84 protein-coding genes and 2 pseudogenes (1 of these 86 running past the window's edge) are annotated in these 83,527 nt (G+C 34.8%); 69 read left to right on the top strand and 17 right to left on the bottom strand.

From position 1 onward, the window contains the following. On the top strand, positions 1-960 hold the 3' portion of the coding sequence (locus LACWKB10_RS05125; RefSeq protein ID WP_034979623.1) for a methionine ABC transporter ATP-binding protein. It extends 105 nt beyond the left edge of the window; the window shows 960 of its 1,065 coding nt (coding positions 106-1,065); the start codon falls outside the window, past its left edge; it ends in the stop codon at positions 958-960. Further along, on the top strand, positions 953-1,654 hold the full coding sequence (locus LACWKB10_RS05130) for a methionine ABC transporter permease (protein WP_034979626.1): 702 nt from the start codon (positions 953-955) through the stop codon (positions 1,652-1,654). The genes LACWKB10_RS05125 and LACWKB10_RS05130 overlap by 8 nt, the downstream gene beginning before the upstream one ends. 65 nt (positions 1,655-1,719) lie before the next feature. Here LACWKB10_RS05130 and LACWKB10_RS05135 read toward each other — a convergent pair whose 3' ends face one another. Both LACWKB10_RS05135 and LACWKB10_RS05140 read right to left on the bottom strand, forming a co-directional pair. Beyond that, positions 1,720-2,001 carry an HU family DNA-binding protein gene (locus tag LACWKB10_RS05135; protein WP_034979630.1) on the bottom strand — a complete coding sequence of 94 codons (282 nt, stop codon included), beginning with the start codon at positions 1,999-2,001 and terminating at the stop codon, positions 1,720-1,722. Positions 2,002-2,162: 161 nt separating this feature from the next. After that, positions 2,163-3,023: a glycosyltransferase family 8 protein gene (locus LACWKB10_RS05140; protein WP_034979633.1), complete on the bottom strand. Its 861-nt coding sequence runs from the start codon at positions 3,021-3,023 to the stop codon at positions 2,163-2,165. 206 nt (positions 3,024-3,229) lie between these two features. Here LACWKB10_RS05140 and LACWKB10_RS05145 point away from each other — a divergent pair, with 206 nt between their 5' ends. The 6 genes from LACWKB10_RS05145 to LACWKB10_RS05170 all read left to right on the top strand — a co-directional run bounded on the left by LACWKB10_RS05145 (position 3,230) and on the right by LACWKB10_RS05170 (position 7,578). Then, complete coding sequence (locus tag LACWKB10_RS05145; protein ID WP_034979636.1) at positions 3,230-3,943, top strand: SLAP domain-containing protein; 714 nt, start codon at positions 3,230-3,232, stop codon at positions 3,941-3,943. Between the two features lie 32 nt (positions 3,944-3,975). After that, on the top strand, positions 3,976-4,458 hold the full coding sequence (locus LACWKB10_RS05150; protein ID WP_034979639.1) for a nitroreductase family protein: 483 nt from the start codon (positions 3,976-3,978) through the stop codon (positions 4,456-4,458). Positions 4,459-4,633: 175 nt separating this feature from the next. Next, entirely contained in the window at positions 4,634-5,629 is a 996-nt protein-coding gene (dhaK, locus tag LACWKB10_RS05155; protein ID WP_034979641.1) for a dihydroxyacetone kinase subunit DhaK, read from the top strand. Positions 5,630-5,645: 16 nt separating this feature from the next. After that, positions 5,646-6,230 (top strand): dihydroxyacetone kinase subunit DhaL, encoded by a 585-nt coding sequence (dhaL, locus tag LACWKB10_RS05160; RefSeq protein WP_034979644.1) that lies wholly within the window; start codon positions 5,646-5,648, stop codon positions 6,228-6,230. Beyond that, on the top strand, positions 6,227-6,598 hold the full coding sequence (dhaM, locus tag LACWKB10_RS05165; protein WP_034979647.1) for a dihydroxyacetone kinase phosphoryl donor subunit DhaM: 372 nt from the start codon (positions 6,227-6,229) through the stop codon (positions 6,596-6,598). The genes dhaL and dhaM overlap by 4 nt, the downstream gene beginning before the upstream one ends. 260 nt (positions 6,599-6,858) lie before the next feature. Beyond that, positions 6,859-7,578: an MIP/aquaporin family protein gene (locus LACWKB10_RS05170; protein ID WP_034979650.1), complete on the top strand. Its 720-nt coding sequence runs from the start codon at positions 6,859-6,861 to the stop codon at positions 7,576-7,578. Positions 7,579-7,714: 136 nt separating this feature from the next. Here the strand turns inward: LACWKB10_RS05170 and LACWKB10_RS09990 are convergent, their stop codons facing one another. Both LACWKB10_RS09990 and LACWKB10_RS05180 read right to left on the bottom strand, forming a co-directional pair. Further along, positions 7,715-8,080, bottom strand: coding sequence for a hypothetical protein (locus tag LACWKB10_RS09990; protein ID WP_081945345.1), 366 nt, complete (start codon positions 8,078-8,080; stop codon positions 7,715-7,717). 504 nt (positions 8,081-8,584) lie between these two features. Beyond that, complete coding sequence (locus tag LACWKB10_RS05180; RefSeq protein WP_034979653.1) at positions 8,585-9,478, bottom strand: LysR family transcriptional regulator; 894 nt, start codon at positions 9,476-9,478, stop codon at positions 8,585-8,587. A gap of 206 nt (positions 9,479-9,684) precedes the next feature. On the opposite strand from LACWKB10_RS05180, the gene LACWKB10_RS05185 reads away from it, so the two are divergent. The 18 genes from LACWKB10_RS05185 to citX all read left to right on the top strand — a co-directional run bounded on the left by LACWKB10_RS05185 (position 9,685) and on the right by citX (position 32,201). Next, positions 9,685-11,469 (top strand): FAD-binding protein, encoded by a 1,785-nt coding sequence (locus LACWKB10_RS05185; protein WP_034979848.1) that lies wholly within the window; start codon positions 9,685-9,687, stop codon positions 11,467-11,469. Positions 11,470-11,481: 12 nt separating this feature from the next. Continuing rightward, entirely contained in the window at positions 11,482-13,317 is a 1,836-nt protein-coding gene (locus LACWKB10_RS05190; protein WP_034979656.1) for an FAD-binding protein, read from the top strand. Positions 13,318-13,321: 4 nt separating this feature from the next. Next, on the top strand, positions 13,322-14,737 hold the full coding sequence (locus LACWKB10_RS05195) for a DASS family sodium-coupled anion symporter (protein WP_034979850.1): 1,416 nt from the start codon (positions 13,322-13,324) through the stop codon (positions 14,735-14,737). A gap of 131 nt (positions 14,738-14,868) precedes the next feature. After that, positions 14,869-15,825: a N(4)-(beta-N-acetylglucosaminyl)-L-asparaginase gene (locus tag LACWKB10_RS05200; RefSeq protein ID WP_034979659.1), complete on the top strand. Its 957-nt coding sequence runs from the start codon at positions 14,869-14,871 to the stop codon at positions 15,823-15,825. 26 nt (positions 15,826-15,851) lie between these two features. After that, positions 15,852-16,487: a copper homeostasis protein CutC gene (locus tag LACWKB10_RS05205; RefSeq protein WP_034979662.1), complete on the top strand. Its 636-nt coding sequence runs from the start codon at positions 15,852-15,854 to the stop codon at positions 16,485-16,487. Between the two features lie 623 nt (positions 16,488-17,110). After that, a complete protein-coding gene (gene brnQ / locus LACWKB10_RS05210; protein ID WP_034979665.1) occupies positions 17,111-18,484 on the top strand; it encodes a branched-chain amino acid transport system II carrier protein in 1,374 nt (457 codons plus the stop codon). 97 nt (positions 18,485-18,581) lie between these two features. Continuing rightward, positions 18,582-20,639 carry a copper-translocating P-type ATPase gene (locus LACWKB10_RS05215; RefSeq protein WP_235191500.1) on the top strand — a complete coding sequence of 686 codons (2,058 nt, stop codon included), beginning with the start codon at positions 18,582-18,584 and terminating at the stop codon, positions 20,637-20,639. Positions 20,640-20,820: 181 nt separating this feature from the next. Then, entirely contained in the window at positions 20,821-22,224 is a 1,404-nt protein-coding gene (locus LACWKB10_RS05220) for a class II fumarate hydratase (protein WP_034979668.1), read from the top strand. Between the two features lie 31 nt (positions 22,225-22,255). Further along, a complete protein-coding gene (locus LACWKB10_RS05225) occupies positions 22,256-23,653 on the top strand; it encodes a flavocytochrome c (RefSeq protein ID WP_034979670.1) in 1,398 nt (465 codons plus the stop codon). A 181-nt stretch (positions 23,654-23,834) separates the two neighbouring features. Then, positions 23,835-24,764, top strand: a complete 930-nt coding sequence (locus tag LACWKB10_RS05230) for an L-lactate dehydrogenase (protein ID WP_034979673.1) — start codon at positions 23,835-23,837, stop codon at positions 24,762-24,764. A 19-nt stretch (positions 24,765-24,783) separates the two neighbouring features. Beyond that, positions 24,784-25,494 (top strand): dimethylmenaquinone methyltransferase, encoded by a 711-nt coding sequence (locus LACWKB10_RS05235; RefSeq protein ID WP_034979675.1) that lies wholly within the window; start codon positions 24,784-24,786, stop codon positions 25,492-25,494. 5 nt (positions 25,495-25,499) lie between these two features. Next, positions 25,500-26,966: a DASS family sodium-coupled anion symporter gene (locus LACWKB10_RS05240; protein WP_034979678.1), complete on the top strand. Its 1,467-nt coding sequence runs from the start codon at positions 25,500-25,502 to the stop codon at positions 26,964-26,966. Further along, positions 26,967-27,761, top strand: a complete 795-nt coding sequence (locus tag LACWKB10_RS05245) for an alpha/beta fold hydrolase (protein ID WP_034979681.1) — start codon at positions 26,967-26,969, stop codon at positions 27,759-27,761. A 21-nt stretch (positions 27,762-27,782) separates the two neighbouring features. Further along, positions 27,783-28,838: a [citrate (pro-3S)-lyase] ligase gene (gene citC, locus LACWKB10_RS05250; protein WP_034979684.1), complete on the top strand. Its 1,056-nt coding sequence runs from the start codon at positions 27,783-27,785 to the stop codon at positions 28,836-28,838. Next, positions 28,828-29,124 carry a citrate lyase acyl carrier protein gene (citD, locus tag LACWKB10_RS05255; RefSeq protein WP_034979687.1) on the top strand — a complete coding sequence of 99 codons (297 nt, stop codon included), beginning with the start codon at positions 28,828-28,830 and terminating at the stop codon, positions 29,122-29,124. Before citC ends, citD begins: the two co-directional genes overlap by 11 nt. Further along, positions 29,125-30,039, top strand: coding sequence for an aldolase/citrate lyase family protein (locus LACWKB10_RS05260; RefSeq protein WP_034979690.1), 915 nt, complete (start codon positions 29,125-29,127; stop codon positions 30,037-30,039). Next, positions 30,029-31,567, top strand: coding sequence for a citrate lyase subunit alpha (gene citF / locus LACWKB10_RS05265; RefSeq protein WP_152560562.1), 1,539 nt, complete (start codon positions 30,029-30,031; stop codon positions 31,565-31,567). Before LACWKB10_RS05260 ends, citF begins: the two co-directional genes overlap by 11 nt. An 85-nt stretch (positions 31,568-31,652) precedes the next feature. Next, the gene (gene citX / locus LACWKB10_RS05270) at positions 31,653-32,201 is read left to right on the top strand and encodes a citrate lyase holo-[acyl-carrier protein] synthase (protein WP_034979696.1); all 549 of its coding nucleotides are present in this window, start codon (positions 31,653-31,655) and stop codon (positions 32,199-32,201) included. Positions 32,202-32,203: 2 nt separating this feature from the next. Here the strand turns inward: citX and LACWKB10_RS05275 are convergent, their stop codons facing one another. Both LACWKB10_RS05275 and ybaK read right to left on the bottom strand, forming a co-directional pair. Next, positions 32,204-33,148 (bottom strand): sugar-binding transcriptional regulator, encoded by a 945-nt coding sequence (locus LACWKB10_RS05275; RefSeq protein ID WP_034979699.1) that lies wholly within the window; start codon positions 33,146-33,148, stop codon positions 32,204-32,206. Between the two features lie 132 nt (positions 33,149-33,280). Further along, entirely contained in the window at positions 33,281-33,781 is a 501-nt protein-coding gene (gene ybaK, locus LACWKB10_RS05280; protein ID WP_034979702.1) for a Cys-tRNA(Pro) deacylase, read from the bottom strand. A gap of 63 nt (positions 33,782-33,844) precedes the next feature. Between ybaK and prmA the strand changes: the two genes are divergently transcribed. The 15 genes from prmA to LACWKB10_RS05360 all read left to right on the top strand — a co-directional run bounded on the left by prmA (position 33,845) and on the right by LACWKB10_RS05360 (position 50,067). Further along, positions 33,845-34,789 carry a 50S ribosomal protein L11 methyltransferase gene (gene prmA, locus LACWKB10_RS05285; protein WP_034979705.1) on the top strand — a complete coding sequence of 315 codons (945 nt, stop codon included), beginning with the start codon at positions 33,845-33,847 and terminating at the stop codon, positions 34,787-34,789. A 418-nt stretch (positions 34,790-35,207) separates the two neighbouring features. Beyond that, positions 35,208-37,448 (top strand): bifunctional (p)ppGpp synthetase/guanosine-3',5'-bis(diphosphate) 3'-pyrophosphohydrolase, encoded by a 2,241-nt coding sequence (locus tag LACWKB10_RS05295; RefSeq protein WP_034979712.1) that lies wholly within the window; start codon positions 35,208-35,210, stop codon positions 37,446-37,448. After that, positions 37,448-37,885, top strand: a complete 438-nt coding sequence (dtd, locus tag LACWKB10_RS05300; protein ID WP_034979714.1) for a D-aminoacyl-tRNA deacylase — start codon at positions 37,448-37,450, stop codon at positions 37,883-37,885. Before LACWKB10_RS05295 ends, dtd begins: the two co-directional genes overlap by 1 nt. A gap of 270 nt (positions 37,886-38,155) precedes the next feature. Further along, positions 38,156-39,442: a histidine--tRNA ligase gene (gene hisS, locus LACWKB10_RS05305; RefSeq protein WP_034979717.1), complete on the top strand. Its 1,287-nt coding sequence runs from the start codon at positions 38,156-38,158 to the stop codon at positions 39,440-39,442. A gap of 3 nt (positions 39,443-39,445) precedes the next feature. Then, positions 39,446-41,287, top strand: coding sequence for an aspartate--tRNA ligase (gene aspS / locus LACWKB10_RS05310; protein ID WP_034979720.1), 1,842 nt, complete (start codon positions 39,446-39,448; stop codon positions 41,285-41,287). 163 nt (positions 41,288-41,450) lie between these two features. Continuing rightward, positions 41,451-42,935, top strand: a complete 1,485-nt coding sequence (locus tag LACWKB10_RS05315) for a PRD domain-containing protein (protein ID WP_034979722.1) — start codon at positions 41,451-41,453, stop codon at positions 42,933-42,935. Next, positions 42,895-43,359, top strand: coding sequence for a PTS sugar transporter subunit IIA (locus LACWKB10_RS05320; protein WP_034979724.1), 465 nt, complete (start codon positions 42,895-42,897; stop codon positions 43,357-43,359). Before LACWKB10_RS05315 ends, LACWKB10_RS05320 begins: the two co-directional genes overlap by 41 nt. A 78-nt stretch (positions 43,360-43,437) precedes the next feature. Next, entirely contained in the window at positions 43,438-44,382 is a 945-nt protein-coding gene (locus tag LACWKB10_RS05325) for a ketose-bisphosphate aldolase (RefSeq protein ID WP_034979728.1), read from the top strand. A gap of 18 nt (positions 44,383-44,400) precedes the next feature. Further along, positions 44,401-44,856 carry a PTS sugar transporter subunit IIA gene (locus tag LACWKB10_RS05330; protein ID WP_034979855.1) on the top strand — a complete coding sequence of 152 codons (456 nt, stop codon included), beginning with the start codon at positions 44,401-44,403 and terminating at the stop codon, positions 44,854-44,856. A 15-nt stretch (positions 44,857-44,871) separates the two neighbouring features. Beyond that, complete coding sequence (locus LACWKB10_RS05335; protein WP_034979731.1) at positions 44,872-45,186, top strand: PTS fructose transporter subunit IIB; 315 nt, start codon at positions 44,872-44,874, stop codon at positions 45,184-45,186. Positions 45,187-45,196: 10 nt separating this feature from the next. Continuing rightward, a complete protein-coding gene (locus LACWKB10_RS05340; RefSeq protein WP_034979734.1) occupies positions 45,197-46,285 on the top strand; it encodes a PTS fructose transporter subunit IIC in 1,089 nt (362 codons plus the stop codon). Next, a complete protein-coding gene (locus LACWKB10_RS05345) occupies positions 46,286-47,275 on the top strand; it encodes an aldose 1-epimerase family protein (protein ID WP_034979737.1) in 990 nt (329 codons plus the stop codon). After that, positions 47,253-47,978, top strand: a complete 726-nt coding sequence (locus tag LACWKB10_RS05350; protein WP_034979740.1) for a D-lyxose/D-mannose family sugar isomerase — start codon at positions 47,253-47,255, stop codon at positions 47,976-47,978. The genes LACWKB10_RS05345 and LACWKB10_RS05350 overlap by 23 nt, the downstream gene beginning before the upstream one ends. After that, on the top strand, positions 47,978-49,468 hold the full coding sequence (gene xylB, locus LACWKB10_RS05355; protein ID WP_034979743.1) for a xylulokinase: 1,491 nt from the start codon (positions 47,978-47,980) through the stop codon (positions 49,466-49,468). Before LACWKB10_RS05350 ends, xylB begins: the two co-directional genes overlap by 1 nt. 98 nt (positions 49,469-49,566) lie before the next feature. Continuing rightward, on the top strand, positions 49,567-50,067 hold the full coding sequence (locus LACWKB10_RS05360; protein WP_034979748.1) for an NUDIX hydrolase: 501 nt from the start codon (positions 49,567-49,569) through the stop codon (positions 50,065-50,067). A 50-nt stretch (positions 50,068-50,117) separates the two neighbouring features. Here the strand turns inward: LACWKB10_RS05360 and tpx are convergent, their stop codons facing one another. Then, a complete protein-coding gene (gene tpx, locus LACWKB10_RS05365; protein ID WP_034979750.1) occupies positions 50,118-50,612 on the bottom strand; it encodes a thiol peroxidase in 495 nt (164 codons plus the stop codon). Positions 50,613-50,702: 90 nt separating this feature from the next. Then, a complete protein-coding gene (locus tag LACWKB10_RS05370) occupies positions 50,703-51,887 on the bottom strand; it encodes a pyridoxal phosphate-dependent aminotransferase (protein ID WP_034979753.1) in 1,185 nt (394 codons plus the stop codon). 160 nt (positions 51,888-52,047) lie between these two features. Here LACWKB10_RS05370 and msrB point away from each other — a divergent pair, with 160 nt between their 5' ends. Further along, complete coding sequence (msrB, locus tag LACWKB10_RS05375; protein WP_034979756.1) at positions 52,048-52,479, top strand: peptide-methionine (R)-S-oxide reductase MsrB; 432 nt, start codon at positions 52,048-52,050, stop codon at positions 52,477-52,479. A 57-nt stretch (positions 52,480-52,536) separates the two neighbouring features. Here the strand turns inward: msrB and LACWKB10_RS05380 are convergent, their stop codons facing one another. From LACWKB10_RS05380 to LACWKB10_RS05395, 4 genes are all read right to left on the bottom strand, one after another. Beyond that, positions 52,537-53,415, bottom strand: coding sequence for a YitT family protein (locus tag LACWKB10_RS05380; protein WP_034979758.1), 879 nt, complete (start codon positions 53,413-53,415; stop codon positions 52,537-52,539). Positions 53,416-53,554: 139 nt separating this feature from the next. Next, positions 53,555-54,091 carry a peptide-methionine (S)-S-oxide reductase MsrA gene (gene msrA / locus LACWKB10_RS05385; RefSeq protein ID WP_034979761.1) on the bottom strand — a complete coding sequence of 179 codons (537 nt, stop codon included), beginning with the start codon at positions 54,089-54,091 and terminating at the stop codon, positions 53,555-53,557. A gap of 133 nt (positions 54,092-54,224) precedes the next feature. Then, on the bottom strand, positions 54,225-55,820 hold the full coding sequence (locus LACWKB10_RS05390) for an ABC transporter ATP-binding protein (RefSeq protein ID WP_052060294.1): 1,596 nt from the start codon (positions 55,818-55,820) through the stop codon (positions 54,225-54,227). Between the two features lie 95 nt (positions 55,821-55,915). Then, the gene (locus LACWKB10_RS05395; protein ID WP_034979765.1) at positions 55,916-56,743 is read right to left on the bottom strand and encodes a pyruvate, water dikinase regulatory protein; all 828 of its coding nucleotides are present in this window, start codon (positions 56,741-56,743) and stop codon (positions 55,916-55,918) included. A 175-nt stretch (positions 56,744-56,918) separates the two neighbouring features. Between LACWKB10_RS05395 and rpsU the strand changes: the two genes are divergently transcribed. The 10 genes from rpsU (at position 56,919) to rpoD (ending at position 67,021) form a co-directional block, all read left to right on the top strand. After that, a complete protein-coding gene (rpsU, locus tag LACWKB10_RS05400; protein ID WP_009560161.1) occupies positions 56,919-57,095 on the top strand; it encodes a 30S ribosomal protein S21 in 177 nt (58 codons plus the stop codon). 140 nt (positions 57,096-57,235) lie between these two features. After that, positions 57,236-57,679: a GatB/YqeY domain-containing protein gene (locus tag LACWKB10_RS05405; protein ID WP_034979771.1), complete on the top strand. Its 444-nt coding sequence runs from the start codon at positions 57,236-57,238 to the stop codon at positions 57,677-57,679. A gap of 24 nt (positions 57,680-57,703) precedes the next feature. Beyond that, the gene (locus LACWKB10_RS05410) at positions 57,704-58,654 is read left to right on the top strand and encodes a PhoH family protein (protein ID WP_034979774.1); all 951 of its coding nucleotides are present in this window, start codon (positions 57,704-57,706) and stop codon (positions 58,652-58,654) included. Between the two features lie 5 nt (positions 58,655-58,659). Continuing rightward, positions 58,660-59,181: an rRNA maturation RNase YbeY gene (gene ybeY / locus LACWKB10_RS05415; protein ID WP_034979777.1), complete on the top strand. Its 522-nt coding sequence runs from the start codon at positions 58,660-58,662 to the stop codon at positions 59,179-59,181. Continuing rightward, positions 59,181-60,089, top strand: coding sequence for a GTPase Era (gene era, locus LACWKB10_RS05420; RefSeq protein WP_034979780.1), 909 nt, complete (start codon positions 59,181-59,183; stop codon positions 60,087-60,089). Before ybeY ends, era begins: the two co-directional genes overlap by 1 nt. Before the next feature lies 1 nt (position 60,090). Continuing rightward, positions 60,091-60,846, top strand: a complete 756-nt coding sequence (gene recO, locus LACWKB10_RS05425; protein ID WP_034979783.1) for a DNA repair protein RecO — start codon at positions 60,091-60,093, stop codon at positions 60,844-60,846. Between the two features lie 243 nt (positions 60,847-61,089). Then, positions 61,090-62,007, top strand: coding sequence for a glycine--tRNA ligase subunit alpha (gene glyQ / locus LACWKB10_RS05430; protein WP_034979786.1), 918 nt, complete (start codon positions 61,090-61,092; stop codon positions 62,005-62,007). Next, complete coding sequence (gene glyS / locus LACWKB10_RS05435) at positions 62,000-64,066, top strand: glycine--tRNA ligase subunit beta (protein ID WP_034979859.1); 2,067 nt, start codon at positions 62,000-62,002, stop codon at positions 64,064-64,066. The genes glyQ and glyS overlap by 8 nt, the downstream gene beginning before the upstream one ends. Positions 64,067-64,080: 14 nt before the next feature. After that, entirely contained in the window at positions 64,081-65,886 is a 1,806-nt protein-coding gene (gene dnaG, locus LACWKB10_RS05440) for a DNA primase (RefSeq protein WP_034979789.1), read from the top strand. 13 nt (positions 65,887-65,899) lie between these two features. Further along, positions 65,900-67,021 carry an RNA polymerase sigma factor RpoD gene (rpoD, locus tag LACWKB10_RS05445; RefSeq protein ID WP_034979792.1) on the top strand — a complete coding sequence of 374 codons (1,122 nt, stop codon included), beginning with the start codon at positions 65,900-65,902 and terminating at the stop codon, positions 67,019-67,021. A 109-nt stretch (positions 67,022-67,130) separates the two neighbouring features. Here the strand turns inward: rpoD and LACWKB10_RS09995 are convergent. Continuing rightward, positions 67,131-67,655 (bottom strand): annotated as a pseudogene (locus LACWKB10_RS09995) (transposase); the annotation flags it as partial. On the opposite strand from LACWKB10_RS09995, the pseudogene LACWKB10_RS05455 reads away from it, so the two are divergent. Next, positions 67,639-68,048, top strand: a pseudogene (locus tag LACWKB10_RS05455) (IS30 family transposase); the annotation flags it as partial. The pseudogenes LACWKB10_RS09995 and LACWKB10_RS05455 sit on opposite strands and share 17 nt — an antisense overlap. A 97-nt stretch (positions 68,049-68,145) precedes the next feature. On the opposite strand, the gene LACWKB10_RS05460 reads toward LACWKB10_RS05455, so the two are convergent. The 4 genes from LACWKB10_RS05460 to LACWKB10_RS05470 all read right to left on the bottom strand — a co-directional run bounded on the left by LACWKB10_RS05460 (position 68,146) and on the right by LACWKB10_RS05470 (position 70,241). Continuing rightward, positions 68,146-68,787 (bottom strand): hypothetical protein, encoded by a 642-nt coding sequence (locus LACWKB10_RS05460; RefSeq protein ID WP_034979795.1) that lies wholly within the window; start codon positions 68,785-68,787, stop codon positions 68,146-68,148. Between the two features lie 128 nt (positions 68,788-68,915). Continuing rightward, positions 68,916-69,212, bottom strand: coding sequence for a matrixin family metalloprotease (locus tag LACWKB10_RS10000; RefSeq protein ID WP_081945348.1), 297 nt, complete (start codon positions 69,210-69,212; stop codon positions 68,916-68,918). 215 nt (positions 69,213-69,427) lie between these two features. Further along, positions 69,428-69,559: a hypothetical protein gene (locus tag LACWKB10_RS10345; RefSeq protein WP_255358043.1), complete on the bottom strand. Its 132-nt coding sequence runs from the start codon at positions 69,557-69,559 to the stop codon at positions 69,428-69,430. Positions 69,560-69,800: 241 nt separating this feature from the next. Beyond that, a complete protein-coding gene (locus LACWKB10_RS05470; RefSeq protein WP_034979797.1) occupies positions 69,801-70,241 on the bottom strand; it encodes an 8-oxo-dGTP diphosphatase in 441 nt (146 codons plus the stop codon). Positions 70,242-70,421: 180 nt separating this feature from the next. On the opposite strand from LACWKB10_RS05470, the gene LACWKB10_RS05475 reads away from it, so the two are divergent. The 16 genes from LACWKB10_RS05475 to LACWKB10_RS05545 all read left to right on the top strand — a co-directional run bounded on the left by LACWKB10_RS05475 (position 70,422) and on the right by LACWKB10_RS05545 (position 83,362). Further along, positions 70,422-71,834 carry an ABC transporter ATP-binding protein gene (locus LACWKB10_RS05475; RefSeq protein WP_052060296.1) on the top strand — a complete coding sequence of 471 codons (1,413 nt, stop codon included), beginning with the start codon at positions 70,422-70,424 and terminating at the stop codon, positions 71,832-71,834. Further along, positions 71,828-72,004: a hypothetical protein gene (locus LACWKB10_RS10305; RefSeq protein WP_235191502.1), complete on the top strand. Its 177-nt coding sequence runs from the start codon at positions 71,828-71,830 to the stop codon at positions 72,002-72,004. Before LACWKB10_RS05475 ends, LACWKB10_RS10305 begins: the two co-directional genes overlap by 7 nt. 72 nt (positions 72,005-72,076) lie before the next feature. Further along, positions 72,077-72,760: a class I SAM-dependent methyltransferase gene (locus LACWKB10_RS05480; protein ID WP_034979800.1), complete on the top strand. Its 684-nt coding sequence runs from the start codon at positions 72,077-72,079 to the stop codon at positions 72,758-72,760. After that, complete coding sequence (locus LACWKB10_RS05485; protein WP_034979803.1) at positions 72,753-73,550, top strand: Nif3-like dinuclear metal center hexameric protein; 798 nt, start codon at positions 72,753-72,755, stop codon at positions 73,548-73,550. Before LACWKB10_RS05480 ends, LACWKB10_RS05485 begins: the two co-directional genes overlap by 8 nt. Before the next feature lie 13 nt (positions 73,551-73,563). After that, positions 73,564-74,805, top strand: a complete 1,242-nt coding sequence (gene pepT, locus LACWKB10_RS05490) for a peptidase T (protein WP_034979806.1) — start codon at positions 73,564-73,566, stop codon at positions 74,803-74,805. Positions 74,806-75,128: 323 nt separating this feature from the next. Further along, positions 75,129-76,016, top strand: a complete 888-nt coding sequence (locus LACWKB10_RS05495) for an ABC transporter ATP-binding protein (protein ID WP_034979809.1) — start codon at positions 75,129-75,131, stop codon at positions 76,014-76,016. Between the two features lie 5 nt (positions 76,017-76,021). Continuing rightward, positions 76,022-76,777, top strand: coding sequence for an ABC transporter permease (locus LACWKB10_RS05500; protein WP_034979811.1), 756 nt, complete (start codon positions 76,022-76,024; stop codon positions 76,775-76,777). Between the two features lie 18 nt (positions 76,778-76,795). After that, on the top strand, positions 76,796-77,560 hold the full coding sequence (locus LACWKB10_RS05505; RefSeq protein ID WP_034979813.1) for an ABC transporter permease: 765 nt from the start codon (positions 76,796-76,798) through the stop codon (positions 77,558-77,560). 76 nt (positions 77,561-77,636) lie between these two features. Further along, on the top strand, positions 77,637-77,990 hold the full coding sequence (locus LACWKB10_RS05510) for a GntR family transcriptional regulator (protein ID WP_034979815.1): 354 nt from the start codon (positions 77,637-77,639) through the stop codon (positions 77,988-77,990). A 10-nt stretch (positions 77,991-78,000) separates the two neighbouring features. Then, positions 78,001-78,705, top strand: a complete 705-nt coding sequence (locus LACWKB10_RS05515) for an ATP-binding cassette domain-containing protein (protein ID WP_034979816.1) — start codon at positions 78,001-78,003, stop codon at positions 78,703-78,705. Then, positions 78,705-79,514, top strand: coding sequence for a hypothetical protein (locus LACWKB10_RS05520; RefSeq protein WP_034979817.1), 810 nt, complete (start codon positions 78,705-78,707; stop codon positions 79,512-79,514). Before LACWKB10_RS05515 ends, LACWKB10_RS05520 begins: the two co-directional genes overlap by 1 nt. A 44-nt stretch (positions 79,515-79,558) precedes the next feature. After that, entirely contained in the window at positions 79,559-80,386 is an 828-nt protein-coding gene (locus LACWKB10_RS05525; protein WP_034979818.1) for a hypothetical protein, read from the top strand. Positions 80,387-80,461: 75 nt separating this feature from the next. After that, on the top strand, positions 80,462-81,301 hold the full coding sequence (locus LACWKB10_RS05530; RefSeq protein WP_034979820.1) for a hypothetical protein: 840 nt from the start codon (positions 80,462-80,464) through the stop codon (positions 81,299-81,301). A gap of 149 nt (positions 81,302-81,450) precedes the next feature. Continuing rightward, positions 81,451-81,816, top strand: a complete 366-nt coding sequence (locus LACWKB10_RS05535) for a GntR family transcriptional regulator (RefSeq protein WP_034979822.1) — start codon at positions 81,451-81,453, stop codon at positions 81,814-81,816. Then, the gene (locus tag LACWKB10_RS05540) at positions 81,816-82,523 is read left to right on the top strand and encodes an ATP-binding cassette domain-containing protein (RefSeq protein WP_034979823.1); all 708 of its coding nucleotides are present in this window, start codon (positions 81,816-81,818) and stop codon (positions 82,521-82,523) included. Before LACWKB10_RS05535 ends, LACWKB10_RS05540 begins: the two co-directional genes overlap by 1 nt. After that, positions 82,523-83,362, top strand: a complete 840-nt coding sequence (locus LACWKB10_RS05545) for a hypothetical protein (protein WP_034979824.1) — start codon at positions 82,523-82,525, stop codon at positions 83,360-83,362. The genes LACWKB10_RS05540 and LACWKB10_RS05545 overlap by 1 nt, the downstream gene beginning before the upstream one ends. Positions 83,363-83,527 lie beyond the last annotated feature (165 nt).

Below are 83,527 nucleotides of genomic sequence, written 5' to 3' on the forward strand. Positions count from 1 at the left end.
ATTTTCGGAGTTGTAGGCTTTTCCGGAGCTGGTAAGTCTACTTTAGTCAGAACAGTCAACCTTTTACAAAAACCAACAGCTGGTAATATTAAAGTTAACGGAACCGATTTTGTCAAAGATGGCAAACAGGTGATATCTAACAAAGATTTACAACTGGCTCGCAGAAAAATTGGCATGATTTTTCAAAATTTTAATTTATTAAATGAAATAAGCGTGGTTGACAACGTGTCCTTTGCCCTAAAACATTCTGGATTAAAAGAAAAAGAAATTAAGGAAAAATCATTAAAATTATTAGATTTAGTGGATTTAAGAGATAAAGCAAACTTTTATCCGGTGCAACTTTCTGGGGGTCAGCAACAAAGAGTTGCGATTGCCCGTGCACTTGCAAATGAACCGGACATTCTAATCTCTGATGAGGCTACCAGTGCGCTTGATCCCCAAAATACTCTTCAGATTCTGACACTGCTAAAAAAGCTCCAAAAAGATCTTAATTTAACTATTGTCTTGATAACCCATGAAATGGCGGCTATTAAGAAAGTTTGTAATAAAGTTGCTTTAATGCAGTCTGGACAAATTGTTGAAAAAGGTAGTTTAAGAAATGTTGTACTTCATCCTAAAAATGACCTGACTAAAAGTTTTGTTGGTGGGTCATTGGAAGTGATCAACACTATGAAATCTCTTAATATTGATAAGCTTGATAATGATAATGAAGCTATTTATCAACTAGTATATAGCATGGCTAATGTTACTAAAACTATCATTGTCGATTTATACCGTGAAGTAGGAGTTGAAGCCAGTATGTTGTATGGCAACGTTGAACTGCTTGATGATGAGCCAATTGGTACATTACTAGTTCAAGTTAAAGGTGACAAGGCAAAACAGCAGGAGACAGTTGATTATTTAAGAAAAGAAGAAGTTGCCGTCACTCGTTTAAACGAAAAGGGGGATCTATATGAGTAGTTGGTTTAGCAAAGTCTTTCCCAATGTTGTGCAATTAGGCTGGCTAGGAGACACTGGCTGGGGTACCAGCATTATTCAAACTCTGTATATGACTTTTTGGGCCGGAATTTTTGGTGGCATTTTAGGAATGATTTTTGGTATCGTTTTAGTCCTAACAAAAAGTGACGGCATAAGGCCTAATAAGTTTTGGTTTAACATTTGTGATAAAATTGTTTCAATTTTTAGAGCTATTCCATTTATAATTTTGCTAGCATTTATAGCTCCGGTAACGCAAAAAATCGTAGGTACACAAATCGGTATTCAAGCCGCATTAGTTCCTCTTACACTAGGCTGTTTCCCATTTTATGCACGCCAGGTTCAAGTTGCATTAGAAAGCGTTGACCACGGAAAAATTGAAGCAGCACAAAGCCTAGGAGCTACGATTTGGGACATTATATTTAGTGTTTACTTAAACGAAGCTAGATCCGAACTTGCTCGCGTCTCTACCGTGACAATTATCAGTTTAATTGGCTTAACTGCAATGGCAGGAGCTATAGGTGCTGGTGGACTAGGTAATACTGCAATTTCATACGGATATAATCGTTTTAATAATGACGTAACACTTATTGCGACAGTTTTAGTTATTATTTTAATATTTATTGTTCAAGTCATTGGTGACTTTTTTGCCAACAGATTGAATCATCAAAATCGCTAAAAATTTTAAAACAAAATAAAAACAACGAGTTAAAACTCGTTGTTTTTTCGTATTTAATTGTAGAGTTACTTAACTGCGTCCTTCAATGCTTTACCAGGCTTGAATGCAGGTACTTTTGTTGCAGGAATGGTTAAAGTTTTACCAGTTTGTGGGTTTCTGCCTTTTCTAGCTGCACGATTACGTACTTCAAAAGAACCAAAACCTATGATTTGAACTTTTTCGCCTTTAGCCAAGTTATCCTTAATTGATTCGATTAAAGCATCGATAACTTTTTCTGCATCCTTTTGTTTAAGATCTGTCTTTGCTGAAACTTCTTTAGTAAGTTCAGACTTGTTAATTGAAGCCATAATTCTTCTCTTTTCTATAAAAAATATTACACATTCAATGCTATTAAATAGTTTGCATTTTTTCTATACTAATCCACCTAAAGCATTGTGTCGCTTGATATTCGGCAACTTTTATTATTTTAGCACACATATAGCAAGCTTCAACAGTAAAAAGCTAAATGTTACGTTAATTTTTGCTGTTTTAACAAGCGATTGACCATTTGCAGGTAATTAAGGTAAAGGGGTTTAAACCGGGAATGTTTCTCCTTTTGCCATGGCTTAGGTTTACCACAAAAGTGTAAAATTGACGTGTTTTTCATAACCCACTCAGTGTTGATTTCTCCCGTGCTTCTTGTTAAGTAAACTGAGAAAGCTCTGGCATCGTAGTTCCAGCGTGTTTCTGGAATTTTTAAAATATCTTCGCCATATAGATAATTGAGAATATCTTGATCTGGCAAAATTAAAGTATCATGATGCTCTTCAATTGCCTGAGTAATTTCTTCAATTTTAATTTTTGTACGCATTTGATCTAAATCCATCAGCATTATTCCAGAGTTAAAGTATCCAGTTGATGTACCCAGTCTGATATTATTGATTGAACTCATAATGTCCGTTAATCCCTCATGAACTGAAGCTGCAAACATTTTACCTTCAAGGTCTAACTCCCATAAAGGCACTATTGAGTTAATAACTAAAATGTCAGGATCAAGATAAATAATTCGATGTAAATCTGCTGGCAAAATTTTACTTGAAAGTAATCTGAAATACATTTCTTTAGGATAATCATGCAAGTTGAGCAATGAATCAGGGAATTTAATATTCTTATTCATAGTCAAAGTGGATACCTTAATTCCTATTTTTAGCCCAAATTTTTTTAATTTATTCAGAGCATGCTGGTTAATATTGTCGTAAATTAGCCAGACATGAAACTCTTCAGTCATATTGTTCAGCCTAAGGGAATACATCATAACTTCGAGTGGTTTGATATAGTTTTGGTCTATTGTGACCAGTATTTCGATTGATTCTTTTTGCGACTTTTTCATGAATTTCTTCCTTTAATAACATTATTATGTTTTCACTATTTCTTAGTATAAAGCAAAAGTATGTAACGTACCTCATAATATAAGTTATGAAAATGATATATCACAAATCAAAGACGTAAATTAATTGTTTCGATTTTGTAAAAGAAATTATTTATTCAAAGTAGTAGAATGTATATAAATAAGTTTTTCAATAATGAGGTGTCAAAATGAAGAAAAAACTTTTGTTAAGTCTAGCTGGAATTGCATCTTTGACTTTGGGATTAAGTACCACTAAACCAGTTTTGGCTGCCGAAACTGATGCAAATTCAACTAATCAAAGTCAGACTAATAATACTACAAAGGGAGATTCGAATACGTCAAATACTACAGATCAAAGTAAAACCAATAATGGACAATCCAATACAACTAACAGTACAAATAAGCCTTCTACAACAGATACGACAAAGAAGCCCAAGAAAAATAAAACTAATTCAAATAATGCAATAAAATATTTAGGCAAAACTGTCAAATTAAAGAGAAATGCCTATATATATGACAGTAAGGGTAAAAGAATTAAAAACAAAAAACTGAAAAAAGGAACAATTCTTTCGGTTATCGGTTTTACTACAGTTAAAAATAAGAGTTATCTGCAAATATCATTAAATGGCAAGAAAACTAAGAAGAAAGAATACGTAAAGCCAGGTAATGTAAAACTTTTTAAAGTTGCCAGCTATAAGGTAAAACGCAATGCTAAAGTTTACGATGGCAAAGGCAAGCTTCTGGTAAAAGGAAATAAATATTCATACGTTAAAAAAGGTGCAACAGTTTTTGTATATAGTACTAAGAAGATTAAAGGTAAAAAGTTAGTAGGAATATCTGAAACACAGTTTTTAAAATGGTCTGATTTAGTTCATAAGACTGGTAAAGCTGTCATTAAATAATTTGGATTTTGTTTTTCATAGAGGGCACATAAATGACTGATCCTGTTTTAAAAAGAGTAGCTGTCAGAAAATATACGACTGAAAAAGTTGCTCAAGATGATATTGCTAAGTTGATCAACGCTTTTCAAGCATCTCCTTGTGGCATGCACCAAACTGACGTGATGCAGATGATCGTGGTTGAGAGTGAAGAATTATTAGCACAAATAGAACAAGTTACAAGTAACGCTTGTTATAATGCTCCTTTATTATTTGTCATTAATGTTAAAAAGAATAATGAATTTGGTGAAAGAGACGCATCTGTTGCCGCAGAAAACATAATGGTAGAGGCTGCAGAACTCAACTTAGGTTCGGTTTATTTAATGAATGCAGCTAGTGTACTTAATTCTGCCAAAAATTTGGAAGAAGAGCTAGGTGTTCCGGAGAATTTTGAAACCTGTGTCATTGTTGCCTGTGGACATGCTGCAGAACATCCTAATGATGATAGATCTAGCAGGTATAAGGTTACAAGAAAATAATATTATTTTATAGTTTTGTATTAAACTTTAGCCATACTTTTATTGATGAAGCGTGCTAAAGTTTTTTATTTTGCGCAAAATATTTAATTTATTGCAACACAAATGGTTTATATAAATGTTACTTGGTATAATAGTTATGTAAGCGTTACATTTATTTACTTAAGGAGCTAATTACATGAAAAAGATTATTAATGATCCAGCAAATGTTGTACCTGAAATGGTCAAAGGTATGGTCAGATCATATCCACAATTTATTTCCCAAGTTAAAGATACCGAAGCTGTTGTGAGAGCAGATAAGGATTCAATGACCGGGAAAGTAGGTATTGTCAGTGGGGGAGGTTCAGGACATGAACCTACTCATGCAGGTTTTGTAGGTAAAGGGATGTTAAGTGCAGCAGTTTGCGGTCAGGTTTTCACATCTCCAACTCCAGATCAAATTTACGAAGCAATCAAAGCAGTAGATCAGGGGCAAGGTGTTTTTCTAGTTATAAAAAATTATTCAGGGGATGTCATGAACTTTGATATGGCAAAAGATATGGCTGACATGGACAACATTAAAGTTAAATCAATTGTTGTCGATGACGATATTGCTGTAGAAAACAGTACATTCACACAAGGAAGACGTGGAGTTGCCGGAACCTTGTTTATGCATAAGATTCTGGGAGCTATGGCTCAAAATGGTGCAAGTCTGGACGAAATTGATGCAGCAGCTAAAAAAGTTTTGCCTAATATTAAAACAATTGCTGTAGCTCTATCGGCTGCTACTAACCCCGAAACCGGTAAACCTGGTTTTGTATTAAAAGATGACGAGATCGAATTTGGAGTTGGCATTCATTCAGAGCCTGGCTATCGTCGTGAAAAAATCAAACCTGCTAAAGACTTAGTATCTGAATTAGTGGGTAAGTTAAATAATGAAATGCATTTAGAGCAAAATAAAAAGTATGCTGTTTTAGTTAATGGCATGGGTGCGACTCCTTTGATGGAACAATATATATTTAGTAATGATTTGCTCGATAAATTGGCGGAATTTAATGTTAAACCAGCTTTTATCAAAATTGGTAATTACATGACATCGCTTGATATGGCTGGTATTTCACTCACAATTTTTGAGTTAGCTGACGAAAAGTGGCTTGATTATCTTAATCAACCAGTTGAAACGATAGCTTGGTAAAAGAGAGGGAAATAATATGGGATTAACGGTTAAAAACGTAGTTGAATGGATCAATAAATTTGCTGCAAAAATTGAGCAGAATAAGCAATTTTTAAGCGATTTAGACACTGCAATTGGTGATGGGGATCACGGGTTTAATATGAGCCGCGGCATGATTGCTGTCAGTCAGAAACTGAATTCAGAGCCAAAAACTATTACTGATGCCTTTAAACAAATTGCAATGACTCTTATTTCTACTGTTGGTGGAGCATCAGGTCCGTTATATGGTACAGCTTTTTTAGAAATGGCCAAGAAAAGCGCTACTAGCGATGATATTGGTGAATTACTGGATGCTGCTTTAGCTGGTATTAAAAAACGTGGCGGTGCTGAACCAGGAGACAAAACGATGGTTGATGTTTGGTCAGTGCTTGTACCTGAAGTAAAAGCGCATAATTTAACTCAAGAAAAAATTGATTCTGCTGTAGCTGCAACTAAAGATTTAGTTGCAAAAAAGGGGCGTGCTTCATATTTGGGAGAGAGATCAAAGGGTCATGTTGATCCCGGCTCGCAATCTAGTGGCTATCTCTTTGAAGCTTTATTGGAAACAGAAGGTATACTATGAGTTTAGGCATTACGTTAGTATCACATGTTCCTGAAATATCTATCGGATTGACTAAACTTTTAGATCAGGTTGCAAAAGACGTATCAATCACAACTGCTGGCGGAACAAATGAAGAAGATATAGGTACCAGCATGGACAAGGTTTTGCAGGCTTTTTCTGACAATAAAGCCGATGAGATTTTAGCTTTTTATGATCTTGGAAGTGCCAAAATGAATCTTGAACTGGCGATGGAGATGACTTCTAAAAAGATTCATGTGTATGATGTAGCTTTTATTGAAGGTGCATATACTGCTGCTACTTTGATTGAAGCGGGCGTTGATTTAACTGAAATAGAAAAGCAACTTGAACCCTTAAAAATTAAGAAATAGGTTTAAAGCTTTAATTTAAAAGACTTTGCTAAAAATAACAGTTATAAAAATATAACGGACATTTTTAAGAAATTAAATATAAATGCTATATAATCAAAGAAATTAAATAACAGTTTCTTAAACTTTTTTTGAAAATTATTTTATTTAAAGAAAGTGTTTACACAAGCAAAATTTTATAATATATTTTGTTAGGGAGTAATTTACTACTAAACATTATTTGAGGCTTATGCAGCCTAATAATCAAAGTAGGAGATTAAAAAATGAATAATAGTTTAACAATGCAATTAGTGGGAGAGTTCATTGGAACTATCATCTTAGTATTGCTCGGAGATGGCGTTTGTGCCGGTGTCAATTTGAACAAGTCGAAAGCAAAAGGCAGTGGCTGGATCGTTATTTCTTTTGGTTGGGGTTTTGCCGTAACTTTCGGAGTATTTTGTGTTAGTTGGCTTTGCCCAGGACATTTTAATCCGGCAGTGTCATTAGGAATGGCTATTGCAAACAAATTGCCGTGGTCTTCAGTTTTACCATATATGCTAGCTCAAATTGCTGGGGGTTTTATCGGTGGCATTTTAGTTTGGCTAACCTATTTTCCTCATTGGGAAGAAACTACTGATCAAGAAGGCATTTTAGGTTCGTTTGCCACAACGCCTGCCATTAGAAACTATGCTTGGAATTTCTTTACTGAAGCGATTGCTACATTTGTTTTGGTGTTTGGCTTGTTAGGATTAACCAATACCAAATTGGCTCCAGGATTAAACCCATTACTGGCAGGATTTTTAATTACTGCAATCTGTTTGTCCTTAGGAGGACCAACTGGAATTGCGATTAACCCGGCTCGTGACCTTGGACCAAGACTTGCACATCAGTTTATGCCGATTGCCAACAAAGGTGGTTCTGACTGGGCTTATAGTTGGGTTCCAATTTTTGGACCACTTTTAGGTGGTGGAATTGCCGCATTTTTGTTCAATGTTATTGCTTAAACTAAAAAAGTTCATGACTTAAAAAGTCATGAATTTTTTTGCTTTTTTTCAAAGGCGCATTCTTGAAGTACGTTTAGTATACCCATTTTTAATTTTTTTGATACTTGACATTCTAAAAGAAGTCCTGTTAATAGAATCAAGCAGCTAATAAAATGCTTGTTTCTTTTTCTTTTACTTTGTTTTCAGCCAATCGAATTTTGGTTAGCAGATTGTAGAAGTTGGCATAGCCAAAAACTATGCTCTCAATGTAAAGCCGTTGGCTAAAACTTTTTGAAGTATGCAATAATTGCTTTTTGTAGCGTGTTCTGAGAATCTGAACCACTTCATATTTGTCGGTCTCAAGACAAATAAAATGCAAAGTGCGTTCAACGCCATTAAACTCGTCGAAGGCCAGATGTTCTGGCAAATAATCATTGTTCCTATTAAACTGATACGAACAGGAGCTTGGCATTCTTTGCACCATATAGACAAAAATATTGTTTTCCCAGTCTGTGCTGCTCATTGAGCGATCTTCTGTTAAAGCTCTGAGTATTTTAAACATAGCAGGCTGGAAAATACAGCAGTATTCCTACCAGGTCATATTTGGCCGTTTGAGCGTTTCTTGAAGGTGCGACAACAGATTCTCTGCTTAAAAAGTATAATAATAACTGGCACTGACAGCAGGATAGCGGATTTTAGTTTTCAATCGGTCATTGTGCCGCTGTTCCTGTGAGCGAAAGAAGGAAACTGGACTGCAGTAAGACAGCTTGGTAAACTTTTTGCTTATGGTCGTTTAGCCAATTGGAAAAAATAATCTTCAAAAACAATGTTTTGATCTTTAATATTAAGAGTAAATTTAATCTAACTATTGAAAGAGGACATGATTCAAAACTTCTAAAAATATTGAGTGATGTTAATATTTTATTACAAGAAGCAGGGGAAAGATGTCCCTTTTTATATAATAAAAAACCTATTAATAGCTTATCACAAGGATAGAGCATTAACAGGATAAATTATAGAGCCAAAATTATTTATATTCCTCTGGTTTAAAATGTCGCAGTATTTCAATCCCTTTGCGCTGATACTTATTAGGTATAAAGCTTTTTCTCATTGCAATCTGCATGTATGCCCACAGTTTTTGACCCGGTTTTAACCGAATGACATGAATATCAGAAACCTCTTTTAAGCTGCTTTCCATAGCAAGAGCAATACCTACATTGCGTTTAACTAATTCAATCATCATTCTCATCGTAGTAGCAGTGTATGAAATCTGTGGCGTAAAATCGCCCAATTTCGCTTCCTGCTCCAAACATTCTCTAGTTAAATAGCCTCTTTTGCGAGCAACAAACTTGCGGTTGCGCAAGTCGGAAGCACTAATTTGATGGACATCCCGCCATTTGTCGCTGGTACTGGTAATAATAACTAGTTCAGTTCTTTGCAAATTATGAATAAAATATTCAGGATCATTAATAGGAACCATCCACGAATATATTGCTACATCCACAGTGCCATCGGTTAAGTCAGAAAATGCGTTAGCAGACCTTTCAATTCTAGATTCAATTAAATCGGTAATATTTGCTTGATAAAATTTTTGAATAATATCAGCAATGTAAAGGCTACCAGCTTCTCCAGAAAAGGCAAGCCGAATTTTCTTGTCACTGGCATGCATCACATCATAATTGATGCTTGCGATGTCCTGCAAAAGTATTTTCGCTCTTTTATAAAGCAAGTCGCCGGCATCGGTCAAAGTTATTTTACTTTTGCGATTTTTTTGCAATATTAGTGGATCATCGAACTTATCTGCCAACCGCTTTACTGCCATGGAAATTGTGGGTTGAGTAACGTCAAAGAATGCGGCTGTGGTCGTATAGTTACCAGTTTCGACTAATTTACAAAAATATAATAAGTCTTTTTCATTCATGAGTACTTCCTAAATAAATAAAATTTATAAATATATCTGATTAAATTATATTAAATTTAACTTTAATGTACAATAACAAGTTGCTGCAATAGACCTTTGTATTATGAAACTGAACTATTTCCTTTAAAAAATTTAATTAGACTTAAAAAGTTGGTCAAGATATATTTACGTTAAGAAAAGTTTATAAGAAAGTGATGGTGAAAAATTTGATCTACGATTCAACTCTCAAATGGGACACCGTTTACGACGTAATTGTAGTCGGATTCGGTGGAGCTGGCGCTGGTGCAGCAAGATTTGCGGCAGATAACAATGCGCACGTTCTCCTAATTGACTCAGCTCCCGAAGGTCATGAAGGTGGCAATACCAGGTATGCTGGTGGTGCTTTTGCTTGGAGCGATAATTTTGATGATCTCCGTGAATATTACAAGCAAACTTATTATCCCTTTAAGTATGATCCAAAAGATTTAGACGCTTTTGTCAATAATGTTTTGAAGATGAGGGAGTACTCTCAAAAATATTTTGGCATTGAAGCACAATACACCGGCAGAAGGCCTCAAGGAGAATATCCGGAATACAAGCATGCAGAAACTATGCGCTCACAAAGCATGACTGCTGGTATGTATAATGGCGGATTCTGGAAATTATTACGTAAAAAAGTTTACGAGCGTTTAGATAAAATCGATGTTTGGTTTGAAAGTCCTGCACAACATTTAATTCAGGACTCCAATACTAAAACCATTTTAGGTGTGCAAATTAAACATCAAGGTATAAATAGAAATGTGGCTGCCAGAAATGGTGTAGTTCTTTCATGTGGTGGCTTTGAAAATAATCAAGATATGGTACAAACGTTTTTAGGTCAAGGTTCTTTAGCTCCAATCGGTACTTTGTATAATCAAGGTAAAGGAATTGATTTGGCAGTTGAAGCTGGTGCTAGACTGTGGCATATGTCCAACTATGACTCACATGGTTTTTCTTTAAGAGAAGGCGAGCCCAGAGAAAAATTTGCCTATATGATCAACTGGAAGAATTTATTTAATGGCAGTATTTTCGTTGCTGGCGATGACGGCACACGGTATTACCGTGAAGACGAAGAGGATCGTCATGGATATAAATACAACCATGGCAACTGGATTATGCAGCCTAACCAAAATCATCCACATATTATCATGGATCAAAGACAATTTGAGCAACTAGCTAATGATGATTCAGATAAGGCTGAACAAATTAAGAGCCTGATTACCTATGCAATAAAAGCAGAAAGTATTGCCAAATTAGCTGGCAAGATTGCCGCACCAAAATTAGCTGAAGCTGTCAGTGATTTTAACTTTTTAGTCAATGAAAAAAAGCGCGATATGTTTTTAAATCGTAAAATTGAAACAATGCGTGCTTTTGGGGCAGGCCCATATTACGCTATCCCAATTCGTCACAACATTCTGCATACACATGGTGGCGCTCGTCGTAATGAAAATTGCGAAGTTTTAGACATGGAGAATAATGTTATTCCTCATTTATATGAAGCTGGAGAATTAGGAGATATTTTTGCTACTAAATATATTGGTGCAAACAGTATTGCTGATTTGCTAATTTCTGGCAAAATTGCAGGAGAAAATGCTGCGTGGCCAAAAAGAAAAATGGCTGAAGTTGATGTAGTTACAGGTGCTTCAGAAAACCCTGATCTAAAATCTGACGCTCATGCTTCTTCAACTGATTTTGAAGCTGGACCTAATCAGGGAATTGGAATTAGTGAAAATGGCATTAATGATGTCCCAATTGTGGTGCGCGTTACGATGTCAGGTGATAAGATTTCTCAAATTGAAACACTGCAAGAAAAAGAAACTCCTTATTTGGGAGGTAAAGCAATTCCCGTTCTGACTAATGAAATGATCGAAAAGCAAACTACAGAGGTTGATGCGGTCAGTGGCGCAAGTACAACTAGTGCTGCTTTTAAAGAAGCTGTCAACCAAGCAATTGAGAACGCTGAAAAGCAGTAAAGAAGAGCAAAAATGAAAATTAACGAAAAAACTAAGTGGAATGGTGTGTATGATGTAGTCGTTTTAGGTTTCGGTGGAGCCGGAGGCACAGCAGCTCGTTTTGCGGCAGAAAATGGTGCTCAAGTCTTATTAGTTGACGCTGCTCCTTATGGTCATGAGGGTGGTAACACCCGTTATTCAGCACAGCATGTTGCTATGGCACATGATAGAGAGAAGATTTCTGAATATTATGAGCAGCTGGCAGCGCCATATAATTTTGATCAGAAAACAATGGCTGCTTATCTTGATGGCTTTATTAATATGCCACAATATTTTAAAAAGTATTTTGGTATTGAACCTTTTATCTGGTCACGTGATAATCAACCGGGTGACCATTTAGCAAAGAAAAAGAATTTATGTGAGTATCCTGAATATCGCGGTTCTGAAACCTTTGATTTTGCACTAGTTCATAATCAAGACTTTGATGCTGAGCTATGGAAAGTAATTCGAGCTCAAGTAGTCAAAAATGCTGCCAACATTGATGTCTGGCTTAATTCCAGAGCAGAGCATTTATTGCAGGACAAAGCAACTGGTGAAATAGCTGGAGTAATTATTAATCGTAACAAGAAACAATATTATATTCATGCTCGCAAAGGAGTAATTGTTGCTACAGGTGGCTTTGAAAATAATAAGCAGATGCAGCAGGATTACCTGCACGTCACAAAATTAACCCCGCTGGGCACTCTCTATAATAAGGGTGACGGGATTAAAATGACTGCAGAAGTTGGAGCAAAAATGTGGCACATGAGCAATTATGAGTCATTAGGCATCGTCCCCAGCTACGTAATTGCTGAAGGTGAAAATGAGCGTGGTCGGCAAGTTAGCGGTTGGCAAAATGTCAAATCAGGTGCGATTTTTGCGGTGGCAGACGACGGCACCCGGTTTATGCGTGAAGATGCCAAATTCAGACATGGTCACATAGCTGAACATGGAGACTATCTATTGCCTCACGCTTACGACAATGCTTGGTTGGTCTTTGATAATCAGCAATATCAAAAGTTTGTCTTAGAACAGAAACAAGGAAAGCTCAAGTACGGTAAGTTCTTTGACAAGGTTGTTAGTGCCGGTTCACTGACTGAATTAGCTCAAAAAATGAATGTACCGAACGCAAATCTGGAAAATACTGTTTCGCAATTTAACGAGTTTGCCACTAAAGGCAAGGATCTGGAATTTGGTCGTGCACCTGAGTCAATGACCAGTTTCGATTTAAAAGATGACGTCCATGCAGTTAAATTGGCCCCCGCAGTGCTTAATACCCAAGGTGGACCAGAACATGATGAGTTAGCCCGTGTGCTTGATGTCAACAATCAACCAATCAAACGTCTCTACACAGCTGGTGAGCTTGGCGGAATGTGCGTCAATCGTTATCAGGGCGGTGGCAACTTAGCTGAATGCTTGATTTTTGGCAAAATTGCTGGAGAAAATGCTGCCAGGTTAGATCCAATTGAGGATTCGATTAATTTAACGGAGAAGTTGCCGCGAATTAATGATCTTTTGGATGGTGAAAAGGACGATCAAATTGAGCTGGGACAAAATCAGTTCCTAGGATCTTCTGAAGCAGGTATTGGCGGCAGGATTTTGGTTCGCGTGACCTATTTTGATAATGAAATCAAAAAAATTGAAGTACTAGAAAATCATGAAACGGAAGGAATTGGAGCTGTAGCCATTGACCGTATACCCCAAGAAATGGTAAGCAATAATTCTACCGACGTTGATGCAGTTTCAGGAGCTTCTACCACAACTAATGCTTTAAAGGAAGCCGTAAATGCGGCAATTAAGAAAGCACAAAATAGTTCTAAAGGAGAATAAAGAAATGTTAGATAAAATTCAATGGAAAAAGTGGGTTTTGCCACTAGCTATCGGCATTGTCTTATGGCTGTTAACTCCATTAAAACCAGCGGCAATTAACGTTCAAGCCTGGCACCTTTTCGCCATATTTATTGCAACTATAATTGCTTGTGTGACTAAACCATTACCAATGATGGCAACTACAATAATAGCGGTGGTGATTGCCACATTAACCGGTATTTTTAAGATGGAAGAAGTTACTGCCGGTTTTGGTAATTCCACCGCATGGATGGTCGCTATGTGTATGTTTATGGCGGCCGGCTTTATTAAATCAGGGCTTGGTAAAAGAATTGCCTACTTCTTTGTCAAAACTTTTGGCAAGAGAACTTTAGGTTTGGCTTATGCCTTATCCCTAGTGGAAACTGTTCTGGCAGTTGGTATCCCAAGTAACAACGCTCGTGTTAACGGTATTATGTACCCAATTATTGATAACTTATCAAGAGAAATGGGTTCAGATCCTAAAAAGGGAACTGAGCGTGACATGGGTTCATTCCTTGTCTTTACAGAATACGAAGTTAACATCGTTACTTCCACAATGTTTTTAACTGGTTTAGCCGGAAACATGGTGGCATTAGGGATAGCAAAGACGCAAAACGTTACCATTTCGTGGATGCAATGGTTTGTAGCTGCAATTGTACCGGGCATAATTTCCTTAATATTAGTACCTTTTATTCTATATAAAATTTATCCGCCTAAGATCAAAGAAACACCTAATGCTCATGCTTGGGCAAACAAAAAGTTACAAGAGTTAGGCAAAATGACGGCTGCAGAAAAAATCATGGGTGTGGTTTTTGTCCTGTCGGTTGCATTATGGTTAGTAGGTTCTAAGTTTGGCATTGACGCAACTTTGGTCAGCTTTATTGCAGTTGCATTACTATTGGTATTTGGCGTCATTAATGTTAAGGATATTTTAGGTCAAAGTTTTGCTTGGAACATCTTGACTTGGCTTTCAATTATCATGTTGATGTCACAAAAATTGATGACTTTGGGCTTTTTCCCTTGGTTCTCAAAGACTTTAGGTAGTGCACTTCATGGTATGAACTGGGTTTTAGTACTGGTAATCTTATTCTTGGTTTACTTCTACCTTCACTATTTATTTCCAAGTGTTTCTACACAAATTTCTGCTCTTTATGCAGGATTTCTCTCAATTGCGATTGGTGCCGGAGTGCCACCTATGATGGCAGCGTTAATGTTAGCTTTAGACGGTTCTTTATACTTGTCAACTTCAAGCTATTCGGCAGGTCCTGCTGCTTTGCTTTCTTCAACAGGCTATGTTTCTAACAAAGATTGGTGGAAACTAAGCGCCATAATTGGTGTTGTACTTAACATCATCTGGTTAGGCGGCGGTCTGATTTGGACTAAAGTTATCGGCATGTGGTAATAAAAAGGCTTTGAATTTTTGGTTCAAAGCCTTTTATTTTTGTCACAAATTGAGCTTTTAGATTTGTAGCTTGTTAGTTTAAGGAGTCTAGTTTACTATTATTACTATACTGAATAAAAAGGAAGATCATAATGAAAAATTGGGCTGTAATATCAACTTGGAGCATGTCATACGATGGGTTGTTAAAAGCAAGCAGTATGTTGCAAAACGGTGAGAGTGCAGGGGATGCAGTTGAAAACTTAATAAAGAAAGTTGAATCTTATCCTCTTTATAAATCAGTAGGTTATGGCGGACTTCCTAATGAAGATGGAGTTGTTCAGATGGATGCCGCCTTTATGAATGGTGATACTTTAGCACAAGGTTCAGTAGCCGCTATTGAAAATGTGAAGCATGCTGTTTCTGTAGCCAGAAAATTGAGTTTAAATAAAACTAACAGCTTTTTAGTCGGAGAAGGCGCCACTAAATTTGCTATGCAAAATGGCTTTGAAATGACTAACATGCTGACAGAAAGAGCAAAAAAAATATGGCAAAATAAGGTAAAAGAGCAGTTTAAAACTGGACTGCATCCCTATGATGGACATGATACTGTTGGAGCAGTCACACTTGATAAAGCTGAATCGATGGCTGCAGCGACATCAACTTCAGGCTTATTTATGAAAAAAGATGGTAGAATTGGTGATTCACCGTTATCGGGTTCTGGATTTTATGCTGACAGTCATATTGGAGCAGCCACGGCAACAGGCTTAGGAGAAGATATTTTGAAAGGTTGTCTTTCATATGAAATAGTTCGCAGAATGGCAAAAGGTCAGTCTCCTCAAGAAGCTTGTGACACAGCACTTTACCCATTTTGTGAAGATTTAAAACAGCGCTATGGTCAAGTAGGGGAAATTTCTTTAATTGCTTTGAATCGAAAAGGTGAGTGGGGAGTAGCTACTAATGTGGAATTTCCTTTTTGTGTTGCTAATGAAAAACAAAAAGCTCAAATTTTAATGGCCAACCCTGGAAAAAATCAAAAGACTCAAATTGAGCCTATTTCACAGTCTTGGTTAGATGATTATCAAAAACAAATCAATGCTCCGGTCGAGTAACGTTTAACTAAAAGAAAGAAAATAAAATGCTAAAAGAAGCGTGTGTTGAAAATTTTTATAATATTCCTCATGTAATTAAGGCTGGCGCTGACAGATTAGAGCTGAATAATGATTTGGCGTTGGGTGGCACTACGCCCTCCTATGGCGTAATAAAGAAATCTGTCACTTACGCTGAGAATTTTAAAATACCGGTTGTCATAATGATTAGACCTAGAGGTGGAGATTTTGTTTATAGTGAAAATGAAATCGACATAATGGCTGATGACATTGAAGCGTCTGCCAAACTGGGTGCTCAAGGAGTGGCTTTTGGATGTTTGACCACCAATAATCAAATAAATAGAATTCAAATGAAACATCTAATTACACTAGCTCGTTCCTTAAACGTTGAAGTCGTCATGCACATGGCTTTTGATGACATATCAAATGATAAACAGAAAACAGAATTAAACTGGTTAGCAGATCAAGGAGTCAAAAGAATTTTGACACATGGTGGAAAATTAGACAAACCTATCTTGGCAACAATACTCCATTTAAAAGAAATAATTAAATGGGCGAATGATCGTATAGAAATTTTGCCAGGTGGAGGCATCACAACCGAAAATAGAGATGATATTGCCAAAAAATTGCAGTTAAATGAACTTCATGGTTCGAAAATTGTTTAGACATAAAAGGACTAAAAGTTATTTTATCTTGAAATATCTTATCAGGTTTAATATGAAAAATAATCGTTAATATCCATTCAGTGCTACCTTCTCTGACTTTATTCTTAGTTTGCTTTTTGATTGCGGTTTTAGATTACTGAAATAAATGTATGATGCAACCTAGCTTATTATGATTTCAAAAACATCCTTTGGTATATTATTTTTTCAGGCAATTTCACTGATTTTTCAAAATTTTAGTTGACAGAAAATAAGACATTGATTAAAATACTATTAATATTGATAAAGCGAAGAAAAGATAAGTAAGCTTACAAGTAGCGTTTAAGAGAGTCCTGTTGCTGAGAACGGACCGTGATGGCAAGCTGAAAGTAACTTTGAGCTATATGGTGAATTTTAGTAGCTATTATTGGGTACACCCATTAACGTGTTAGCGTATCGCATTCTTGCCGTACGTGAAGTGACTATGCTATTTGTCATTTTTTGATTTATAGTGCAGTAATATAGGTGGTACCGTGCTAAAGCACCCTTGATTTTAAATCAAGGGTGCTTTTTTATTCCCCAAAATAATCTAGCCAACCCTTTATCATTATTAAATTTATCTGTAATTCTGTTTAGGAGGAATTGTAATGGAAGAAATTGAGCAAGATGTTAATACAAAGCCTTTAACATGGAAACAATATTTGGTAGTAGCATCATTGTTGTTTGGGCTGTTTTTTGGTGCAGGCAACTTGATTTTTCCGATTCATTTAGGTCAGCTTTCAGGAGCAAATTGGGGAATAGCTACTTTTGGGTTTTTGGTAACGGCAGTGCTTTTACCTTTACTAGCCGTTTTAGCTATTAGCGCAAGTCATGCAAAAGGAGTTTATGATATTGGCAGGCCACTGGGTAACATTTTTGCTCTAGTTTTCATGGTTCTAATCCATTTAACTCTGGGACCCTTGTTTGCCACGCCTCGTACAGCAAGCATTTCATTTTCAGTCGGTTTGCAACCAGTTTTGCCGAAATCTGCCACAAAGCCAGCACTCCTAATATTTTCTGCAATATTTTTTATTTTAGCTTTTATTATTTCGTATAAGCAGTCTACGATTTTGACAAGTATTGGGAAAATTTTAAATCCATTGTTTTTGCTATTGCTATTTTCGGTTTTTTTATTGGCAGCTATTTCACCCATGGGTGCTGCTAAAAATCAAAGCATAACAGCAGCTTATCAAAGCGCTCCTTTCTTCAATGGCTTTTTAGAAGGCTATAACACAATGGATGCTCTGGCTGGATTGGCATTTGGCTATACAATTGTTTCGGCGGTAAGGCAGCTGGGGAAAACTTCTGCTAAAAGCAATGCGAAAGTTACAGCTAGAGCTGGTGTGATCGCTACAAGTGCAATTGGTATTATTTATATTGGACTAATTTGGGTAGGTGCAACTACTTTAAATCATTTTAAAATTTCCGCTGAAGGTGGCACTGTTTTTAACCAAATAGTTACTTATTATTTGGGCAATTTTGGTCATGCTTTACTTGCTACACTGGTTACACTAACTTGTTTAACAACTGCTGTAGGCTTAATAGCCGCTTTTGCACAGGACTTTCACCGTAGTTTCAACAAAATCAGCTATCATGGTTGGTTGACAATTATGACTCTTGTTTCTTTCATCACAGCTAATTTTGGCTTGGATACAATCATTTCCTGGTCAACTCCAATGCTAATGTTTTTATATCCTATTGCAATGGTTTTAATCATTCTGTCAATTGCGAGTTCGTTATTTGATCGTGATCCAATTGTTTATTTTTGGGGAATAGTTTTTACATTCATTCCTGCAATCTTAGACATGATTGCTTCTTTTCCTGCTGTAATTAGTCAACAGTCATGGGCATTACAGTTAAGGTCACTGCAATTACGCTTCTTGCCATTCGCAGATATTGGTATGGACTGGGTAATTCCGGCTGTTATTGGATTAGCTGTTGGGTTTATTATTCATTTTTATAAAAAAGCAAAAACTATTTAGTTGTGCAAATATAATTCAAATAATTAAGCTGATATTTTGACATCACCTGTTTATAAAAGTAGATTAAAGAAAAGAGCAATTTTGGTGATTGTATAGAATGGGGCTGAATATTTTGAACAATATGAACATGAACCATAATGAAAATATGAATCATTCGATGAATAATAATTCATCAATGAAAATGGGTAATCATGATATGATGATGCATGGTGGTCACATGATGCACATGGGAAACTTAAAGAAAAAGTTTTGGGTTTCCGTTTTATTATCGTTGCCAATTATTTTTTTATCACCTGCAATGGGCGTTCATTTGCCTTTCCAGTTTTCTTTCACCGGGTCTGACTGGGTAGTGGTTATTTTTGCGACTATACTTTACTTTTACGGAGGGGAACCATTCTTATCAGGCGCTTTTTACGAGATAAAAGACAAGAAGCCTGAAATGATGACTCTTATTTCTCTGGGAATAACTACTGCATATATTTACAGTATTTATGCTTTTGTGAAAAATAATTTATTAAACAGTAAAGCTCAAGTAATGGATTTTTTCTGGGAATTGGCTACTTTAATTTTGATTATGCTTTTAGGTCACTGGATTGAGATGAATTCAGTGATGAACGCAAATAGTTCTGTGCATGATTTAGCTAAGCTTTTGCCTGATAAAGTGCATGTCCAAAATAACGGTCAATTTAAAGATATGGCTATTAATGATGTGCAAAAGAATGCTGTTATTTTAGTAAAAGCAGGAGAGAGCATTCCTCTAGATGGAGTCATTCTAAGTGGTTCAAGTCAGGTAAATGAATCGCTAGTTACCGGTGAATCGCGAGAAATTACCCGCAAAGAAAACGATAAGGTGATCGGCGGTTCAATTAATGGTTCTGGTACATTAACGGTTAAAGTAACTAGTTCTGCTAATTCCGGCTTTTTAGCTAATGTGAATAAGCTGGTTCAGTCTTCACAAATGAATAAATCAAAATTGCAAAATCTGGCCGATAAAGTTTCCAGTTGGTTATTTTATGCGGCACTTGTTTTTGGGATTATAGCATTAATCGTTTGGACTAGTCTGCGTGGTATATCTGGTGGTCTAGAACGAATGGTCACCGTCTTAGTTATTGCCTGTCCTCATGCTTTGGGGTTGGCCATTCCCTTAGTTAATGCGAGAAGTACTTCAATTGGCGCCAAAAATGGCTTATTAATTAGAAATCGCAATGTCATCAGCATCAGTTCAAAAATCAATTATTTGCTTTTAGATAAAACTGGAACTTTAACTGAAGGAAAATTTCAAGTTCGAAAATTTGATAGTTTGGATAAAAATTATAGTGCTGATGAAGTAATTAAGCTTATTGCCTCACTTGAGCAGGATTCAAATCACCCGATTGCTCAAAGCATTTTACAATTTGCTAAAGAAAAGAATATTAATCTATATTCATTAACAAATAGTAAAACTTTAGATGGTAAAGGGGTCTCTGGTACTCTAAATGGAAAGGAATTTCAACTAGTAAACGAAACATCTGCTAGAAAGTTAGTGAACAATTTTCCCCAAATGGATGCTTTAAACTACACTTCAAGCTATTTAGTAGAGGGGAATGATCTTTTAGGATATGTTGCTGTTGGAGACGAAATTAAGAAGAACGCTGCTTCTTTAATTAAGCAAATTAAAGATCTTAATATCACACCAGTAATGCTAACAGGAGACAATGAAAAAGTTGCACAAAATATTGCTCATAAACTTAACATTTCTGAAGTTCATTCGGGTTTGATGCCTGCTGACAAACAAAAAATTGTTGCAGAACTTCAAGAAAAAGGCAATAAGGTAATGATGGTCGGGGATGGCATAAATGATGCTCCAAGTTTAGCAAAAGCTGATATCGGCGTTGCTATCGGAGCAGGAACAGATGTTGCTGTGGATTCAGCGGATGTCATTTTGGTAAATAGTGACCCACTTGACATTATTAGCTTTTTAAATCTTGCCCAACATACTCAAGGAAAAACTGTCCAAAATTTATGGTGGGGAGCCGGCTATAACATTGTGGCATTGCCCTTAGCAGCTGGAGTATTAGCTCCTTGGGGAATTTTATTATCTCCGGCCGTTGGAGCAATTTTGATGTCCTTATCAACAGTAATAGTAGCTATCAACGCAGAAACATTGAAAATATAACACTTAGCATTAAGCACTTGTCAGGAGTGCTTTTTTATTTTAAAGCAAATTTTAATTTTTTAAATGATAGCCCTTTTATTTAAAAATATTGAAAAAAGTCCAAAAAACCTGTATCATGAGTGAAAGAGTAATATAAAATGTATTATTAGAAGAATGTTAGCATTAAATAAGGAGACTGAACATGAGCGAAAAAGAATATCGTGTTGAAAGTGATACTATCGGCCCTGTCAAAATACCAAAAGAAGCTCTATGGGGACCGCAAACAGAACGCAGTCGCAATAACTTCCCCAGCGGTGAATTAATGCCTCTTGCGATTATCCGTGCATTTTTACATTTAAAAAAAGCTGCCGCTGAATCAAATGTAGAAGTAGGAGACGAACCCGAAGAAAAAGGAAAAGCAATTGAGGATGCCGTTGACCATTTGCTTAAATTAGATGACCATGAACTACGCAAGGACTTTCCACTACATGTATTGCAAACGGGGTCTGGAACTCAAAGTAATATGAATGTGAATGAAGTTGTTGCAAATTTAGCTAATAAGTTGCATCCAAATTTGCATATCTTACCTAATGATGATGTTAATAGAGGACAATCGTCTAATGATACTTACCCTACAGCAATGAATATTGTGGCTGTTGAGGCACTGGATAAACTTGAACCAGCTGTGCAACACCTAATTAATGAACTTATACTAAAACAAAATAAGTATTGGAAAACCGTTAAAGTAGGTCGTACTCATCTGCAAGATGCCACTCCAATTACTTTTGGGCAAGAAGTTTCGGGTTATATTTCTGCATTAAAACATGACTTGAATTATATTCAAGAACTTAAACCAACATTGTACGAACTGGCAATTGGAGGGACAGCTGTTGGCACTGGACTTAATGCTGCACCTGGGATGACTGAAAAAATTGCCGGTAAATTGTCCCAAGTTTACGGACATGAATTTAAAGTTAATACCAATAAGTTTTGGGGCTTAGCTCATCATTCTGGAATTGATGTTGTTCATGGTGCATTGAAAACTTTAGCTGCTGATATGTTCAAGATAGCACAGGACATTAGATTCTTAGCTTCTGGTCCAAGGGCAGGCTATCACGAGCTCAACATTCCAGCCAATGAACCTGGATCATCAATCATGCCAGGCAAAGTTAACCCTACACAAGCTGAAGCTGTAACCATGGCGGCCGCAAAAGTTTTTGGCAATGACGCTACTATTACTTTTGCCTGTTCACAAGGAAATTTTGAAATGAACGTCTATAAAACTATAATGATTACAGCTTTTCTTGATTCATGTGATATTTTAGCTGGTACTATCAGGGGGTTTGCTGATAAAATGATAGCGGGCCTAACAGTTAATGCGGAAAAGATGGATGACTTGCTTGAAAGCTCTTTGATGACTGTTACAGCTCTGTCACCACACATTGGTTATCATGCAGCTGCCAAAATTGCCCAAACTGCAGATAAGGAAGGTACAACACTTAAGGAAGCAGCTTTAGATAGTGGCAAATTAACAGAGGAAGAATATGATAAGTGGATGGATTACATGGAGATGACCAATGTATCTCAAACTAATCCTGAGAAATAACTATTTTAATGTTTTTAGAGGAGAAAAATAAATGGGTAAATTTGTTTTTACGCCTAACGGCAGTGCAGAAATTAAAGACCGTTATGATGCTGTAATCGTTGGAGCCGGTGGAGCTGGTTTAACAGCAGCAATTCAGGCAAAAGAACTCGGACTCAATGTTGCTGTTTTTGAAAAAAATGCTGACCTTGGTGGAAATACCAATAGGGCATCATCTGGAATGAATGCATCTGAAAGTTTGGTTCAACTTAATGAAGGGATTATTGACAATAAAGAAGATTTTTATCAGGAAACCTTAAAGGGTGGAGGCAAATTAAATGACCGTGACCTTTTAAGATACTTTGTTGACCACTCTGCTGTAGCAATTGACTGGCTGATGAACCATGGGATTGAGCTTACAAATCTAACAATAACAGGTGGTATGAGTAAAAAGAGGGCTCACCGGCCTGCCTCAATGGCACCCGTTGGAAATTATTTGGTTACAGGGGCTTTGAAGCAAATTCAAGAAAAAAATATTCCTATTTTTAATAATTCTCGTGTAATTAGTTTATTACAAGATAAGCAGAAAAAAGTTGTAGGAATTGAAGTTGAAACTGATTCAGGAGTCAAAAAGGTTCAGGCTACAGCAATTTTACTGGCCTCTGGTGGCTTTGGCTCTTCAAAAGATTTAATACAAAAATATCGTCCAGATCTCGCAAATTATAAAACAACTAATCAACCTGGAGCTACAGGTGATGGACTCAAATTAGCAGCCAAAATTGATGCTCAATTAGAGCAAATGGAATTTATTCAGGTACATCCTACAGCCCAAACAGATACTGATCACGTCTATTTAATAGGTGAGGGTTTACGTGGAGAAGGTGCAATTTTAGTTAACAAATCTGGTCAGAGATTTGTTAATGAACTCAACACACGGAAAATAGTTTCTGATGCAATTACTAAGTTAAATGAGGATGGAGCGTATCTTCTGTTTGATCAAACGATCCGAAATAATTTCACCGCTGTCGAATTTTATGATCATGTAGGATTAGTCAATCAAGGATCTTCCATTGAGGAATTAGCAGAAAACATTGGAGTTAACAGTGATAATCTAAAGAAAACAATTTCAAAATGGAATGAAGCTGTGAAGAATAAAGATGATAGTGAATATCAGCGGACTACTGGAATGGATCGCACTATCGAACAAGGTCCTTTCTTTGCTATTCATATTAATCCGGCTATTCATTATACTATGGGTGGAATTCATATAACTCCAAAAACTGAAGTTTTGGATTCAGACGGAAACATTATTTCAGGACTCTATGCCGCAGGTGAAGTTTCAGGAGGATTGCATGGCAATAATAGAATCGGAGGAAACTCAATAGCTGAAACTGTAATATTTGGCCGACAGGCCGGGATACAAATGGCAGAGTTTACCAGACAACATAAATAACTACTAAAAATGCTTAGAAATTCTAAGCATTTTTTATATTATTTAAAAGATGAAAATCATTTTATATTTTTAAAAAATTAAAATTTAAATTATTTATTTTAAATATTGAAAAAATTAAAAAGTAATTTTATAATTATAAATGTAAAGGATTACATTTTTAAAAATTGAAAGGAATGACGTTATGAATAAAAAGGTTTTATTAGTTGGTGATGGAGCAGTAGGCTCAACTTTTGCCAACGATTTATTGCAACATACTAGAGTTGACGAGCTGGTTATTTGTGATGTGGTAAAAAAACGTCCACTGGGTGATTCAATGGATTTAGAAGATATATTGCCTTTTACAGGAGAATGTAATATTCATTCTGGAGAATACTCTGATGCAAAAGACGCTGATGTTGTTGTGATCACCGCTGGTGTTCCGCGCAAGCCGGGAGAAAGTCGTTTGGATCTAGTTAATAAAAACGTTAATATCTTAAAAAGCATAATTCAACCTGTAGTTGAATCAGGCTTTAATGGCATTTTCCTTGTTTCCGCTAATCCAGTTGATATTTTAACAACGCTGACCCAAAAATTATCTGGCTTCCCTAAAAATAAGGTTATTGGGACAGGTACTTCCCTTGATTCAGCACGTTTAAAGGTAGATTTAGCACGTAGATTACATGTTCCTGTTGCTGAAGTTAATTCTATGGTTTTAGGAGAGCATGGTGATACTTCTTTCGAAAACTTTGATGAGTCAACAGTTAGTGGCAAGCCACTTAAAGATTTTGACGGTATTGACAACTCTGTGCTGGATCAAGTAGAATCAGGTATTCGTAAAAAGGGAGGAAAAATAATTGAAAATAAAGGTGCTACATTTTATGGCATTGCGATGATGTTGACCCAGATAGTTACTGCTATATTAAATAATCGGTCAATCGCTTTGCCTTTATCAGCACCAATTAATGGTGAATATGGAATTAAAAGTGAGCTTTATTTAGGAACTCCTACAGTAATAAATGGTGCCGGAATTAGTCAGGTGCTTGAGACTAAGCTTTCTGAAACTGAAAAAGCTAAGATGCTCAACTCAGCTTCAAAAATGCAGGAAGTACTAGATAATATTACTTTAGATTAACCAAAAGAAGGCATGACGAATGCAGGTTGGAAAAAGAATTTTTTTAAAAAGAAACCTTCCGCAAAAAGAGGTTATTGCTGCATACAAAAAATTGCCATCGTCAAACGTGGCTGATTGTATGAATAGAACAGGTGCAATGGCACCGAGAATTAAGCTTATGTCCAAACCTCATGAGGAAATGTGTGGACCAGCTTTTACAGTTCATAATCGTCCAGGTGATAATCTGACTATTTATGCAGCATTGAAATATTGTCATGAAGGCGATGTCGTTGTCATTGACAATGAAAATGACAATACAAGAGCAGTTATTGGCGAGGTGATGATGACCTGGCTTCGCGACCAAAGACATGTTGCTGGAGTCGTGGTTGATGGACCAATACGTGACATAGATAGTTTGCGTAATTGGGACTTGCCCATTTATGCAGTTAGTACAACACCTGACGGCCCATATAAAGAAGGCCCAGGAGAAATAAATGTTCCAATTTCTTGTGGGAACGTGAGTGTTAATCCTGGTGACGTGATTTTAGGTGATGCCGATGGTGTTATAAAAATTGCTTTAGAAGAAGCAAGTGAATTACTTCCAGCTGTCCAGGATTTTCACAAAAAAGATGATGCCAAAGCGGCAAGTTTTCATGATGGCACAGGAAATATAAATTGGCTTGATGAAGAACTGAAGAATAAAAATTATGAAATTATCGACGATTTTTATCGCCCGGAAAATTACAGGTAATTAAAATGAAAACACTAGAAAAAGTTAATTACAAGGGATTTATCTTACCCCTGGCTGTTGGTGTTATACTCTGGTGCATCACGCCTTTGCGTCCTGCAGGTTTATCAGCTCCAGCCTGGGAAATGTTTGCTATTTTCGTAGCAACTATTGTTGGATGTATCACTAAGCCTTTGCCAATAGGTGGCACCACCTTAATCGGACTTATAGTAACGGTTTTAGTTGGTTTAGCTCCAATCAAAGATATTGTAGATCCTAAAACAGGCAAAGTCACAACTGGGATTCTTAGTGCCTTTAGCAATTCGGCTTCTTGGCTAATCGCTATGGCTTTCATCATGGCCTATGGTATCAGTAAAACTGGACTGGGCAATCGAATAGCCTATTGGATGATTAAACGTTTCGGTAAAAAGTCCATTGGTATCGGCTATGCCATTACTGGATTGGAATTAGTTTTAGGAGCTTTGATTCCATCAAACAGTGCCAGAACTGGAGGAGTCGTTTGGCCGGTAACCGAATCAATATCTAAAGATTATGATTCATATCCTAATGATCCTTCCCGCAAGAAAATCGGTGCCTACCTCAGCTTTATGGCCTTTCATGCCAATATTCTTTCAACTGCCCTCTTTATTACCGGCGCAGCACCGAATATGGTTGCTTCACAAATGGCAGCGCAGAAAAATTATAACATGACCTGGATTAGCTGGTTTTCAGCAGCTGTAGTTCCTGTACTTGTTGCAACTATTGTCATTCCAATTGTGATTTATAAAATTTTCCCACCTGAGATAAAAGAAACTCCTAATGCTGAAAAATGGGCTACTGATCATTTAAAGGACATGGGGCCAGTTACAAAACCAGAAAAAATTATGTCAATGGTGTTTTTACTAGCCATAATTTTATGGGTTTTATCTGGCGTTTTTGATATTCCTCAATTAGATTCAACTTTCGTTGCTTTTCTAGCGGTTGGTTTGTTGCTGTTAACTGGTGTTTTAACCATGAAAGATGCCTTAAACCAAACTGGTGCCTGGAATATTTTGATTTGGCTGTCAATTTTAATTTTTATGGCAAGTAAACTTATTTCATTTGGCTTTATTGACTGGTTCTCAAAGACTATTCAAACAAGTCTTCACGGCATCAGCTGGCAAATAGTATTAGTGGTCTTGGTAATATTAATGTTTTATACCCACTACTTCTTTGCTAGTGGAACCGCTCATATGACTGCCTTATATTTGCCATTCTTGTCAGTGGCAGTAGCTACTGGTGCTCCTTTGGGACTTTCTGCAATGCTGCTTGCATTCACAGGAGCTTTCAATGCTTCAACCACTCACTACGCCAATGGACCAGCTTCAATTTTAGCTACTACAGGTTACATTAAACAAGGTGAATGGTGGAAATACAACTTTATTTTAGGAATTATCTATTTACTGATTTTTGGTGTAATTGGAACTTTATGGATGAAAGTTATCGGAATCTGGTAAATGCTTAATGAGAAGAGTTTTATCACTAATGATGGTATACGAATAGCATATTATGATACTGAAAAAGATAAACAGCCTGTATTGGCAGTTCCCGGTATAGGAAGCACCGCAATATTATGGGAAGAAGTTGCTAAACTCTTTGCATCTGATTATCGTTTTATTGTAATAGATCCGCGTAATCAGGGACGGTCACAAAGAACATTTAAAGGACAGCGTATCAGTCGTCATGCGGCTGATTTAGAGGAACTGATTACCAAGTTAAACTTGAAAGACATTATTGCTATTGGAAATTCAATGGGTGCAGCAAATATTTGGGCTTATGTTTCATTGTTTGGCTATGACAGGCTACAGGCAATTATCGATTTGGATCAACCCCCCAAGATGATCAGAGATAGCTCTTGGGAGTATGGTTTTAAAGATTTAACTTGGCAGAATTACCCGGATTATTTAAAGGCGGATCTTGGCAATGGCATTTATGCTCATATTAATGATGAGATGTTTAAAAAGGCAAAAGCAGAGTCTGAAAAATTTCCCTATTTTGCTGAAGAGAATTATCTTTGTCGTATAGATCATGCTGAACAAGATTGGCGTGATGTTTTAATTGATTTAAAAATTCCAATGCTGGTTTTAGCAGGACAGAATTCTCCCTTTTTTGACTATCACTTCGCCTTTGCCATGGAAAAGTTAAATGCAATAATTAGCGCAAAAGTTATTAAAAATTGTGGACACTTAATTCAGGCTGAACAGCCTCCTAGCATGTATAAAGAAGTTACGAATTTCTTAAAAAAGATTTAACTCAAAGTGAGAATGAAACAAATGGATAAAACCGTAGAACTTTTTTTAACCTTGCCGGAAACCAAAAAAAGGTGGCAAAAATTCCTGATTAGTCAAGGAATTAATAATTTTAGCTCTCGTGAAGTTGCTGTGATTGATCATACAGTTGGCCTAATTGATGAAGATGGTCAGTTAGTAGGCACAGGTAGCATTGCTGGAAATGTTCTCAAATATATTGCGGTTTCAAATAATGAATCTGTTCAAGGAGCAAGATTTAATCAAATAGTTTCAGCACTACAAGAATATCTTTTTAGTCAAAGAATTTATCATTCGTTTGTATTCACTAAGTCAAAATATTCATCCAGTTTTTCTCATTTAAACTTTAAGGAACTAGCTCATACTGATGAGGCTGCTTTTTTAGAGAGTGGAACACCAAATATTCAGGATTTTTTGGCAAAAATTCCCATATTAAAAGACCAAAATCATAAAAAAGTTGCGGCAATTGTCATGAACGCTAATCCATTTACTTTAGGTCATCAAGGGCTGGTAAAACTTGCTAGTAGCGAGAATGATCTGGTATACGTGTTTGTTGTTGCTACGGATGCTTCGTTATTTAAAACGAATGAAAGAATGGAACTTGTTAAAAAAGGAACCTCTGAATACAAAAATGTGTTAGTAGTTAGTGGTGGAGACTATTTAGTTTCTCAATCAACTTTTCCGGCATACTTTTTAAAATCACCTGATGAACTGATCGCTACGCAAACAGAAATTGATGCATTAATTTTTAAAAATAAAATTGCACCGAAACTGGCAATAAAAAAGCGTTATTTAGGTACTGAACCATTTTCAAGAACAACTAATTTCTATAATCAAAGCTTAAAAAACACACTTAGTCCCAAAATTGACGTTGAAATTGTTAAGCGCTTTTGCAATAACGATCAAATAATTACAGCTACACGAGTCCGTCAGCTGATCAAAAGTAATAATTTAAAAGAAATTTCAAATTTAGTTCCACCAACTACTTTTGATTTTATTAATAAAAACTATCAAATTTTACAAGAAAGAATAAAGAAAGGAATGAACATCAATGGAAATTAAGACTGTTGGAGTGGCAGGAACTTTAGAATCTTCAGATATTCAAATAATGGTATCAGCTGGTCAAAATGGCGTTGAAATTGATTTGGAATCCGAAGTAGCCAAATCTTACGGAGATCAGATCAAAAAAGTAATAACAGATGTACTTAAAAAATTCGGAATTGAAAATGCAAAGGTTAAAGCAACTGATAAAGGCGCTCTTGACTGCGTAATTGCTGCACGTACATTGGCTGCAGCTCAAAGAGCAACCGAAACCACAGATAAACCAAGATTGGAGGTACTACAATAAATGACTTACGTAAAAAATCGTTTGCGTCGAACTATGATGTTTGTGCCGGGAGATAATCCAGCTATGGTTAAGGATGCCGGTATCTATGGTGCCGACTCTATTATGTTGGATTTGGAAGATGCAGTATCTCTAACTGAAAAAGATGCAGCGAGAATGTTAGTATTTAATGCTATAAAAACTGTTGACTTTGGTGGTGCAGAAGTAGTTGTCAGAATTAATGGTCAAGATACTCCTTTTTATGACGAAGATGTAAAGGCAATGGTTCGAGCTGGCGTTGACGTTATTCGTCTGCCAAAAACAGAATCAGCTGCAATGATTAAAAAATTAGTAGCAGATATGGAAAAGGCAGAAGAAGAATATGGCGTTGAAAAAGGTTCTATTGGAGTAATGGCTGCGATTGAAAGTGCCAAAGGTGTTCTTAATGCACCTAAAATTGCTACTGCAACACCTTTGATGATGGGCTTGGCAGTTTCTGGCGAAGATTATACTGCTGATATGCACACTCACCGTTATCCTGACGGACGTGAACTTGAATTTGCTCGTAATATGGTTTTACAATCTGCTAGAGCAGCAGATGTTTATGCCTTCGATACAGTTTTTTCAAATATGAATGACACAGAAGGATTTTACCGCGAGACAAAATATATTTATGAACTTGGTTATGATGGTAAGTCTTTGGTCAATCCACGTCAAATTCCAATGGTTAATAAAGTATTCAACCCAACTAAAGACGAAATTGAAAATGCTCTTGCTGTGCAAAATGCAATTCAGGAAGCAAAAGCAAAGGGTTCTGGAGTAATTTCGATGAATGGTAAGATGGTTGACAAACCTGTAGTTGAAAAAGCTGATCGTGTTATTGAAACAGCAAAAGCTTCGAATTTAATTGATGAGGAGGGTAATTACATTGGAGAATAAAGTAAAGCGCAATTTGCCAGATGATTTGATGACTGATATGAATCTAAAACCATTTAAGTCTGTTGTAGTTGGCAATCCTGAAGTAAAGAGAGTTGCACCCAAAGTGCAAGTTACCACCGGCGAATCAAAAGTGGTCGATTCTTTAGAAGAAGTTATCAAAAAGACGCTAAAAGATGGTATGACTATCTCGTTTCACCATCACTTTAGAAATGGCGATTTTGCTTTTAACAAAGTGATGGATTTAATTATTAAAATGGGTTATCAAAATCTGACTTTAGCTCCTTCTTCTTTGACTGGTGTTATGAATGACAAAGTAATTGAAGCAATTAAAAAGGGTGTCATTACCAATATTACTTCTTCTGGAATGCGAGGCAGCTTAGGAGATTTTGTTTCCCATGGTGGACTGAAGAATCCGGTAATTTTCCGTTCTCACGGCAATAGGGCTCGTTCAATTGAAGAAGGAGAAATCAAAATTGATGTTGCTTTTTTAGGTGTCCCCAATTCTGATCCTGCAGGAAATGCTAATGGTCAAGAAGGAGATGCTGTATTCGGTTCTTTAGGTTACGCATTGATTGACTCTCAATATGCGGATAAAGTAGTTTTATTGACAGACAACATTGTTGATTATCCAAATACTCCTGCTTCTATTAAACAAACGCAGGTCGATTACGTTGTTAAGGTTGATCAAATCGGTGATGCAGATAAAATAGGTTCAGGGGCGACTCGTTTTACTAAAGATCCAAAAGAACTGAAGATTGCGCAAACCGTTAATCAGGTAATTACCAATTCACCTTATTATAAACAAGGATTTTCTTTCCAGACAGGATCTGGTGGAGCTGCTCTTGCTGTGACCAGGTATTTAAGAGAATCTATGTTAAAAGATGGCATCACAGCGTCATTTGCTCTGGGTGGCATTACCAAGCCCACAACCGACCTACTTGAGGAAGGCCTGGTCAAAAAAATTATGGATGTGCAGGATTTTGATAAAGGTGCCGCGGCATCAATGGCTAAGAATAAAAACCAACAAGAAATTGATGCTTCTTGGTATGCTGATCCTCACAATAAAGGGGCAGTAGTTAATAATTTAGATGTTGCTATTCTTTCGGCTTTACAGATTGATACAGATTTCAACGTTAACGTAATGACCGGTTCCGATGGTGTTATACGTGGTGCAATTGGTGGTCACCAAGATGCAGCTGCAGCCAAAATGACTATTATTACTGCTCCATTGGTACGCGGACGAAATGCGACTGTTGTTCCAGCAGTTGAAACAGTTGTAACTCCTGGTGATTCAATTGATGTTTTGGTAACTGAAAGAGGAATTGCAATTAATCCACGTCGTAAGGATCTCATAGATGCCTTTGCCAAAGTGCCTGAACTTAATGTCGTTGATATTAAGGAACTTCAAAAAATGGCTCAACAACAAGTTGGAGTTCCAAAACAACTGGCATATACTGATCGGACTGTTGCTCTTATTCAGTATCGAGATGGCACAATTATTGATACTATTAAGCAAGTAAAAGACTAATTATTTATTTTAAAAAAAGTGTGAGAATGAGCTTTAACTTGTTCTCACATTTTTTGGCTATAATATAAAAAGAGGAGGATGTCAGATGGTAAAAACAATTTTTGCTGAAGGTAAGCCTCAGAGTATAGCTGAAGTACTGGAAAATAAAGATGAACGAGTCAAGCTTCAGCAAGAAATTTTGCAAAAGTTTCCAAAGATTACACTATTGGATGTTAAATTGAATATTCCCGGACCTATTAAAAACAATTGTTATTTAGAAAAAATATTTGCCGAAGGTATTTTTGATTTAGAAAAAATTTTTCAAAGTAGTAATTTGCCTTTTATTCTTTATGAACATTGGGAAAAATTAACAGGCCCCGAAAATTTTTACCTTGTTAATAGTAACTATAGAGTTGTAAAAGAAAAAGCAGTTGAATTTGAAGATCATCAAAAACTAAATCGACTTTTTGATGCTGATGTTTTAATTAATAAGCAAAAACAGGCTATATCCCGCAAAGAATTGGGTATGCCTGTTCGCAGATGTTTTTTATGTTCAAGACCTGCCAAAGAATGTGCTCGTTCGAGAAGACATTCAGTCTCAGAATTACAAAATTATATCACTAATTTGTACAGGCAGGAGATAACGTCTGATTAAAACTAAAGAGTGTCATTCTTATGCAAAACTCTTTCTGCTATTCCACTAGTAGTGATCAAGTGAGTTATTACGCCTGTCCTTAACGCTCCCAAAAGAGCATCTTCTTTAAAGCGATTTCTAACAATTACAAAGCGATCAGGAATTGCAAAAATATTAGAAAGGCTGATACCAGATATATGTGGCTCTATGGGACTATAAAAACGTCCTTTAATATCATAAGGCCTGCCAAAAATAATTCCTGCTAATTGATTTTTCTCCAGACCAGCAAATAGTTTGTCAGCATAATGATCCATAAAGAATTGACCTGATTCTAACGACTGGAATGTTCCGATACTTGCAAATACTAGGTCGAGCTGTGAGAAATATTTTTCTATGTATTCATAATATGGTTCTTTATGAACCTTTTTTACTAAAGTGGGATCAATCGCATAAAGAGGGGCAGGAAAAGTTAGACATTTTGCGCTGAACTTATTGGCAGCATGTTGAATTAATGGCAGTTTACGCTTGCTTGCATTAACCACTTGACCTAACAACTGCACAAAAGTCAAATCATCACGCGTTTCTACTGAAAAATCATCAATAATGTCTCTTAAGAGAGTTCCCCAAGTTAAACCAATGACATGAGAGGAATTAATATAATTCTGTATTTGTTTAGCCGCAAAGTTAACAATCATTTCATTATCTTGATTTTTGGTTTCTTTATCTTCTAAGATATAAACTTCTTTTAAATCAAAGAGTCTTTGGAATTCACGCTCAAGTTTTTGTGCCCGTTTAGGACTTTGATAAATACTAATTTTCACAATTCCCTTATCTTCGGCTTCTTCTATTGCTTTAGCTATAAGATAACGAGAGAGATTATACTTTTTCGAGATTTCTGCAATGTTCAGTTTGCTCAAAAAATAGTCATGTGCGATATTCGCAAGTTGTTCATCTGTTAACAATGTCATTTGCTTATTCCTATTCTTTATACTTTACATTTGTTTTAATTATATTAGAAAAAAAGCTTTAATACTATAACTTAAGTAACTTTTAAGGAGAAAAATTTTTAGTAAATGAGACGAAATCTAAATTTGACTTTTTTATTCAAGTAAATCACAAAACTTTGCATGTGTAATTTTTTGCAAATCTTGAGGTTTTAGAAATACACTACGTCCTATTTTGCCACTTGAAACTGCAACATTTTCTTCACTAACCATACTATTGTCAAGAAAAATGGGAAAGTGATGTTTAAAATAAATCCCAATAGGAGTATTGGCACCATGTACATAACCGGTAGTCTTTTCTAAATCTTTCAGAGGCAACATTTCACATTTTTTATTACCTGAATTTTTCGCTAGTTTTTTCATACTTAAATGTTCAGTTACTGGAATCACTGCTACTAAAGCAGGTGTCTTATTTCCAAAACACACGAGAGTTTTATAGACCAAGTGTTCTTTCTCGTTTAAAATAGATGTATCCATTTTTGCCACACCACCTGAGTCTTCATGTGTAGCAAATTCTGCTTGGCGATAAGAGATTTTATTTCTATCCAATATTTTTTCAACAAGTGTTTTTTCAATCTTATTTTTCCTTTTTGACATAATGATCACCTTTTTAATGATAGCATTGATAATAGGGAAAATAAAAAGGGAGTTAAAAAAATAATGAAATTATTAATTATTAAAATAGAAACTAGTCATGAAGTTGAAGATGCACTAAATATATATAGTCATGATATACTGCACTGTTTGGGTACTGAAACACGAAGGCGCTCGGACTTTGAACAAGCAGGCTGGGAATCTGATTCAACTATTGTTAAATTAGACGAAATAAAAGATTTACCTAAGGATATGCAATTCTTAGCGTATTTTGACACAGAACAAGATAAGGCTGATTTAGTTAAAAAGTACCAAAAAAAGTTGTCTGAATTAAAAAGCTATGGTTTGAAAATAGGCCAGGCTAAAGTGAGTGCTTCTTATATTAAAGATGAAGACTGGAATACAGTATGGCAAAAATTTTATCATCCAATTTCGTTTTCTAGACACCTTGCAATAGTGCCTGAATGGGAAGAATATGAGCCTGCATTTAAAGACCAGAAAGTAGTTAAGCTTGATCCAGGCCTAGCATTTGGAACAGGTTCACACAAGACCACTCAACTAGCATTGTTAGGACTGGAACAAACTTTAATCAAGCCAGAGACTGTTTGTGATGTTGGCACCGGCTCTGGAATTTTAGCAATTGCTTCATCTGTTTTAGGAGCGAGATCGGTTTTAGCAACGGATATATCTGACGAGGCAATAACTGCTGCTAATGAGAATATATCTTTAAACAATTTAAATAATATAAAACTACAGAAGACGAATTTATTAAATAAAGTTAAGGGTAAATATGATATTATTGTAGCAAATATTTTAGCTGAAATTTTGCTTGATTTAATTCCAGAATTGGATGAACATTTAAATTTAAACGGAAAAGTGATTTTTTCTGGGATAGATTGTGACCAGATTGAAAAAATCAAGAAGGCTTTGACTGTAAATGGGTTCCATATTATATTGTCAATGCAGCAGGGACGTTGGATTGGGCTAATTATTGAAAGAAAAGATAACTAAAAAGAGTTATAATAGATAATTAAATTAGTAAGGAACTGACAAGTTGATTGATAAACTAAAAAATATTCCTTTTTTTAAAAAGTTAAATAGCTATAAGATAACACCAGTAATTTGCTGGAGTATATTAGTCATGGTTTTGCCACTCTTATTTAGCCTGTTTTCAATAGGGACTATTTATCGTGTGGGTCTCTTATTTATAGTACTCAACAGCATAATCAGCTATCACATTGGCAAATTGATTAAAGCACTTAATTTAAGGCACTATTGGCTATTGTTTATGCCGGGCTGTTTTTGCTTAATTGTTTTATTGAAATATGCCAATTACAATTTTTTATTTGGGTTAATTTACCTGATTTTGGAAATATTTGGTTTAATGGATAATCAAATCTATGGTTAGTGCTAGAAGGGGCGATATTCTATGTCAAAGTACATTGAAATGACACATGAGCAGGTGATAGATACCTGTAAAAAATATATGAATGATGATCAAATTGCATTTGTTGAAAAAGCATATAAATTTGCTGAAAATGCTCATAAAGATCAAAAAAGAGCTTCTGGACAACCATACATCGTTCATCCTACCCAAGTTGCTGGCACTCTTGCTCAATTAAGTCTTGACCCTGATACAGTAGCTGCAGGATTCTTACATGATACTGTAGAAGATACCCCAGTGACCAATGACGATATTAAAGAAAACTTCGGTAAAGATGTAGCTTTTATAGTAGATGGCGTTACTAAGTTAAATAAATACCAATATAAATCACACCAAGAATTTCTAGCTGAAAATCACAGAAAAATGTTGATTGCAATGGCAAAAGATATTCGTGTGATTATGGTCAAGCTGGCAGACAGACTGCATAATATGCATACATTAGAGCATTTGCGTCCTGATAAGCAACGCAGAATTGCATCGGAGACAATGGATATATATGCGCCTTTAGCCGATCGTTTGGGTATCGGAACAGTTAAATGGGAACTCGAAGATATGAGTTTTCATTATTTGAATCCCAAAGCATATTACCGCATTGTTAATTTAATGAGTCTTAAACGTAGTCAAAGGGAAAAATATATTCAAGATGCGATCAAGACACTTAAAGAAAGCTTGGATAGTCTGGGAATCAAGTATGAAATATATGGTCGTCCGAAGCATATCTATTCTATTTATAAAAAAATGGTCAACAAGCATAAAGATTTTAATGAAATTTATGACTTGTTAGCAGTACGTGTGATTGTTAAAACAGTTAAAGACTGTTATGCGGTTTTGGGTGCTGTTCATACTAAATGGAAACCAATGCCAGGTCGCTTTAAAGATTATATTGCTGTACCTAAAGTTAACGGCTACCAATCACTTCATACTACGATTATTGGCCCTGGTGGCAGACCTCTTGAGATACAAATCAGAACCGAACAAATGCATGAAGTTGCTGAATACGGTGTGGCTGCTCACTGGGCATATAAGAGGGGAAATTTTAAAGGCGTAGAACAAACCAGTTCAAATGAAAAATTGGACATGGTCCGTGAAATTTTAGAATTAAAAGATGAAACTTCAGACGCTGATGAATTCATGAAAAGCGTTAAAAGCGAGATCTTCTCTGATCGCGTTTATGTTTTTACTCCTAAAGGTGAAGTTTATGAACTGCCAAAAGGTTCAGTTACCTTAGATTTTGCTTATGAAATCCATACTCAAGTGGGTAGCCATGCAGTTGGAGCTAAAGTCAATGGCAAATTAGTACCGTTAGATTATAAGTTAAAAAATGGTGATGTCATTGAAATCATGACTCAATCTAATGCCACCCCATCACGAGACTGGGTAGATCTGGTTAAGACCTCACGTGCACGCAATAAAATTCGCCGGTACTTTAGAAATCTTGATCGTGACCACAGTATTGAACAGGGCGAGCAAATGGTTGCGGACAAATTGCGTGAGCAAGGACTTTCACCCAAAGTATTTATGTCTAAAGAACATATCGAGCCTCTTTTAGAGCAAATAAATTACCACACTGCTGATGAAATGTATGCTTCAATCGGCTTTGGTGATCTCTCGGCAATTGGTGTGGTCAACAGGCTAACTGCGGATATACGGCACGAAAATGAAAAGAAAAAGCAACAGCAACTTGAAGAAGAAATTCTGAATTCAGGGCAAAAATCAGTTTCGGAAACTCCACCAAGTAAAAAAGATTCTAAGGCAATGAAGATCAAGCACAAAAATGGTGTTATGATTCAGGGCATAAGTGATCTGATGCTTCATTTAGCTAAGTGCTGCAACCCAGTCCCAGGAGACGACATTGTCGGCTATGTTACTAAAGGTCGCGGTGTGACAATTCATCGAACAGATTGTCGCAACATTGTAAATAATGACGAAAGCAGGGGCAGACTGATCGAAGTTCAGTGGGAAAATGTTGAAGAAAACAGTGCTCAGGCATTTAATGCCAATATTGAAGTTTTTGGTTACAACCGAGGAAAGCTGCTTACTGATGTTATTACAAAGTTAAATACGTTAACACCGAATATTAATAATATTTCTGGTAAGGTTAACGAGGATAATATTGCCCATATATATGCTACAGTGGCAGTCAACAATTCAGCTCAACTGGATGGAATTTTGACTAAGTTAAGGGATATACCAGACGTATACCAGACAAGGAGGGCTGATAATTAATGCGGGTTGTGATTCAAAGAGTTAACAGGGCTAGTGTAAAAATAGCTGAAAATACAGTAGGACAAATTTCCAAGGGTTTATTACTGCTAGTTGGTTTAAAAGAAGGCGATGGAGCTGACGTTGTTAAAAAAGCTGCAGCTAAAATTGCTAAAATGCGTATCTTTGAAGATGAAAATGGTAAAACTAATTTAGCAATTAAAGATGTAGACGGACAGATTTTAAGTGTCAGTCAGTTTACATTGTTAGCAGATACCAAAAAAGGCAATCGACCAAGTTTTATCAATGCAATGAGACCACCAAAATCAAAAGAGTTATGGGAACAGTTTAATGAAGAATTGGAGAAACTGGGTTTAACTGTAGAAACAGGTGAATTTGGTGCTGACATGCAGGTTGATTTACAAAATGATGGTCCTTTCACAATCGTATTGGATTTGTAAATATCATGCATAGTAGTACTACAGGTTGACTTTTTGCTAGGAAAACTATATTCTAAAAAAGAATTATCAATGACAAAGACTGAAGTTTAGTATTTTTATTCAGAGACCACCTGTTTTTAGTGGAAGGGTGGTAAAAAACTAACTGTGACCCCTTTACCAGATGATGATCGCATCGCGAGCGTTATTCGCAGCAGGTAAAAGGTGGTACCGTGCTAAATCAGAGCGCCCTTGATTTGTTCAAGGACGTTTTTTTATTAAAAGGATGATTAAATGAGAGTTCAAAGACCTAAAGGAACAGTTGACATTTTGCCAGGTGAATCTGGTTCATGGGAAAAGGTGGAACAAATTTTACGTGACTTTTTTAAACGAGCAAATTATCGCGAAATTCGCACACCCAGCTTTGAAAATTACAATGTTTTTTCACGTTCAAGTGGTGAAACTTCTGATGTAGTTGAAAAAGAAATGTATGATTTTAATGATAAAGGTGGCAGACACATTGCTTTAAGACCTGAAGGGACAGCTGGAGTTGTGCGTGCTTACGTTGAAAATAAGCTTTATGCACCAGAAGTAGCGAAGCCTTTAAATGTTTATTATATTGAATCAACTTTTCGTTATGAAAGACCTCAAGCAGGTCGTCAACGTGAATTTCACCAAATAGGAATTGAAAGCTTTGGTTCTTCTAATCCACTAGCTGACGTAGAAACAATTGTCCTAGCTCATGATTTATTAGCCAAACTCGGTGTAAAAAATTATGAGTTACATATTAATACGCTGGGTAATGCACAAGTTCGTCAAGATTATCATGATGCACTGGTCAATTATTTTAAGCCTGTCAGAGAAAAGCTTTCAGAAGACTCAAAGAGAAGGTTAGAAAAGAACCCTTTGCGTATTTTAGATTCCAAAGATGAACAGGATAAGCAGTTTTTACCAAATGCTCCCAAAATAGTTGATTATTTGGATCAAGAATCAAAGGAAAACTTTGATCAAATTTTAGGAATGCTGGATCAATTAGACATTCAATATGTCATAGATAATGATTTAGTACGCGGATTAGACTACTATACTGGTGTGATTTTTGAATTTATGGTCGAAGATAAAAGCATTTGGGAATCTGCTTCAACAATTCTTGGCGGTGGTCGTTATGATAACTTAGTAGAGGAATTTGACGGACCAAGTACTCCAGCAGTTGGTTTTGGCATTGGAGAAGAACGCTTGATGCTGGTATTGCAAAAGCAAAATCCAGAACTTTTTACAGATCAGGGCATTGATTTCTTTATTACCAATATCGGTCAAGAAACAGAAGTAAAAACAGTTGAAATTGCTCGTTTATTGCGTAAGCAAGGTTTGAAAGTTCAATATGATGTTGATCAAAAGAAGTTAAAAGCTCAATTTAAAAAAGCGGATAGAGCTAAAGCGAAATACGTTATTACACTTGGCGACCAAGAGTTAGCTGCCAAAGTTTTAAATGTTAAAAGACTTGCTGATGCTAGAACATTTAAGTTTAGTTTCAATGATCTCGAAAATATGAATGCGGTAATGAAACAATTAAAGGAATAAAAAATGGAAAAAAGAACTGACTATTGTGGTAATATCACAGCAAAATTTATTAATCAGAGTGTAAATTTGTATGGCTGGGTACAACGTGTGCGAAATCTAGGTAATCTGGTATTTATTGATTTACGCGATCGTGAAGGCCTTGTCCAAGTAGTAGTTAATCATGATTCAGGTCAAGAATTAATGGCTATTGCAGATTCACTAGGAAATGAATATGTAATACAGGTCAAAGGTAAAGTAGTTAAACGTTCAAGTATTAATCCTGACATGAAAACGGGAGAAGTCGAAGTCGAGGCTAAAGAAATCAATGTGTTGAACAAAGCCAAGAATCCGCCATTTGAAGTTAAAGATAATGTTGAGGTTGCCGAACAGACTCGGCTAAAGTATCGCTATTTGGATTTGCGTAGACCTAACTTGCAAAATGCTATCATTTTACGGTCAAAAATTTTACGAGCAACACACGAATTTTTTGATCAAAATGGTTTCATTGACATTGAAACACCAATTTTAGGAAAGTCTTCACCCGAAGGTGCACGTGATTATCTAGTTCCATCCAGAATTTATCCTGGCAGTTTTTACGCTTTGCCGCAATCTCCTCAGCTTTTCAAGCAACTATTGATGGGAGCGGGCTTTGACAAATATTACCAACTAGCTAGGTGCTTTAGAGACGAAGACTTGCGGGGTGACAGGCAACCTGAATTCACTCAGATTGATATGGAAACCTCTTTTACCGATGAACAGCAGGTACAGGACTACACAGAAGGCTTGCTCAAGAAAATCATGAAAGACGTAATGGGAATAGATCTGAAAACTCCAATTGACCGCATTTCTTGGACAGATTCAATGAATAATTACGGAACAGATAAACCAGACACTCGTTTTGGCATGTTGATACACGACTTAAGTCCAATCTTTAAGGATAGTGCTTTTAAAGTCTTCTCTGGTGCTATTGCCAATGGTGGCTTTGTTAAAGGGATTGCAGTTAAAGATGGTGCTCAAAAATACTCTCGCAAACAAATTGAGAAAAAGCAGGACTATATTAAGCGCTACCATGCAAAAGGTTTGGCTTGGGTCAAATTTGAAGATGGTGAGTTCTCTGGTCCAATTTCTCGTTTCTTAACTGATGAAAATAAAGCTTCTTTAATCAATGAATTTAACTTGCAAGGCGACGAATTAGTCGTATTTATTGCTGACAAATGGAAAGTTTGTTGCGACTCGCTTGACCATTTGCGTCGTGAATTCGCTAAAGAAACAAATATTATTCCAAAACATGTATTTAACTTTGTGTGGGTGGTTGATTGGCCATTATTTGAATATGATGAAGGATTCGGTAGATGGATTGCAGCGCACCATCCATTCACTATGCCCGATGATGAAGGTATTAAATTATTGGATACTGAACCGCACAAGGCTCACGCTCGCAGCTATGATATAGTTATGAACGGTGATGAATTGGGTGGAGGTTCAATACGTATTCACAAGCGTTCAATTCAGGAAAAAATGTTTAAGGCACTCGGTTTTACCAAAAAACGTGCCTATGAACAATTTGGCTACCTTCTTGAAGCTTTGGATATGGGCTTTCCACCACATGCTGGACTTGCCATCGGGCTTGACCGTTTTGCAATGCTGCTTGCTGAAAAAGATAATATCCGTGATGTATTGGCATTCCCGAAAAATGCCAATGCTTCAGAACCAATGATGCATGCACCTGCTCCTGTATCTGAACAACAATTAACCGATTTGGGTATTGAGGTCGAAGATAAGTATCAAGACGATGTAGCTAAAATTGAAGCAAACTTGAAAGTACAAGCCGAAAAAGATGCTGCACAAAATACCAGTTGGGATTAGGAAAGTTTAAAAGTATTTTTAACTAAAGCAAAAGAGCTGTGAAAATTATACACAGCTCTTTTGCTTTTTTATTTGTCCTCATTCAATTTTGATTGGGGACATTTTCTTATGATGTAGCGCTTACACAGACTTATATAATAAAAATGTCGGAAGGAGAAAAGAAATGGTTAAAGATTTGAATCAATCCATAATCAACTATTTGAAAGTAAATCATGGTTTCAATTCTTCGGCTAAAATTTCGCAAAAATTAAACGTCTCACGTAAAACGATAATTAGGAGGATCAATCAGTTAAATCAGAATTTTCCAGAAAAAATAATTATTTCTAAAAGAAGTAAGGGATTTGAATTAGTTTATCAAAATTATTTAAAGTACGAAAATAAAAAATCTGCTGCTTTTTCGGAAATCAATGAACGTCAAGAAAATATTTTAACCAGGCTCTTAATTGCATCTCCTAAAGCAGTTTCAATTACAGATATTATTAATAGTTTATATGTTAGTGAAGCAGTAATTCAAAATGATGAAAAAATGATTTCTGCAAAAATTAAAAGATGGAATCTGTCATTAATTCGCAAACAACGTTTTTTAAGCATCAAAGGAACAGAAAAAAATATTAGAAATGCCATTATTGAAGTAGTTTTACATGTTAACAATACAACAGAAATTAGTAGTTTGCGAAATAGTATTGGACAATATGATGACCAAGATTTTGACTTCGCCTTAGAACAATTAAAACTGGCAATGAAATCTCTAAATAACAATCTTCCTTATCCTTATAATATTAATTTTTTTACACATATTTATATTCTGTTAAGCAGAGCAAGAAAATTTAAATCAGTAAATTATTCAGTTGAGTCAAAGTCCAGTATAACAAGAAAATCAAAGGCAAATCCTGAAATTTTCAAGATTTGCCAGAAAATTATTCAAAATATTGAAAATTATTTAAATGTACGGCCATTATCTTTAGAAGTTGAAACTTACTACTTATTTGAATATCTAATTTCCTCAAGATTTTGTGAGAAAAAAAGTGAAATAACTTCTGATGATCATAAATTAGCAGAACGAGTTTCTCAAGAATACATTACATTGGTTTCACAATTTCTAAATACCGGTTTTAGCAAATATATATTGAATGATATTAAAAATCATATTTTTTCAATGATCATTCGATTAAAAATGCAAGTATCCTTACCAAATGCTTTATTAAATGACATTAAATTGGAATATGAGAAAGTTTTTGAAGCTACTAAGTTAGCTTCAAAACAGGTGGAACGTGAATTTCACTTACCAGCAATTTCAGATAATGAAACAGGTTTTATATGCCTTTACTTCGTTAAATACTTAGAAGCTCAACCACGTAGGAATAAAAGGGTACGTGTTTATATTATTTGTACAACAGGGATTGGTACTTCAGAAATAATTTCAACAAAAATAAGAAAATTAATGCCTGATTTAAAGGTAATAGGCTTAGGTTCCAACCTCGAGATAGAAGACATACTAAAAAAACATAAGAATATTGACTTGCTGATAAGTACAGTTCCATTATCGGTAAAAACCAATGTACCAGTTGAACTAGTTAGTGCTTTTTTAACAAAAGAAGATGAAAAAAATGTCAGACAAGCAGTCTACAGAATCCAAAAGCAGCGATGATTTTTTTATAAAAATAAATGTTGACCAAAAAATTACTAAAAAAGAACTTTTTTCTCTGATATCCAAAAGCGTTGCCAGTAAAAAAAAATTATCACAAAAAGAACTTTTTAAAAGCTTGCAGGCCAGGGAACAGGTTAAAAACACTTCTTTTGGAAATGGTATTGCCTTTCCTCATATTATCTTAGAAGAAAATGTGATTCCTAATTTAATAATTTGTAAGTTAGCTCAGAAAATAGATGAATGGAAATGTCCAGATAGTACTGCTGTAGATACTTGTTTTATTTTATTGATTAGCCGTAAATCTCAAAAGAATAGTCCGAGAATCAAAAGATTGATCAAAATTTTCCGTAAATTTGCAGATAAAAACGTCATTTCCAAAATAAGTCAATGTCAAACAGCAGAAGAAATAGAAAAATACTTGTAAAGGAGGAAGATCATGAAAAGTGGACCCTAAAAAGTTTGTTTTTCAGAAAATATAATTTATTAATTTTTGGAGGTAAAAATGGTTTTAGTAACAGGAAAAAGATTATTGGATGTAGCACATAAAAATCACTTTGCAATACCAGCTTACAACGCTGGATCTGGACAACTTTTTACAGCAACTCTGGAAAAGTGTATTGAAGATCAAACACCTTTTATAATGGCGATTCATCCCACCGAGCTGGCATTTTTGCGTGATAACTTTGTGGGGCAAGTTTTACAGGGCATTAACAAAACAGATTTGCCAATTGCTTTACATTTAGATCATGGTGCTAGTTATGAAGACTGCATTCATGCTATTCATTTAGGCTTCACCAGCGTTATGATTGATTGCTCTATGAAACCATATGATGAAAATATTGCCACTACAAAAAAGGTGGTCGAGGCAGCTCATGCCACTGGAATATCAGTTGAAGCTGAAATAGGAACAATAGCTGATACTGGTTATGATGTCAACGGCCATTTAACAAACGATGTACATTACACTACACCTGAAATGGCTAGGGATTTTGTTGAGAAAACAAATGTTGATTCTTTGGCAATTGCAATTGGTACCGCCCACGGTCTTTACCCTAAAGATGTACAGCCTAAATTGAAGCCGGAAATTGCAAAACAAGTTTCAGAAGCTGTAGATGTACCATTAGTTTTGCACGGAGCTTCAAATAATCCTGACGATAAAATTCAAGAAGCAATTGACAATGGCATAAATAAAATAAACATTTCAAGTGATATCAAAATTGCGTTTGCAACTGGTTTGCGTCATTTGCTCGATAACAGTGATCCAAATGAAATGCGCGAGCCAAAATTAATGTTTCCAGAAGCAATGATTGAAGAACAAAAAGTTGTACATCATAAGAATGAACTCTGCAAAGCAACTAATAGAACCCATCTATATTTTGAACACGAAGAGCCAGTTGAAGTACCTTACAAAATCGAAAACTTCCAGACTGAAACATTTAAGGCATAAAAGTATTTGGTTTTACATATGGAAAATATTACTTCTGTTTTGGATCCTAAGGTTATAAAAATTGGGCTTAATGCTAAAAATAAATATGAAGTTATAGTGCAATTAGCAGAGTTGCTCAAAAATGCAAATTATATTGATAAAGTTGATCCCTTTGTCCAAGATATTTATTTACGAGAAAAAGAAGGCTTAACCGGAATAGGTCAAGGCATAGCAATCCCTCATGGAAAAAGTGATGATGTTAAACGAATAGGTGTTGCTATTGGAATTTTGAAACATGGCATTGAATGGGAATCATTGGATAACGAGAAAATTAGAATAGTTATTTTGTTTGCTGTAAGCAATGATACCAATTCAGCAAAGAATCAATTAAAACTATTGTCAATATTTGCTGGGAGATTAGGACATAAGCAAGTTGTTGACAAATTAAAAAAAGCTGAAAGCATTCAGGAAGTGATTGATGCTTTTAAAGAATAAAGGAGATGTTTATGAATGAAAATTGTTGGCATAACAGCTTGTTCTGCGGGAATAGCTCACACTTATATTGCAAAAGAAAAACTGGAACAGGCTGCTAAAGATTGTGGGGACACAATTCATATTGAAACTCAGGGTACTATCGGTACTGAAGATGCACTGAAACCAGAAGATATTAAAGAAGCTGATATTGTTTTATTAGCAGTTGATGTAAAAGTAACTGGAAGAGAAAGATTTAAGGGCAAAAAAATTGTCCAAATTTCCACTGATACTGCAATACAAAGTCCAAACAAATTAATGAAAAAATTGCATTCTGCATTAAATGTTAAATAGAGGTTTAAAAATGGCTGAAAATAAGATTATAGTCAAAATTAAAGAACCGGCTTTGACGGCAATCTCATATTTGATTCCCGTTGTTGTTGCGGGAGGATTGTTATTAGCAGTTGGAAATATCTTTGGCGGTAAAAACATTACCAACTTTACTGGTACTATTGGAATATGGGATGCTTTTAGTACAGCCGGGAGCTTAATTTTAGGACTTCTTCCTGTTGTTGTTTCAACCGGAGTTTCTTTTGCAATTGCTGACAAGCCAGGAATAGCTCCAGGATTTTTAGTTGGTCTTATTTCAAATATGATTAAAGCTGGGTTCCTGGGAGGTTTAATCGGAGGCTATGTTGCCGGTTGGTTTACAATTTTAATTGTAAAAACAATAAAAGTACCTAATTGGGCACAAGGTCTAATGCCGACTTTGATAATACCATTTTTATCATCAATTTTGTCGGCTGCCGTCATGTTTTACATATTAGGCGCGCCAATTGCCGAAGGGCAAAAAATGCTTACCAGATATCTAACTCAATTACCATCGAGTCAAAAATTCCTTTATGGTGCTATTATTGGCATTTTGGCATCAGTCGATTATGGTGGAGCCATTAACAAGACAGTCTTTGCTTTTGTATTAGCAATGCAGGCAGAAGGAGTCAATGAGCCAATCACTGTTCTAATTTTGGCTTCTATGGTAACGCCATTTGGTTTTACTTTTGCATATTTCCTTGAAAAACTATTTCATAAGAAGATTTACACACAAACGGAAGTAGACACACTAAAAACAGCTTTTCCCATGGGTATATGTGAAATCACCGAAGGGAGTTTACCTATTGTTTTAAACGATTTGTGGAGATCAATAGTTTCAACTGCTTGTGGTGGAGCAATAGGTGGCGGACTTTCAATGCTATGGGGTGCAGATTCAAAAATTCCTGCTTCTGGAATATTTGCAGTTCCTACTATGTCGAAACCTGTTCAATTTTTAATTGCTCTTCTCATAGGTAGTTTAGTCACCGGTATAGTTTTCTTCATTTTAAAAAGACCTGTTAGCGCAGAAAATGAAAAGAAAGAAGAAAAAGATGTCGATTTAGGAGATATAAGTATAGGGTAAATGAAAAACGAGAATTCAGAAATATATATTGGCAATAAGGCTCAACTAAACTCTGTCAAATATATTCAATTTCTTGAGGGAAAAGCTACTGGATTAAAGGCTTTTGAAATAGCCACTGCCAGTGGCTTTTCACTTACAGTGGCATTAGACAGAGGCATGGATATAGTAGAATTAAAGTTGAATGGAAAAAACATATCGTTTTTATCGGCAACAGGTCTTGTAAACAGTACTTACTTTAATGAGGATGAAGATAAAGGATTTATGCGCAATTTCAATGTTGGATTTTTAACAACAGGTGGATTGGCATATATGGGAAGCTCTGATAGTAGGCGCGGTTTACACGGTACAGTTAGCAATACGCCTGCATATAATTTTAGTTATGAAATTTTAAAAAACAAAATTCAGGTTGAAGGTAACATTGCTGATTCAGTCATGTTTGGGCCAAACTTAATATTACACCGCAAAATCACCGTAAGTACTAATGAGACAAGTATACGTATAGATGACACTTTAGTAAATGCCGGAGACGGCACTGTACCATATATGCTTTTGTATCATAATAATTTTGGTTATCCATTTTTAACACCCGACACTGAAATATTTTTCCAGCCAGAAGAAAGTTTCAACCGTAAATATCAGAGAATAAAAGGTAGTTATCCGTTTAAATTAAAGAAACCTAATATAGGTGAGCCTGAACAGGTATATTTTCATACTTTAAAAAAATCTGAATATAGTTTAATTAGTCCAAGAACAAACCTTTCATTAAAAGTTAAATTTAGTAGTAAAACACTCCCGATTTTGAATGAATGGCGTTTGGAAAGAAACAAAAACTATGTTTTAGGATTAGAGCCTGGTACAAACGATGTGAATGGTTTTATCCAAGCTAATAAAAATAATAAATTAAAATATATCAAACCAGATGAAAGAATTGAATTTAACCTACAATTTGATTTTAGTGAGGTAAAAAATGAAAAGATCGCAAATAAATAAAATCCTTCAAAAAAATATTGATTTTGCAAAAAAGCACCAAGTTTATTTTCCTCAGTTCGCAAGTTGGAATATTAATGATTGGACTGGACTCAATGAACGTTATCGCGAAATTGTTGATAATATGTTGGGGTGGGATGTAACCGATTTCGGCAGTAAAAATTTTGCAAAATATGGCCTAGTGGCTTTTACGTTTAGGAATGGCAATTATGAGCATACTGACATTTACCCAAAACCTTATTGTGAAAAAATATTATTCTTAGAAGAAGGACAAGAGCTGCCGTACCATTTTCATAAGCTAAAAGAAGAGGATACTGTTAATCGTGGTGGAGGAAATTTATTAATTAGAGTCTGGAATTCGACAAAAACTGGTGAAATTGATCATAAAAGTGAAGTTAAAATAGTTAAAGATGGAGAAAAACTAGTGGTTCCCGCTGGTGCAACCATCAAGTTAGAACCAGGTGAAAGTTTAACTGCAACACCCGGAATTTACCATAAGTGGGATGTTGAAGCAGGAACTGGCAAAGTTATGGCTTGGGAGGTCTCAAAAACCAATAACGATAATTTAGATAACCATTTTTATAAACCAATTCCTCGGATCCCAGAAATAGAAGAGGATGAGCTTCCTTATCGATTGCTATTCGGTGACTATCCAATTTGGTCAAAAAAACTAAATTTTCAGTTTAAACCATACGAGAATAAATGATGGAAAAATATGTATTAGGAATTGATTTAGGCACAAGTGCCGTAAAAGTCAGTTGTCTAGATCAATTAGGAAGAATAGTAGATCAAGAAATAGAAGATTATCCAGTCTATAATCCGGCAGAAGGTTTTAGCGAACAAAATCCAAATGATTGGGTTCATGCAACTTTAGATGCTGTTAAAAAAATTATGAGTAAGCTAAAAGACTTGGCTAAAATAGACGGGATATCATTTTCTGGTCAAATGCACAGCTTAGTAATTTTGGATAAAAATAAACAAGTAATCCGACCAGCAATATTATGGAACGACAGCAGAACAGCAAATGAGGCTGATTACATAAACAAAAATTTTGGAAAAGAAATAGTAGAAATTACCGGTAACAAAGCTACTGCAGGTTTTACGTTACCAAAATTGTTATGGTTGCAAAAAAATGAACCTGATAATTTTGCAAAAATTAGATACTTTATGATGCCTAAAGACTATGTTAGATATAAAATGACCGGAAAAATAAATATGGATTATTCAGATGCTACCGGAACAATAATTTTAGACATTGCACAAAACCGCTGGAGTAATAAAATTTTGAATTTTTTTAATATTCCTAAGTATTGTTGTCCCACTCTCGTAAATTCCACAGACTTTATTGGATTTCCCTTGAAAGAAGTTTGTGAGCAAACTAGTCTGAATACAGACGCAAAGATTTTTGCTGGGGGAGGAGATAACGCCGTTGCAGCAATTGGATCCGGTATTTTAAACTCTCAAAATTTACTATGTAGTATTGGTACATCAGGAGTCGTTTTAGCCGATGAGCAAAATCCTCACACACCATATGAGGGGACATTGCAAATGGAACATCATGCGGTTGCTCATCATTTTTACTCTATGGGAGTAACATTAGCAGCCGGAGAATCCTTAAGCTGGTTTAGGGATACCTTCTTTCCCGAAAAATCTTTTACTGACTTGCTTTTAATGGCTCAGAATTCAGACTTAGGTTCAAATAAACTTTTTTTTACACCCTATATTAATGGTGAAAGGACTCCTTACTCTGATTCTTATATTCGCGGAAGCTTCACAGGAATTAGTAAAATATTGACAAAAAATGATTTTTGCCGAGCAGTGATAGAAGGAATTACATACAGTTTGCGAGATTTAATATCGATTTACGAGCAAAATAATAAGACTATTGAAAAAATCGTTTGTATCGGTGGAGGTGCAAAAAGTAAATTTTGGCTGAAACTGCAAGCTGACGTATTCGGTAAAAAAATTGTTTCATTAAAAAATGAACAGGGACCTGGAATAGGAGCCGCTATGATTGCAGCAATGGGATGCCAATGGTTTAAAAATTGGGAAAGCTGTATTAATTTATTTGTGAGATATAATGATATCATCACACCCAATCAACATAATTCTGTACTTTATAATAAATATTATAATCTTTATCAAAAAATATATTCATCCACGGCACCTTTAGCTAGAGCAGCAGCAGAACTTTAAAATGCCTTTTACTGAATAATTTATAATTTCTTTGCTTTTAATATTAATTAGTGAGAAAATTATAATCCATTCTCATTTTGATATTAGGAGGAGATCTTGTGACTAATCAATTTCATCGAGCTTTTGGTTGTTATGGCATTATTGGCGATTCAAAAATGTTGGTAGTGATTAAAAAACATGGTGGTCCTTATATTAATCGCTACGACTTACCAGGAGGTAGTTTAGAAGACGGGGAATCATTAAACCATACAGTTAAGCGTGAAGTAAATGAAGAAACAGGCTTAATAGTTCAAGATTACAGGCAAATTGGTGTTACTTCGTTTAAATACCCTTGGGATTATGAACAATGGCATTTTAATCAACATATTTGCGTTTTTTATGAAATAAAGAAAACTATTGGTAAAGTTCAAGGAGATGTTAAACAATTTGCCGGTCAAGACTCATTAGGAGCAATCAGGATACCATTAGCAAAGATAAGTATTGCAAATTCTTCGCCTTTAGTAGTTAAAGCCAAGCAATTTTTATTAAACCCAGACAATTTTGATTTAACAGATCAAAGTTTTGATAAGTGGATTGTACTTGATAAACCTGTTTTTTAAAGTAAAAAAAGCGGTTAAGGAAATCTTTTCCTTAACCGCTTTTAACTAGATTATTTTAAACTTTGTAAAAAATCTAAAGCCTTATCGTAATTGGGCTCGTTAGTTAATTCCTGAATAAGTTCTTGGTACAAAACTTTTTTATCTGCATCAACGATCCAAACGCTTCTGGAATCTAAGTTATTAGCTTCAATAAATAAGCCCATGTTTTTACCAAAATCAAAAGAATCATCAGACAAAAGTTTCATCTTTGAAACGCCTTCAGCGGCACACCAGTTTTTCTGTTCTTCTGGAGTATTGGTAGAAATAGTATAAAAATTGATACCGTTAAACTTATCAACTTCACCGTTAAAACGTTTAGTAGAAATACTGCAGACGCTGGTATTAATATTAGGTACTACACTGATTAAAGTAGGCTTGTCAACTAATTCTTCCATTGAAACAATAGAACCGTCTGCCTGCTTTACCTTGAAACTTGGTAATTCTTCTCCCACTTTTGGTGGTTCACCATTTGTTGACAGAGGTTGACTTTTCATTGTTACTTGCATAATCTTAACCCTTTCTCTTGTTAAAAATATAAACGACTACACTATAAATTTTAAACTACTAGAGTTGAATACCCCAAGAAATTAGCTTTTTTAGTTATTATTTGTGTAATCAGTAATGCGCTTAATAGCCTCTTTGAGATTTTCTTCAGATGATGCATATGAAAAGCGAACATATCCATGACCTCCAGCACCAAAATAACTTCCAGGTGTTACCCCAACTTTTGCTTTTTCAGCCAAATCTTTAGCAAATGCGACATCATCGCAGCCGAATTTGCTTGGTATTTTAGCAAAAATATAAAAAGCTCCTTCTGGTGTAGCCATGGTATAGCCATTCTTCTTTAGACCATCCTGAAGAAGATACAAACGCTTTTGGTATTTTTCCCTGGCTTCAATATAGTCTTGATCACCATGTTCTAATGCCTCTGAAGCTGCAATTTGAACATTATCAGTTACAGAAGAAATCATGAATGAATGTATTTTGATCATTGACTTCATTAACTCAGCAGGGCCAGCGATATAACCAATTCTCCAACCAGTCATTGCAACGCTTTTTGACAGCCCCGATAACAAAACAGTTCTTTCAGGAATAATTTGTGTAAGAGAGTAATGCTTTTTTTCACCGTAAATTAATTCCGCATAAATTTCATCACTTACTGCAAATATATCGTATTTAGTGATAACGTCTGCTAACTCTTGTAAGTTTTGCTCTGAGTATACTCGACCTGTTGGGTTAGATGGGTCAGTTATCACAACGGCCTTTGCTCCTTTGCCCTCATTTTCAAGCGTTTCAGTCAGCTTTTTGGCTGTTAAAAGAAAATTATCAGCAGAAGTATCAACTTGAATAGGTATTCCACCGGCCATTTTTATAATACCAAAATAAACTTCCCAAACAGGAGTAGGAACAATGATTTTCTCTCCCGGATTTAGCAAAGCCATGGCGGCAATATTCAGTCCTTCTGAGACACCTACAATAGCACAAATTTCACTTTTAGGATCATAGCTTACACCCAAACTCTTTTTTAAATATTTGCTGACGGAACTTAAGTATTTTTCCTTTCCAGCTTCTGGAGCATAATGAGAGTCATTGCTATTAATATCATTAATTGCCGCTCGTTTTATATGTTCGGGAGTATTTAAATCGGGCTCACCAATAGTTAATTTTATTATTCCAGGAATTTGAGAAATTTTTTGACTAAAAGATCTGATTTCAGAATTAGGCAAGTTTCTAATTCTAGAATTTATTTTTGCAGATAAGTTTTTTGCTAAATGTGGCATAACATAATAAGATCCTTCCTATTTTTCTTGAAACCATATTATAACCCAGCCTGAACGTAAATAAAATTAAGAAAAAGTATTATTTTACTGAGTTTAAAATTAGTACATGCTTGTTTATTTTTGTTATATTGAATATATCAAAGTAAGGAGTGTGTGATATATGGATCAAAATGAGAAAGATAAGAGACTAAAGCAGTTAACTCCAGATCAGTACCAAGTGACTCAACAAGCTGCAACTGATTATCCATTCAAAGGAAAATACGATGATTTTTATCAAAAAGGAATTTATATTGATATTGTATCAGGTGAACCACTCTTTTCAAGTGAAGACAAATATGATGCAGGGTGTGGCTGGCCTAGTTTTACACGACCAATAAAAAAGTTAGTTTATCACCGTGATCAATCTCATAATATGGAACGAACAGAGGTCAAGAGTCCTGAAGGTGACTCTCATTTAGGACACGTTTTTGATGATGGTCCAACTGATAAAGGAGGACTTAGATATTGCATTAATTCGTCAGCTTTAGATTTTATACCTTATGATCAGTTAGAGCAAAAAGGCTATGGAGAATATAAAAAGCTCTTTAAATAATAAAAATTATGTAAAAAAGAACATGCTAAACCTAGTCATGTCCTTTTTTAATATCTATTAAACTATTTCTTGTTCCTTAAAACTGCCATAAACCCGTTCTACTTCTGTAACACTCATAAACGCATAAGGGTCACTTTTTTTAACTATATGTAGAACATCATACATATCATAGCGATCAATCACAGTTATCAAAACTTTTTTCTCATTATGACTGTAAGCTCCTTCAACATCATGAAAAATAGTGATGCCACGGTGCATTTTTTCCTGAATGCCATCAATAATAGCGTGAGGCTGTTCTGTAACGATGGTTACCTGCAGCTTTTGGTGTTGAGTATAAACGGCATCAATTACTCGTCCATTGATAAAAATTGTCAGGGCAGAATATAATGCACGTGTCCATCCGAAAGCAAATCCAGCAGCAGCTATAATTATTAAATTAATTAAGATACTGATTTTACCGTAACTGGTTCCTGTTTTCCTCTGAATGACTATGCCTATAATGTCAAGTCCACCTGTAGATATACCATTCTTGAGTGCAAATCCTGTTCCCAGACCATTGATCATACCACCAAAAATTGCACAGACAAGTGGATCAATGTGCATGTTGATTGGTTGTACCACTCGCATCATAATTGATCCGAGAATGACTGTAATGACTGTAAAAAAAGTAAATTTATGTCCAATCTTTACCCAGGCAAGCAAAAGCAAGGGTAAGTTCAACACAAAATATAAAGCCGAAGTTGATAAAGTAATAGGTAAATACCGTTCGCTCATAGTATTGATTAATTGGGCAAAACCAGTTATTCCTGAAGAATACATGTGTCCTGGCGTCCAGAAGAAATTTAGAGCCACAGCTACGGCTAGCGAATAGAAGAATGAGGCAGAAATTTTAGAGAGTAGATTATACCGCCGATTAAATGCGTCAAGCTGGTCCATTATTCAATTATTCCTTTTCAAAAAATGCTAATTAAAATAATAAATACTAGTTTCTATATAAAGTATAAAAACTAGTATTTTTCTTAAGTATACTAACACATTTACGTGAAATTTAAAGAGGTTTTTAATTTATCTTGGTTTAATTTTGCCAATGTTGTTTGATGAAATCTTCTCTGCCACCAGATTCTTCTAAACTATAACGTAGCGGATTTTTTTTGTAAAAATCTTGATGATAATCTTCAGCAGGATAAAATGGCTTGGCTGGTTCAATTTTAGTAACTATTGGCTCATCAAATCTGCCACTATTTTGCAAATCTGCTCTGGACTTTTCTGCTGCTTTTTTTTGCGCATCTGAATTATAAAAAATTACGGGGCGATAATTATCGCCACGATCTTGAAATTGTCCTGATGCATCTGTTGGATCAGTTACTTGCCAATAATATTCTATTAATTTTTCATAAGGCATAATTTTGGGATCATAAGTGATTTCAACAGCTTCAGTGTGTCCCGTTTCACCCGTGCATACTTGTTCATAGGTTGGGTTTGGCACATGTCCACCGGTATAACCTGAAATTACTTTTTTAATTCCCGGTAAAGAGTCAAACGGTTTAACCATGCACCAAAAGCAACCACCGGCGAAAATAGCTGTATCTAATTTTTCTTTATTTTCATGCATAAATTCTCCACGCTTTCTATTGCTAGATTAGATTACTATTTTACTCCATTTTATTTTGCCCGGTAGTTTACTGCAATTGATGAGCTTAAAATTATTAAACTTAGTAAATAATTAACTTAAATCTGTTTCTGTATCATAAAGCATACTGATCAAGTTCTATTACTTTATCATATTTTTTAGCAAATGCAGGCTGAACATTGTGTTCAATATCAATCACTGTGCCAGGAAAATTGAGAATCAAGTCAAAAACTTGGCTGTAGCTTTCTTTATCTAAACCTGATAATGCTTCATCAACCAGTAATAACTTTTTATTGCGCAGTAGCAGCCTGGCCAATTCTAACTTTCTCTTTTCTCCTCCAGATAAGACGTTGGCACCTTCACCAAGCCTCATATTCAGTGCATTCTCACTAGCAAATTTGGTTAATCCGACTTCATTTAAAACTTGTAAAATTGAAGCAGTCGGATAATTTTGACCAAGACACAAGTTAAAAAGCAGGGTACCGGTAAAAATGGTTGTCTCTTGAGCTAAGACACCGATGTTATCATAAATCGGTTTAGCATATAAAGTGTTGCTGTATTTAATTGAACCGCCCAACAATTTGAGTTCGTTCAGCATTGTTTTTACAATAGTTGTTTTACCAATTCCTGATCTACCAGAAATTAAAATTTTTTCACTATTGCTTGCACTAAAAGATAGATTAGTGATAATGGCTTTATCATAACCAAATGAACCATCATCAATTTCTAGCACAGTATCATCTGTAAATTTTTGAGGCACGATATTATTAATTGGTTTTTCTTTGTTAGAAATAATATTTTTGCATGAATCAATTAATGGTCGGCTAGAAAGTAACTGGTTAGTGAATTGAATAGAACTAATTATGGGACTTGTAACCCTGTCTGCTGCTAAATATAAGGACATTAATGCACCAGCAGTTAATTGACCAATGCTGACAAAGTAAACGCCCAAACCCAAAGAAAGAATGGTAGATAATGAATAGAGCAAGTTAGAAACAAAACGTGAATGTTCCTTGTCCGCATCCATTTGATAATATTTATTTTCCGCATCATTTAAGAGATTGTTCAGCTTATCCTTAAAGATTAACAAGCTTTCAAATCTTTTGATGGTATAAAAGCCGTTAAAGTATTCAGTGGTGTGCAGTGAGTAGCTCTGGTATGACTTGTTCCACCGGTCAGTTGATTTGCTCAGCCATTTTTTAAAAACAAAGGGAACTACTGCTGGTATAAATCCTAATATTAAATAGGTCAGACCTAATATAGGGTTGATCCTAATTACGAAGAATAAAGTTATTACTGCTTGCTCAATGCAATAAATGAGCATAATTACAGAATCAATGATCTGGTTTTCAAATTGTTTAATAGTGACATTGATAAAATTTAAAATTTTACTCGACTGTAGTTGTGGATGATCATTGTAGTTTTCAACTGCCTGACTTCTCAGCCATTTGTTAATAATTTTTCTGATATTCAGGCTTAATAGGCGCCAAATCCAAAAAGAAGTGTTAACTAAAACAAAACACAGTAAAAATACTACTAATAGGATGAACGAAGTAGAAAATTCTTTTTTACTGATATTATCCATTAATTTACCAATTAGGATTGGGCTAATAATGCCATCTAAGGCGGTGATCCCGCCAAAAATAGCGATTAAGATCAGTCTGAGAACAACCACTCTTCTGATTGATTTATTAGCTTGTTTGTTTGTCATTATTTTGCCTCAGTTGGCTTCAATAGTTTAATTTTTTAACATTAAATTAATTATATGGAAGTTAAATAATGAAAACAATGCAAACAAAGAAAAAATTAGTTTTGAACTCCTAAGTGGTTCATGATAATTGCTGCGGTCTCTTCGATCGAGCGGTGAGCAACATTTATTACAAAACAACCAAGCTGATCATAAAGCTTTTGTGCTGAATCCAATTCTTTTTTTATAGCATCGATATTAGAATAGGAGGTATCTGGATTTAAACCATAGGAAATCATTCTTTCTCGTCTGATTTCATTTAACACAGAAAGGTCATTTGTCAAACCAATAATTTTTTTAGGATCAATTTGATATATTTCTTTCGGGATATGGGTATCTGGAACTAATGGCAGATTTGCGACTTTGAGATTTTTATTAGCTAAAAACAATGATAAGGGAGTTTTCGATGTACGCGATACTCCCAAAAGTACGACATCAGCTTCTAAAAACCCCTTAGGGTCTTTGCCATCATCATACATAACCGCAAACTCCATAGCTGAAATGCGATCAAAGTATTTTTGATTCATTTTATGCTGAGCACCTATTTTTTGTTGCGGTTTCAAACCAGTTAATTTTTGAATCGATTCGATAGCAGGAGATAAAATATCAACACTTTGAATATGATGTTCTCTAACAAACCGAATAACTGGTATTTGCATTTCATCTTTTACCAGACTGTAAATAAGCAATAAATTTGGATATTGAACTATTTCTTCAAAGGTCTCTTCTAATTTCTCCTTATTAATTATAAACGGATATCTTCTATAATTAATTTGCGCATCAGGAAACTGGGCAGCTGCGGCAACAGCATTATTAAAAGCAGTATCCCCAGCAGAATCTGAAATTATTATTATGTTAACTTCTTTTTTTGTTGTTTCTTCAGCCATTATTTACTCCTTTTTTCTTCAATTATACAATTTAACAAAAATCATTAACAGGTTAAGTTTTTTCTATGAAAAATTTTAAAAATATTGTACGTTTGTATTGACCCACCGGTGATGTTTGATATAATTTAGTTAAATGTATGACGGTAACGTCAAGAAATGGAAGGAGGGATCACATATGGCAAAGACAGTCGTTCACGAAAACGAGTCTATTGATGATGCTCTTCGTCGTTTTAAACGTTCCGTTTCTAGAAGCGGTACACTACAAGAATACCGCAAGCGCGAGTTTTATGAGAAACCTAGCGTTCGTAGGAAGCTTAAATCTGAAGCTGCTCGGAAGCGCAGACATTATTAATTTATAAACGACTTTTATCAAACAGGTAGAAGTCGTTTTTTTTATTAACAATAATTAAAGTTTAATGTTTTATTTAATTTAAACTAGGGTGTAAATTTGTTATAATTTACCTAGATTTTGTGAAGAAAGAGGGAATTCATTTGAGTTTATCTGAGCAAATAATGTCAGACATGAAAGAAGCGATGAAAGCTCGCGACAAGGTTAGACTGAACACTGTTCGTATGATCAAGTCTGCTTTAATGAATGAAAAAATTAAAGCAGGTCATGATTTGACCGCTGAAGAAGAATTGACGGTCCTTAGCCGAGAAAAAAAGCAACGTGAAGAATCAATTGATGAATTTACCAAGGCTGATCGTAAAGACTTGGCGGATGAAACCAAACAGGAATTGGCAATTGTTGAAAGCTATCTGCCTAAACAAATGACGGAAGAAGAGCTCAATCAAGCCGTTTCATCGGCAATTGCAGAAGTTAATGCTCAAGGTAAATCGGATTTTGGTAAAGTAATGAAAGTTTTAATGCCTAAAATTAAAGGTAAAGCTGATGGTAAAGCAGCTTCTAATGCGGTGCGCAAACAGTTGAAATAGGCACAAGAAAAGGAGCAGAGTTATTTGGCCCAAACCAATTTTATTCCTAAAAATCCTGAGAACATCCAAAAATTAGTTGGTATTAATGATAAGAATTTAAGTCTTTTATCAACTGGATATAATGCCAGTGTAATTGATACTGGCAACAGTATAGCTATTCAAGGTGATGATAATGACATCAAAAAAGTTTTAGCTGTTCTGAAAGCTTTAGATAGCGTTGTTAGTGCCAATATTAATATTGGTCCTGCTGACGTTGTCAGCGCAATGAAAATGGCTGATAAGGGAACAACTGAATATTTTCCTGACCTATATAAAAAGATTTTAATTCGGGATGCTAAAGGCAAGCCGATTAGAGTCAAAAATATGGGACAGAAAAAATATGTCGAAGCCATTGAAAAAAATGATGTAGTATTTGGAATCGGTCCTGCTGGTACCGGTAAGACGTTTATCGCCGTGGTTTGTGCTGTTGCAGCTTTTAAAAAGGGTGAAGTTTCAAGGATTATTTTGACCAGACCTGCAGTTGAAGCTGGAGAGTCACTGGGATTTTTACCTGGTGATCTTAAAGAAAAAGTTGATCCATACCTGAGACCCATTTATGATTCGCTTTATGCTATTTTAGGGACAAATACTACTGATCATTTAATGGAACGAGGAGTTATTGAAGTGGCTCCATTAGCATATATGCGTGGACGTACGTTAGATGATGCATTTGTTATTCTTGATGAAGCTCAAAATACTACTGATGCGCAAATGAAAATGTTTTTAACCAGGTTAGGCTTTAATTCGAAAATGATCGTTAATGGTGATATGACGCAGGTTGATCTTCCCGGTAAACAACACAGTGGTTTAATAGATGCTGAACGTATTTTGAAGAAAATTGAACAAATTAAATTTATCTGGTTTTCAGCTAATGATGTTGTTCGTCATCCGGTTGTTGCTAAAATTATTAATGCCTACGAAAAGGAAGAAAAATAGATTTAATGGATTCAATAGATATTACTTTTAATGATGAAGTTGGTTTCCTTGAAAATGAAAAACGTGATTGGCAAAAGTGGATTACCAATCTCCTTTTGCTTGCTAAAAAGGAAATAAATAAAAAGAACAATTTAGAAATGAGTATTAATTTCATTGATGAAAAACGCAGTAATGAAATTAATAAAAAATATCGCGGTAAAAACAGACCAACTGATGTGATTTCTTTTGCTATTGAAGATGGGGAAGATCAAATCGACTTTAGTGTGTTTGATGATCCTGAATTCATTGAAGATATTGGTGATTTATTTATGTGTCCAAGCGTTATTATGCGACACAGTAAGGAATATGGTACAGGTTGGGATCGTGAATTCGGTTATACTTTAGTTCACGGCTTTTTGCATCTTAACGGATATGATCATATTGAACCAAACGAGGCAAAAACCATGTTTAAAATACAAGGAAAAGTGTTGGGAGATTATGGTTTGCCATTGTATCCAGATCAGTTGGATGAAGGCAGAGGTAAATAATGGTTGAAAACAAGAAAATAAAATCTGGATTTGTTGCTTTGTTAGGAAGACCTAACGTTGGTAAATCTACTTTAATGAATTATCTAGTAGGGCAAAAAGTAGCAATTACTTCCAGTAAGCCACAAACTACGCGTAATAAAATTTCTGGAATTTATACAACTGATGAAATGCAGGCAATTTTTATTGATACACCTGGGATATTTAAGCCACACCTTGATTTAGATAATTACATGGATAAAGCCAGCTTATCTAGCTTGAACGATGTTGACCTCATTTTGTTTATGGTAGAACCGGAAAAAATGGGCAAAGGTGATGCTTATATTGCGGAAATATTGCAAAAGTCAAAAGTTCCCATTGTGCTCCTTATTAATAAAGTAGATCGAGTTAATCCAAATGAACTTTTACCAATAATTGATCAATATCGTAAGCTAAATATTTTTAAGGAGTTTTTGCCTGTATCTGCAACTCAGGGAGTTGGAATTAGTGATCTAATTCAGGTTTTATATCAATATTTACCTGAAGGACCTAAGTATTATGGCACAGATCAAATAACAGATCGTCCTGAATATTTTATGGTTGCAGAACTGATTCGTGAACAAATTTTAAAGTTTACAGCTGAAGAAGTTCCTCATGCTGCTGCAGTTTGGGTGGAACAAATGAACAAGCATGAGAACAATAAGCTACAAATAGAGGCCACTATTTATGTAGAAAAAAGTGGCCAAAAAGGAATAATCATTGGTAAGGGCGGCAAGATGCTTAAGCAAATTGGTATCAATTCCAGACGACAAATTGAAGATTTATTAGGTGAAAAAGTTAACTTGAATCTTTGGGTAAAAGTCCAGCATAATTGGCGTTCTGATCCTAAATTTTTAAGGCAAATAGGTTATAACCTTAAGGATCTTGCCTGAGATGGCTCGTCAATTAAGAGAAGTGCAAGGGATAATTTTTAAAAGACAAAAGTATCATGAAGCTGATTTATTGGCTAAAATAATGACCGAAAAAAATGGCATAATTACACTTCTTGCCCGCGGTGCTCTAAAATCAAAATCTAAATTAGGTGCTTCATTACTGAATTTTTCGTATGGAACCTATGTCATTTATTCATCTGGACACGGTTTAAGTACTTTAAGGACTTACAAGAATGTAAAACAATTTGATGGATTATATGATGATTTAATAAAAAATGCGTATGCTTCTTTTATTCTTGACTTAATCGATCACGCATTTATTGAATATCAGGATTTAGGCAGGTATTACGATCTTGCAAAATTTGCTTTGCAAAAAATTAATTTTGGAACCGATCCCGAAATGATAACTCAAATAGTACAAATGCAATTACTAGCGGCTTATGGGGTTGAACCAGAGCTGAGAAGCTGTGTGATCTGTGGTGAAAAGCAGGGAGTGTTTGACTACTCAATCAAAAATGGCGGCATCCTGTGCAGTAAGCATTTTTATGCTGATCCAGGTCGTCTACATTTAAAACCGAAGGAAACAGCTGTTTTGAGAACTATCTTTTTACTTCCATTTAACAAGTTAGGTGATATTAAAATTAAATCTCCTACTAAAAAAGCTACACGCAGAGCAATTGACCGTATTTATCAGGAAACAATTGATCTCAACCTCAAAACTAAAAAGTTTTTGGACGAATTGAAATTAACTGACTAGCCCTTCAGATCACATGCATTTTATGATAAAATAATAATATGTTTCGGCTATAATGAGGATAAAAAAAGTACCAGTTAAGCGAGTGCTGGGAGTGTGAGAGCATCTGGGAAAAGGCACCTCTAGCTAAATTAATTAAGAGCAGGAATTTATTTCCTGAATTAGGGTGGAACCGCGACTAAATCTCGTCCCTATGCATGTTTTGCATAGGCTTTTTTTATGGTCTTATGCAGGAAGGAAATAAAAATGGCACAGAAAAAATTAAATATTCAAGATATGATTTTTAAACTAGAGAAGTTTTGGTCTTCGAAAGGATGCATGGTAATGCCTTCTTATGATGTTGAAAAGGGAGCAGGAACTATGAGTCCATACACCTTTTTGCGAGCTGTTGGTCCGGAACCATGGGCAGCTTGCTATGTAGAACCCTCAAGGCGTCCGGCTGATGGTAGGTATGGAGATAACCCTAATCGCTTGTTTCAGCACCATCAATTTCAAGTAGTAATTAAACCTGCTCCAGAAAAGATCCAGCAATATTATCTGGATAGTTTGAAAGAATTAGGAATAAATCCATTGGAACACGATATTCGCTTTGTCGAAGACAACTGGGAAAATCCTTCAATGGGCTGCGCTGGAGTTGGCTGGGAAGTATGGCTTGACGGTATGGAAGTAAGTCAGTTTACTTACTTTCAAACTGTTGGTGAACTTGATGTTAAGCCAACAATGAGTGAAATTACCTATGGGGTTGAACGACTGGCTTCCTATATCCAAGATGTTAATTCTGTTTTCGATCTTGAATGGGGTGATGGCGTTTTATACAGTGACATTTTTAAAGAAGCTGAATATGAAAACTCTAAATATGCCTTTGATGAATCTAATCAAGAAGATCTATTAAAATTTTTTGACGTATACGAAAGAACAGCTCAAGAATTAATTGGGTTGAATTTAGTACAACCGGCTTATGACTATATTTTGAAATGTTCCCATACATTTAATTTGCTTGATGCTCGAGGAGCTGTGTCGGTTACTGAACGAGCAGGATATTTAGCTAGAATTAGGAAATTAGCACATGAGGTAGCTGTATGTTTTGTAGAAGAGCGTGAAAAAAGGGGTTTTCCTTTATTGAAAAGTGCAGAAGATAAGAAGGCGGGACTTGAAAATGGCTAAAGATTATTTATTTGAAATTGGCATTGAAGAAATGCCAGCTCATGTGGTGGGAAAGAGCGTTAAGCAATTAGCTGAAAGAACCGAAAAATTTCTGAAAGAAAATAAACTTAAATTTAAGTGTATTAAAACCTTCTCTACGCCTCGGAGATTAACAGTTCTAGTAGAAGAGCTTTCTGAAAAGCAAGCTGATATTGATGAAATTAAAAAAGGACCTGCCAAAAAAATTGCTTTGGATCAGGATAAAAATTGGACTAAAGCTGCTCAAGGATTTGCCCGTGGTCAAGGAATGACTACTGATGATATTTACTTTGAAGAATTAAAAGGTACCGAATATGCTTATGTGCATGTCCGAAAAGAAGGTAAAAAAACAACTGATATTCTTTTAGGAATGAGCGACATCGTTAAAGCTATGACTTTTCCAACCAAGATGCGGTGGGACTCTCATGATTTTGAATTTGTTCGTCCTATTCATTGGCTGGTATCACTTTATGGTAACGAAGTAGTGCCTGTCAAAATCCTCGATATTACGGCGGGAAGAAAGACAGAAGGTCATCGTTTCCTGGGCGATAGTGTGGTTTTGGCTAATAGCAGCGACTACGAAGACGCCTTAAAAGATCAATTTGTAATTGCTGATGCAACAAAACGTCGCAAAATGATAGTTGACCAAATGAATAAGTTAGTAAAAAAGAATAATTGGCAAATTAAGCCTGATAAAAGTTTACTTGAAGAAGTAACAAATCTAGTTGAATATCCTACAGTTTTCACTGGTTCTTTTGACAAAAAGTATTTGGAAATGCCTAAAGAAGTATTAATAACTTCCATGAAAGATAATCAACGTTATTTTGAAGTTTATGATCAAAATGGCAACTTGATTAATCATTTCGTAGCTGTACGTAATGGTAATAAAGATTACTTGGAAAATGTTGTTTCAGGAAATGAAAAAGTTCTAGTAGCACGTCTGGATGATGCACAATTCTTTTACGATGAGGACCGTAAATATCCTCTGAGCCATTTTGTTCAAAAACTTGATAACGTTTCGTTTCACGATAAAATTGGATCAATGTCTGAAAAAATGAAGCGTGTCCGTATTATAGGTGATTTTTTAGCTAACAAATGGCAACTTGATGAACAGGTTGTTAAAGACTTTGACCGTGCCAGCGAATTGTACAAGTTTGATTTAGTTACTCAAATGGTGGGAGAATTTGCTGAACTTCAAGGAGTAATGGGCAGACACTACGCAAAATTAGCAGGTGAAAAGGATGATGTTGCTGATGCTATTGAAGAGCATTATATGCCGACCACTTCTGAAGGTGAATTGCCTAAAACAACAGTGGGTTCATTATTATCTGTTGCTGATAAAATAGATACAATTATTACTTTCTTTGCTGTTGGCATGATTCCTAGTTCATCAAATGATCCATATGCTCTACGTCGTTATGCTTATGGCATTGTACGAATATTGTTAAACCAAAAATGGTCATTACCATTTAATGAAATGCTACCGGAAATTGTTTCAGCTCTTGAAAATAAGACACCGGCTAAACTGCCTAAAAAAGCTGAACAGGAAGAGGAAATTTCATCCTTTATTCGGGATCGTATTAAACAGTATTTACAGAAAAATAACTATAAATATGACATCATTGATGCAGTTCTAGCTTCAAGTCAACAAGATCCCATCCAAATTTTGGCTGCAGCAAAAGTTTTGCAATTACACCATGATGATGATAAATTCAAGCCAGTTGTTGAAAGCTTAATCAGAATAAACAATATTTTGCAAAAAGCTAAGTACAAGGGGCAGAATGTTGTAAAACGAGAAATGTTTGAAAATAATACTGAAACTGAACTTGCTGATGGTGTAAAGAAATTAAGTAAAGTTGATAATCTCGCAGAACTATATGATAGTTTTGTGAAGCTACAACCTGTCATTGACGTTTACTTTGAAACAAATATGATAATGGATAAGAATGAGACTATTAAAAATAACCGCTTGGCGCAGCTTAACGAAGTAGCTCAACTTGCAAAACGACTTGGCGATCTAAGCAAATTAGTTATTAAATAAGAGTAGGTGGAAAGATGGCTGGTCTTATACCTGAAGAAACAATTGCTAAAGTTCGTAATAATGTGAATATTGTCAATGTCATAAGTCAGTACGTTTCACTTGAAAAGAAAGGCAAAGACTATGTCGGTCTCTGTCCTTTTCATGAAGAAAAAACTCCTTCATTTACTGTTAGCGAAGGAAAACAGTTTTTCAAGTGCTTTGGTTGCGGAAAAGGTGGCAATGTTTTTTCGTTCCTCATGTATAAGGAAAATTTAACCTTTCCGGAAAGTGTTCAAAAAGTAGCAGATTTTGCTCATATTGACATTGGAGAATATTCCAGTCAAAAGCCTAAATTTTCGAATGTTCTCATCAAGATAAATGAAGAAGCAGCTGACTTTTATCATCGAGTATTAGTTTCTACTAATGCGGGAAAGCCCGGGTATAACTATGCAAAAAAGCGTGGTCTTGACCATGACATTATTAGTCACTTTCGAATTGGTTATGCTCCCAAACAAAACAATTTACTCTTGACTTATCTGAGAGAAAAAGATTTTAAAGATGAGGATTTGGTAAAAAGTGGTTTGTTTGTTCAATCTCAAAATGGAGAATTATTTGATCGCTTTAGGGAACGACTAATGTTTCCGCTTAGTAATGAAGGGGACTATGTGGTCGGGTTTTCTGGAAGAAGACTTTCTAATGATAAAACTGAAGCCAAATATATTAATAGTCCTGAGACCGAAGTATTTACTAAATCAAAGACTCTGTTCCATTTTGCTGAAGCAAAAAAGGCAGTCCGAAGTGAAAATCATTTGATTTTGTATGAAGGATACATGGATGTAATTGCAGCATATAAAGCCGGAATAAAGTCTGGCATTGCTTCAATGGGAACCAGTTTGACAGATCAACAAGTATATATGTTACGCAGGATTACTAAAAATATCATTATCAATTATGACGGCGATGATCCGGGAGTACATGCCGAAGAACGGGCAACAAGAATGTTCAACCAAATTGGAGGCTTTAACTTAGGAATTGTTGTTTTGCCAGAAAAACTTGACCCTGATGAATTTGTAAAAAAATATGGTATTGAAAAATACAAGGACGAAGTAAAAGGTGCATTGACGCCAACAGATTTTTTCTTGAAAAGGTTAAAACAGAAATATAATCTCGCAAATGACAGGGAAAAATTAGCGTACTTAGATGATGCCATGAAAGAAATAGCTCAGTTGTCTAATCCAGTTGAACAAGATTTATATTTAAACAAAATTGCCAAGGAACAAGGAGTGGAACAAGATTCACTTAAAGTGAATTTGACAAAATACCGCAGGCAACAAAATAAAGCAAAAAGGCATCAAGGTTATGCTGCTCCAGAACAAAGTGAATCCTATAATTATTCAAATCCACTAGTTGATAACGTTCAAAAGCAGGAAGCTAGCGATCCTATTCAAACTCGCTTATTATATTTATTTATTCATTCAAAACATGCTCGTGAATATCTATTATCCCATCAATTCCTGTTTCCAGACTCAGAATTTCAAAAATTAGCGGAATTATGGTTAAATTTTAGTGAAAATGAAGAAAATCCAACAGTTAATAGTTTCTTAGATTTTATTCCGAGGGAACTTCAAGGTATAATAGTTAATGCTGAAATGACAAACATGCCCCAGAATTTTTCAGACCGCGAAATTGATGAGCAAATAAACGCATTAAATATGCGCAAAATTAATATTGAACTGCACCATTTAATGAATGATTTACAAGATGCAAAACGAAAAACTGACACAGAGGAAATATTAGATATTACTCGTAAAATTTTACAGTTAAAAAGAATTCAGGGTTAAAGGGGGGCTTATTGTGGCAGATAAGGAAAAAGCAGCTAGCAACGAAAAATTATCTTTAGACAAGATGGTAAAAAAGGTTGTTAAAGATGTTAAAAAAGATAAATCTATTACGGAAAAAGAATTTGTTGCTCAATTGATTAAGCCCTATAAACTACAGGGAAAAGCAGTTGACCAATTAGTTCAAGAATTTGAGGATAACGGCATCAGTATTGTTGATGAAAAAGGGAATCCCTCGAGATTAGCCTTGAAAAAGCAAAAAGATGTTGAAAAAGCTGAATTAAAAGATATGTCAGCACCTTCAAGCGTTAGAATGAACGATCCTGTTAGAATGTATCTGAAAGAAATCGGTCGGGTACCCCTACTGAATGCAGATCAGGAAATTTCTTTAGCAAAAAGGATTGAAAAAGGTGATGAAGAAGCTAAGCAGGAGCTGGCAGAAGCCAACTTGCGTTTAGTTGTTTCTATTGCCAAACGTTATGTAGGCCGTGGGATGTCTTTTCTTGATCTCATTCAAGAAGGAAATATGGGGCTGATGAAAGCCGTTGATAAATTTGATTACAGCTTAGGTTTCAAGTTTTCAACCTATGCAACTTGGTGGATCAGGCAGGCAATAACTCGTGCGATTGCCGACCAGGCAAGAACCATTAGAATTCCAGTTCACATGGTAGAAACTATTAATAAGTTAATCAGGATCCAAAGACAATTACTGCAAGACCTAGGACGTGAACCAACTCCAGAAGAAATAGGAGCAGAAATGGACATGCCTACGTCTAAAGTTCGTGATATCTTAAAGATAGCTCAAGAGCCGGTATCCTTGGAAACTCCAATTGGTGAAGAAGATGATTCACATTTAGGAGATTTTATTAAGGATAAGGATGCAACTAGTCCAGAACAACATGCTTCTTATGAAATGCTCAAAGAGCAATTAGAAGAAGTGCTTGACACCTTAACAGACCGTGAAGAAAATGTTCTTCGCTTACGTTTTGGACTTGATGATGGTCGAACTAGAACACTTGAGGAAGTTGGCAAAGTGTTTGGAGTTACCCGAGAACGTATTCGCCAAATTGAAGCTAAAGCTTTACGTAAATTACGGCATCCAAGCAGATCAAATCAATTACGTGATTTCTTAGATTAACAAGATAAAATAAAGGCTATTTGGCAAACATCCTAAAGTAGGAAGCAGATAGAAGTATGACGATACTTTTATGGCTATTTGGCAAATCCTGTTGATAGAGACTAAATGATTAGAACCAAGCAGCTAATAAACTGCTTGGTTCTTTTTCTTTCACCTTGTTTTCTGCCAGCCTGATCCTAGTTAGCAGATTGTAGAAATTGGCGTAGCCAAAAGCTGTGCGCTCAATTTGTTTAATCTTGCGATTGAAGCCTTCTAAGCAGCCGTTAAAATAATTCGATGTTATCCCGTTGATCACTGCTTTTAGATTATGCTTAAAAGTTAACAGTGTTTGATGCATTTGCCAGCCAACATCTTCTTTAGCATGAATGACTTCTTTAATTGCCTGCGGATCTTTGGCGGCTAAAGCATCATAAAATGACTGCAGCAGGTTGTAGGCATTAGTGAGCTCCGTGCTGCAGGCGATGCCTTCGTTAACTACCTGCTCTTGCGTCAGGCTGTCTTTGTAGTGCCAATTGTAATGCGGATGAATTTTGTCAAGCTCCTGGTACTTCTTAAGATACAGCTTCCACGGTGCTTTAAGCAGTTTGCACTCTCTGCTGGTTCTTTTGAATTTCTTCATGACCCGCAAATTCATGATTATCCCGATTAAAGATAAGACGGCTGCCAGCGTGATGGCGGCCTTTAAAACCTTGCGCAGCCAATATCAGGAGCATTGGAACGAAGTCTTTAAGACCATTACCACGGATAATGGTTCTGAGTTTGCGGATTTAGCCCAGTTAGAAGAAGCTGCGCAGACGCTGGTCTACTATGCGCACCCTTATACTTCTTGTGAGAAGGGCGGGGTTGAGCGGCACAACCGGCTAATCCGGCGCTTCATTCCTAAAGGCAAGTGCATCAAGAATTATGACTTAAGGCAAATCTATGGCATTGAGGAATGGTGCAATAACCTGCCCGCAAGATCTTAGCCTACCACACACCCGATGAATTATACGAAAGAAGATTAGATTGCATCTATCAGATCAAGTAGAGTGTTCAACTTAAAATTGCAATTTTCGAATTTAAAAAATTGCAGTTTTTAAATTAAAAGTTTTGCTTAACTTAATGACATTGAACCCTTGTTTTGTCTAATTATACGTTGAAACGATAGATTGCCCCTCATCCGGAATTAATGTTTTGATGGCCGGACTAATCTTTTTACCTACTTGCTTTTGTTTAACAAAAATGTATTTTGAATCATTAGTAGGATTAAAATCTGAAAAAGCTACTGTCATGTCATGAGAATTTGTTTTATTCATTCTAGTTGTATAAATTTTCTTCCCATTATAATAAAAAATAAGAGTACTATTTTCATTGGCATTTACGTCAAAATAAATTGTACCATTTTTTCGTTCAATCTCATTGATCATCGGTTTAGGTGAAGCATAATTTTTACTGCTTAGTTTTCGTCTAGTTACTATTTCTTTACCAGACTTATTTAAACCACATAAGATAACATCTTTATAGCCACTAAATTTCAAATTTGAAGAAAAGCGTCCTTTTTTACTAATATTAACTGTTTTAATTACATTTCTATTATATAGCACCTTTAACTTTTTAATACCTTTAGCTTTACCTTTTAGTTTAGCTTCATTGTCCTTCTTATTGAAAGTCAAAGTCGTTTTACTTATTTGAGGAACTGTTTTTGCATGAGATATTTGACTCCCAAAAATGCATAACCCTAATAATAATATACATCCTAAAACTAATTTTTCTTTGCTCAGTCGCATATTATTTTCAACTCCCTTCTGAAACCAACATAAATTTACGACTTTAAAAATGTCCTTTAGTTAAATGCTTAATTAAGGGACAACGTGTGTAAAAGTAATTAAAAATCAATTAATCCATTACACTTACACTAACGATTGCTCTTTGGGACAATTTTCATATTAGTAGTAACAGTTATAATATCTCCTGAATCTCTCACGGAGAATAGGGCAGGTGTAGAATAGATTGCATTCATACCACGAACATCACAATCTTGAATACTATAAGATCTGTTAGCAGGGTTCATAACTGATATGCTGTCGGGCTCATTATGAGCAAGTCCAAGTGCATGTCCTAATTCATGTTCAGCGACATTAACACGTTCACTCTTTGAATAACCATAAGCTGTAAGTGCAGCTCTATTTAAAAGAACTTGATTACTAATGATTTGTCCCGTACTTTTATTATATTACGTATTTGTTTTTCCGGCTATACTCAAATTATCGGATCCATCATAACTACTTAAAGTGGTTTTCGAACTATTTGAAGCTTCCTGCCAATAAAATCCGTTACTATCCACGAATTAATCGTACTATTCCAAACATCTTGATAATAACTCGAAGTTGACAAGTCATAGTAATAAGCAGAATTATATTTGTACCTTCATGGCTCAGAAGGTGTAATGTAGTCAGTATCTGCCTTAACTTGATTTGCTTGAATAAAATTTGAGCCAGTAATTCCTACTCCAAATATAAGCAAGCTAATACATGCCAAAAGTTTTTTAAAAGTTTTCATACTATAGGCCTTTTTTTGATCTGAAATTATTTTCAAACTACTTTTACAATCATCTTTTAACACACTTATTATTATGCTATGAATAAAACCGGCAGAACTACTACTGCTCCAAGTTTACTCTTGGTTAGGGGGTTGATTTTGAAAAATAGCACAAGTGCCACAATAAGCAAAATTTCTTGAACAATTATTTATCCAAGGTGCCAACGCTTAATTCCTTTTTCCGACAGCATTTGTATACTCCTCAGAATAATTCGTCTCGCTCACCATCTAATATATGTTCATCAATATTCGGGTTAAAGTAAACTAATAGATCCCTGTCAAAATTATATGCTAATTTATGTTTGAAAAGTTCTTCTTTAGTCATCCAGGTTAATTTACCTTCTCTTGAGGCCTTGACTTTACCGGTGAATTTAGTGGCAATATAAAAAAAGACAAGATAGCGGTGGTCGTTTTCATCATAAAATTGTTTAATTCCACAAAGACGAGGATTTTTAATATCTAAATTCGTTTCCTCCTTAACCTCGCGCACTACTGAGTCATAAAAAGATTCGTGATTTTCCACATGACCACCCGGAAAAGTCAATCCTGGCCAATAAGGGTCATTACGATCCAAAACTAAGATATTATCGTTTTTTTTAATCATGCACATATTTGTCAAAGTAACAGGTTCAGTTCTATCCATTAAGTCAAAAATCTCTTTCTTTTAAATCTTATTATCAATTATAAAATAGCAATTTAGAAAGAAAAAGAAAATTTTTCGCACTTTTTTGCCGGCAAATTAAAATTATACTAGGGATTTTGTGGCATTTATTAATTTGTTCCATTATACTTGTAATACTGTTTTAAGTTTTAGGAGGATAACATGGCTATCAAATATGCAAAGAAATGGAAACTTTTTCTTTTTCTAATTATTTCAATTCTTGATTCATTTCAGTCAGTATTTTTAGCTTATCTATTAAAAGTATTCATTTCCTTTGCTCAAAAGCCTACGGGAAATTTGCTCGGATTAACTTTATTCGCCATTAGCGGATTAATTATTTTCAGTATAATTGGAATACTTTTTCAGTATTCCTTTTTAAATTTGATCCATGATATTAACATCAAAATCAAAGAGATAGCAACTGATCATATCGTTAATATTAATGATCAAGCTAAACTTGATACTTCATTTATGACAAACGACCTTAAACAAATTGAGACTAGTAAAGTTGTTGCCGAATTAAAAGTTTTTAATTACATCTTAAAATTTTTGACTGCTATTATCACTGCAGTGATTACATCTTGGTTTATTTCTTTGGTCTTTTTTATTGCAGCAATAATTCCCGCCTTAGTTCAAAATTTTGCCGGTAAAAAAATTTCTGCTAATTCTAAAAAATGGGAAAAAGCAAATAGTAATTATACCGCTGCCGTTACGGAAACGATTAAAGGCACAACCATTTTTTCTTTATATAATTCAGAAAATTCTATTGCTAAGCGCTTAATAAAAAGCGCTCGCGAAATGGAGGACGCCTTACAATCAACGAATTTATCCAAGGGCATTGCAAACGAATTAACCTCTTTTGCCGCATATTGTTTTGGCATGATTATTCCATTTAGTGTTGGAGTTTATTTGATAACTATAGGAAATATTGCCTTGAGTACTTTTATGATGATTGTGCAGCTTTCGAATAATTTCGTGAATCCGATAGTTAATATTTTTATGTGCGTTAATGATTTTAAAACGACCACTCCCATTTGGACTAAATTTATAAAAATACAAAAGTATAAAAGACCCGCAGGCGATATTAGTTCAATCCCTGTTTTCAATAATTTGAGTTTAATTAATGCCACAATCTATTTTGATAAACAAACTATTTTTCAAAAAGTAAATTTAGTAATCAAAAAGGGGGAAAAAATATTATTACAGGCTCCTTCAGGTTGGGGAAAATCAACTTTGCTCAAAGTCTTGATAGGAAAATATAAGCTGGATTTAGGCTCTTACCTGATAAATGGAGAAAAAGCTAGTGGCAATTGGAATAAAGACCATGAACTCTTTGCTTTGATCAATCAACAACCGTTTATTTTAAACGACACGATTGAATACAATATTACTTTAGGACAAAAGGTTACCAAACAAGAACTGAATAAGGTTGTTGCTAAAGCTGGTCTAGAAGAACTGGTAAGAAAAAAGGGGTGTCAGTATCAAGTTGGTCTTGGAGGCAAAAATTTGTCAGGAGGACAAAATCAGCGCATAGAAATTGCCCGCGCACTGCTCAAAAAAGACAAATTTTGTTAGCAGACGAAGCTACTTCCTCATTGGACACAAAATTATCTCGAAAAATTCACGCTACTTTTTTAAAAGAATTTTCCGGAACAGTGATCGAAGTTGCTCATCACATATCTACAGAGGAGGCAACAATGTTTGATCGCAAGATCGATTTAGAAGCTAATAAAAAAAGTATTTAAAACCGTTATTTTATCTTTATCTAATAAAAATTCATTATGCTAAAATTTTATTATGAAGAAAGTAGGATATAAATGAACTTAAGATTGAACTCATTGGCACAAATGGTTGACCAGAGTGCACGCATTGCAGATATTGGTACAGATCATGCCTATTTACCAATTCAACTAGTGAAAGAAAATAAGATTCAGTTTGCTATTGCTAGTGATGTTGCAGCTGGACCATTGGAGAATGCGAAAAAAGACATAGCAGCTGCTGGTTTAGATGGGAATATTGAAACTAGGCTTGGGGCAGGACTTGATACTATTAATTCTGCTGATCAAATTGATACAGTAATTATTGCCGGAATGGGCGGCAAGTTAATAACGCAGATTTTAAATGATGCTTGGCTAAAAGATTCTATTTTCAAAACTTTAATCCTTGAGCCAAATATAGGTGAGCCCGGTGTCCGAAACTGGTTAATGAATCATAATTATCAAATAAAAAGAGAAAAAATTATTGCTGAAGCAGGACACACATACGAACTAATTAAGGCAGAAAAAACTAATAAAATTGTCAAATTGACAGAAAAAGAACTATTTTTTGGTCCAGAAATCTTAACAGAAAAAAATGAAGTTTTTTATCAAAAATGGCGAGGTCAACTTGCATATCACAAGAAATTACTGCTTAATTTAAATAAGGCTAAAGAAAAAGATTTGGTCTATATGCACAAAATTGAGTCAGAAATAAAAATGATCGAGGAAGAAATAAATGACTAAAGTAGAAGATATAATAGCTGTTTTACAGCAACATTTTCCAGAAGAAATAGCTAGTAAAGGTGATCCAGTTGGTCTTCAAATCGGCTCGATGAAGCAAAAAGTGAACAAGGTTCTAACTACCTTAGATGTCAGACCGCAGGTAGTTGACGAAGCAATACAAAAAGGGGCAAATTTAATCATTAGTCATCATCCGTTAATGTTTCGTCCAGCTCAAAATCTTGATTTTGCTAATCCCCAATATGCGATGTATGGCAAAATTATTGCTCATGGAATTACCGTCTATTCTATTCATACTAATTCTGATAAAGCAGAAGATGGGTCAAGCGACTGGCAAGCTGTAGAACTGGGATTAAAAGATGTTGAACCATTTTGTCCTGATGAAGATGGCATAGCTATAGGGCGTAAGGGTAGACTAGCCCAGCCTCTTTCAGCTAGAGAATTTGCTTATTATGTCAAAGACAAAATGCACGTAAAGATGGTAAGATTAATTACTGCTGATAATGAGCAACTGATTTCTTCTGTCTGCTTTATTTGTGGTGACGGCGGGAAATATTGGCATCAAGCAGTAGAAGAAAAAATAGATGCATTTATCACAGGCGATGTATACTACCATACGGGACATGATATGATTTCAGCGGGTTTGACAGTAGTTGATCCAGGGCACTATACTGAAAAAATATTTAAACAAAAAATTTTTCAAAAGTTGCTTAAATGGAACAAAGAAAATTCATGGGATGTTGATGTCACAGAATCAAAAGTTTCTACAAACCCATTTCAAGATTTATTTTAATTAAGGAGAGACAATGAAATATCCAAATTTATTACCTAGATTTTTAAAATATGTCAAAGTTAATTCACGCTCTGATGAGCACTCTGATCGTTTTCCTTCGACAAAGCGACAAGAAATTTTTCAAAAAGAATATATTCTGCCTGACCTGGAAAAATTGGGTTTATCTGATGTGCATTATAATCAGAAATCAGGCTGCGTCATTGCTGAAATACCGGCGAATGTTGATTATGATGTTCCAGTAATGGGACTTTTAGCTCATTGTGATACTGCTGATTTTAATGCTGAAAATGTCAGACCACAGGTTCACGAGAATTATGATGGGAAATCTAAAATTCAGTTGGGTGATTCACAGTTTTATTTAGATCCTGCCGAATTTCCAAATTTGAAAAAATATGCGGGACAAACTATTATTACAGCTTCAGGAGACACACTTCTTGGCGGCGATGATAAGTGTGGAGTAGCAGAGCTTGTTACTGTAGCAGAATACTTATTAGATCATCCAGAAATAAAACACGGTAAAATTCGCTTTGGCTTTACTCCTGATGAAGAGATTGGAATGGGCGCACAGCACTTTGATATTGATGAATTTGGAGCGGATTTCGCTTTTACCGTTGATGGTGGGGCTCCGGGTAAGTTAGATTGGGGTACCTTTTCAGCTGCAACCTTTACCCTTGATATTCAAGGGGTAAATGTTCATCCATCTGTGGCAAAAAATCAAATGATTAATGCAATTCAGATTGGTATTAACTTTCAAAATCAGCTTCCGCAAAATGAGGTTCCTGAAAAAACAGCTGGACGAGAAGGTTTTTATCATTTAACCCATTTCGCTGGAACGGTTGACAACGCGCAAATGGAATACATTGTTCGTGACTTTGAAAGGGACGGTCTTGAAAATCGCAAAAATAAGGTTAAAAAAATCATTAATCAAATGAATAAGGAATTTGGCACCGAAAGAATTAAACTCGAGATGAGGGATCAGTATTATAACATGGCTGATGTGCTAAAAGACCATATGGAAATTGTTAACTTAGCTAGAAAAGCATATGAGGCTGAAGGACTTACGATCAACGAGGACCCTGTCAGGGGTGGCACTGATGGTTCACTTTTAACTTACAGAGGTCTACCTTGTCCAGATCTTTTTTCCGGACAAGAAAATATGCACGGACGATTTGAATATACTGTGCTTGAATCTATGGCGAAAGCAGTAGATGTAATGATTAAAATGATAGAGTTGAATGCAAATAGCAATAAATAGTGAAACAAAAACGACTGTTTTTAATACTTCTTATTAAAATAATTAAAAGCTTAAATCTTGTTCTGATGGAGAAAATTTAACTTCTAAAAAATTAGTAAAATTATGCACAATTAATAGAAATTTAAATTTAGGTACATAGGATCATTATCAAAAATGGTTTTATGTGCCTTTTTTCTTTTTAAAATTTTATATTGACAATTTGTGAAACACTTAAATTTTTCTAAGACAAAAGACAACTTGCAAAAGTTCATTATTTATTTTATCATACTAGTGTATTACTTATCTAGTTCACTACTATGATAAAAGCGAAAGGATGAGCGACTATGCAAAGTGCGATTGCACTACGAGTTGATAATGTTAGTACTTATGTGGGCAAGACAGTGCTAGTTAATAATGCCACTTTTGATGTTAAAGCTGGTGAAATAATCGGTTTGATAGGCCCTAATGGGGCTGGGAAAACAACTATTATGAAAACCATTTTAGGCTTAATGAAATTTAAAGGAAAAATAGAGGTCAATGGCAAAAATGTGTCTGAAAATGACCATCATGCTTTAACAAGTGTTGGAGCATTAATTGAACATCCAGCAATTTACCCATTTCTTACTGGTATGCAAAATTTGACCCTTTATGCTCACGATCAAAAAGATATGGCAAATTTGATTTCTGAATTACAAATGGATTCATATATTAATAATAAGGCTAAAGGATATTCACTAGGGATGAAGCAAAAATTAGGCATAGCAATCGCCTTATTAAATCAGCCCCAAGTTGTAATTCTTGATGAACCAATGAACGGACTTGACATTGAATCAACGATTCGAGTAAGAAAATTAATCAAAAGATATTCTGATCAAGGAACAGCTTTTTTAATTTCAAGTCATATTTTAAGTGAATTACAAAAAGTAATGACGAGAGTTGTCTTAATCTCCGGAGGACAAATTATATTGAATAAAGAGGTCAAAGAATTTGAAAAAATTAGTCACCAAAAATACCATTTGACTACTGAAAATAATAAACTTGCAAAAAAGATTTTTGCTGCTTACCAGATTACATTTACAGAAAATGAAAATTATTTGATAGTAAGTCAAAACGACATATACAAAATAGAAGATCTGCTATTTAACGAAGGAGTTCACTTAAAAGAAATTTTGCCGTTTGAAGCCAACCTTGAACGAATTGTAGTTGATGTCTTGGAAAAGAAAAGAGGCTAGACAAAATGCTCATAAGCTTTAAACAGGAAATCTATAAATTCAGGTATGAAAACATTGCTCTGTATGGTCTGATTATTCTCATTGTAACAATGATTTACAACTTTTTTACTAATCCTATTACGCGCCAATCCCTTGGCTACGGATTTGGTGCAAATGAGTGGATTCCTTTAATAGTTATTACCGAAGCATCTGCAATTTTTTCAATGGAATACAAGAATAACACGATTATTATGTTAGAGTATAAAACTTCAAGCAAGTTTCAAATTTACTTTTCCAAGTTTTTGGTTGTCTTAGTCTATAGTTTTCTCCTAACAGTGATTGCATTTCTACTTACCTTGATGTTAAGCGTGATCTTTAATACTGGCAGATATGATTGGTTAGTTAACAAAAATGGTAATAATCTTTTAAATGATCTGGTAACTAACCTGGCAGGAGCATTGATTTATTCTTTTTTTAGCATTGGCTTATCTTTTATGCTCATTATGCTGGTTAAAAATAATGCTGTAGTAGTTTGTTTTGGAATTGTACTAGCATTTTTTGGTGCCAGCTTTTCCAAAGGATTAATGCAAACCTTTCCCCATTTTATAAGTACTATTAAATGGAACTTTTTAAATATGATTTTTATTTCCCAGCAATTATCAAATCCAAGCCTTAGCTTAAAATCGAATTTATCAAGTCTTGAACTAATTATAGCTAATATCGTTTACGGCATAGTTTTTATGGTTCTAGGATATTATCTATTCAAACATCGACGAGTATAAAGAGAGGAGATCACTATAATGATTTATAGTATTAAGCAGGAATTATATAAATTAGTGCACCGCAAAATTACTTGGATCGCAGCTATCATATTATTTTTTCTAATGCTTATTACCGGTTTCGCTTTAGCAGATGAAAGTAAAAAGCTAATTTTAACATTAACTTTTGATTCTTCTGATTTTATAATGTTTATCCTAGTGATAGTAGGTGCCACGTATTTTTCAATGGAATTTCAAAACAATACGATTTTGACACTTTTATATAAGTCTGCTAATAAAATATATGTTTATTTATCAAAATATATTGTTTTATTTTTATATAATGTTTTTCTGCATCTGCTAGCTCTTTTTTATACAATTTGTTTGCAATATACCATATTTAATTATCAAGTTAACTGGTCAGCGTCATATCTATATCATCAGCCGGTATGGCTAAACATGGTAACTGCTTCTCTAATAGATTTAGTAACTACAATGTTAATTATTGCTATTGTTTTTTTACTCTCGTGTCTAATTAATAGTAGTGCAATTGTAATTACAGCAAGCCTTCTAATTACATTCATGGGTCAAAGCATTTCTTCAGAACTAATGAATGGAGGCAAACTGGTGAACATTATGAAATGGAACCCTTTTAATATGGTGGACTTGACTAGGCAGTTTGGTAATTATGGCATGTATGTTTTAACTACCCACCTGAACAATCAAGAGCTTTTAACTGGTAGTCTAATCTATATTCTTATTTTTGTGATTGCCGGCTATTTAATCTTTCGAAGAAAAAGATTTTAAGTAATTAATTGCATAACTTTTAAGTTTATTGTAATATTATAGTGTATTATAAATGTAATACAGCTGGAAAAGAATTATGAATTTTAAAGACAATCTGCCGATATACATACAAATAAAAGAATACTTATGTCGACAAATCATTAATGGCAAACTTGAGCCGAATCAGAGGATACCTTCTGTACGTAATTTAGCAGCACAGTTAACAGTGAATGTTAATACTATTCAAAAAGCGCTTAGACAAATGATTAATTCCGGTCTTCTGGTTACTAAAAGGGGAGAGGGTAATTATGTCACCAACGATAAAAAATTATTAAAGAAAATAAAAAAAGACATCATCGTTGCTGAACAACGTAAGTTTGTTCAGAACATGAGAAGTTTTGGAATTTCATCTGGACAAATCAATTTAATTGTTGCTAATCATTTGAAGTAGGAGTATTAATATGGAAAATCTTTTAGAAATTAGAGATTTAACTTACAAGAAAAACTTAAAGACAATTTTAGATAATATAAATTTAAATTTGCAACCGGGTAAAATAGTAGCGCTTTTAGGTGAAAACGGTGCAGGTAAAACTACCCTTATGCGAGTAATTAGTGGTATTGCTAAAAACTATCGTGGAACAGTAAATATCTCTGGAGAGAATAAAGTAGCCGAAAGAAAGGCTCGCCTTTCATTTACTGATGGTCTAACAGGTTTTGGGAACTCGACCAAAATTCAAGAAATTGTCAAATTTTATGAGATTATTTTTCAGGATTTCGACACAAAACAATTTGAACAACTTCGTCAATTTATGAAATTGGATTCAGAAATGCGTTTATCAGAAATGTCTAAGGGAATGAAAGAAAAGTTGATTATTGCACTTGCATTCTCACGTAAAGTGGATCTCTATTTATTAGATGAGCCATTTTCAGGTATTGATGCAATGGCTCGTAAAAAAATTATTAACTCAATTATTTTATGGAAACCAGAAAATTCTACTATTCTAGTTTCAGATCACTTTGTGAACGAAATTGCCAGTATGCTGGATGAAATTGTCATTATCAAAGATAAAACCATTTATGCTCATAAATCAACTGAAGAGATACGAGAACATCATAAGAGTGTTGAAGACTACTATGAAGGCTTATACGACGCGGAGGATGAATAATGGTCATGTTTAACCATTTATTTGGCAGATTTTTTAAAAGAAAAGTCAAAATTGTTCATCTCATAGTTGTTTTGCAATTTATTAGTTCTCTGGCATCAGCTTTTTTTACTTATTTTAGTTTTTATTCTGGCAGGTTTCACTTAAATTTGAACAATAACCTTGAATTTTTTCCAGGATGGATGGCCTTATTTGCTTCTTTTACTTTCCTGTTTGGACCTATTTTATATATTTTAACTGTCGTTCAGAATGAACGCTTAAATAGAAGTCAGACATGGCGTTTGGCACCAATCAGTGATGGCAAATTCTATGCTGCTAATATCTTAAGTTCATTTGTTTCATTAATTTATTTTGTGTTTTTAGATTTGTTAATCGCAATTGCTTTTTTTCTTTTGTCATTAATAATTTACCCCCAATTAGGCAAAAATCTGCGGTTTGAACTCAATTTAGATACTGACACATTTCTTACCTTTATTTGTATTATACTGTTGGTAATTCTAACTTCTCTTTTTATTTATTTTTTGGTTAGTTTCCTCAACTTTTCCAGTCAGGCAATTTTAAGTTTTTTACCACAAGCATCAAGTCATATTTTAATTTCTTTTATTCGTATATTCATCATTATCATATTAATGGGACTGCTTGTTAAGCTCTATAGAGTATTGATAAACTCTTTTGTAAATCTTTTTTTACTAAAAGCTACTGATCTTGCGGGATTAGAATATGTTGTAGGTATGATGTTTGTTGCTAATTTGATAATGCTTGGCATTAACGTCTTTTTAATCAATCATTTCTTTGAAGCAGAAGAGAAGTAAATCCTAATATTTTTATAATATTTTCGTAGTAAGGAGGAAAGAGTATGACCTCATTTAAAAGTTTGTTTGGCAGATTCTTTGTAGAAAAAGCAAAAAATGTTTATTCATTTTTAATAATTCAAACAATTGGTGCCCTTGCATTTTCTGTTTTTGGTCTGCTAATTGGGACTGGTAAGATAAGTGAATTTTTAAATTCTTATACTGAGCTTTTACCTGACTGGTTAATGGGCTTTTGTCTATTAGGTGTTTTTTTTGTCATTTTCTTTTTCATTTATATTATTGTTAAAAATGAAAAGATTAACCATAGCCAAACATGGCGTTTAACTGCAATTAGTGACGAAAAATTTTTCATCGCTAACAGTTTAAGCACATTTGCAACATTTGTTTATTTTATTATTCTTAACTTTATTGTTGCTGGTATCTTGCTAACTGTTTCATTTTTTACAGACAACGCTTTTCGTAATTCATGCGAAAGAATGCTTAAGCAATTTAGACCAAATTTTGAACTGAATACAATTCGTTCTATTTTTGATATCATGCTACTCTTACTTTTATGTTGCTTTTTCATTTCGTTATTGATCAGCTTTTTAAATTTTTCCAGTAAAGCCATCATGGATTATCTTCCTGTAGCTTCAAACGGCTTAATTGTGAAACTATTACATATTTTTATTGTTATCGTAATAGCCTGGCTTTTTACCAAAGTAGAAAAAATTTTTGTCGATCAAGTTTTAGGTAGCCTTTTGAATTTTTTAAACTTAAATCCGGCTTACAATAATACTTTACCCTATCTTAATGTAATCGTTGTAGTTGTTAATTTGATAATGTACGTTATTAATATCTTTTTATTTAAGCATTTCTTTGAAGCAGAATAAAAAATAGAGGCATAATAACAATTTCACATGAGTGAAGATTTGTCAGCGAGCAAAAATAAAAATAAGGAGTCCAAAATGACGGAATTTAGCAGGTTATTTAACAGATTTTTTAAAATTAAAACAAGAAAATTACACATTATACTTTTTTTTCAATTAATCGCAGCATTAGCGTGTGCCTTTTTTACTTATTATGAAGTTACAAATTGGCATATTCAAAAAAATCTAAAAAATAATGTCGGTCTGATAACAGAATGGACATTATATTTTGTCATCTTAGCCTTTCTTGTCATATTATTTGTATTCATTTTAACCCCTTTGCAAAGTGAAAAATTTAATCGAAGTCAAACTTGGCGGTTAGCTGGAATAAGTGACAGCCAGTTTTATCTTGATAATATTTTAAGTACATTTGTATCTTTTATTTACATGCTTGCACTTGAAGTAGTTGCTGCAATTATGCTAGTTTTCTTATCTTTTTTGATTGATAAAGATTTCCAACAAGGATTTCATAATTTCCTAATAGATCTGCATCCTAATTTTGATTACAATGTTTTCTGGACTGTAATTGGTACAATTGTCTTAGCCATTTTAAGTTGTTTCTTTTTATATTTTGTTATCAGTTTCTTTAACTTTGCTAGCCAGTCCATAATAGATTTTGTACCCGCTAACGTTAATGGAGCACTTGTAAAGATACTCCATTTATTCATAATTTTTGTACTGATCTGGTTCTTTTTTAAAATTCAACATATATTTGTCTACAAAATTCTTTTGTCAGTATTTAATCCAGCTAATTATGGACTTGCTTATTCTAGTGATTTACCTTTTGCAATTTTGTCAACCACAATTTGCGATCTTATTTTGTTAGGCAGCAACGTTTTCTTATTCAATCATTTTTATGAAGCCAGTGAACGTAAGTGAGTCAGTAGTTAAGAAAAAAATTCCTTCTACAATTTTGTAATTTCTTACAAAAAACAGGTTATTACAACAATTAAAAGGTTTGCGGAAAAAAACAATCTAGTTTATGATAGTGTATTATAGGTGTATTACGGCCAAAGGATGGTGGACTTGTGGAATTTAAAGATAACATTCCCATTTACTTGCAAATTAAGCAATACCTATATCGACAAATAATTACCGGTAAATTAAAGCCAGGTAAAAAAATTCCTTCCGTGCGTGAACTAGCAGTGCAATTAACTGTGAACGTCAATACGGTGCAACGTGCTTTACAACAAATGAACTTTGAAGGCATTTTGTACACCAAAAGGGGTGAAGGCAATTTTGTCACTGAAGATACTACTTTACTTGAGAAAACTAAAAGGGAATTGATTAATGCTGAACTGGATAAGTTTGTTAAGAGTATGAACTCTTTAGGAGTATCTGACGAACAAATCCTCAAATCTTTATCTGAATATCTTAAAGAGGAGCGTAAATAATGGGCAATTCCTTAGAAATAACTGATCTGGTTTATAGAAAAAATCAAAAAAGAATTATTGATAATTTAAACTTAACGCTCAAACCAGGCAAAATCGTTGCTCTTCTTGGCGAAAATGGTGCGGGCAAAACTACTTTAATGCGAATAATTAGTGGCGTAGCTAAAAACTATCGTGGAATGGTAAAAGTTTCCGGTTTTACTAAAGAAGCTGAAAGAAAAGAACATCTATCTTTCACAGATAGTTTAACTGGCTTTGCTAATTCAACAAGAATTAGTGATATTGTTAAGTTTTATCAGATCTTATACCATGATTTTAATCTGAAGCAATTTGAAGAATTAAGAGAATTTATGAAGTTAAGTTCTAATCTTCGTTTGTCTGAAATGTCAAAGGGTATGAAGGAGAAGCTAGTTATTGCTTTAACTTTTTCCAGAAAAACGGATTTATATCTTTTAGATGAACCCTTTTCCGGCATTGATGCTATGGCACGTAAAAAAATCATTAAATCGATAATTTTATGGAAGCAAGAAAAATCCACTATTTTAGTTTCAGATCATTTCGTAAATGAAATCGCTGCGGTTTTGGATGAAGTTGTTATTATTAAAAATAAAACTGTTTGTATGCAAAAGTCGACTGAAGCAATTAGGGCTGATAATCAAAGTGTGGAGGAATTTTATGAGAGTTTTTATCAAAGAGAAGAGGATGAATAATGGCAATTTTTAATCGCTATTTTACGGTGCTTTTCAGATTGAAAACCAAATGGATCTCACTATTGTTAATTATTCAAACAGTTGCCTCTTTTGCGATGACATTTTTCAATTTTAATAACGATCATGTGTACATTAATAGAACTATTTTTTCTAATTTCTTCACCTTATGGCTGACTATTTTTATAGTGTTAGCATGGTTTTTTACTGGCATATTTTATTTGACCACCTGTTTTCAAAATGAACATGTCAGTGGCAATCAAACTTGGCGCTTAGTACCAATTGACGATAAAAAACTTTATTTTGATAATATTTTAAGTTCATTTGGAGCATTGCTTTTATTCGTAATACTAGAAATAATTTGTACTCTTGTTTTAAGTGCTGTGACATTTACCTTTGACAGTCAGTTTCATACCAGCATAATCGAAATGTTTGCTGATATTGGACGGCATTTGCAACAAGTTGACCTGGAAATTATGTTTAACTTCTTTGGAGCAATTATGATGACTATTCTTAGCGCATTTTTTGGCTACTTTATTATTAGCTTTTTAAATTACTCCAGCCGCGCTCTTTTGGATTTCCTTCCTCAAGCTCTCAGCAAAGCTTATTTTCGGATAATTGCAGTTTTTGTGATTATTTTGGTTGCCTGGCTTGCAATCAAAGCCAGTAACATTGGCCTACAAATAATTTCATTTCCATTTAGATTTATGATGGGAGAAACCACAGGAACAAATGACGATTTGGCTTTAGCTCTAATTTTAATGCTTGTAATCAATTTACTTTTTTGGTTTTTGGATACAATCCTTTTCAGTAAATTTTTTGAAGCAAGAGAAGGAAAATAAATTAAAATTTGCATATTAAAAGACGCTAAAAAGTAATTTTTAGCGTCTTTTTAACAGGCAAAAAAGACCCATGAGACAATGAAGTGCAACTAAAAAGTTAGACATTTTAATATTACGCAAGACTCAATGCACGATTTCGATATTTGATCGGGGTCGTGTATTTTA

The sequence above is a fragment of the Lactobacillus sp. wkB10 genome, assembly GCF_000760615.1.
Classification (GTDB): Bacteria; Bacillota; Bacilli; order Lactobacillales; family Lactobacillaceae; genus Lactobacillus; species Lactobacillus huangpiensis.

What these genes read in the sequence shown, in the direction of transcription:
- LACWKB10_RS05130 (WP_034979626.1), top strand. Translation starts at nt 953, where the DNA reads ATGAGTAGTTGGTTTAGCAAAGTCTTTCCCAATGTTGTGCAATTAGGC.
- LACWKB10_RS05135 (WP_034979630.1), bottom strand. Translation starts at nt 2,001, where the DNA reads ATGGCTTCAATTAACAAGTCTGAACTTACTAAAGAAGTTTCAGCAAAG.
- LACWKB10_RS05140 (WP_034979633.1), bottom strand. Translation starts at nt 3,023, where the DNA reads ATGAAAAAGTCGCAAAAAGAATCAATCGAAATACTGGTCACAATAGAC.
- LACWKB10_RS05145 (WP_034979636.1), top strand. Translation starts at nt 3,230, where the DNA reads ATGAAGAAAAAACTTTTGTTAAGTCTAGCTGGAATTGCATCTTTGACT.
- LACWKB10_RS05150 (WP_034979639.1), top strand. Translation starts at nt 3,976, where the DNA reads ATGACTGATCCTGTTTTAAAAAGAGTAGCTGTCAGAAAATATACGACT.
- dhaK (WP_034979641.1), top strand. Translation starts at nt 4,634, where the DNA reads ATGAAAAAGATTATTAATGATCCAGCAAATGTTGTACCTGAAATGGTC.
- dhaL (WP_034979644.1), top strand. Translation starts at nt 5,646, where the DNA reads ATGGGATTAACGGTTAAAAACGTAGTTGAATGGATCAATAAATTTGCT.
- dhaM (WP_034979647.1), top strand. Translation starts at nt 6,227, where the DNA reads ATGAGTTTAGGCATTACGTTAGTATCACATGTTCCTGAAATATCTATC.
- LACWKB10_RS05170 (WP_034979650.1), top strand. Translation starts at nt 6,859, where the DNA reads ATGAATAATAGTTTAACAATGCAATTAGTGGGAGAGTTCATTGGAACT.
- LACWKB10_RS09990 (WP_081945345.1), bottom strand. Translation starts at nt 8,080, where the DNA reads ATGAGCAGCACAGACTGGGAAAACAATATTTTTGTCTATATGGTGCAA.
- LACWKB10_RS05180 (WP_034979653.1), bottom strand. Translation starts at nt 9,478, where the DNA reads ATGAATGAAAAAGACTTATTATATTTTTGTAAATTAGTCGAAACTGGT.
- LACWKB10_RS05190 (WP_034979656.1), top strand. Translation starts at nt 11,482, where the DNA reads ATGAAAATTAACGAAAAAACTAAGTGGAATGGTGTGTATGATGTAGTC.
- LACWKB10_RS05195 (WP_034979850.1), top strand. Translation starts at nt 13,322, where the DNA reads ATGTTAGATAAAATTCAATGGAAAAAGTGGGTTTTGCCACTAGCTATC.
- LACWKB10_RS05200 (WP_034979659.1), top strand. Translation starts at nt 14,869, where the DNA reads ATGAAAAATTGGGCTGTAATATCAACTTGGAGCATGTCATACGATGGG.
- LACWKB10_RS05205 (WP_034979662.1), top strand. Translation starts at nt 15,852, where the DNA reads ATGCTAAAAGAAGCGTGTGTTGAAAATTTTTATAATATTCCTCATGTA.
- brnQ (WP_034979665.1), top strand. Translation starts at nt 17,111, where the DNA reads ATGGAAGAAATTGAGCAAGATGTTAATACAAAGCCTTTAACATGGAAA.
- LACWKB10_RS05215 (WP_235191500.1), top strand. Translation starts at nt 18,582, where the DNA reads ATGGGGCTGAATATTTTGAACAATATGAACATGAACCATAATGAAAAT.
- LACWKB10_RS05220 (WP_034979668.1), top strand. Translation starts at nt 20,821, where the DNA reads ATGAGCGAAAAAGAATATCGTGTTGAAAGTGATACTATCGGCCCTGTC.
- LACWKB10_RS05225 (WP_034979670.1), top strand. Translation starts at nt 22,256, where the DNA reads ATGGGTAAATTTGTTTTTACGCCTAACGGCAGTGCAGAAATTAAAGAC.
- LACWKB10_RS05230 (WP_034979673.1), top strand. Translation starts at nt 23,835, where the DNA reads ATGAATAAAAAGGTTTTATTAGTTGGTGATGGAGCAGTAGGCTCAACT.
- LACWKB10_RS05235 (WP_034979675.1), top strand. Translation starts at nt 24,784, where the DNA reads ATGCAGGTTGGAAAAAGAATTTTTTTAAAAAGAAACCTTCCGCAAAAA.
- LACWKB10_RS05240 (WP_034979678.1), top strand. Translation starts at nt 25,500, where the DNA reads ATGAAAACACTAGAAAAAGTTAATTACAAGGGATTTATCTTACCCCTG.
- LACWKB10_RS05245 (WP_034979681.1), top strand. Translation starts at nt 26,967, where the DNA reads ATGCTTAATGAGAAGAGTTTTATCACTAATGATGGTATACGAATAGCA.
- citC (WP_034979684.1), top strand. Translation starts at nt 27,783, where the DNA reads ATGGATAAAACCGTAGAACTTTTTTTAACCTTGCCGGAAACCAAAAAA.
- citD (WP_034979687.1), top strand. Translation starts at nt 28,828, where the DNA reads ATGGAAATTAAGACTGTTGGAGTGGCAGGAACTTTAGAATCTTCAGAT.
- LACWKB10_RS05260 (WP_034979690.1), top strand. Translation starts at nt 29,125, where the DNA reads ATGACTTACGTAAAAAATCGTTTGCGTCGAACTATGATGTTTGTGCCG.
- citX (WP_034979696.1), top strand. Translation starts at nt 31,653, where the DNA reads ATGGTAAAAACAATTTTTGCTGAAGGTAAGCCTCAGAGTATAGCTGAA.
- LACWKB10_RS05275 (WP_034979699.1), bottom strand. Translation starts at nt 33,148, where the DNA reads ATGACATTGTTAACAGATGAACAACTTGCGAATATCGCACATGACTAT.
- ybaK (WP_034979702.1), bottom strand. Translation starts at nt 33,781, where the DNA reads ATGTCAAAAAGGAAAAATAAGATTGAAAAAACACTTGTTGAAAAAATA.
- prmA (WP_034979705.1), top strand. Translation starts at nt 33,845, where the DNA reads ATGAAATTATTAATTATTAAAATAGAAACTAGTCATGAAGTTGAAGAT.
- LACWKB10_RS05295 (WP_034979712.1), top strand. Translation starts at nt 35,208, where the DNA reads ATGTCAAAGTACATTGAAATGACACATGAGCAGGTGATAGATACCTGT.
- dtd (WP_034979714.1), top strand. Translation starts at nt 37,448, where the DNA reads ATGCGGGTTGTGATTCAAAGAGTTAACAGGGCTAGTGTAAAAATAGCT.
- hisS (WP_034979717.1), top strand. Translation starts at nt 38,156, where the DNA reads ATGAGAGTTCAAAGACCTAAAGGAACAGTTGACATTTTGCCAGGTGAA.
- aspS (WP_034979720.1), top strand. Translation starts at nt 39,446, where the DNA reads ATGGAAAAAAGAACTGACTATTGTGGTAATATCACAGCAAAATTTATT.
- LACWKB10_RS05315 (WP_034979722.1), top strand. Translation starts at nt 41,451, where the DNA reads ATGGTTAAAGATTTGAATCAATCCATAATCAACTATTTGAAAGTAAAT.
- LACWKB10_RS05320 (WP_034979724.1), top strand. Translation starts at nt 42,895, where the DNA reads ATGTCAGACAAGCAGTCTACAGAATCCAAAAGCAGCGATGATTTTTTT.
- LACWKB10_RS05325 (WP_034979728.1), top strand. Translation starts at nt 43,438, where the DNA reads ATGGTTTTAGTAACAGGAAAAAGATTATTGGATGTAGCACATAAAAAT.
- LACWKB10_RS05330 (WP_034979855.1), top strand. Translation starts at nt 44,401, where the DNA reads ATGGAAAATATTACTTCTGTTTTGGATCCTAAGGTTATAAAAATTGGG.
- LACWKB10_RS05335 (WP_034979731.1), top strand. Translation starts at nt 44,872, where the DNA reads ATGAAAATTGTTGGCATAACAGCTTGTTCTGCGGGAATAGCTCACACT.
- LACWKB10_RS05340 (WP_034979734.1), top strand. Translation starts at nt 45,197, where the DNA reads ATGGCTGAAAATAAGATTATAGTCAAAATTAAAGAACCGGCTTTGACG.
- LACWKB10_RS05345 (WP_034979737.1), top strand. Translation starts at nt 46,286, where the DNA reads ATGAAAAACGAGAATTCAGAAATATATATTGGCAATAAGGCTCAACTA.
- LACWKB10_RS05350 (WP_034979740.1), top strand. Translation starts at nt 47,253, where the DNA reads ATGAAAAGATCGCAAATAAATAAAATCCTTCAAAAAAATATTGATTTT.
- xylB (WP_034979743.1), top strand. Translation starts at nt 47,978, where the DNA reads ATGGAAAAATATGTATTAGGAATTGATTTAGGCACAAGTGCCGTAAAA.
- tpx (WP_034979750.1), bottom strand. Translation starts at nt 50,612, where the DNA reads ATGCAAGTAACAATGAAAAGTCAACCTCTGTCAACAAATGGTGAACCA.
- LACWKB10_RS05370 (WP_034979753.1), bottom strand. Translation starts at nt 51,887, where the DNA reads ATGCCACATTTAGCAAAAAACTTATCTGCAAAAATAAATTCTAGAATT.
- msrB (WP_034979756.1), top strand. Translation starts at nt 52,048, where the DNA reads ATGGATCAAAATGAGAAAGATAAGAGACTAAAGCAGTTAACTCCAGAT.
- LACWKB10_RS05380 (WP_034979758.1), bottom strand. Translation starts at nt 53,415, where the DNA reads ATGGACCAGCTTGACGCATTTAATCGGCGGTATAATCTACTCTCTAAA.
- msrA (WP_034979761.1), bottom strand. Translation starts at nt 54,091, where the DNA reads ATGCATGAAAATAAAGAAAAATTAGATACAGCTATTTTCGCCGGTGGT.
- LACWKB10_RS05390 (WP_052060294.1), bottom strand. Translation starts at nt 55,820, where the DNA reads ATGACAAACAAACAAGCTAATAAATCAATCAGAAGAGTGGTTGTTCTC.
- LACWKB10_RS05395 (WP_034979765.1), bottom strand. Translation starts at nt 56,743, where the DNA reads ATGGCTGAAGAAACAACAAAAAAAGAAGTTAACATAATAATAATTTCA.
- rpsU (WP_009560161.1), top strand. Translation starts at nt 56,919, where the DNA reads ATGGCAAAGACAGTCGTTCACGAAAACGAGTCTATTGATGATGCTCTT.
- ybeY (WP_034979777.1), top strand. Translation starts at nt 58,660, where the DNA reads ATGGATTCAATAGATATTACTTTTAATGATGAAGTTGGTTTCCTTGAA.
- era (WP_034979780.1), top strand. Translation starts at nt 59,181, where the DNA reads ATGGTTGAAAACAAGAAAATAAAATCTGGATTTGTTGCTTTGTTAGGA.
- recO (WP_034979783.1), top strand. Translation starts at nt 60,091, where the DNA reads ATGGCTCGTCAATTAAGAGAAGTGCAAGGGATAATTTTTAAAAGACAA.
- glyQ (WP_034979786.1), top strand. Translation starts at nt 61,090, where the DNA reads ATGGCACAGAAAAAATTAAATATTCAAGATATGATTTTTAAACTAGAG.
- glyS (WP_034979859.1), top strand. Translation starts at nt 62,000, where the DNA reads ATGGCTAAAGATTATTTATTTGAAATTGGCATTGAAGAAATGCCAGCT.
- dnaG (WP_034979789.1), top strand. Translation starts at nt 64,081, where the DNA reads ATGGCTGGTCTTATACCTGAAGAAACAATTGCTAAAGTTCGTAATAAT.
- LACWKB10_RS05460 (WP_034979795.1), bottom strand. Translation starts at nt 68,787, where the DNA reads ATGCGACTGAGCAAAGAAAAATTAGTTTTAGGATGTATATTATTATTA.
- LACWKB10_RS10345 (WP_255358043.1), bottom strand. Translation starts at nt 69,559, where the DNA reads ATGAAAACTTTTAAAAAACTTTTGGCATGTATTAGCTTGCTTATATTT.
- LACWKB10_RS05470 (WP_034979797.1), bottom strand. Translation starts at nt 70,241, where the DNA reads ATGGATAGAACTGAACCTGTTACTTTGACAAATATGTGCATGATTAAA.
- LACWKB10_RS05475 (WP_052060296.1), top strand. Translation starts at nt 70,422, where the DNA reads ATGGCTATCAAATATGCAAAGAAATGGAAACTTTTTCTTTTTCTAATT.
- LACWKB10_RS05480 (WP_034979800.1), top strand. Translation starts at nt 72,077, where the DNA reads ATGAACTTAAGATTGAACTCATTGGCACAAATGGTTGACCAGAGTGCA.
- LACWKB10_RS05485 (WP_034979803.1), top strand. Translation starts at nt 72,753, where the DNA reads ATGACTAAAGTAGAAGATATAATAGCTGTTTTACAGCAACATTTTCCA.
- pepT (WP_034979806.1), top strand. Translation starts at nt 73,564, where the DNA reads ATGAAATATCCAAATTTATTACCTAGATTTTTAAAATATGTCAAAGTT.
- LACWKB10_RS05495 (WP_034979809.1), top strand. Translation starts at nt 75,129, where the DNA reads ATGCAAAGTGCGATTGCACTACGAGTTGATAATGTTAGTACTTATGTG.
- LACWKB10_RS05500 (WP_034979811.1), top strand. Translation starts at nt 76,022, where the DNA reads ATGCTCATAAGCTTTAAACAGGAAATCTATAAATTCAGGTATGAAAAC.
- LACWKB10_RS05505 (WP_034979813.1), top strand. Translation starts at nt 76,796, where the DNA reads ATGATTTATAGTATTAAGCAGGAATTATATAAATTAGTGCACCGCAAA.
- LACWKB10_RS05510 (WP_034979815.1), top strand. Translation starts at nt 77,637, where the DNA reads ATGAATTTTAAAGACAATCTGCCGATATACATACAAATAAAAGAATAC.
- LACWKB10_RS05515 (WP_034979816.1), top strand. Translation starts at nt 78,001, where the DNA reads ATGGAAAATCTTTTAGAAATTAGAGATTTAACTTACAAGAAAAACTTA.
- LACWKB10_RS05520 (WP_034979817.1), top strand. Translation starts at nt 78,705, where the DNA reads ATGGTCATGTTTAACCATTTATTTGGCAGATTTTTTAAAAGAAAAGTC.
- LACWKB10_RS05525 (WP_034979818.1), top strand. Translation starts at nt 79,559, where the DNA reads ATGACCTCATTTAAAAGTTTGTTTGGCAGATTCTTTGTAGAAAAAGCA.
- LACWKB10_RS05530 (WP_034979820.1), top strand. Translation starts at nt 80,462, where the DNA reads ATGACGGAATTTAGCAGGTTATTTAACAGATTTTTTAAAATTAAAACA.
- LACWKB10_RS05540 (WP_034979823.1), top strand. Translation starts at nt 81,816, where the DNA reads ATGGGCAATTCCTTAGAAATAACTGATCTGGTTTATAGAAAAAATCAA.
- LACWKB10_RS05545 (WP_034979824.1), top strand. Translation starts at nt 82,523, where the DNA reads ATGGCAATTTTTAATCGCTATTTTACGGTGCTTTTCAGATTGAAAACC.